The organism is Mesorhizobium sp. WSM4822, from assembly GCF_055811155.1.
Window position 1 is genome coordinate 142,267 of sequence record NZ_JBVVQM010000006.1, and the last position, 115,343, is coordinate 257,609.

At 63.3% G+C, this 115,343-nt stretch carries 101 protein-coding genes (1 of these 101 running past the window's edge); 65 read left to right on the top strand and 36 right to left on the bottom strand.

All coding sequences use genetic code 11. From position 1 onward, the window contains the following. Positions 1-116 precede the first annotated feature (116 nt). On the bottom strand, positions 117-1,880 hold the full coding sequence (locus AC0L3E_RS15885; protein ID WP_473605131.1) for a calcium-binding protein: 1,764 nt from the start codon (positions 1,878-1,880) through the stop codon (positions 117-119). 454 nt (positions 1,881-2,334) lie between these two features. Here AC0L3E_RS15885 and AC0L3E_RS15890 point away from each other — a divergent pair, with 454 nt between their 5' ends. After that, entirely contained in the window at positions 2,335-4,086 is a 1,752-nt protein-coding gene (locus AC0L3E_RS15890) for a type I secretion system permease/ATPase (RefSeq protein ID WP_164898546.1), read from the top strand. Continuing rightward, positions 4,079-5,455: an HlyD family type I secretion periplasmic adaptor subunit gene (locus tag AC0L3E_RS15895; protein ID WP_128307791.1), complete on the top strand. Its 1,377-nt coding sequence runs from the start codon at positions 4,079-4,081 to the stop codon at positions 5,453-5,455. Before AC0L3E_RS15890 ends, AC0L3E_RS15895 begins: the two co-directional genes overlap by 8 nt. Before the next feature lie 174 nt (positions 5,456-5,629). On the opposite strand, the gene AC0L3E_RS15900 is transcribed toward AC0L3E_RS15895, so the two are convergent. Continuing rightward, positions 5,630-6,580 (bottom strand): LysR family transcriptional regulator, encoded by a 951-nt coding sequence (locus AC0L3E_RS15900; RefSeq protein WP_023808937.1) that lies wholly within the window; start codon positions 6,578-6,580, stop codon positions 5,630-5,632. 93 nt (positions 6,581-6,673) lie between these two features. On the opposite strand from AC0L3E_RS15900, the gene AC0L3E_RS15905 reads away from it, so the two are divergent. The 34 genes from AC0L3E_RS15905 (at position 6,674) to derI (ending at position 42,540) form a co-directional block, all read left to right on the top strand. Next, the gene (locus AC0L3E_RS15905) at positions 6,674-7,579 is read left to right on the top strand and encodes a dioxygenase family protein (protein ID WP_128309630.1); all 906 of its coding nucleotides are present in this window, start codon (positions 6,674-6,676) and stop codon (positions 7,577-7,579) included. 3 nt (positions 7,580-7,582) lie between these two features. Beyond that, positions 7,583-8,542, top strand: coding sequence for a VOC family protein (locus AC0L3E_RS15910; protein ID WP_127266441.1), 960 nt, complete (start codon positions 7,583-7,585; stop codon positions 8,540-8,542). Then, positions 8,539-9,198 carry an alpha/beta hydrolase gene (locus tag AC0L3E_RS15915; RefSeq protein WP_128309629.1) on the top strand — a complete coding sequence of 220 codons (660 nt, stop codon included), beginning with the start codon at positions 8,539-8,541 and terminating at the stop codon, positions 9,196-9,198. The genes AC0L3E_RS15910 and AC0L3E_RS15915 overlap by 4 nt, the downstream gene beginning before the upstream one ends. Then, on the top strand, positions 9,195-10,259 hold the full coding sequence (locus tag AC0L3E_RS15920; RefSeq protein ID WP_473605132.1) for a maleylacetate reductase: 1,065 nt from the start codon (positions 9,195-9,197) through the stop codon (positions 10,257-10,259). Before AC0L3E_RS15915 ends, AC0L3E_RS15920 begins: the two co-directional genes overlap by 4 nt. 26 nt (positions 10,260-10,285) lie before the next feature. Continuing rightward, on the top strand, positions 10,286-11,560 hold the full coding sequence (locus AC0L3E_RS15925; RefSeq protein ID WP_473605133.1) for an ABC transporter substrate-binding protein: 1,275 nt from the start codon (positions 10,286-10,288) through the stop codon (positions 11,558-11,560). 59 nt (positions 11,561-11,619) lie between these two features. After that, the gene (locus AC0L3E_RS15930; protein ID WP_473605134.1) at positions 11,620-12,336 is read left to right on the top strand and encodes an ABC transporter ATP-binding protein; all 717 of its coding nucleotides are present in this window, start codon (positions 11,620-11,622) and stop codon (positions 12,334-12,336) included. Further along, positions 12,336-13,037 carry an ABC transporter ATP-binding protein gene (locus AC0L3E_RS15935; protein ID WP_128309035.1) on the top strand — a complete coding sequence of 234 codons (702 nt, stop codon included), beginning with the start codon at positions 12,336-12,338 and terminating at the stop codon, positions 13,035-13,037. Before AC0L3E_RS15930 ends, AC0L3E_RS15935 begins: the two co-directional genes overlap by 1 nt. 67 nt (positions 13,038-13,104) lie before the next feature. Next, complete coding sequence (locus AC0L3E_RS15940) at positions 13,105-13,968, top strand: branched-chain amino acid ABC transporter permease (RefSeq protein WP_127318882.1); 864 nt, start codon at positions 13,105-13,107, stop codon at positions 13,966-13,968. Positions 13,969-13,976: 8 nt separating this feature from the next. Next, positions 13,977-15,026, top strand: coding sequence for a branched-chain amino acid ABC transporter permease (locus AC0L3E_RS15945; protein WP_127318880.1), 1,050 nt, complete (start codon positions 13,977-13,979; stop codon positions 15,024-15,026). Continuing rightward, on the top strand, positions 15,026-16,780 hold the full coding sequence (locus AC0L3E_RS15950; protein WP_473605135.1) for an FAD-dependent oxidoreductase: 1,755 nt from the start codon (positions 15,026-15,028) through the stop codon (positions 16,778-16,780). Before AC0L3E_RS15945 ends, AC0L3E_RS15950 begins: the two co-directional genes overlap by 1 nt. A 10-nt stretch (positions 16,781-16,790) precedes the next feature. Continuing rightward, positions 16,791-17,681 carry an intradiol ring-cleavage dioxygenase gene (locus AC0L3E_RS15955; protein ID WP_473602567.1) on the top strand — a complete coding sequence of 297 codons (891 nt, stop codon included), beginning with the start codon at positions 16,791-16,793 and terminating at the stop codon, positions 17,679-17,681. After that, positions 17,681-18,499 (top strand): SDR family NAD(P)-dependent oxidoreductase, encoded by an 819-nt coding sequence (locus AC0L3E_RS15960; RefSeq protein ID WP_473605136.1) that lies wholly within the window; start codon positions 17,681-17,683, stop codon positions 18,497-18,499. Before AC0L3E_RS15955 ends, AC0L3E_RS15960 begins: the two co-directional genes overlap by 1 nt. Positions 18,500-18,562: 63 nt before the next feature. Next, a complete protein-coding gene (locus tag AC0L3E_RS15965) occupies positions 18,563-19,870 on the top strand; it encodes an ABC transporter substrate-binding protein (protein ID WP_127266430.1) in 1,308 nt (435 codons plus the stop codon). 26 nt (positions 19,871-19,896) lie between these two features. Continuing rightward, on the top strand, positions 19,897-20,625 hold the full coding sequence (locus AC0L3E_RS15970) for an ABC transporter ATP-binding protein (RefSeq protein WP_473605138.1): 729 nt from the start codon (positions 19,897-19,899) through the stop codon (positions 20,623-20,625). Further along, the gene (locus tag AC0L3E_RS15975; RefSeq protein ID WP_127266428.1) at positions 20,622-21,350 is read left to right on the top strand and encodes an ABC transporter ATP-binding protein; all 729 of its coding nucleotides are present in this window, start codon (positions 20,622-20,624) and stop codon (positions 21,348-21,350) included. Before AC0L3E_RS15970 ends, AC0L3E_RS15975 begins: the two co-directional genes overlap by 4 nt. Further along, positions 21,337-22,200, top strand: coding sequence for a branched-chain amino acid ABC transporter permease (locus tag AC0L3E_RS15980; protein ID WP_127266427.1), 864 nt, complete (start codon positions 21,337-21,339; stop codon positions 22,198-22,200). The genes AC0L3E_RS15975 and AC0L3E_RS15980 overlap by 14 nt, the downstream gene beginning before the upstream one ends. Beyond that, positions 22,197-23,222 carry a branched-chain amino acid ABC transporter permease gene (locus AC0L3E_RS15985; RefSeq protein ID WP_473605139.1) on the top strand — a complete coding sequence of 342 codons (1,026 nt, stop codon included), beginning with the start codon at positions 22,197-22,199 and terminating at the stop codon, positions 23,220-23,222. Before AC0L3E_RS15980 ends, AC0L3E_RS15985 begins: the two co-directional genes overlap by 4 nt. A 12-nt stretch (positions 23,223-23,234) precedes the next feature. Then, positions 23,235-24,251, top strand: coding sequence for a zinc-dependent alcohol dehydrogenase (locus tag AC0L3E_RS15990; RefSeq protein WP_473605141.1), 1,017 nt, complete (start codon positions 23,235-23,237; stop codon positions 24,249-24,251). 27 nt (positions 24,252-24,278) lie between these two features. Then, on the top strand, positions 24,279-25,067 hold the full coding sequence (locus tag AC0L3E_RS15995; RefSeq protein WP_473605142.1) for an alpha/beta fold hydrolase: 789 nt from the start codon (positions 24,279-24,281) through the stop codon (positions 25,065-25,067). Between the two features lie 25 nt (positions 25,068-25,092). Then, complete coding sequence (locus AC0L3E_RS16000; RefSeq protein WP_473605144.1) at positions 25,093-26,313, top strand: acyl-CoA dehydrogenase family protein; 1,221 nt, start codon at positions 25,093-25,095, stop codon at positions 26,311-26,313. A gap of 63 nt (positions 26,314-26,376) precedes the next feature. Beyond that, complete coding sequence (locus AC0L3E_RS16005; RefSeq protein ID WP_127319879.1) at positions 26,377-26,925, top strand: flavin reductase family protein; 549 nt, start codon at positions 26,377-26,379, stop codon at positions 26,923-26,925. 394 nt (positions 26,926-27,319) lie between these two features. Then, positions 27,320-28,855, top strand: coding sequence for an FGGY-family carbohydrate kinase (locus tag AC0L3E_RS16010; protein ID WP_473605145.1), 1,536 nt, complete (start codon positions 27,320-27,322; stop codon positions 28,853-28,855). Continuing rightward, positions 28,852-29,628 carry a DeoR/GlpR family DNA-binding transcription regulator gene (locus AC0L3E_RS16015; protein WP_127269804.1) on the top strand — a complete coding sequence of 259 codons (777 nt, stop codon included), beginning with the start codon at positions 28,852-28,854 and terminating at the stop codon, positions 29,626-29,628. Before AC0L3E_RS16010 ends, AC0L3E_RS16015 begins: the two co-directional genes overlap by 4 nt. Next, positions 29,625-31,337: a glycerol-3-phosphate dehydrogenase/oxidase gene (locus AC0L3E_RS16020; RefSeq protein WP_473605146.1), complete on the top strand. Its 1,713-nt coding sequence runs from the start codon at positions 29,625-29,627 to the stop codon at positions 31,335-31,337. The genes AC0L3E_RS16015 and AC0L3E_RS16020 overlap by 4 nt, the downstream gene beginning before the upstream one ends. Before the next feature lie 423 nt (positions 31,338-31,760). Then, a complete protein-coding gene (locus tag AC0L3E_RS16025) occupies positions 31,761-32,771 on the top strand; it encodes a sugar-binding transcriptional regulator (protein ID WP_473605147.1) in 1,011 nt (336 codons plus the stop codon). A gap of 33 nt (positions 32,772-32,804) precedes the next feature. Continuing rightward, on the top strand, positions 32,805-33,461 hold the full coding sequence (locus tag AC0L3E_RS16030) for a DUF2291 family protein (RefSeq protein WP_473605148.1): 657 nt from the start codon (positions 32,805-32,807) through the stop codon (positions 33,459-33,461). Beyond that, entirely contained in the window at positions 33,458-34,999 is a 1,542-nt protein-coding gene (locus tag AC0L3E_RS16035) for a sugar ABC transporter ATP-binding protein (protein ID WP_127318214.1), read from the top strand. Before AC0L3E_RS16030 ends, AC0L3E_RS16035 begins: the two co-directional genes overlap by 4 nt. Before the next feature lie 26 nt (positions 35,000-35,025). Beyond that, positions 35,026-36,156, top strand: coding sequence for an ABC transporter permease (locus AC0L3E_RS16040; protein WP_473605149.1), 1,131 nt, complete (start codon positions 35,026-35,028; stop codon positions 36,154-36,156). A gap of 38 nt (positions 36,157-36,194) precedes the next feature. Continuing rightward, the gene (locus AC0L3E_RS16045; protein ID WP_013533072.1) at positions 36,195-37,136 is read left to right on the top strand and encodes a D-ribose ABC transporter substrate-binding protein; all 942 of its coding nucleotides are present in this window, start codon (positions 36,195-36,197) and stop codon (positions 37,134-37,136) included. A 96-nt stretch (positions 37,137-37,232) separates the two neighbouring features. Continuing rightward, positions 37,233-38,792 (top strand): FGGY family carbohydrate kinase, encoded by a 1,560-nt coding sequence (locus tag AC0L3E_RS16050; RefSeq protein WP_473605150.1) that lies wholly within the window; start codon positions 37,233-37,235, stop codon positions 38,790-38,792. Beyond that, a complete protein-coding gene (locus AC0L3E_RS16055) occupies positions 38,789-40,306 on the top strand; it encodes a glycerol-3-phosphate dehydrogenase (protein WP_473605151.1) in 1,518 nt (505 codons plus the stop codon). The genes AC0L3E_RS16050 and AC0L3E_RS16055 overlap by 4 nt, the downstream gene beginning before the upstream one ends. Continuing rightward, positions 40,306-41,244, top strand: a complete 939-nt coding sequence (locus AC0L3E_RS16060; protein WP_127318206.1) for a sugar phosphate isomerase/epimerase family protein — start codon at positions 40,306-40,308, stop codon at positions 41,242-41,244. The genes AC0L3E_RS16055 and AC0L3E_RS16060 overlap by 1 nt, the downstream gene beginning before the upstream one ends. A 57-nt stretch (positions 41,245-41,301) precedes the next feature. Beyond that, positions 41,302-42,069 carry a triose-phosphate isomerase gene (locus AC0L3E_RS16065; RefSeq protein ID WP_127269794.1) on the top strand — a complete coding sequence of 256 codons (768 nt, stop codon included), beginning with the start codon at positions 41,302-41,304 and terminating at the stop codon, positions 42,067-42,069. 33 nt (positions 42,070-42,102) lie between these two features. Further along, a complete protein-coding gene (derI, locus tag AC0L3E_RS16070; RefSeq protein ID WP_013533067.1) occupies positions 42,103-42,540 on the top strand; it encodes a D-erythrulose-4-phosphate isomerase in 438 nt (145 codons plus the stop codon). Positions 42,541-42,565: 25 nt separating this feature from the next. On the opposite strand, the gene dhaL is transcribed toward derI, so the two are convergent. From dhaL to oiaX, 4 genes are all read right to left on the bottom strand, one after another. Further along, positions 42,566-43,207, bottom strand: a complete 642-nt coding sequence (gene dhaL / locus AC0L3E_RS16075) for a dihydroxyacetone kinase subunit DhaL (protein WP_127269792.1) — start codon at positions 43,205-43,207, stop codon at positions 42,566-42,568. A gap of 27 nt (positions 43,208-43,234) precedes the next feature. Further along, the gene (locus AC0L3E_RS16080) at positions 43,235-44,242 is read right to left on the bottom strand and encodes a dihydroxyacetone kinase subunit DhaK (protein WP_127269790.1); all 1,008 of its coding nucleotides are present in this window, start codon (positions 44,240-44,242) and stop codon (positions 43,235-43,237) included. 130 nt (positions 44,243-44,372) lie between these two features. Beyond that, complete coding sequence (locus AC0L3E_RS16085) at positions 44,373-45,707, bottom strand: four-carbon acid sugar kinase family protein (protein WP_473605152.1); 1,335 nt, start codon at positions 45,705-45,707, stop codon at positions 44,373-44,375. 4 nt (positions 45,708-45,711) lie between these two features. Continuing rightward, positions 45,712-46,962 (bottom strand): 3-oxo-isoapionate-4-phosphate decarboxylase OiaX, encoded by a 1,251-nt coding sequence (oiaX, locus tag AC0L3E_RS16090; RefSeq protein ID WP_473605153.1) that lies wholly within the window; start codon positions 46,960-46,962, stop codon positions 45,712-45,714. 174 nt (positions 46,963-47,136) lie between these two features. Between oiaX and AC0L3E_RS16095 the strand changes: the two genes are divergently transcribed. Next, on the top strand, positions 47,137-47,850 hold the full coding sequence (locus AC0L3E_RS16095) for a transcriptional regulator NanR (protein ID WP_127318194.1): 714 nt from the start codon (positions 47,137-47,139) through the stop codon (positions 47,848-47,850). 10 nt (positions 47,851-47,860) lie between these two features. On the opposite strand, the gene apnL is transcribed toward AC0L3E_RS16095, so the two are convergent. The 8 genes from apnL to AC0L3E_RS16135 form a co-directional block, all read right to left on the bottom strand. After that, positions 47,861-49,699 carry a D-apionate lactonase gene (gene apnL, locus AC0L3E_RS16100; protein WP_473605154.1) on the bottom strand — a complete coding sequence of 613 codons (1,839 nt, stop codon included), beginning with the start codon at positions 49,697-49,699 and terminating at the stop codon, positions 47,861-47,863. Continuing rightward, positions 49,696-50,730 (bottom strand): Gfo/Idh/MocA family protein, encoded by a 1,035-nt coding sequence (locus AC0L3E_RS16105; protein ID WP_473605155.1) that lies wholly within the window; start codon positions 50,728-50,730, stop codon positions 49,696-49,698. Before AC0L3E_RS16105 ends, apnL begins: the two co-directional genes overlap by 4 nt. Positions 50,731-50,732: 2 nt before the next feature. After that, complete coding sequence (locus tag AC0L3E_RS16110) at positions 50,733-51,797, bottom strand: ABC transporter permease (protein ID WP_127326976.1); 1,065 nt, start codon at positions 51,795-51,797, stop codon at positions 50,733-50,735. Next, positions 51,790-53,346 (bottom strand): sugar ABC transporter ATP-binding protein, encoded by a 1,557-nt coding sequence (locus tag AC0L3E_RS16115; protein ID WP_128308739.1) that lies wholly within the window; start codon positions 53,344-53,346, stop codon positions 51,790-51,792. The genes AC0L3E_RS16110 and AC0L3E_RS16115 overlap by 8 nt, the downstream gene beginning before the upstream one ends. Continuing rightward, a complete protein-coding gene (locus AC0L3E_RS16120) occupies positions 53,343-53,987 on the bottom strand; it encodes a DUF2291 family protein (protein ID WP_127398397.1) in 645 nt (214 codons plus the stop codon). The genes AC0L3E_RS16115 and AC0L3E_RS16120 overlap by 4 nt, the downstream gene beginning before the upstream one ends. A gap of 95 nt (positions 53,988-54,082) precedes the next feature. Beyond that, entirely contained in the window at positions 54,083-55,024 is a 942-nt protein-coding gene (locus AC0L3E_RS16125) for a D-ribose ABC transporter substrate-binding protein (RefSeq protein WP_128308740.1), read from the bottom strand. A 328-nt stretch (positions 55,025-55,352) separates the two neighbouring features. Beyond that, on the bottom strand, positions 55,353-56,180 hold the full coding sequence (locus AC0L3E_RS16130) for a phosphogluconate dehydrogenase C-terminal domain-containing protein (protein ID WP_127269048.1): 828 nt from the start codon (positions 56,178-56,180) through the stop codon (positions 55,353-55,355). Between the two features lie 290 nt (positions 56,181-56,470). Continuing rightward, positions 56,471-57,145, bottom strand: a complete 675-nt coding sequence (locus AC0L3E_RS16135; RefSeq protein WP_013533053.1) for a GntR family transcriptional regulator — start codon at positions 57,143-57,145, stop codon at positions 56,471-56,473. A 219-nt stretch (positions 57,146-57,364) separates the two neighbouring features. On the opposite strand from AC0L3E_RS16135, the gene AC0L3E_RS16140 reads away from it, so the two are divergent. The 7 genes from AC0L3E_RS16140 to AC0L3E_RS16170 all read left to right on the top strand — a co-directional run bounded on the left by AC0L3E_RS16140 (position 57,365) and on the right by AC0L3E_RS16170 (position 65,852). Next, complete coding sequence (locus AC0L3E_RS16140) at positions 57,365-58,492, top strand: sugar ABC transporter substrate-binding protein (RefSeq protein ID WP_127273122.1); 1,128 nt, start codon at positions 57,365-57,367, stop codon at positions 58,490-58,492. 83 nt (positions 58,493-58,575) lie between these two features. Further along, positions 58,576-60,108: a sugar ABC transporter ATP-binding protein gene (locus AC0L3E_RS16145; RefSeq protein ID WP_128308742.1), complete on the top strand. Its 1,533-nt coding sequence runs from the start codon at positions 58,576-58,578 to the stop codon at positions 60,106-60,108. After that, the gene (locus AC0L3E_RS16150) at positions 60,105-62,189 is read left to right on the top strand and encodes an ABC transporter permease subunit (RefSeq protein ID WP_473605157.1); all 2,085 of its coding nucleotides are present in this window, start codon (positions 60,105-60,107) and stop codon (positions 62,187-62,189) included. The genes AC0L3E_RS16145 and AC0L3E_RS16150 overlap by 4 nt, the downstream gene beginning before the upstream one ends. A 13-nt stretch (positions 62,190-62,202) precedes the next feature. Continuing rightward, positions 62,203-63,009: an SDR family oxidoreductase gene (locus AC0L3E_RS16155; protein ID WP_473605158.1), complete on the top strand. Its 807-nt coding sequence runs from the start codon at positions 62,203-62,205 to the stop codon at positions 63,007-63,009. A gap of 10 nt (positions 63,010-63,019) precedes the next feature. Beyond that, positions 63,020-63,967 carry a 3-hydroxyacyl-CoA dehydrogenase gene (locus AC0L3E_RS16160; RefSeq protein WP_473605160.1) on the top strand — a complete coding sequence of 316 codons (948 nt, stop codon included), beginning with the start codon at positions 63,020-63,022 and terminating at the stop codon, positions 63,965-63,967. Then, positions 63,964-64,926, top strand: coding sequence for a 3,5-dioxohexanoate:acetyl-CoA acetone transferase (gene kce / locus AC0L3E_RS16165; RefSeq protein WP_128308998.1), 963 nt, complete (start codon positions 63,964-63,966; stop codon positions 64,924-64,926). Before AC0L3E_RS16160 ends, kce begins: the two co-directional genes overlap by 4 nt. Before the next feature lie 47 nt (positions 64,927-64,973). Then, a complete protein-coding gene (locus AC0L3E_RS16170) occupies positions 64,974-65,852 on the top strand; it encodes an SMP-30/gluconolactonase/LRE family protein (RefSeq protein ID WP_128308999.1) in 879 nt (292 codons plus the stop codon). A gap of 120 nt (positions 65,853-65,972) precedes the next feature. Here AC0L3E_RS16170 and AC0L3E_RS16175 read toward each other — a convergent pair whose 3' ends face one another. Next, the gene (locus AC0L3E_RS16175; RefSeq protein ID WP_128309000.1) at positions 65,973-66,734 is read right to left on the bottom strand and encodes a GntR family transcriptional regulator; all 762 of its coding nucleotides are present in this window, start codon (positions 66,732-66,734) and stop codon (positions 65,973-65,975) included. A 149-nt stretch (positions 66,735-66,883) separates the two neighbouring features. On the opposite strand from AC0L3E_RS16175, the gene AC0L3E_RS16180 reads away from it, so the two are divergent. The 6 genes from AC0L3E_RS16180 (at position 66,884) to AC0L3E_RS16205 (ending at position 73,377) form a co-directional block, all read left to right on the top strand. Beyond that, the gene (locus tag AC0L3E_RS16180) at positions 66,884-68,131 is read left to right on the top strand and encodes an enolase C-terminal domain-like protein (protein WP_128309001.1); all 1,248 of its coding nucleotides are present in this window, start codon (positions 66,884-66,886) and stop codon (positions 68,129-68,131) included. Positions 68,132-68,193: 62 nt separating this feature from the next. Then, positions 68,194-69,270, top strand: a complete 1,077-nt coding sequence (locus tag AC0L3E_RS16185; protein ID WP_128309002.1) for an ABC transporter substrate-binding protein — start codon at positions 68,194-68,196, stop codon at positions 69,268-69,270. Between the two features lie 13 nt (positions 69,271-69,283). After that, a complete protein-coding gene (locus tag AC0L3E_RS16190) occupies positions 69,284-70,774 on the top strand; it encodes a sugar ABC transporter ATP-binding protein (RefSeq protein ID WP_245470007.1) in 1,491 nt (496 codons plus the stop codon). 61 nt (positions 70,775-70,835) lie between these two features. After that, positions 70,836-71,741 carry an ABC transporter permease gene (locus tag AC0L3E_RS16195; protein WP_245466267.1) on the top strand — a complete coding sequence of 302 codons (906 nt, stop codon included), beginning with the start codon at positions 70,836-70,838 and terminating at the stop codon, positions 71,739-71,741. Next, positions 71,738-72,676 carry an ABC transporter permease gene (locus AC0L3E_RS16200; RefSeq protein ID WP_127326988.1) on the top strand — a complete coding sequence of 313 codons (939 nt, stop codon included), beginning with the start codon at positions 71,738-71,740 and terminating at the stop codon, positions 72,674-72,676. Before AC0L3E_RS16195 ends, AC0L3E_RS16200 begins: the two co-directional genes overlap by 4 nt. Then, positions 72,673-73,377 carry a cyclase family protein gene (locus tag AC0L3E_RS16205; RefSeq protein WP_473605161.1) on the top strand — a complete coding sequence of 235 codons (705 nt, stop codon included), beginning with the start codon at positions 72,673-72,675 and terminating at the stop codon, positions 73,375-73,377. Before AC0L3E_RS16200 ends, AC0L3E_RS16205 begins: the two co-directional genes overlap by 4 nt. A gap of 7 nt (positions 73,378-73,384) precedes the next feature. Here the strand turns inward: AC0L3E_RS16205 and AC0L3E_RS16210 are convergent, their stop codons facing one another. After that, positions 73,385-74,401, bottom strand: coding sequence for a Zn-dependent oxidoreductase (locus AC0L3E_RS16210; protein WP_128364614.1), 1,017 nt, complete (start codon positions 74,399-74,401; stop codon positions 73,385-73,387). A 373-nt stretch (positions 74,402-74,774) separates the two neighbouring features. On the opposite strand from AC0L3E_RS16210, the gene AC0L3E_RS16215 reads away from it, so the two are divergent. After that, a complete protein-coding gene (locus AC0L3E_RS16215) occupies positions 74,775-76,214 on the top strand; it encodes a DHA2 family efflux MFS transporter permease subunit (protein WP_473605162.1) in 1,440 nt (479 codons plus the stop codon). A gap of 107 nt (positions 76,215-76,321) precedes the next feature. Here the strand turns inward: AC0L3E_RS16215 and AC0L3E_RS16220 are convergent, their stop codons facing one another. The 3 genes from AC0L3E_RS16220 to AC0L3E_RS16230 are packed head-to-tail and all read right to left on the bottom strand — an operon-like array spanning position 76,322 to position 80,044. Next, positions 76,322-77,584: a RhtX/FptX family siderophore transporter gene (locus AC0L3E_RS16220; protein ID WP_127272287.1), complete on the bottom strand. Its 1,263-nt coding sequence runs from the start codon at positions 77,582-77,584 to the stop codon at positions 76,322-76,324. After that, positions 77,581-77,961, bottom strand: a complete 381-nt coding sequence (locus tag AC0L3E_RS16225) for a hypothetical protein (RefSeq protein WP_127272286.1) — start codon at positions 77,959-77,961, stop codon at positions 77,581-77,583. The genes AC0L3E_RS16220 and AC0L3E_RS16225 overlap by 4 nt, the downstream gene beginning before the upstream one ends. A gap of 1 nt (position 77,962) precedes the next feature. Next, complete coding sequence (locus AC0L3E_RS16230) at positions 77,963-80,044, bottom strand: TonB-dependent receptor (RefSeq protein WP_352581685.1); 2,082 nt, start codon at positions 80,042-80,044, stop codon at positions 77,963-77,965. 356 nt (positions 80,045-80,400) lie between these two features. Here AC0L3E_RS16230 and AC0L3E_RS16235 point away from each other — a divergent pair, with 356 nt between their 5' ends. From AC0L3E_RS16235 to AC0L3E_RS16250, 4 genes are all read left to right on the top strand, one after another. Beyond that, the gene (locus AC0L3E_RS16235; protein WP_473605163.1) at positions 80,401-81,330 is read left to right on the top strand and encodes a helix-turn-helix transcriptional regulator; all 930 of its coding nucleotides are present in this window, start codon (positions 80,401-80,403) and stop codon (positions 81,328-81,330) included. 167 nt (positions 81,331-81,497) lie between these two features. Further along, positions 81,498-82,136 (top strand): GntR family transcriptional regulator, encoded by a 639-nt coding sequence (locus tag AC0L3E_RS16240; protein ID WP_473605164.1) that lies wholly within the window; start codon positions 81,498-81,500, stop codon positions 82,134-82,136. A gap of 80 nt (positions 82,137-82,216) precedes the next feature. Beyond that, positions 82,217-83,005 carry a DeoR/GlpR family DNA-binding transcription regulator gene (locus AC0L3E_RS16245; protein ID WP_127319851.1) on the top strand — a complete coding sequence of 263 codons (789 nt, stop codon included), beginning with the start codon at positions 82,217-82,219 and terminating at the stop codon, positions 83,003-83,005. Positions 83,006-83,087: 82 nt separating this feature from the next. After that, entirely contained in the window at positions 83,088-85,562 is a 2,475-nt protein-coding gene (locus tag AC0L3E_RS16250; RefSeq protein WP_473605165.1) for a GcvT family protein, read from the top strand. Here the strand turns inward: AC0L3E_RS16250 and AC0L3E_RS16255 are convergent. Beyond that, positions 85,559-86,428 (bottom strand): LysR substrate-binding domain-containing protein, encoded by an 870-nt coding sequence (locus AC0L3E_RS16255; RefSeq protein ID WP_127266992.1) that lies wholly within the window; start codon positions 86,426-86,428, stop codon positions 85,559-85,561. The two genes, AC0L3E_RS16250 and AC0L3E_RS16255, sit on opposite strands and share 4 nt — an antisense overlap. Positions 86,429-86,580: 152 nt before the next feature. On the opposite strand from AC0L3E_RS16255, the gene AC0L3E_RS16260 reads away from it, so the two are divergent. From AC0L3E_RS16260 to AC0L3E_RS16295, 8 genes are all read left to right on the top strand, one after another. Beyond that, positions 86,581-88,287 (top strand): Na/Pi cotransporter family protein, encoded by a 1,707-nt coding sequence (locus AC0L3E_RS16260; protein WP_473605166.1) that lies wholly within the window; start codon positions 86,581-86,583, stop codon positions 88,285-88,287. 139 nt (positions 88,288-88,426) lie between these two features. Next, positions 88,427-89,626 (top strand): 2-aminoethylphosphonate--pyruvate transaminase, encoded by a 1,200-nt coding sequence (locus AC0L3E_RS16265; RefSeq protein WP_352581689.1) that lies wholly within the window; start codon positions 88,427-88,429, stop codon positions 89,624-89,626. 24 nt (positions 89,627-89,650) lie between these two features. Next, positions 89,651-90,910, top strand: a complete 1,260-nt coding sequence (phnA, locus tag AC0L3E_RS16270) for a phosphonoacetate hydrolase (protein WP_473605167.1) — start codon at positions 89,651-89,653, stop codon at positions 90,908-90,910. Between the two features lie 262 nt (positions 90,911-91,172). Beyond that, positions 91,173-92,630 carry a phosphonoacetaldehyde dehydrogenase gene (gene phnY, locus AC0L3E_RS16275; protein WP_127381957.1) on the top strand — a complete coding sequence of 486 codons (1,458 nt, stop codon included), beginning with the start codon at positions 91,173-91,175 and terminating at the stop codon, positions 92,628-92,630. A gap of 72 nt (positions 92,631-92,702) precedes the next feature. Then, a complete protein-coding gene (gene pbfA / locus AC0L3E_RS16280; protein ID WP_127266990.1) occupies positions 92,703-94,061 on the top strand; it encodes a (R)-1-hydroxy-2-aminoethylphosphonate ammonia-lyase in 1,359 nt (452 codons plus the stop codon). A gap of 400 nt (positions 94,062-94,461) precedes the next feature. Beyond that, positions 94,462-95,487 carry a putative 2-aminoethylphosphonate ABC transporter substrate-binding protein gene (locus AC0L3E_RS16285; protein ID WP_127266991.1) on the top strand — a complete coding sequence of 342 codons (1,026 nt, stop codon included), beginning with the start codon at positions 94,462-94,464 and terminating at the stop codon, positions 95,485-95,487. 122 nt (positions 95,488-95,609) lie between these two features. Continuing rightward, entirely contained in the window at positions 95,610-96,743 is a 1,134-nt protein-coding gene (locus tag AC0L3E_RS16290; RefSeq protein WP_127270136.1) for a putative 2-aminoethylphosphonate ABC transporter ATP-binding protein, read from the top strand. After that, positions 96,727-98,739, top strand: a complete 2,013-nt coding sequence (locus AC0L3E_RS16295) for a putative 2-aminoethylphosphonate ABC transporter permease subunit (protein ID WP_473605168.1) — start codon at positions 96,727-96,729, stop codon at positions 98,737-98,739. Before AC0L3E_RS16290 ends, AC0L3E_RS16295 begins: the two co-directional genes overlap by 17 nt. 27 nt (positions 98,740-98,766) lie before the next feature. Here AC0L3E_RS16295 and AC0L3E_RS16300 read toward each other — a convergent pair whose 3' ends face one another. From AC0L3E_RS16300 to AC0L3E_RS16335, 8 genes are all read right to left on the bottom strand, one after another. Further along, on the bottom strand, positions 98,767-99,222 hold the full coding sequence (locus AC0L3E_RS16300) for a MaoC/PaaZ C-terminal domain-containing protein (protein WP_164781743.1): 456 nt from the start codon (positions 99,220-99,222) through the stop codon (positions 98,767-98,769). Beyond that, positions 99,219-100,292: a Gfo/Idh/MocA family protein gene (locus tag AC0L3E_RS16305; protein ID WP_206631233.1), complete on the bottom strand. Its 1,074-nt coding sequence runs from the start codon at positions 100,290-100,292 to the stop codon at positions 99,219-99,221. The genes AC0L3E_RS16300 and AC0L3E_RS16305 overlap by 4 nt, the downstream gene beginning before the upstream one ends. Next, a complete protein-coding gene (locus AC0L3E_RS16310) occupies positions 100,288-100,617 on the bottom strand; it encodes an L-rhamnose mutarotase (protein ID WP_127397195.1) in 330 nt (109 codons plus the stop codon). The genes AC0L3E_RS16305 and AC0L3E_RS16310 overlap by 5 nt, the downstream gene beginning before the upstream one ends. Positions 100,618-100,626: 9 nt before the next feature. Beyond that, the gene (locus tag AC0L3E_RS16315) at positions 100,627-101,739 is read right to left on the bottom strand and encodes a mandelate racemase/muconate lactonizing enzyme family protein (RefSeq protein WP_128308807.1); all 1,113 of its coding nucleotides are present in this window, start codon (positions 101,737-101,739) and stop codon (positions 100,627-100,629) included. Positions 101,740-101,744: 5 nt separating this feature from the next. Further along, positions 101,745-102,842: an ABC transporter ATP-binding protein gene (locus AC0L3E_RS16320; RefSeq protein WP_473605169.1), complete on the bottom strand. Its 1,098-nt coding sequence runs from the start codon at positions 102,840-102,842 to the stop codon at positions 101,745-101,747. A 3-nt stretch (positions 102,843-102,845) separates the two neighbouring features. Next, entirely contained in the window at positions 102,846-103,712 is an 867-nt protein-coding gene (locus tag AC0L3E_RS16325; protein ID WP_127267476.1) for a carbohydrate ABC transporter permease, read from the bottom strand. Positions 103,713-103,714: 2 nt separating this feature from the next. Further along, positions 103,715-104,611, bottom strand: coding sequence for a carbohydrate ABC transporter permease (locus AC0L3E_RS16330; RefSeq protein ID WP_023808865.1), 897 nt, complete (start codon positions 104,609-104,611; stop codon positions 103,715-103,717). Positions 104,612-104,744: 133 nt separating this feature from the next. Further along, positions 104,745-106,064 (bottom strand): ABC transporter substrate-binding protein, encoded by a 1,320-nt coding sequence (locus tag AC0L3E_RS16335; protein WP_128309177.1) that lies wholly within the window; start codon positions 106,062-106,064, stop codon positions 104,745-104,747. 169 nt (positions 106,065-106,233) lie between these two features. Here AC0L3E_RS16335 and AC0L3E_RS16340 point away from each other — a divergent pair, with 169 nt between their 5' ends. Together AC0L3E_RS16340 and AC0L3E_RS16345 are read left to right on the top strand one after the other, a co-directional pair. Continuing rightward, the gene (locus AC0L3E_RS16340) at positions 106,234-107,019 is read left to right on the top strand and encodes an IclR family transcriptional regulator (RefSeq protein WP_127267478.1); all 786 of its coding nucleotides are present in this window, start codon (positions 106,234-106,236) and stop codon (positions 107,017-107,019) included. A gap of 65 nt (positions 107,020-107,084) precedes the next feature. Continuing rightward, positions 107,085-107,924, top strand: coding sequence for an amidohydrolase family protein (locus AC0L3E_RS16345; protein ID WP_128309176.1), 840 nt, complete (start codon positions 107,085-107,087; stop codon positions 107,922-107,924). A gap of 9 nt (positions 107,925-107,933) precedes the next feature. Here the strand turns inward: AC0L3E_RS16345 and AC0L3E_RS16350 are convergent, their stop codons facing one another. The 8 genes from AC0L3E_RS16350 to AC0L3E_RS16385 all read right to left on the bottom strand — a co-directional run. Then, entirely contained in the window at positions 107,934-108,905 is a 972-nt protein-coding gene (locus AC0L3E_RS16350) for an ABC transporter permease (RefSeq protein ID WP_128309175.1), read from the bottom strand. A 1-nt stretch (position 108,906) separates the two neighbouring features. Continuing rightward, a complete protein-coding gene (locus AC0L3E_RS16355; RefSeq protein ID WP_292456330.1) occupies positions 108,907-109,857 on the bottom strand; it encodes an ABC transporter permease in 951 nt (316 codons plus the stop codon). Further along, positions 109,854-110,612 (bottom strand): ATP-binding cassette domain-containing protein, encoded by a 759-nt coding sequence (locus AC0L3E_RS16360; RefSeq protein ID WP_128309174.1) that lies wholly within the window; start codon positions 110,610-110,612, stop codon positions 109,854-109,856. Before AC0L3E_RS16360 ends, AC0L3E_RS16355 begins: the two co-directional genes overlap by 4 nt. Then, positions 110,605-111,342, bottom strand: a complete 738-nt coding sequence (locus tag AC0L3E_RS16365; protein ID WP_127267483.1) for an ATP-binding cassette domain-containing protein — start codon at positions 111,340-111,342, stop codon at positions 110,605-110,607. The genes AC0L3E_RS16360 and AC0L3E_RS16365 overlap by 8 nt, the downstream gene beginning before the upstream one ends. A gap of 71 nt (positions 111,343-111,413) precedes the next feature. Beyond that, positions 111,414-112,601, bottom strand: a complete 1,188-nt coding sequence (locus AC0L3E_RS16370; protein WP_256747221.1) for an ABC transporter substrate-binding protein — start codon at positions 112,599-112,601, stop codon at positions 111,414-111,416. Between the two features lie 25 nt (positions 112,602-112,626). Then, entirely contained in the window at positions 112,627-113,796 is a 1,170-nt protein-coding gene (locus tag AC0L3E_RS16375; RefSeq protein ID WP_128307260.1) for an extracellular solute-binding protein, read from the bottom strand. Continuing rightward, the gene (locus AC0L3E_RS16380; protein ID WP_128307261.1) at positions 113,793-114,953 is read right to left on the bottom strand and encodes a CaiB/BaiF CoA transferase family protein; all 1,161 of its coding nucleotides are present in this window, start codon (positions 114,951-114,953) and stop codon (positions 113,793-113,795) included. Before AC0L3E_RS16380 ends, AC0L3E_RS16375 begins: the two co-directional genes overlap by 4 nt. Positions 114,954-114,955: 2 nt before the next feature. After that, positions 114,956-115,343, bottom strand: partial view of a MaoC family dehydratase gene (locus AC0L3E_RS16385; RefSeq protein ID WP_127270127.1) — the 3' portion only. The gene runs 164 nt beyond the window's last position; the window shows 388 of its 552 coding nt (coding positions 165-552); its start codon lies beyond the right edge, outside the window; its stop codon occupies positions 114,956-114,958.

The following is a 115,343-nucleotide window of genomic DNA, read 5'->3' on the forward strand; positions in this document are numbered from 1 at the left end:
CCCCCCCCCCCCCCCCCCCCCCCCCCCCCCCCCCCCCCCCCCCCCCCCCCGCCGCGGCGCCCCCCGCCCCCCCCCCCCCCCCCCCACTTCTTAGAGCATTTCTTCGCTGGGCTGGTTCAGGTGACCAGGAAAGACGATGCGGTAATCGACAGATGCGGAGAGAGGCTCGCGAAATGGATCTGGTTTGCGCCTCCGACGCCGTCGCTGTCGAAAGAAAGAGCTCCCGTCGAACTGTTGTAGACAATGTGATCGGAACTGTCATGCGCGGCTTTGCCGGCAAAGAAAGCGTCCGACGAGAGGCCCCCCTGATCGAGACCGGCAAAGATGGAATGATCGAGGTGGATTTTGTCCTGGGCTTTGTTGAAATCAGTGATCCTGTCGACATTTCCGTCGCCAAGAGCGGTACTGAAAACGAAGACATCACTGCCGCGGCCGCCGGTCAAAGTATCGGCTCCACCGCCGCCGTCGATCTTGTTGGCGCCGGCGTTGCCTTTGACGGTCTGAGCGAACTCATTGCCCGTCAGGTCGATCGCGGCCTTGCTGGACGCCTTGCTGGTCGCGAGTTGTTCGATGTACGAGCCAGCCGATAGGGCGAAACTCACAGAGGCGAGGACTTTATCGATGCCGCTGCCCTTCTGCTCCACCACCTTGTCGTGAGCATTGTCGACGGAGTAGGTGTCATTGCCACCATATCCGGTCATCTTGTCGGCGCCACCGCCACCATTGATCTTGTTGGCGCCGCCATTCCCGTAGATGGCTTGGCCGAATTCATTGCCGGTCAGGTTGATGGCCGTCCTGCCCCCAGAGCTAGCAGTGGAGAGCTGCTCGATATGTGAGCCCGCAGAAAGAGCGTAGCTGACCGAGGCCATGACCTTGTCAGTGCCGCCGCCTGGCGCTTCCATCACCTTGTCACGAGCGTTGTTGACAAAATATTTGTCATCGCCCGTCGTGGCGTGAAAACGATCTGCGCTGCGCGTGCCATGGAAGACATGATCGCTGTCCGACGGGGCCGGCGCGGCCGGAACTGGAGCGGCGGCGTCTGTCGGAGGCGTGGCCGGAGCAGGGGCGGCGACGTCGGTTGGAGGCGGGGTCGTGGTATCGATCGGATCGGTTACAGGGGGGGCGGCCGAGCCACCGGTGCTTTGGAGATTGTGCTGTTGGAACAAAGCCTGCAACTCCGGCGAATTTTCCAGAGCTGTGTCACCGTTCTGCGAGCCCCAGGCATAGGCATAATCGAAGGCAGGCGACGGAACCAGTGCTGCCCAATGATCTATCATCGTTTGCATCTGTTCCGGCGTCGGCATCTGATGCTTCCCGCCCGTGTCGGTGGTCCAGTTGCCACCGCCAAAAGTCTGATAGACTGGAATGATTTTGTCCATCGGGATGCCGGACTTGACGGCCGCAGCCACGGCCCTGTCGATCATGTTGTAGTCGACCGTGCTCACGTCATCGCGCACCGGGTAGGGGTCCAACCCATAGTAGTCGATGCCGGTATTTGCCGGATTATACGTGTTGGAAAAATCCGGGTTTGTTGGAGAGCCCATATTCATCATGGTGATGAACGTCTTGGCGCCCGGAAAATGGGAATGGATCCAGTCCGACTCCGCCTTCAGGGTTTCGGCACTTGCATATGTGCCCCATCTGCCGGTGGGATCTGGCTCGTCCATCAGGAAGAACCCGAACACCTTGGGATTGTTGAGAAAAGGCGTAACTTGTTCGATGAAAGAGGAGGTGACGCCGTCGTGGGCGCTGAGATAGACGAGGCCTTTCATGCCGTCCGGCAAAGCATTGACCTGCGAGAGATATTGAACATCGACCAGGTTGAACCCGGCGGTTGCGACTTCGGTGGCTGATCCACCGGACGCATAATGGAGTGTCATCCAATGATCCTTTGGTTGATTCGATTTATGCCCCGCGTCTGCTTAGGTGATTGCTACATTAGGATGAAATCAAATACGAAACACAGCGGGATAGAATGTTTGATTGATCTAAGTTGTTACTCAGTAGCAGGTATTTTGCTCAGCCGATCGTGGCACCTTTGAAAGTGTTTGGGAGCAAGGACATACGCCTCTTTGGCCGGCTCCGTTCTGACCAGTTCCTTTAGCGAAAATCGTCATCTTTCGGGAAGTTATCCCCAGACAGGGAGACGTCGGCGGTCGCGTTTCGCTGGTTCAGGCCACGAATCCGCTGCATTTTCCTCAAAGTCGACGTATGTAAGCAGAGCGTAATAAGGGGGGCGACGGATAGCGGCTGCTATGCGCACTAAGAAAGGTTTGAGCCATTACAACTTACGGAAGTAACGGCGCGGCAGTGTCGCGCGAACGACCGCTGGTCATGAAAACATCGGGGGCCGGTTCTCCCGAGCTCCGTTCCGCCATTCTCGCCTGCATGCCTGGGCTGCTTGGCGTGGCCCTGTTCTCGGCAGTGATAAACATTCTCGCTCTGACCGGTTCGGTCTACATGCTGCAGATCTATGATCGCGTTCTGCCGTCGCAGAGTGTTCCCACCCTGGTGGGGTTCACGATCGGAATGCTGGGCCTGTATGCCGTATACGGGCTTCTGGATTTCGTGCGGCTTCGCGTGCTGGTCCGCATCGGCAGCCGGCTCTATAGGAACTTGCAGCAGAAGGTGTTCTCCATCTCCCTGTCCCTGCCGCTCAAGGCAGGGCGTGATGCGGACCGTCTGCAGCCTTTGCATGATCTTGACCGACTGCGCGGCTTTCTCTCCGGAACGGGACCCACGGTCATCTTCGACGCCCCGTGGATCCCCTTTTATCTGCTTATCATTTATTTGCTCCATCCTTCGCTCGGCCTGCTGGCGACGGTCGGTGCGATCGCCGTGGTCCTCTTAACAGCGATTGCGGAAGTGTTTAGCCGAGGCCCCGCCGCGCGTGCCTCGGAGGAGCTGCTGTCGCAGCGGGCGCTTGCCGATTCCGGCCGCCGCAACGCCGAAGTCGTTCACGCAATGGGGCTTTCTGGTCGACTGGCTCGACGCTGGAGCGAGGTCAGCCGAGCCTATCTCGCCCAGCAGGAACGTCTCTCGGACGTCGTTGGTGGCGCCAGTTCGCTGTCGAAGGCCCTGCGGATGGCGTTGCAGTCCTGTGTTCTCGGTCTCGGCGCTTACCTGGTGATCGGCGGCGAGGCTTCACCTGGGGTGATCATCGCATCTTCCATTTTGCTTGGCCGCGCCTTGGCTCCGGTCGATGCTGCGATCGCAAACTGGAGAGGCTTTCTGTCGGCCCGGCGCAGCTATTCCGAGCTGGCGGCGGTCATGGCGGCATTCGGCCGCCAGGACGAGCCAATGGAGTTGCCTCGGCCGCAGGCGCGGTTTGCGGTCGAGCAATTGACCATTGCGCCTCCCGGCTTGCCAAAGCCAACCGTGGTCAATGTGAGCTTCCATCTGTCGAGAGGCGCTGGGATGGCCGTAATCGGCCCAAGCGGTTCCGGCAAGACAACTTTGGTGCGTTCGTTGGTCGGGGTGTGGAAGCCGCTCCATGGCTCGGTGAGATTGGACGGCGCCTCTCTCGATCAATGGAACTCGGAACAGCTCGGCGCCCATATCGGCTACATGCCGCAGGATGTGGAGTTGTTTGACGGCACGGTAGCAGACAACATTTCGCGGTTCCGAGGCAAGACGGATCCAAAAGGCGTCCTTGCGGCGGCAAGAGCAGCCGGCGTCGAGAAAGTGATAATGCAACTCCCTCAGGGATTTCAGACCCGCATCGGCGAGGGCGGAGCGGCCCTGTCGGCAGGGCAGAGGCAACTCGTGGGTCTCGCCCGAGCACTTTATGGCGAGCCGTTTCTTGTCGTGCTCGACGAACCGAACTCGAACCTCGACGTGGACGGGGACGCTGCCCTGGCCGGCGCCATACGGGCAGTGCGTCAGCGCGGAGGCATCGTCATTGTCGTTGCGCATCGTCCCTCAGCTCTCGCCAACATCGATCAGGTACTGGTTATGTCGAATGGGACGGTTCATGCCTTTGGCTCGCGCGAAGAGGTCTTGGCGAACGTGCTCCGACCGTCACCGCCTGTTCCACCTCGGCCATCTTCTTTGGCGCCGATACCGGGGGTTGCCGGGCATGCATGAGGCTCTGCTCGAAACATTCGTCACCTTCTCGTCGTATGCTCGGACCCTTCGTGGCAGCAAACCGCCTGCCGTGAGCGCGCCAGATCTGTCGGACGGTATACGGGCCAACCTGATATTCGGCTTGGCGATTACCGGTCTGCTGGTTCTTGGCGGTGGCCTGTGGCTGGGGTTGACCAACATCGCCGGCGCTGTGGTTGCACCAGCCACCGTGGTGGTGGAAACCAACGTCAAGAAGGTCCAGCATCAAACCGGAGGCACAGTGGGCGGGATCTTCGCGCAGGACGGAGATCATGTACGAGCCGGCGACGTGCTGGTCAGACTGGATGACACGCTGACTCGTGCGAACCTGCAAATCATCAGTGAGGATCTCGATCGCGCGACCGTCCGCCTCGCCCGGTTGGAGGCCGAGCGCACGGGCCTGGCGGAAATGCAGCTGCCGGCCGGCCTGAAGGCGCGAATGAACCAGCCGGAGCTGGCTGCGCTCGTCAATGGCGAGCGCGCTCTCTTTGAAACGCGCGCTTCGGCTTTGGCTGGACAGAAGGCACAGTTGAGAAGCCAATCCCAGCAACTTGAACGTCAGATCGACGGCCTTAAGGCGCAGCAGAGCGCGGTGGATGAATCGGTTGCTCTGCTGAACAAGGATTTCGCGGACGTTGATTCCCTCTACGCCAAAAAACTCGTCTCCAAGGAGAGGCTAAGCAACATCAAGCTGGATGCCACCCGGGCCAGGGGAGAATCGGGGCGCCTCGCTGCAGCAGTAGCTGAAGCGCAGGCGCGCATCAGCGAAACGGGGTTGCAGATGCTGCAACTGGATGACCAAAGGCGCACTGACGTGACGACCGAACTCCGCGAGACGGAAGCTAAGCAGACCGAACTCAACGAACGGAGGATTGTGGCCCAGGATGAATTGACCAAGACAACGATCCGCGCGCCGCAGTCCGGAACGATACAGGAATCGGCTGTCCATACCGTCGGCGGCGTTATCGCGCCTGGCGAGATGCTCATGACCATCGTACCTGATGCCGATGATCTTGTGGTGGACGCGCTGATCCCGCCGTCGCGGGTCGACGACGTCCGCCCGGGGCAGCCGGTATCGATCCGTTTTCCGGCGTTCGACGTGGGAACCACTCCGGTCTGCCAAGGGTCAGTGAAACACATCTCGGCAGATCTGATTAAAGATCCGCAACGTCAGCTTTCCTATTTCTCGGCGCGTATCAAGGTTGAAAGCAAATCGAACTGCCTGACCGAAGCGAAGGTGCTGAGGCCAGGTATGCCCGCCGAGGTTCATATCCGCACCGATGAACGCAATGTCTGGTCCTATCTGTTGAAACCCTTTGTGGACCAGATGTCCAAGGCGTTTACGCAGTGATGGCGAGGTGGAGGAGGGAGAGCCAATAGGATATCGGGATTTCTGGCGGCCCGACGGCTTTTGGGGGCGGGCGGCCGTCGAGCCTAACCGGCGACGCGGGGATGAAGCGCCTCCGGCTGGAGGAAACATGCGCGTTATGTGACGCCACCGCATCATTCGAATAGCGAGGCCGGATTACCGCCCCCAGACGACGGCATTCTCGTGCCGTTTGATGATGTGCTTCAGATTCTCGAAGGCGGTCGTGACGTGGCCGGCGAAGCGCTCTGCCGCGGGCGAGCGTGGCCCGCTGACCCGGCGCAGGATTCCAAGCGAGCGGCTGGGCTGCGGAATTTCATAGGGTAGCACCGTCACCCGGTTTTCCTTGCGCTGCGCGAAGACCACCGAGAATGGCAGCACCGCCAGCGCATCGGTTTCGGCAAGGAAGTTGATCACGCTCATCAGCGAGCCTCCCGAATAGCGGACGTTGAGGTCCGACATGCCGATGCTCATCAGGATCATCTGCAGGTCCGACATCAGCGGAGAGCCGGGTAGGGGGGCAACCCAGGGAAAGCTGGTCAGGTCATGCGCCCTGAGGCGGCGATTTCGCAGCAGGGGATGGTCGGGCCGGCAAGCCACGACGTTGCGTCCGGGCAGGATTTCCGTGAATTCGAAGCCGGGTCCCAGGTCGAGCACGCCGATCGGCACGATCCCGAGATCGATCTGGTTGCTCTCCAGCGCCGCGACCATCTCGGGCAGGTTCATATAGCTTTGCTGGACGGTGACCTCGGGCTCGAGCTTCTGGAATTCTCCGATCATCCGGCTGATCATCGCATCCATGAAGAAAGGCACACCGCCGACACGGACGACGCCCTTGGTGCCTTTCATGAAGCCCTGCACCGCATCCGACGCCTTGCGCGACGCGGTGATGATCGTGCGGCCCTGCGCCGCCAGCTGGAAGCCGAGCGGTGTCGCCTGCAGCGGCCGGCGGCCCTTGAGGAAAAGCGGCTCGCCCACCCGTGCCTCCAGCATGGCCAGCGATCGGCTGACTGCCGGCTGGGTCAGGCCCAGCATAGCGGCTCCTTCCGACACGCCGCCTGCATCCAGCACCGCGGCGAGCTGCATGAGGTGGCGCTCGTTCAGCTTCATAGCAAAACGCTATACAAGGGACGCCACATCTCATCAAGCATCGCGTCGGGCCGTGCTATCCCGCTTGGCAAGGGGAAGGGAGGCCCCGGCGGAATGCACGGCCAGCACGACCCGAAGCGAGATGAATTCCCCAAGGCGATCTCGACGCAGGCCGAGGAATTCTCACGGCGCCTGACGGCAATGGGCCAGTCCCGCCTGGCGGCGGCGGCACAGGCAGCCGTCGACGGTTTGCACGCGCTGATCGTCGAGTTGCGGCCCTCCGGCGAGGAATTCCGGCAGGCGATCGATTTTCTGACCGAGGTTGGCCACTACGCCGATGCGCGGCGCCAGGAATGGGTGCTGTTCGCCGACGTCCTGGGCGTGTCTTCGCTGATCGAGGATCAGAACAGCCCGCGCCCTGTTGGGGCGACCCCAAACACCCTGGCCGGCCCCTTCTACCGGGCCGACGTGCCGGAGATGCCGCTCGGCGCGAACATTTCGCGCGATCACAAGGGTGAGCCGCTGGAAGTTGCCGGCCGGATCGTCGCGCTCGACGGCGCGGGGATCGGCGATGCGGTGGTCGAGATCTGGCAGGCCAATGCCGAGGGTCTCTACGAGAACCAGGAACCTGATAGGCAGCCTGAATTCAATCTGCGCGGACGCTTCCGTACCGATCCGCAGGGGCGGTTCCGCTTCACGACGGTGAAGCCGAAGGGCTACACGCTGCCGTCGGACGGCCCAGTCGGCCAATTGATGTCGGCACTTGGCCTTGGCCTCGTGCGGCCGGCCCACATCCATTTTCGCGTCTCGGCGGAGGGCTTCGAAACGCTGACGACCCACATCTTCGACCGGTCGGACCCCGCGATCGGCCGGGATGCCATCTTCGGGGTCAAACCCGAACTCATGGCCGAGTTCCGCGCGCTGCCGCCCAACGGAGGAAAACGGAAGCACGCGCTCGACCTCAACCTCGTGCTCTGCCCGCAGCGGCGGGGCGAAACCGAAACCTCTGGGAGGAGATGACCGATGGCACGTGTCAGCGGCTACCACCATTTGACGCTCTCGACCGACAGCGCTCAGGAAGATTTTGATTTCTATACCAAGGCACTGGGCCTGCATTCGGTCAAGCGCACCGTCTTGTTCGATGGCGTCATCCCTGTCTACCACCTCTATTACGGCTCGCCCAACGGCGATGCCTCGACGATCATCACCACCTTCCCGTTCCGCAAGCCAGGCGTCTATGGCCGCCGCGGGTCCAACCAGTCGCGCACCATCATGCAGTCGATCCCCAAGGGGGCCGTGGATTTCTGGGTCGACCGGTTGAACGCGCGCGGCATCGAGGCCATCAAGATAACTCGTTTTGGCGCCGACCGTGCGGCTTTCGCACATCCCTGCGGCATCCCGCATGAGCTGGTGGAAAGCGACAGGGATCCACGCGCGCCCATCGCCAACGAAACGCAGGGCATCGGCAAGGCCCACGGCATCAAGGGAATCTACGGCGCCGTGGTGGCGGTGATGGACCGCACCGCCATGGACGACTTCCTGACCATCGCATTGCCGATGGAGAAAGAGGCCGACGACCACGAAGGGCTGGTGTTCCGCGTGCCCGACGCGGCCGGCGTCGCTCAGCGCGTGGAGGTCATTGTCGATCGCGACAGCCCGCAGGGCACCTGGACGCTGGCTGGCGGCACCATCCACCATCTAGCCCTCAACACCGGCGACGAAGAGAACCAGCTGAAACTGCGCGCCCATATAGAGGGCCTCGGCTTCACGGATATATCGGAGCAGAAGGACCGCAACTACTTCAAGTCCTGCTATGTCCGCTCGCCCGGAGGCGCGCTGTTCGAAATTGCCTGGACCACGCCGGAAGGCTGGGCCAAGGATGAGCCTCCGGGCCAGATCGGCAAGACGCTGGTCTTCCCGCCGTGGTTCAAGGACCGCGAGAGCGAATTGCAGGCCGGCCTGGAAGAGGCGGATTTCACGTGAGTTCAGGCAGCGGTCCGCTCCGGCTTGGGCCAAGAGGCCCGGAGGCGAAGGCGATCTGCGTCTTCGTCCACGGCCGCGGCCAATCGCCCGAAGAGATGCAGTCGCATGTGCTGTCGCGGCTTTCCGCGACCGCCGTGGCCTTTATCTTGCCGCGTGCACCACACGGCATGTGGTGGGAGGCGCGTGCCGTCGACCCGTTGACGCCGGTCGCCCGCGCGCAGCTTTCCGACGCGCTCGACCACCTTGCGGCCGCAATGGTCGCGGCGCGGGCCGAACTGCCCGGACTGCCGATTCTTCTCGCGGGCTTCTCGCAAGGGGCGTGTCTGTCGATCGAATATCTCTGCGCGGGGCTGCCGCCGCCGGACGCTTTGGCGGCCTTCACGGGCTGCCGTGTCGGCGTTCCGGCGGACGAAAGATCCGAGGCGGCGCCGGCCGGAATGCCGATCTATCTTTCCGGTGGCGATGCCGATCCCTGGATACCGGTCTCGGCGTTTGCCGATGCCGCGCAATCGCTGGGCCGGTTTGGCGCGAGCCTGCGGGCCGATCTGTTCCCGGGCCGCGGCCATGAGGTCTCGGACGCCGAGATCGCCATGCTGGGCACGATCCTCGACGACCTCGCGGCCGGACGCGGCCCGCGCATGGAGGCGGCGCGATGATGGACAGCTTCACCTTTCCGGGCCTGACGACACGGGTAGTCTTCGGTGCCGGCAGCATGGCTCGCGTCGAGGAGGAAGTCCGGCGGCTCGGCCATGACAAGGTGATGGTGCTGTCGACGCCGCACCAGAAGGGCGATGCGGAAAGACTGGCCGCAAGCCTTGGTGGCCTCGCGGCCGGGATCTTTGCCGGCGCGGTCATGCATACCCCTGTCGATGTCACGGAAAAGGCCGTCGATGCCTTCCGCAGCAGCGGCGCTTCGGCGGTCGTCAGCCTCGGCGGCGGCTCGACCACCGGGCTCGGCAAGGCCATTGCCGTGCGCACCGGCGCCGACCAGGTGGTCATTCCCACCACCTATGCCGGCTCGGAAATGACCGACATCCTCGGCGAGACCACGGCCGGCGAGAAGACCACCCGCCGCTCGCCGGGCATCCGCCCCGAGACGGTGATCTACGACGTCGATCTGACATTGAGCCTGCCGGTAGGTCTCACCGTGACCTCGGCGATGAACGCGATCGCTCATGCGATGGAGGCCTTGTATGCCCCCGATCGCAACCCGGTGATCGTGCTGATGTGCAGGGATGCCATGATTGCCTTCAAGGACGGCATTCCAAGGCTGATCGGCGACCCGCAGGATCGCGCGGCGCGGACGCAGGCGCTCTATGCGGCGTGGTGCTGCTCGACCGCACTCGGCTATGTCTCGATGGCGCTGCATCACAAGCTGGCGCATGTCTTCGGCGGCTCGTTCGATACGCCGCATGCCGAAACCCACGCCATCCTGCTGCCCTACACGACCGCCTTCAACGAAACGGCGGTGCCTGATCTGCTGCGCCCGATCGCCGAAGCATTCGGTAGTGGCTCGGCGGGCGTCGGGCTCTGGGATTTCGCACAGTCGGTCGGCTCTCCGCTGAGCTTGAAGGCGATCGGCATCGAGGAGACCGATCTCGACCGCGCGGCGGCGATCGCGGTCAAGAATGCCTATGCGAATCCGAGGCCAATCGATCGGGGATCGATAAGGGAACTCCTTCAGGCGGCGTGGGAGGGACGCCGTCCGGGGGCTTGAGAATAAAACAAGAGGGAGGAACTACAGTGATCACAAGACGCAGCCTACTGAAAGCCGCGGCGGCGACAGGCCTGGCGCTGGCCGGTTCGCGCCTGGCGACGCCGGCCATCGCGCAAGGCGCCAAGATCCGCCTGGGCTATGTTTCGCCGCAGACCGGGCCGCTTGCCGGCTTCGCGGAGAGCGATGCCTACAACATCAAGGCCTTCCTCGCTTCCGAGGCGGGCAAGAACTTCGAGGTCATCGTCAAGGACAGCCAGTCGAATCCCAATCGCGCGGCCGAGGTGGCGAAGAGCTTGATCGTCGATGACGAGATCAACCTGATGCTCGTCGGCTCGACACCCGAGAACACCAACCCGGTGGCCACCACCTGCGAGGCGGAGGGCGTGCCGGTCATCTCGACGATGGCGCCGTGGCAGCCCTGGTTCATCGGCCAGCAGGGCAATCCGGCCGATCCGTCCTCGTGGAAGCCTTTCAATTTCGCCTATCATTATTTCTGGGGTCTCGAAGACATCATCGCCGTCTACACCGGCATGTGGAAACAGCTTTCCACCAACGGCAAGGTGGGCGGGCTGTTCCCGAACGATGCCGACGGCAATGCCTGGGGCGACCCGAAGAACGGCTTGAAGCCGGGTCTCGATGCCGCCGGTTTCAGCCTTGCCGATCCCGGTCGCTATCAGAACCTCTCGGACGATTTCACCGCGCAGGTCAACGTCTTCAAGGCGGCCAATGCCGAGATCGTCACCGGTGTGGTCATTCCGCCCGATTTCACCACCTTCTGGAACCAGGCCCGTCAGCAGGGCTTCAAGCCCAAGGCGGTGACGGTGGCCAAGGCGATCCTCTTCCCGCAATCGGTCGAGACGCTCGGCGACGCAGGCCACAACCTCTCGTCCGAGGTCTGGTGGTCGGCCTCGCATCCGTTCAAATCGTCCGTGACGGGCGAGAGCTCGGCGGAACTCGCGGCGGATTTTACCGCCAAGACCGGCCGTCCCTGGACCCAGCCGATCGGTTTTGTCCATTCGCTGTTCGAGGTGGCGGCCAATGTCATGGGCCGCGTGTCGGATCCAACCAATGCCGAGGCGATCGCGGCGGCGATAGCGGCCACCGACATGACGACGGTGGTGGGCAAAGTGGCCTGGAGCGGTGCGGGATTGCCACCTTTCGCCGCGAAGAACGTCTGCAAGACACCGCTCGTTGGCGGGCAGTGGCGCAAGAAGGCCGGTGGCGGCTTCGATCTGGTGATCGTCGAAAACGCCGGCGCCTCCGAGATACCCACCGCCGGCAAGATGGAAGCCCTGGCCTGACGCTGCCGAGGGCGGCTGATACCGCCGCCCTCGTTCGGCGCGACCCAAGGATGACAGTGATGATACTCAGGCTGGAAAACGTTTCGAAGTCCTTCGGCGCCCTGAAGGTTGCGGATTCCGTGACCGTCAGCGTGCCGCGCGGCGAAGCGCTGGGCATTATCGGCCCGAACGGCGCGGGAAAATCGACGCTCTTCAACCTGATCACCGGCAATCTGTTTGCCAATGAGGGGCGCATCGAATTGCTCGGCCGCGACGTGACCCGTGCTCCGGCGAGGGAGCGGGTGCGCATGGGCGTTGGCCGCAGCTTCCAGATTCCGCAGCCTTTCGAGGGGCTGACCGTGTTCGAAAATCTCTTGACCGCTGCCGCCTTCGGCCGCGGCGGACGCGAGGCCGAGATGGTTGACGATTGCGCTGGTATCCTCGAGGAGACGGAGCTTCTCAGGAAGGCCAATTTCGTGGCCGGCTCGCTGAGCCTTCTCGACCGCAAGCGCCTCGAACTCGCCCGCGCCCTGGCGACAGGCCCTGAGCTTCTGCTTCTGGACGAGATCGCCGGCGGTCTGACGGAGGGCGAATGCAAGGCCCTGGTCGCGACGATCAAGGCGATCCACGCCAGGGGCACGACAATCATCTGGATCGAGCATGTGCTACACGCCCTGAATTCGGTGGTAGAGCGGCTTCTCGTGCTGGATTTCGGGCGTGTGATCGGGATCGGTGCGCCTGATGAGATCATGGCCTCGAAGGCGGTTCGCGAAATCTATCTGGGGCTTGAGGTCTGATGCTGGAAACGCGTGGCCTCACCGCGAATTACGGCCAGTTCCGGGCGCTGTTCGGTGTGGATATCAGGGTGGCCGCGAGCGAATGCGTGGCGATTATCGGCGCCAATGGCGCAGGAAAATCCACGCTGATGCGCTCGATCACGGGCGTGATCGGCAACGAGCCCGGCATGGTGCTGCACAGGGGCGAGCCGATCGGCGCGCTGTCTTCGGCCGAGATCATGAAGCGCGGCATCGCCATGGTGCCGGAGGGGCGCCGACTGTTCCCTTCGCTCACCGTCGAGGAAAACCTGCTGGTCGGCGGGCAGGCGCGCAAGGTGCCGGGGCCGTGGAACCTCGACGCGGTCTATGATCTTTTTCCGATCCTGCGCGAGCGGCGCAAGAGCCCCGGCACAGCGCTCTCGGGCGGCCAGCAGCAGATGGTGGCGATCGGCCGGGCGCTGATGTCGAACCCCCAATTGCTGCTCTGCGACGAGATCAGCCTCGGCCTCGCGCCCGTCGTCATCCGCGACATCTACGCAGCCCTTCCCAGGATCCGCGAAAGCGGCGCCGCGATCGTGCTGGTGGAGCAGGATATCGGCAAGGCGCTGGCGGTCGCCGACCGCGTCTACTGCATGATGGAGGGCCGCGTCACGCTGGCCGCCAGGACGGCCGAGGTCACGCGCGAAGACATCCATTCTGCCTATTTCGGGGTGGCGTCATGACCAGGGATCCGAGATTCCGTCATCTGCTCGCACAGCGCTCTCATGGCCTGATCGAGGTGGCGCGGCGATGATCTGGCTGGACACTCTCGTGCAGGGGATTCTGCTGGGCGGGCTCTATGCCCTGTTTGCAGCGGGATTGAGCCTCGTCTTCGGCATCATGCGGCTGGTGAATCTCGCCCATGGCGACCTCATCATTCTTGCCGCCTATCTGGTTTTGATGGGCGTCACGCTGCTCGGCCTGTCGCCCTGGATCGCTGCCCTGGTCGCCATGCCGGCGATGTTCGCGCTCGGCTGGCTGCTGCAGGCCGCCGTGCTGAACCGCGTACTGGGCAAGGACATCCTGCCGCCGCTTTTGGTCACCTTCGGCCTGTCGGTCGCCCTGCAGAACGGCCTGCTCGAGGCCTTCTCCGCCGACAGCCGCCGTATTCCGGTGGGCGCGTTGGAAGGGGCATCGCTCGATCTCGGGCTGGTCACGGTGGGGATCATGCCGCTGATGACCTTTGCCTCGGCGATCGTGATGATCATTGCCCTGAACGGGCTCTTTTACCACACCGCGCTCGGCCGTGCCTTCCGCGCCACCTCGGACGACGCCGTGACGGCGGGGCTGATGGGGATAGAGCCGAAGCGGATTTTCGCGATCGCCACCGGGATCGCCATGATCGTGGTGACGCTGGCGGCCCTCTATCTCGGCATGCGGGCAAACTTCGATCCTTCGATCGGGCCGGCGCGGCTGATCTATGCCTTCGAGGCGGTGATCATCGGCGGCCTCGGCAGCCTATGGGGAACGCTCGCGGGCGGGATCATCATCGGCGTGGCGCAGACGTTTGGTGCCGCGCTCAATCCGGAATGGCAGATCCTGGCCGGCCACATCGCCTTCCTGGCCGTGATGCTGCTCAAACCGCGCGGGCTTTTTCCGCGCGCAGTGGATTGAGGGGCGGCATGTATCGACTGACAACCCGCACCCGCGCCGGAACCGTAACCGCGATCACGGTGCCGATCGTCATCGTCGCCGCGCTCGCGCTGCCTGCCGTGGCCTCGCGGGGCGTCATACAGGATCTGTTCTTCATCCTCACCATGCTGACGCTGGCGCAGATATGGAACCTTCTGGCGGGCTATGGCGGCCTGGTCTCGGTGGGTCAGCAGGCCTTCGTCGGCATCGGCGCCTACGCGATGTTCGCCGGCGTGATCCTGCTTGGCTGGAATCCGGTCCTGGCGATCCCACTGGGGGGGCTTGCGGCGCTGGTGCTGGCGGTTCCGACGGCCTTCTTCGCATTCCGTTTGCAGGGCGCCTATTTCGCCATCGGCACCTGGGTGATCGCTGAAGTGACGCGCCTGCTGGTCGCGCAGTGGAAGGCGCTCGGCGGCGGCACCGGCACTTCGCTGCCGCGCGAGGCGACGAGCAGCATCCTGGGCACCGATGCGATCAGGGCGCTGTTCGGCGTCCGCGAGGCCGCGGCACGCGACGTCCTGGCCTACTGGCTGGCTTTGGCGTTGGTCGTAGCTGTGACCGGCGGCATCTATTGGCTGCTGCGCAATCGCCTCGGGCTGGCGCTGGCGGCGGTGCGCGACAATGTCGACGCGGCGCAATCGGTCGGCGTCGATACCGGCCGGCTCAGATGGGCGGTCTTTCTGATCGCCGCGGCCGCCACCGGGCTGACCGGCGCGCTGATCTTTCTGCAGACGGCCCGCATCTCGCCGGGAGCGGCCTTTGCCGTCACCGACTGGACCGCCAACGTCATCTTCATAGTCGTCATCGGCGGCATCGGCACCATCGAGGGGCCGATCCTCGGTGTGCTGGTCTTCTTTGCGCTGCGCTCGGCGCTGGCCGACTACGGCAGCTGGTACTTGATGACGCTCGGCCTCATCGCCGTCGTCGTGATGCTTTTTGCACCAAAGGGGCTGTGGGGCCTGATCGCGTCCCGCAAGGGCCTGCACCTGTTTCCGGTTCGCCGCAGGCTGACCGGTCCGAAGATCGAGGGAGGAATTTAATGGCGGATATCGAAACCGACGTGCTGATCGTCGGCACTGGCCCGGCCGGCTCGGCCACCGCCGCGCTGCTGTCCAGCTATGGCGTCGCCAACATGATCGTCAATCGCTATCGCTGGTTGTCGAACACGCCGCGTGCCCACATCACCAACCAGCGCACGATGGAAGTGCTGCGCGACCTTGGGCCGGAGGTAGAGGCCGAAGCCATGATGCACGCCTCCCCGCAGGAGCTGATGGGCGAGAACGTGTTCTGCGAAAGCCTGGCCGGCGAGGAGATCGGCCGCATGAAGAGCTGGGGCGTCCATCCGCTCTCCAAGGCCGAACATCTCCTGTCGTCTCCCTGCTTCATGAACGATCTGCCGCAGACCTTCATGGAGCCGATCCTGTTCAAGTCGGCCTGCGCCCGCGGCACGCAGGCCCGCATGAGCACGGAATATGTCAGCCATGTCCAGGATGCGGACGGCGTGACCACGACCTGCCACGATCGGCTGTCGGGCAAGGATTTCACCGTGCGGTCGAAGTTCCTCGTCGGCGCCGACGGCGGCAACTCGCTGGTGGCCGAGCATCTGGGCCTGCCGCTCGAGGGCAAGATGGGCGTTGGCGGCTCGATGAACATCCTGTTCAGGGCTGATCTCTCGAAATATGTCGCCCACCGGCCGAGCGTCCTCTACTGGGTCATGCAGCCCGGCGCCGACGTCGGCGGCATCGGCATGGGTCTCGTGCGCATGGTGCGGCCGTGGGACGAATGGCTGATCGTCTGGGGCTACGACATCAACCAGCCGCCGCCTGAAGTGACGCCGGAACTAGCCACCAGCGTCGCGCGTCAACTGGTCGGAGATCCCGCGCTCGAGATCGAGCTCCTGGGCGCCAACACCTGGACCGTGAACAACTGCTTCGCCACGCATATGCAGAAGGGGCGGGTGTTCATCATGGGCGATGCCGCGCACCGGCATCCGCCCTCGAACGGGCTCGGCTCGAACACATCGATCCAGGACGGGTTCAACCTCGCCTGGAAGCTTGCCAAGGTCATCAAGGGGCAGGCGGGGGTCGGGCTTCTGGACAGCTTCTCGGCCGAGCGCGCACCGATCGCGCGCCAGATCGTGACACGGGCGAACCAGTCCATCGCCGAATTCGGACCGATCTTCGAGGCGCTCGGCATGGACGGCGGCGTGGATCACGACAAGATCCACAGGAACATGGAGGCTCGCGCCGATGCGACGCCCGTCGCCGAAGCGCAGCGCGAGGCGCTCCGCAAGGCCATCGCCTTCAAGAAGTACGAGTTCGACGCCCATGGCGTCGAGATGAACCAGCGCTATGCCTCCGGCGCGGTGGTGACCGACGGCCAGGGCGAGCCGCCTTTCGAGAAGGATCGCGAGCTGCATTATGCGCCGACAACGTGGCCCGGTGCGCGCTTGCCCCATGTCTGGGTCTTCGAGCGCTCCGGCAGGAAAGTCTCGACGCTCGATCTTTGCGGGCATGGCGAGTTCACGCTGTTGACCGGCATTGGCGGCGAGGCGTGGGTCGCAGCGGCGGAGACGGTGCGCGCGGAACTCGGTCTGCCGATCCGCAGCCATGTGATCGGCCCGCGTCGCGCGATCGAGGATCATACCGGCGACTGGGCCGGCGCGCGGGAGATCCGCGACAACGGCTGCCTGATCGTTCGTCCCGACCATCATGTTGCCTGGCGTTCCGAAACGCTGGCGGCCGATCCGGCGGCCGAACTGCGCCGGGTCTTCAAATCCGTTCTGGCGCGCTGAGGAGGATCGCATGATCGACGAACACGAATCCGGCTATTTCACCGAAGCGAACTCGGCCGAGGTCGTGGTGGCGCGGAACAGGAACGCCAAGGACGAGCGACTCAAAGAGGTGATGGAGGTCATCACCCGCAAGCTGCACGAGGCGGTGAAGGAGATCGAGCCGACACAGGAGGAATGGTTCGGCGCGATCATGTTCCTGACGCGGACAGGCCAGATCTGCAACGAGTGGCGGCAGGAATACATCCTGCTGTCGGATGTTCTCGGTGTCTCGATGCTGGTCGATGCGATCAACAACCGCAAGCCGTCGGGCGCCTCGGAATCGACGGTGCTGGGACCCTTCCACGTCGCCGATGCGCCCGAACTGCCGATGGGCTCGAACATCTGCCTCGACCAGAAGGGCGAGCCCATGTTCGTGCATGGCCGCATCCTCGATACCGAGGGCAAGCCGATCGCAGGCGCCAAGATCGACGTCTGGCAGGCCAATGACGAGGGCTTCTACGACGTGCAGCAGAAGGGCATCCAACCCGACTTCAACCTGCGCGGCGTCTTCCGCACCGGCGCGGACGGGCGCTACTGGTTCCGCGGCGTGAAGCCCAAATACTACCCGATCCCGGACGACGGCCCGGTCGGCAAGCTGCTCGGCGCGCTGGGGCGTCACCCAAATCGTCCGGCGCATCTCCACTACATCGTCGAGGCCGCGGGCTTCGAAGCGCTGACCACGCACATCTTCGACCCGGACGACCCGTACATCGATTCAGATGCCGTCTTCGGCGTGAAGAAGAGCCTGCTCGCCGAATTCCGCAAGGTCGAGGACGCCGAAGCTGCCGCCAGGGTCGAGGTTGCGGCCCCGTTCTACGACGTGGAGTTCGATTTCGTGCTGTCGCACAAGGGAGGAAACTGATGGCCGCACTTGAAAAGATGTTCGATGTCAGAGGCAAGTCGGTGATCGTCACCGGGGGCGCCAGCGGCATCGGGCAGGCCTATGCCGAGATCATGGCCGAGCACGGGGCGAAGGTCTGTATCTTCGACCTGAACCCTGCCGGGCTTGACACGACCGTGGCCGCGATCATGGCGGTGGGTGGCGATGTCTGGGGCCAGGTTGTCGATGTCGGCGACCGCGCGGCCATGGCCGCAGCCTTCGACAAGGTCGCCGGGAAGGCGGGCTCGATCGATGTCGTGTTCGCCAATGCCGGGATCGATGCCGGGCCGGGCTTCAACACCCCGACGGGCGAAAGGAACCCCGAGGGCGCCATCGAGAACCTGCCCGACGAGCACTGGGACAAGGTGATGGAGATCAACCTGACCTCGGTCTACACCACGATCAAGCATGCCGTCCGGCACATGAAGCCGAATGGCGGCGGCCAGATCATCGTCACGTCGTCCATTGCATCGCTGATCAACGAGAGCATCGTGGGCACGCCCTACATGCCCGCCAAGGCCGCGGTGAACCATCTCGTTCGCCACATGGCGATGGAGCTCGGCGCCTACAACATCCGCATCAATGCCATCCTGCCCGGACCGTTCATCACCAACATCGCCGGCGGCCGGCTGCGCAATCCGGCGGACCGCAAGGCCTTCGAGGCCCAGTCGCTGCTCGGTCGGATCGGCGACCCGGAAGAGATCAAGGGCCTGGCGCTTTATCTGGCGTCGCCGGCCGCGTCTTACGTCACGGGCTCGCTGATCGTAATCGATGGCGGCTCACTGCTGAGGATGACCTGAAGCCGCTTTGAACTGAGACCGGTCCCGTGGGCCGGAGAAACTTAACCCAGGGAGGAACCGACGATGAGCTACTACAACAGACTGGTGAAATCGGGCTTGCGGCCCAGCCGCCGAAGCGTCCTGAAGGGGATTGGAGCCGGCCTTGCGGCCAGCACGCTTGGCATGCCGGCCTATGTGCGCGCCGCGACGGCGGGAAAGATCAAGCTCGGCTATCTCAGCCCGACGACCGGACCGCTCGCCCTCTTTGGTGAAACGGATGGCTACACCTTGCAGAAGATCCGCGCCCTGCTCGGCGGCCAGCTGCAATGCGCCGACGGCAATACTTACGAAATCGAGATTCTTGACCGCGACAGCCAGTCCAATCCGAACAAGGCATCGGAAATCGCCGGCAATCTGATCCTGAACGACGAGGTGCATCTGCTCGTGCCGGCCTCGACCACCGACACGATCCTGCCCGCGGCCGAGCAGGCCGAGCTTTATGAAACGCCCTGCATTTCCTCGGGCGCTCCCTGGCAAGCGGTGATCATGCCGCGCGGCGGCGGCAAGCAGACCTTCGATTGGACCTATCACTTCTTCTGGGGCCTCGACGAGGCGTTGAACACCTTCGTCGGGCTCTGGAACCATCTGGAGACCAACAAGAAGGTCGGGATGCTGTTCCCCCAGAACATCGACGGCGAGACCTGGGGCAACGACGAATATGGCTTGCCAGCGCCGACCCGCAAGGCCGGCTACGAGGTCGTGGTGCCCGGCTATTTCCAGCCCCGCACCAATGATTTTTCCGCACAGATAGCCGAGTTCAAGAAGCAGGGCTGCGAGATCATCGGCGGCATCACCTATCCCGACGATCTGAAGACCTTCGTCACCCAGTGCAACCAGCAGGGCTTCAAGCCGAAGGCGGTCACGGTGGCGGCGGCGCTCTTGTTCCCGGGTGGCGTCGAGGCCATGGGTCCTCTAGGCAACGGCATGTCCTCGGAGGTCTGGTGGACACCGGCCTTCCCGTTCAAGTCGTCGCTGACCGGCCAGGTCAGCAGCGACATCGCCAGCCAATGGGAAGCCGATACGAAGCGCCAGTGGACGCAGCCGCTGGGCTATTCGCATGCCTTGCTCGAGGTCGCCCTCGACATACTGAAGCGCTCTTCCAATCCGCTCGACCGTGCGGCCAATCGTGACGCTCTGGTCGCTACCGATCTGCAGACGCTGGTCGGTCATATCAAGTTCGACGGCTCGCCCCACAAGAACATCTGCAAGACGCCGATCTTCGGCGGCCAGTGGGTGAAGGGCGAGAAATGGCCTTATGACCTGAAGATCGTCGACAACACGGTCAATCAGCTCTTCGCGCCGCAGCAGGCTATCCAGCCGATCGCCTGGTGACATGAGCGGGAAACGCGGGCAGAGTTATGGGTAGGGAAATCCTGCTGAAAGCGCACGGCGTGTCGAAGTCCTTCGGCGCTGTCCGCGTCCTGCATGAGGTGAGCTTCGACGTGCATCGGGGCGAGGTGCTGGGCATCCTCGGCCCGAATGGGGCGGGCAAAACGACGCTGTTCAACATGATCAGCGGCGATTTGAAGGCGTCCGGCGGCGAGATCCAGCTCGGCGACACCGCGCTTCGCGGCGAGCCGCCCTTCCGGCGCTGCCAGATGGGCATCGGGCGAACCTATCAGATCCCGCGTCCCTATTCCGGCATGACCACCTTCGAAAACCTGCTGGTCGCCGCCGCTTTCGGCGGCGGCCGGTCGGAGAAGAAAAGCTATGCCTTCTGCGCCCAGGTCCTGCGCGATTGCGAGCTCTCCGACAAGGCCAATGTCTCGGCCGGCGCTCTCACCCTGCTCGACCGCAAGCGGCTGGAACTGGCGCGCGCGCTGGCTTCGGATCCGAAGCTGCTGCTTCTGGACGAAATCGCGGGCGGGCTGACCGACGATGAATCGAAGGCATTGGTGGCGCTGGTGCGCCGCATTCGTGACCGCGGCATCACCATCGTGTGGATCGAGCATGTGCTGCACGCGCTGCTGGCGGTGGCCGACCGGCTGTTGGTACTGAACTTCGGCGAGAAGATCGCCGAAGGCGTGCCAGCCGAAGTGATTGCGCTGCCCGAGGTCCAGCGCGTCTACATGGGGATCGAGGCATGACGGCCGTTCTTTCCACCCACGGGCTGTTGGCCCGCTATGGCGATTTTCAGGCGCTCTACGGCGTCGACATCGAGCTGCACCAGGGTGAGGCCGTGGCCTTGATCGGCGCCAACGGGGCAGGAAAATCCACACTCCTGCGTTCGATCATGGGCCTGCTCCCGGTTGCGCGCGAGATGGTGCTGCTGCACGGCGAGGCCGTTGGCGGCACCACCACCGACCGCATGGTGCAGAAGGGTGTCGCCATCGTGCCGGAGGGCCGTCGGCTCTTCACCGGCATGTCGGTCGAGGACAATCTGCGCGTCGCCATCGACCAGGCCGCGCGCATGGGCGCCAAGGGCGGATGGACGCTGCCGCGGTTGCACCTGCTGTTCCCGATCCTAAAGGAGAAGGCCCGCACGCAGGTCCAGAGCCTCTCGGGCGGGCAGCAACAGATGGTGGCGATCGGCCGCGCACTGCTCTGCCAGCCTCGCGTGCTGCTCTGCGACGAGATCAGCCTTGGTCTTGCGCCGAAGGTGATCCGCGAGATCTATGCCGCCTTGCCCGAAATCCGCGCCACCGGAACGGCGATGATCGTGGTCGAGCAGGATGTCGGCCTCGCTCGAACCGCTACGGACCGCCTCTACTGCATGCTGGAGGGGCGCGTGACCCTGACCGGCAGGTCCGCCGAAATCACGCGCGAGCAGATCGGCAAAGCCTATTTTGGAGCAGGCCATGGAGTGGTTTGACGCCTTGGTGCAGGGAGTCCTGCTGGGCGGCATGTATGCCCAGTATGCGCTCGGCATGGCGCTGATGTTCGGCGTCATGCGGATCGTCAACATCAGCCATGGCGATCTGGTGATCCTTTTGTCGCTGATAGGCATTTCGATAGCCACGGCCTGGGGTCTGGGACCGCTGCCTGTGCTGATCTTACTGGTGCCGCTCGCGGTGCTGATGGGCTGGGTGCTGCAGAAGGCCGTGCTGAACCGCGTGGTGGGCAGCGATCCGCTGCCCTCGCTGATCGCCACCTTCGGACTGTCGATCGCGCTGCAGAACCTGATGCTCCAGATATGGTCCGCGAACAGCCGATCGTTGCCCGGCCATGGAATAGAGAGTCAATCCATCGAGATCGGCGGTATCTATGTCGGCCTCCTGCCGCTGATCGTGCTGGCCGTCGCCACGGGGTTGACAGGAGGCCTCGACCTGACTCTGAAGCGCACGCGCTTCGGCCGGGCGCTCCGCGCCGCGTCGGCCGATGTCGAGGCAGCGGCGATGACCGGCATCAATCCGCGCGCCGTCTATGCGATGGCGACAGCGGCAGCGGTCGGCATCCTCGGCTTTGCAGCCGTCTTCCAGGCGTTGCGGTCGACCGTCGCGCCGGCCGACGGACCTGCCCAGCTGATCTACGCCTTCGAAGCGGTGATCATCGGCGGCATGGGGACGGTATGGGGCGCCTTCGCCGGCTCGATGGTGCTCGGCATCTCGCAGGCCATTGGCTTCCGCATCGATCCGGGCTTCGGCGTGCTCGCCGGACATATCGTCTTCCTGATCGTGCTGGCGACCCGCCCGCAGGGCTTGTTCGGAAAGGCATTGTCATGAGTGCGATCCCCTATGTGGCAACCGAGGTGCCTGAGGTCCTGGTCCAACGCCAGACCCGGTCCGGTCGCATCGCGATGACGCTGGCTGTGCTGGCGCTGATCGGTGTCGCCGCCATGCCATGGTGGGCCTCGACCGGCACGATCCGGTCGATTCTGGTGCTGTGCTGCTACATCGCCGTCGCTCAGATGTGGAACCTGCTCGCCGGCTATGCCGGCCTCGTCTCGGTGGGTCAGCATGCCTTCATGGGAGCGGCCGGCTATGCGCTCTTCGTGTTGGCCCAGACTTACGGCATCAATCCGTTTGTGGCGGTCTTCCTTTCGCTGCTGGTGCCGGCCGCGCTGGCCGTGCCGATCTACCTGCTGCTGCATCGCCTGGATGGCCCCTATTTTTCGATCGGCACATGGGTGGTGGCCGAGGTCTTCCGGCTGACCGCCTCGAACCTGCCGCTCGTCAATTCCGGCGCGGGCATGTCGCTTCCCGTGATGAAGGACTATTCGGCCTTCGAGCGGAATGTCGCCATGTCGCTGCTCTGCGCGGGGATGCTGCTCGTCACGCTGGGCGGCAGCTATTGGCTGCTTCGCTCGCGCTTCGGCCTTGCGCTGATCGCCATGCGCGACAATCCGGTCGCGGCCGCGAGCCAGGGCGTGAATGTCGTCAAGCTGCGCTTCCTGATCTACGTCGCGTCGGCGGTCGGCTGCGGTCTTGCCGGGGCGATCTATTTCATGGCGCAGCTCCGCATCACCCCGGGTTCGGCCTTCGATCCGATGTGGGCGAACGTCGCGATCTTCATCGTCATGGTCGGCGGAATCGGCTCCATCGAGGGCGTTCTGATCGGATCCCTGATTTTCTTCATCGCGGACCGCTGGTTCGGCGAATACGGCGCGACTTATTTCGTTGTCCTCGGCCTGATGACGCTTCTGGTAGCGCTCTACGCCCGGACGGGCATCTGGGGCCTGATCTCGAAACGGTGGGATGCACCATGGTTCCCGATCCGGCGCAAGCTTGTCGACCCGAACCGCTGACGAGGAGGATTCATGAAAGCCGCCATCTTCGATAGGGTCGGCGTCCCGCTGCGGATCGGCACGGTGCCGGACCCGACGCCGGCACCGGGCGAGGTCGTCTTGCGTGTCGCCGCCTGCGGCATCTGCGGCAGCGATCTGCATATCACCGAGGACCCCGTGCCTTTCGGCATCGAGGCAGGCTTCGTGCTCGGCCATGAATTCTCTGGGGACATCGTCGCGGTCGGATCGGAGGCAACAGGCCTTCGGATCGGTGACCGTGTCGCCGTCGCGCCTATGCGCGGTTGCGCACACTGCGAAGCCTGCGAGCGCGGCGATCCGGCGCGCTGTCGCGAGATGGAGCTGATCGGCGGCGGCTATGCGCAATACGCGACCGTGGCCGCACGCCAGTGTCATATCCTGCCCGGCGATGTGGCGCTCGAGGATGGTGCGTTGGCCGAGCCACTGTCGGTCGCTCTGCATTGCATCGTCCGCTCGGGCATGAAGCCGGGGGATCGGGTCGCCATCCTGGGCGCTGGGCCGATCGGACTGCTCGTCGCCTTCTGGGCGCGGCGGATGGGGGCGTCGCGTGTCGTGGTGGCCGACATCCATGGCCATCAGCGCGAGCGTGCGCTTGCTCTCGGCGCGACCGGCTTCGCGCTTTCGGGCGAAAAGCTGACCGAAAACCTCGCCGATCTCTGTGGCGGAGCGCCAGACATTGTCTTCGAATGCGTCGGCAAGCGCGGCCTCATCGGCGCGGCGGTCGAAGCGGTGCGGCTGCAGGGCACGGTGGTTGGCGTCGGCTTGTGTATCGGCGGCGACGAATGGGATCCGTTCATTGCGCTGACCAAGGAAGTGAACCTGCTGTTCTCGGTCTTCTTCCATCAGCACAACGAATTCGGCGTCGCCCTCGATGCGCTGCGCGGCGGACCTTTCGCACCGCAAGCTCTGGTCACCGACCGGATCGACCTCTCGCCAGTTCCGCAGATATTCGAGAGCCTTCGCCGCCGCACCACGCAATGCAAAGTGCTGATCCAGCCGGACCTTGTTTGAGGCCGCACCTGTTTGAGGAGAGTGAAAATGGCCGTTCAATTCGAAACCCTCGAATACGATATCGGCGGCACGGAAACGGTGGTGAAGGCCATCGGTAGAGGCAAGCCCGTGCTGTTCCTGCACGGCGCCTCGACGCTTGAAGGCTTCGGCTTCGCGGAGGGCCTCGCCGACCGCTTCCGCGTGCTCTGCCCGAGCCATCCGGGCTTCGGCTTTTCTGGCCCGGCGCCGCATGTCGCTGCGATGTCCGACATGGTTCTGCACTACCTGAACCTGCTCGATGTTCTGAACCTGCCGGAGAAGCCTCATCTCATCGGCTTTTCCATGGGCGGCTGGATGGCGACCGAACTCGCCGGCCTTGCGCGCGAGCGTTTCGACAAGGTGGTGCTGATCGCTCCCGCCGGGCTCAACGACCCCGCGCATCCGGCCACCGATCTGGGCGCGGTCGCGCCGCAGGAGCTGCCGGCCTATCTGGCGCATGACGTCCCGGTGGCGCTGCGCTATTTCCCGGACGGCTCGGACCCCCCCTTTGCCGAGGCCTTCGGCGCCGACCGCGTCCGCGAAGGCGACACGCTCGGCCGGCTGCTGGCGCCGTTCGGCATGGGCCATCCGAACCTGCGGCGCTTTCTGGCGCGTATCGCCAATCCGACGCTGGTCGTTTGGGGCACCAGGGACCGTCTGCTGCCGGCTGGCCAGGCGCCGCTCTTCGTCGAAGCCCTGCCCGACGCACGCCTGATCCTGGTCGAGGATGCCGGCCATTTCGTCATGCAGGAGAAACCCGAAACACTCAGGAAGATCGGCGATTTCCTCGCCGGCTGACCGCATTGAAAAGGAGGAGAAGACAATGAACAAACCCATCAAGCACGGCTCGTGGGGGACGACCACCGACTATCGCGACTTGCTCAGCAAGATCACGGAGATCGGGCCGGCCCTGGAAGCCAACGCTACCGCCGATGAGGAGAATGGCGAACTGACTGCGGCCACGTTCGAGCTGCTGAAGCCGCTGCGCATGTCGCATATCTTCGCCGCGGAGAGCCTCGGCGGTGCGCAGCTGCGACCCACCCAGGGTCTCGAACTGCTGGCGGCGATCACCTGGCACTCTGGGGCGGCTGGTTGGGTTTCCATGGTGCATTGCTGCATCGGTGCGATGTCGGCAGCCTTTCTGCCGGACAGCGCGGTCGAGCGGTTGTTCGCGCCGGGCACCGAAAACCGGTTCTCGGGGCAGGGCGCGCCGCTCGGTATGCTGAAGAAAGTCGATGGCGGCTACCGGCTGAATGGCAAGTGGAGCTATGGCAGCGGCTTCAGCCACGCCACCTACAGCCACAGTGCCGCCTTCGTCGACGACGGCACCGGCAAGCCCGCCAAGGACGAGAAGGGCAACTTGATCATCATGTGCGCCCATGCCCCGATCTCTCAGCACAAGCAACTCGGCAATTGGGACGTTCTGGGCCTCGGCGGCACCGGCAGCATCGACTATGCGGCCGAGGACGTCTTCATCGCCGACGATCTCGTCTTCCCAATCCTGACCGCACCGCCGCTGCGTCAGAAGGAGTTCTTCAGTCTCGGTGTCGTCGGCCTCGCCGCAATCGGGCATACCGGTTGGGCTCTCGGCACTGGGCGGCGGATGCTGGACGAGATCGCCAAGTTCGCCCGCACGAAGTCAGGCCGCGCTGGGCTGATCGGCGAGAGCGAGAAGTTCTGGCACGACTATGGCCGCGCCGAAGCTCGATATCGCGCTGCCCGCGCCTTTGTCTTCGAAGTCTGGCGCGACATCGAGGCGACGGTCGAGGCCGGCAACAGGGTATCGACGCGACAGATCAGCCTTGTCCATCTGGCCAAATCCGAGATTCACGAGGTTGGCGTGGATATCTGCAATTTCGCCTACCGCGCCGGCGGCGGCGCGTCGCTGCGCGCCGGCGTGATCCAGCGCACCTTCCGCGAGATGATGGTGGCTGCCAATCATTTCACGATCGCGCCGTCGATCGTCACCTCGGCTGGTCGCGACATCGGCGGCCTGTGGAGCGATCACACCTGGCAGTTCTACGACCTGATCGAGAAGAAGTAGTCGCAAGGGCCGGACGGCGGACGCCGTCCGGCCCCTATTTCACGCTGCAGAAGAGAGATGTCGATGAGCTTCCCGCATCCGATGACCAACGCCTTCCGCGAAGCCTTTCGCCACCATCCGGCCGGTGTTGCCGTGATCACGGCCGATCCCGGCGACAGGCCGGTGGCGATGACCGTATCCTCGCTGATCTCGGTAAGTGCCGCGCCGCCGGTCGTCGCCTTCTCGCTCTCGATGAAATCGACTTCGTCCGAGCCCTTGCTGCGGGCCGAGACCATGGTGATCCACCTGCTGCGCTTCACTGATATCGACCTGGCGCAGCTCTGCGCGTCCAGCGGCGCGGAACGTTTCCCGCCGGGAGGCGCCTGGGCGCGGCTGCCCACCGGCGAACCGCGCTATACCGGCGTTTCGACCTGGTTCCGCGCCCGTCGGCTCGGCGTTCTGCCGATTGAGGGCGCGACGCTTGTCGCGGCCGAACTCCTTGACGGCGAGGTGCTGCCGGACGAGGTCCCTCCGGAGGCGCATTCGCTGGTTTATCTCGACCGTCGCTGGCATCGCCTGCACAAGGAACTGGACGGGGTGGCTGAGCTTCTTGAGTCGTCGCGTTTTCTTTGAACGGCGCCGAAGCGGCGCTGGTTATCAGGTCGTTGCGCACGGAACTCGGAAAGCCAGTCGAAGCGCGTTCGGCGTCAATCGTACCGTGCTCTCTGGCTCCCAGCGCGGAGTTAAGGGCTATCCGGCCAGTTGGGCACTAGCCGGCACTTCATCCGCATCGGATGCGGTACGAAGGGGGAAGGCAATTTTTGTCGCAGATGACGTCAGACATTTCCGCAAAATATCTCACGTATTGACGTTAACTTAACATGCTACTATGGTCTTTTTACCGCGTCGGATGCGTCGCTTTTGTATCACCGTTGCTCGTTGATTGTCGTCATGCCTGTCATCCCTATCCCAACCTGCAGGTTTGCCTTGCAGCGCCCTTCACCAGTTGCTGAAAGCGGCGGCGCCCATGCCCAGTTTGCTCGGAATCGATAACGGTCTCACGGTCACCAAGGCGGTGATCTTCGATGCCGATGGCACGCAGTTGTCGGTGGCGCGTCGGCGCGTCCCGCAGTCGATGCCCCATGCGCGCTGGGTGGAGCGCGACATGGCAAGGCTATGGCAAGCCACCGCCGATGCCATCCGCGAAGCGATCGCATTGTGCGGCCGGCCCGCCAACGATATCAAGGCGGTGGCGGCGACCGCACACGGCGACGGTCTCTATTTGCTCGACAAGGATCGCCGGCCGCTAGGCCCCGGTATCCTGTCGCTTGACAGCCGCGCCGGCGAGATTGTCGAACAATGGTCGGCGGATGGGGTCTTCCAAAATGCGTTGGCGCGTACCGGACAGGCGCCGCACGTTTCGGCTCCGTCGGCGCTGCTGGCCTGGATCAGAGAGCACGAACCGGCCCGCTATGGCCGCATCGGGCATATACTGGCCTGCAAGGACTGGCTGCGCTTTTGCCTGACCGGCACGATCGGCACCGACCGTACCGAGGCCAGCACCTCATTCACGGATTTCCGCACGCAGGATTACGCGCTGGAAGCGATGCGCATCTTCGAACTGGACGATCTTTTCGACGCGCTGCCGCCGATGGCGCATTCGGCCGAGATCGCCGGCCACGTTACCGCCGAGGCCGCCGACATGACCGGCCTTGCCAAGGGGACACCGGTGGCGAGCGGCCTGCATGACGTAACTGCCTCCGCACTTGGCATGGGCGGCCATGAGGAGGGTGTGCTTGCCATTGTCGCCGGGACCTATTCCATCAACGAAGTGGTCTCTTCGCAACCGCGCGTCGACCCGCGTTGGCTCTGTCGCAACGCCATCGACGCCGGCCGCTGGAACAACATGGCGATCTCGCCGGCCTCGACCGCGAACTACGATTGGTTTCTCGACACGTTCTGCCGCTCGGAACAGGAGAGGGCATCGGTCGGTGGTGGATCGATCCACGAGGTTTTGGCAGCAGAGATCGACGAGGCGCTTAAAAAGCGGTCGACCATCCTGTTTCATCCCTATCTGTTCGGCTCCCCCTTTGGCGATGTCGCCAGCGGCAGCTTTGTCGGCCTTCATGGCTGGCACAATCGTGGCGATATGCTCAAGGCGGTTCTGGAGGGCATTGCTTTCAATCATCGTACCCATGTCGAAGCCTTGCGCGACGGCTTTGCCATCAGCGAAATCCGCCTGACCGGCGGCGGCTCGCGCAATCCGGCCTTCGTCCAGATGTTTGCCGATGTGCTGAACGCCCCGGTCACCGTCACCTCGACCGACGAGGCCGCGGCGTTTGGCGCTGCGCTTTGCGCGGGTGCGGCGGTTGGCATCTTCGCGACGCCGCAAGAAGGCGCCCGGCAGGTCGGCATGACGGCGCGCCAATACGAGCCAGTGCCGGCCTCGAGTGCTGTGTTCAACGAGCGCTTTTCCCTCTATGGCCGCATAGCCGGTGCGCTCGTGCCGCATTGGCCCGACATCGAGAAGCTGGCGCGGCCAGACACCGAGGGGACCGCATGATCAAGGCCGACGAACGACGCGAAGAGATCGCCGATTATGTGATCAAGCTCGGCCAGGTACGCATCGACGATCTGGTCGAGCATTTCGGCGTGTCGCGCATGACCATCCACCGGCACATCGACCGGCTGGCGCAGCAGGGCGTGTTGCGTAAGCTGCACGGTGCGGTCACGGTTCAGCCTTCCGGTCTCTACGAAAGCGCCTTCCGCTACCGGGTGACGGTCAACCGGGCCGAAAAGGATGCTCTGGCGCGGACAGCACTCGATTATATCGAAGCTGGCCAGGTGGTGATGCTGGACGATTCGTCAACGGCAAATGCGGTCGCTACGCTCCTGCTCGACGTCAAGCCGCTGACCGTCATCACCAACTCAGTGGCGACGGCTGCACTGCTGACCCATGTCGACGAACTCGACTTCATCTGTCTCGGCGGCCAGTACCACAACACCTACAACGCCTATATCGGCATCGTCTGCGAGAACGCGGTGGCACAGCTTCGCGCCAATGTGCTGATCTGTTCGGCTTCGGCCATCACCGGAACCACCGCCTTCATCCAGGATCCCAATGTCGTGCGGGTCAAGCAGGCGATGATGGCTGCATCGGTCAAGCGTATCCTTCTGATCGACCATGCCAAGTTCGATAGGATCGCGCTGCATGTCTTCGATGATCTGACCAGCTTCGATGTCGTGCTGGCGACCGAAGGCCTGGGCGATGCGCGGGCGCAAGCCCTCGAACGGGCCGGCGTGAAGCTGCGCATCGTCAAGACGAAAGCGCCATGAGTTCGAGCGAAGCAATACGTACGGAAAATCCAGCCGGGCGTCTGGCCGCCATGGCCGGAGCCGGGGAGGTCGACGTCGTCATTCTTGGCGCCGGCATCAACGGGGCAGGGCTGTTTCGCGATCTGTGCGCGCAAGGCGTCAGCTGCCTGATCGTCGACAAGGCGGATTTCGGCTCCGGCACGAGTGCTGCGCCATCGCGGCTCATTCATGGCGGTCTGAAATATCTCGAAACCGGCGAGTTCAGGCTGGTGGCGCAGTCGACGCTCGAACGCAATCTGCTTTTGAAAAACGCGCCGCACTATGTCAGCCCGCTGCCGACCGTCATCCCGATCTTTTCCTGGAGCAAAGGCATGCTGGCGGCGCTGCGGACGCTGTTCGGCTCGACCAGCGCGCCGCGCAGCCGTGGCGCCGTCCTGATCAAGATCGGCCTGATGATCTATGATTTCTATGGCTCGCGAAATCAGGTCATGCCGCGTCACCGCATGGTCGGGCGGCGCCAGGCGCTCAGTGAGATGCCGGCGCTCGCCCCCTCGATCGTCGCCACCGGCACCTACTACGACGCCAAGATAAGCCACCCCGAGAGGCTCGTGCTCGAACTGATCCTCGATGGGCTGCAGGCAAACGAGGCCTCGGCCAGCGCGAACTACACGGCGCTGGCGAAGTCCGCCGATGGCGTGCTGACCTTCCAGCCGGAAAACGGCGCGGCCTTTTCGGTGCGGCCGAAGCTGGTGGTCAATGCCGCCGGCCCATGGATCGACGATGTCAACGATTCGCTAGGCGCGCCGTCGAAGATGATCGGCGGCACCAAGGGCTCGCACATCCTGTTGAAGCACGACGAGCTGGTCAAAAGCCTGGCCGGACGCATGCTGTATTTCGAAGCCGATGACGGCCGCATCTGCCTTGTCTACGACTATCTCGGCCTGGCGCTGGTCGGCTCCACCGACATCAAGGCCGACAACCCCGACGCGGTGCGCTGCGAACCTGACGAAGTCGAGTACCTGCTCGACAGCGTACGGACGCTGCTGCCGGGGATGGCGTTCGAGCGCGACCAGATCGTCTATGCCTATAGCGGCATCCGGCCGCTGCCGGCCTCGGATGCATCGGTGCCCGGCTTGATCAGCCGTGACCACTCGGCGCCCGTCGCCGAGCCGGATCGGAACAGACCTTTCGCAGTCATCTCGCTGATCGGCGGCAAGTGGACGACCTTTCGCGGCTTCGCCGAGGAAGTCGCCGACACCGTGCTCGGCCGTCTGCAGCGCAGCCGCAAGGTGACGACGCAGACCATGCCGATCGGCGGCGGCAGGGATTTCCCGGCTGATGCTGCATCGCGAGCAAGTTGGCTGGCTCTGGCTCACTCGGAGACGGGCGCTGGAGAACGGCGTCTCGAGGCGCTGCTGTCGCGATATGGCACCAGAGCCACGCAGATCGCCACACATGAGCCGGATGATGAGGGCCGACTGCCGGATTCAGAAAGCTACAGCCGATCGGAAATTGACTACATCGTCCGCACCGAGTTCGTCGAACATCTGGCCGATATCGTCATGCGCCGCAGCACCCTGGCGATATCAGGGTCACTGACGGGCCGGGATCTGCAGGAGATTGCGACGATTGCCGGACGGGCGCTGGGCTGGAGTGCCGGGCGCCTCGCAGAGGAAGTCGAGGCCGCCGCCCTGGAACTCGAGGACCGGAACCTGATGCGGCTGGGCTGATCATTCCGTCGCCGATGCTCTTTCCCAAGGCAATCCGGTCGGTTTGCCTAAGGATGCGTCGCATCCCCAATCGCTCAACTCACAGGTGGATTGGGATTTTGCCGATGTCAGATATTATTCTGGAGAAACAGCTAGTTAGCAAAAAATTTGATAGCCGATGGCTGTGCAATTCTACTGGCTCAGGCACGAAATAACACAGATTGACGTTAAATTAACATAGCCGTATGATCGAGTAACATGCTCACCTCCTAATGGGTCGATGTTGCCCGCCGAAATGCCGGCAGACCGGCGTTTCGGGAAGGGCGAGACCTGTGAATCGCCCATATGTGCATGCGCCAAATCCGGCGAGGGATTGACAGCGATGCAGGGATGTGAAAATTTTTGCACACAAAGATAATAATATCATCTCAGGGAGGAGATGTCTTGAAATCCGGCGGAGCCACTAACCGCGATCATGAGTCCAGCCTCGCCACCCGCGCGGCCTGGCTTCACTATGCCGGGGGTCTGACGCAGGCCCAGGTGGCCAAGCGGCTCGGCCTGACCAGCCTCAAGGCGCATCGGCTCATCACCCGGGCCACCCAGGATGGCCTTGTCAGGGTGATCATCGACGGCGATGTCGGCGAATGCATCGACCTCGAGCAGCAGCTGATCACTGCTTACGGGCTCGACTACTGCGAGGTTGTTCCTGATCTCGATCAGGACGAGCTGCCGCTGAAGGCGCTTGGCATCGCCGGCGCTCAGTTTCTGAAGCGGGAGATCGATCGCGGCGAGGACATGCTGATCGGCGTCGGCCATGGCCGTACCCTTGCCGCAAGCGTCGAGTATCTGACGCGCACCGCCGCTGCCCATATCCGTTTCGTCTCGCTGCTTGGCGGCGTGACGCGCAAATTTGCGGCCAACCCGCACGACGTCATGCATCGGCTGGCCGAGCGGACCGGCGCGCAGGCCTATGTGATGCCGGTGCCTTTCGTCGCCAACACCGCCGAGGACCGTGAGGTGCTGCTTGGCCAGCGCGGCATTAGCGATGTCTTCGACCTCGCAAGCCGGTCCGACCTGATGTTCGTCGGCATAGGGACCGCCGAGCGGGAAGCTTCGTTGGTCGCTACCGGCATGATCGAACATTCCGAAATCGATGAGGTGAAACGCGATGGCGGCGTCGGCGAGCTGCTCGCCCACTTCTTCGACGACAAGGGGCGCCCGGTGGAAACGGCGCTGTCGGACAGAATTCTCGCGCTTCCGCGGGACCAGTTGAAGGGCCGCCGGATCGTCGCCGTCGCCGGCGGCAAGGTGAAAATACGCGCCATCAAGGCGGTGCTCGAAAGCCGCTATCTGAGCGGCCTGATCACCGACGAGTCCACCGCTCGTGCCCTTGTCGAACAGAACAAACCCAATGGCGCGAAGCGCCATGTGAACGGAGGATCGTCAAATGCGTGACAAGCGCGGATCAGCCTTGCTCGCGGTTGCGTCATGAGCGCGAAAGCCGCCACCGCATCGACCAGGCCGGCTTCGCCCGCCCTGCGTCGGGCACTTGCCGGCGCCGCGGTTGCCGTCCTGCTCGGCGCCATGGCGCTCGACACCAAGGTGGTCAGGATCGGCTCTGCCGGCGATGTCCGCAGCGCCGTGTTTTCCGCCGCTGACTACGGCAAGTCGGAGTTTCCCAAGGTGCAGGCCGATGTCGAGGCACGCGCCGCCGACGCGGTGACGGTGGCTGCTGCTATCGCCAAGGACAGGGCGACGGCGGAAAAGGAATATGGCGTGCCGGCGGGCGTCGGACCGGTCATCTCGGTCAAGTTCACCGGTGTCGTCGGCGAAGGAAAATCCGGCATCTACAAGGTCGCCGTCGAAGGCGTGCCGGACACGCTGATGATCCGGGTGCAAACGGGACCGGCGATCAACGGCACCGAGCTTCGCGACGCCACCGGCAAGATCACATTCGGCCAGTTCACCAACCAGATCGAATACCAGGACGCCGGTTCGGCGCTGAACAACGAGATGAAGAAGGAAGTCCTGGCCAAGGTCGACACCAGCACCTTGACCGGCAAGACCGTATCGGTGGTAGGCGCATTCAAGCTGGTCAACCCGAAGAGCTGGCTGGTCACTCCGGTGAGGCTGGAGGTCAAATGAGCGCGGCTGCAGACACCGGACCCGCGACCGGCGACGCCGTGCTTTCGGCGCGCAACATCGTCATGTCGTATGGCGGCGTTCATGCGCTCAAGGGCGTCAATTTCGACATCCATCGCGGCAAGGTCACGACGCTGTTCGGCGAGAACGGCGCCGGCAAGTCGACGCTGATGAAGATCCTGTCCGGCGTCGTCACGCCGACGTCCGGCGACATCGTGCTCGACGGCAATCTCGTCAGCTTCTCCTCATCCTCGGACGCGCGCGATCGCGGCATCTCGATCATCCACCAGGAACTCAGCCTGGCGCCGAACCTCAGCGTTCGCGACAACATCTTCATGGGCCGCGAACTGCGCACCAGAACCGGCCTCGACTTCGCCGAAGAATCGCGCCAGGCGCGCGCGCTGATGGCCGATCTCGAAGAGGACATCGACCCGATGACTCTCGTCGAGGATCTGCGCCTGGGTCAACAGCAGATCGTCGAGATCGCGCGGGCGCTGTCGGTCGATTCACGCATCCTCATCATGGACGAGCCGACCTCCGCGCTCAGTGCAACCGAGGTCGAGGTGCTGTTCAAGGTGATCCGCGATCTGACCAGCCGCGGCGTCTCCATCGTCTACATTTCACATCACCTCGAAGAAGCGCTGCAGATCACCGACTACGCCGTTGTCCTGCGCGACGGCGCCATAACGGCAACGGCCGAAGCCAGGGACATCGACCTTGAGTGGATCGTGCGCAACATGGTCGGCGAGAATTTCGATCTCGGCTCGCCGCCGACCGGTCATGCGTTCGGCGAGGTCGCCCTTTCGATCGAGGACGTCAGCGTCGTTGACACTTCGGGCTCGGGCTATTCCGTCGTCGATCACCTGTCGCTGGACGTCAGGGCCGGCGAGATCGTCTGCATCTATGGGCTAATGGGCGCCGGGCGCACGGAATTGCTGGAGGCCGTCGCCGGACGAGTGCCGATGGCGGGCGGTCGCGCGCTTCTGGAAGGCGAGGACGTCTCGGGGTTGAGCATTGCCCAGCGCATCTCCAGAGGGCTTGTGCTGGTCCCCGAGGACCGCCAGCGCGACGGGCTGGTGCAAACGATGACCGTCGGCCGCAATCTCTCGCTTGCCAGCATCGAGGCGTTCGCCAAGGGGCTGTTTCTGTCCCGTTCCAGGGAGCGAGAGCTGGTCGAAGACTCGATCCGCAAGGTGACTGTCAAGACCGCAGGTGGCAACGCCATGATCGGATCGCTGTCGGGTGGCAATCAGCAGAAGGTCGTCATCGGCAAGATGCTGACGACCAACCCCAAGGTCATCCTCCTCGACGAGCCGAGCCGCGGCATCGATGTTGGCGCCAAGGCCGAGGTCTTCCGCTTGTTGAGCGAACGCGCCGCTCAAGGGCTTGCGGTCGTCTTCTCGACCTCTGAGGTCAACGAATGCCTCAGCATTGCCCACCGCATCGTCGTCATGCGGCGTGGCAGGATTTCAGCTGAATTCGGCGCCAACGCCACCAAAGAGCAGATCATGGCCGCCTCCGGCGAAGCCGTGGTCGCCTGATCACCAGAATTTCGGAGCCCAGACCCATGACCGACGTCAGCCAGGCCAGAAAACAGTCCAGTCCAAGCGCGAGCGAAGGCTTCGATCTCGCCAAGTTGCTGCTCGAGGGCCGGGCCTTCTTTGCCCTGATCGTCATCATCGTCGTCTTCTCGATCCTGTCGCCCTACTACCTCTCGGTGGCGAACTTCCTGACCATGGCTTCGCATGTCGCCATCTTCGGAATCCTCGCGATCGGCATGCTGCTCGTCATCCTCAATGGCGGCATCGATCTGTCGGTGGGGTCGACGCTGGGTTTGGCCGGCGTCGTTGCCGGATTCCTGATGCAAGGGGTGACGCTGACCTGGCTGGGCGTCGTTCTCTATCCGCCGGTCTGGGTGGTTGCGATGCTGGCCTGCATGCTGGGCGCGGTCGTCGGGCTGATCAACGGCGTGCTCATTGCGCGCTTCAAGGTTCCGGCGTTCGTCGCCACGCTCGGCGTCATGTACATGGCGCGCGGCCTGGCGCTGCTGATGACCAGCGGCCTGACCTATAACAATCTCGGCGGCAAGCCGGAGCTCGGAAACACCGGCTTCGATGCGCTTGGCTTCAACCGCTTGTTCGGCGTGCCGACGGGCGTCGTGGTTCTCGTGGTCATCGCGCTGATCGGCAGCATCGTGTTGAACCGCACCGCCTTCGGGCGCTGGCTCTACGCCTCGGGCGGCAACGAGCGCGCGGCCGAACTGTCCGGCGTTCCGGTCAAGACGGTGCAGATTTCGGTCTATGTGCTGTCAGGCATCTGCGCCGCTATTGCCGGCCTGATCCTGTCATCGCAGTTGACGTCGGCGGGACCGACCGCGGGCACCACCTACGAATTGACGGCCATCGCGGCCGTCGTCATCGGCGGCGCGGCACTGACCGGCGGCCGTGGCAACATCCGCGGAACCCTGCTCGGGGCCTTCGTCATCGGCTTCCTGTCCGACGGTCTGGTGATCATCGGCATCTCATCCTACTGGCAGACAGTGTTCACGGGCGCGGTCATCGTGCTCGCCGTGCTCCTCAATGCCGTTCAGTATCGCCGCCGTAGCAAGCTCCCAAGCGCGACAGGTGGCCAACCGACTTCTCAGAAACGGGGGAAGGCCGAACCGGCCAATCCTGCCCAAGGGAAGACTGCCAGGTGAACTGGCAGCAACACCGCGTAATCATTGGAGGAATGTACATGAAAACCATGCTGAAAAGTCTGCTCGCCGCCGCGATGGTCGTCGGGTTCACGGCCGCCGCGTCAGCCGCGGGCCTGATCTCGATCATCGTCAACGATCCGGCCAACCCCTACTGGCTGACTGAGGGCAACGTCGCCAAGGCCGAGGCCGAGAAGCTTGGCTATACAGCCAATGTCGGCGCCCACAAGGGCGATACCAATACCGAAAGCAATTTGATCGACACCGCCATCACCAACAAGTCGGTGGCGATCATCCTCGATCCGGCCAACGCTGACGGCTCTGTCGGTGCGGTGAAGAAGGCGATTGCAGCCAACATCCCGGTGTTCCTCGTCAATGCCGAGATCAATCAGGAAGGCCTCGCCAAGGGTCAGCTCGTTTCCAACAACGCGCAAGGCGCTGCTCTCGGTGCCCAGCAGTGGGTGCAGGCCGTCGGCGAAAAGGGCAAATATGTCGAACTGCTCGGCGCCCCGTCTGACAACAACGCCGCTACGCGCTCGAACGGTTACGCGACTGTGCTGAGCCAGTACCCGGATCTCGAAAAGGCTGCTTCGCAGGTCGCCAACTGGGATCGTACCCAGGGCCACGACAAGATGCAGAGCATGCTGCAGGCCAATCCCGACATCATCGCCGTGATCAGCGGCAATGACGAGATGGCGCTTGGCGCGGTTGCGGCGCTGAAGGAAGCCGGCAAGCTCGCCGGCATCAAGGTCGGCGGCTTCGACGGCTCCCCGGATGCGGTTGCGGCGATCAAGTCCGGCGAACTGCAGTACACCGTGCTTCAGCCGGTCGCCATCTTCTCGGCCAAGGCCGTGCAGCAGGCGGACTCGTTCATCAAGACCGGAGCCACCGGCGCGGCGACCGAGAAGCAGCTGTTCGATTGCCTTCTCATCACCAAGGACAATGTCGACAAGTACACCGCTCCCTTCGTCCTGTCGGAATGAAACCTGCACAGGGGGTGTCCTTGCGGACACTCCCTGCCTCTTCTACGAAATGACTACCCTCGTGAACTGCCTTCGCAACCAACCGGAATTTGCGGCATGAAAGACCTGCTGATCGGCATCGACGCGGGAACGTCGGTGATCAAATCGATCGCTTTCGACCTGTCCGGGCGGCAGCTCGCCATGACGTCGGTGCCCAACAGCTTCGTCACGCTGGAAGGCGGCGGCGCCGAGCAGGACCTCGACCAGACCTGGCGCGACATGGCGCGGACCGTTCGCGATCTCGCGGCCAAGGTTCCCGACCTCGCGCAACGAACCGCAGCGGTGGCCATCACCGGGCAGGGCGACGGAACCTGGCTGATCGATGGCGAGGGCTTGCCTGTCTCGCGCGCCTGGCTGTGGCTCGATGCCCGCGCCGGCCATTTGGTGGACGAGATGCGCGCGGATCCCCGGGATCGCAGGCGGTTCGAGCTGACCGGCACGGGGCTGAATTCCTGCCAGCAAGGCGCCCAGCTTGCCTTCATGAAAAAGAACCATCCCGACATGCTGGAGCGGGCGGCGACCGCCCTGCATTGCAAGGATTGGCTCTACTTCAAGATGACAGGCGAACGCGCCACGGATCCCTCCGAGGGAACCTTCACCTTCGGCGATTTTCGGTCGCGCAGCTATTCCGACGAAGCCCTCGACATCCTGGATCTGACGACGCATCGCTGCCTGTTGCCTCCCATGCTCGAAGGCACCACCGACCATCATCCGCTGTCGCGGTCGGCGGCGGCAGAGACCGGCCTGCTCGAAGGCACGCCGGTGGTGCTGGGTTACGTCGATATGGTCATGACGGCGCTCGGAGCCGGCCTCTATGATCCCTCGGGCAATGTCGGCTGCACGGTCATCGGCTCGACCGGCATACACACGCGCTTCGCAGCCACGCCCGACGATGTCGTGCTGAACGACGATGGCTCCGGCTACACGATTGCCATGCCTATTCCGGGCGCCTTTGCCCAATTGCAATCCAACATGGCGGCGACGCTCAACATAGACTGGGTGCTTGGCCTTGCGCGCGACGTGCTCGCCACGGCTGGCGGCAAGCCTTCTCATGACGAGTTGCTGAAGGCCCTCGACGCTTGGGTGGAAGCATCGGAGCCGGGATCGCTGATCTACCAGCCTTATATATCGCTGGCCGGTGAAAGAGGACCGTTCGTCGATCCTGACGCACGCGCTGGCTTCATCGGCCTTTCGGTCAAGCACGGGTTTGGCGATCTGGCACGCGGCGTCCTCGAGGGACTGGCCTTCGCCGCACGCGATTGCTACCAGGCGATGGGCGCCGTGCCGGGCGAAATCCGCCTGTCGGGCGGCGCAGCGCGCAGCCCGTCCCTACGCCGCATCATCGCAGCGGCGACAAGGGCACAGGTGCGCACCAGCAGTCGCCAGGAAGCCGGCGCGGCAGGCGCCGCGATGATGGCTGCGGTCGGCCTCGGCGTCTATGGCTCGATGGAAGACTGTGCCGCCGAGTGGGTAACGCCGCTTCTCGGCGACTGCGATGCCTATGACGAGGCGCTTTCGCAAACCTACGATGCCCTCTTCCCTTCCTTCGTTGCAGCGCGTCAGGCGCTTCGGCCGGTGTGGAAGGGCATGGCGCACCGCACAGGAGCAGGATCTTGAGCAATACAACAGATGTCGTCGATCTCTTCGTGATCGGCGGCGGCGTCAATGGAGCCGGCATAGCGCGTGATGCGGCAGGTCGCGGGCTGTCCGTCATCCTGTGCGAAAAGGACGATCTCGCGCAAGGCACGAGCTCGCGCTCCGGCAAGCTGGTGCATGGCGGCCTGCGCTACCTCGAATATTATGAATTCCGGCTGGTTCGCGAAGCACTGATCGAACGCGAGGTGCTGCTCGAGGCGGCGCCGCACATCATCTGGCCGATGCGCTTCGTTCTTCCGCACAGCCCGCAAGACAGGCCGGCATGGCTGGTCCGGCTCGGGCTGTTTCTCTACGACCACCTTGGCGGCCGTAAACGCCTGCCGGGGACAAGAACACTGAACCTCAAGACTGCGCCGGAAGGCGCGCCAATCAAGGACGAGTTCAAGCGCGGTTTCGAATATTCCGACTGCTGGGTCGACGATGCGCGCCTGGTGCTGCTCAACGCCCTGGATGCCAGGCAGCGCGGTGCCAGAGTGCTCACGCGCACCGCCTGTGTCGCGGCCCGCCGCGAAAACGGACTGTGGTCGATCGACATGCAGGATGGTCGCACGGGTTCGGTGACGAAGGTCCGGGCGCGGGCGCTGGTCAACGCGGCAGGCCCCTGGGTCAACGACATTGTCAGCCGCGTCGCCGGCCAGAATTCCACCCGCAATGTTCGTCTGGTGAAGGGCAGCCATATCGTCGTGCCCAAATTCTGGGAGGGGCGGCAAGCCTATCTCATTCAGAACAACGACAAGCGGGTGATCTTCGTCAATCCGTATGAGAACGATCTGGCGCTGATTGGCACCACCGACATTCCCTACGAAGGCAGGCCCGAGGAAGTGGTCGCCGAGGCCAGCGAAGTCGACTATCTGATCAAGGTGGTCAATCGCTATTTCAAGCGGCAACTGACGCCACAGGACGTGGTCTACAGTTTCTCGGGCGTGCGTCCGCTCTATGACGACAATGCCGACAATCCAAGCGCGGTGACGCGCGACTATATTTTCGAACTCGACGCCTCCAATGGCAACGCACCGCTGCTTTCGGTGTTCGGCGGCAAGATCACCACCTTCCGCAAGCTGTCGGAACACGCGCTGGAAAAGATCCAGCCGTTTTTTCCGACGATGAAGAAAGCCTGGACAGCCAAAATTCCCTTGCCGGGAGGCGACCTGCCCAATGCGGACTTCGAGCAGTTCCTGAGCGATCTGCATTCCGAGTTTTCATGGCTCAGCCCGTCGCTGGTGAAGCATTACGCGCGAAGCTATGGCACCCGCGCCAGGCAATTGCTCGCTGGCGCACAGCGCGAGGCGGATCTCGGCCGCCGCTTCGGTCCCGACCTGTATGAGCGGGAGGCAAGGTTCCTGGCCGAGACCGAATGGGCCGGCACATCAGCCGATATTCTGGAACGCCGCACCAAACATGGCCTGCATCTCGATGCGGCCGAGCGGAAAGCATTCGAAGACTGGTTCGATAACATCATGGCGACGGCAGACTGATGGCCTTCACGCTTTCCCTCAACACCAATCCACTGGTCAACCGTTTCGCCGATCCGGACGATCTGATCGACGCGATCGCCTATGGCATCGGCATCCGCGACGTGCAGCTGACGCATGAATTCGTCAATCCGGGCTGGCCAGCGGCGACGATTGCCAAATTCCTGCGCCTGTTCAACAGCGCCTTGGCGCGGACCGGTGTCAGGATCACCTCCGGCATGACCGGACCCTACGGCCGGCTCAACCATTTCGGCCATCCGGATGCGGATGTCCGGCGCTACTATGTCGACTGGTTCAAGACCTTCGCCGACATTTCCGCGGAACTCGGTGCGTCGGGCATGGGCACGCAGTTCGCCATCTTCACCCACAAGGACTTTGACGATCCGCAACGGCGGGCGGCACTGCTCGATATCGCGCTCGAATGCTGGCGCGAGGTGGCCGAGCACGCCAAGGCGGCGGGTCTGTCCTATCTGTTCTGGGAGCCGATGTCGGTCGGCCGCGAGTTCGGCCACACGATCGAAAGCTGCGCCACGCTGCAAGGCGCCATCGATGCGGCGAAGCTGCCCATACCGATGAAGATGATGGTGGATATCGACCATGGCGACGTGACCTCGGCCGATCCTGCCGATACCGATCCCTATGCTTGGGCGAAAGCGTTTCCATTGCAATCGCCGATCATCCACATCAAGCAGTCGTCGATGAATAAGGGCGGGCACTGGCCGTTCACGGCCGCCTACAACAAGGATGGCCGCATAGTGCCGCAGAAGCTGCTGGACGCGGTTCGGCAGGGCGGTGGAACCGACAATGAAATTTGCCTTGAACTTTCCTTCAGGGAGAGGGAACCAGTCGACCATCAGGTTATCGAGATGATCCGCGAGTCGGTGGATTTCTGGGCCCCTCATATCGACAGCGGTCGCGACAGTCTCAAGCCCCGGACCTGAGCGAATACGTCGCCCGAAAGCCGGCTTCGGCCGCAAAAGTATCGAAGGAGAAGAAGAATGGCCCCATATTGGGTCGGCACGAGCTGGAAGATGAACAAGACGCTGTCGGAGGCGTTGCAGTTCGCCGATGCGCTGGCGGCCTTTGTGCCCGATTTCGATCTGGCAATACAGCCCTTCGTCATTCCGCCGTTCACCGCAGCGCGCCAGGTCAAGGCCGCGCTGGCCAACACCCGCGTCAAGATCGGTGCCCAGAACATGCATTGGGCCGATGCTGGCGCCTGGACGGGGGAGATCTCGCCGGTGATGTTGAAAGATTGCGGGCTGGATGTGATCGAACTCGGCCATAGCGAGCGCCGCGAGCATTTCGGCGAGGCCGATGCGACTGTGGGACTAAAAACGGCGGCCGCTGTCAGGCACGGTTTCGTGCCGCTGATCTGCGTCGGCGAGACGCTGGCTGAGCGTGAATCAGGCCGCGCCGAGGCGGTGCTGACGGCACAGGTTCTCGGCGCGCTGCAAGAGCTGAGCGGCGATCAACTGAAGGCGGAAATCCTCTTTGCCTACGAGCCCGTCTGGGCAATCGGCGAGAAGGGCATTCCCGCAAGCGCCGACTATGCCGACAGGCAGCAACAGCTGATCAAGAAGGTTGCCGCCGACCGGCTGCCGATTGCTCCACCTGTGCTTTATGGTGGCAGCGTCAATCCAGGCAACGCGGCCGAACTCATCGGCCAGCCGCATATCGATGGCCTGTTCATCGGCCGCTCGGCGTGGCAAGCGGAAGGCTATATCGACATTCTGAAAAAGGCGTCGGCCGCCATCGCGCGCTGACTGCCAAAAGACCTAGCAAAGGAGCTCATCATCATGAAGATCGCACTCGGAGCCGACAGCGCCGGCAAGCCGCTGCTCGACGTCATCGCCAAGCATCTCGCCACCAAGCCGGAACTGCAGGTCGTCGACCTAAGCCAGGCCGGATTCTACGCCGATATCGCCGCCTCGGTCGGCCACGAAATTCTCGACGGCAATTACGACCGGGCCATCCTGTTTTGCGGCACCGGCATCGGCGTCAGCATCTCCGCCAACAAGGTCCCGGGCATTCGCGCCGCATTGACCCACGACACCTATTCCGCCGAGCGCGCCGCCAAGTCCAACAACGCCCAGATCATCACCATGGGCGCCCGCGTCATCGGTCCCGAACTAGCGAAATCGATCGCCGACGCATGGTTGGCCTCGGAGTTCGATCCGAATGGCCCCTCCGCCACAAACGTGCAGGCCATCGACAAGCTCGACGCCAAGCGCTGAAAGACGCGGGGAACCCGTTACTGAGTTAACTGGTCAAGGCGACCCGCATCGCCTCGATCACGGTAACGGCGGACGCTGCGCCCGGGTCCATGTGGCCAAGCGAGCGTTCGCCGAGGCGCGATGCCCGGCCTTTCGTGGCGACCATCGACTTAGTCGCCTCCGCGCCTGCGTTTGCCGCTTGTGCAGCAGCTTCGAGACTGCCCGCCAGATCCTTGCCGGAGGTCAGCGCTTCGCCCGCTGCCTGCGCAGCCGGCGCCCATGCATCGATCATCGTCTTTTCGCCAGGCTCGGCCTTGCCGCGATCCTGAATGCCCTTGGCCATAGCCTGGAACAGGGCGACCACGTCCGAATCGTCGAGCGTCGTCTTGCCCTTGACGGCTGCCGCGCCCCGCATGAACGCGGTCGCATAGAGCGGCCCGGAGGAGGCGCCGACGGCATTCAGGAACGATTTGGCAGCGGTGTTCAGCAAGGTGGTCGGGTCGGTTGCCTCTGCATCCAGTGCGGCGACGGCATCGCGTGCAGCGGAAAATCCAAGCTCCATCGCGATGCCGTGGTCGGCGTCGCCGATAACCCCGTCAAGCGCGCACAGTCGGTCCCGGTCGGCGGACATGGCGGTTGCGATCGCCGCGAACATCGCGACAAGGTGGGCGGTGTCGATTGTCGTCATGTCTTAGTCCTTGCCACAGAAGTGGGTTTAGCCGGCGCGAAACATGGCGCAGTCGCAGGGGTGATCCAGCATCGTCTGCAACTCGCCGTCGAGTTGGTGCAGCGTGATCGATGCACCAGCCATTTCGAGCGAGGTGCAGTAATTGCCGACCCAGCTTGCGTGTATGGACACACCGATCTCATCGAGCCTCTGCTTCACGCGCCGGTTCATGATGTAGAGTTCCATCAGCGGCGTTGAGCCCAGCGAATTGACGAGCACCGCGACCTTGTCGCCGCGCGTAGGCGCCATCTCGTCGAGGATCCTGTCCAGCATCTCGTCGGTGATCTCGTCGGCTGTTTTCAACTTTTCGCGCGCGATGCCCGGCTCGCCATGGATGCCCATCCCGATCTCCATCTCGTCCGGCCCGATCTCGAAATTCGGCCGGCGGGTCTGCGGCAGCGAACAGGGCGACAGCGCCACGCCCATGGTGAAGGTGTGGTCGTTGGCCTTGCCGGCGATGCGCTCGCATTCGTCGAAGGACAGCATCCGGTCGCAGGCGGCACCGGCCGCCTTGAAGATGAAGAAATTGCCGGCGACGCCGCGCCTCTTGTGCCGTTGGTCGCGCGGTGCCGAGGCGACGTCGTCGGTGCTCAGCACCGTGCGCACCTCGATGTCGTCCATGGCGGCCATCTCGGCCGCCATGTCGAAATTCATCACGTCGCCGGCATAGTTGCCGTACATGAACAGCACGCCGGCGCCGCCGCTGACTGCCTTTGCGCATTCGAGGATCGGGTCCGGCGGTGGCGAGGCGAAGACATTGCCGATGGCCGCCGCATCGGCCAATCCCTTGCCGACGAAGCCAAGAAAGCTCGGCTCGTGGCCCGAGCCGCCGCCAATGACGAGGCCCACCTTGCCCTGGCGCGGTCCGTCGCAGGCGATGATGGAGCGTGGGCTACCCTCCACGCTTTTGAGATGGCGGGGATGGGCTGCCAGGATGCCTTCCAGCATCTCGTCGACGGCGCGGTTGCCGGCATTGATGATCTTCTTGGTCTGCACCCGGCATCCTCCCGATTTCGGCATTTTCGCAGATAATACCGGGTGTTACCGGGATTTCCACCCGGCAAGGAGCATTTCGTGCGCAGAGGTGTTCCCGCAGGCTATCACCTGGACGTAGGCGTTAGTTGTTTCAACCGCCGAGGCCGTCGCGGATGGCTGAGAAATAGCGATCGGTTCCGACCTGGCCGCCCTTGAGCGCGACCTCCAAGCCGTCGATCGCCTTGACGCGCGCGTGAGCAACGCAGAGCGGCGAACCCGGCGAAGCGGGCAGCGGCATGCGGATTGTCAGGGCATCGACACCCATCTCGCCCAGCGCGTGGCTCGACGTATCGCCGCCGGCAATGACCACGCGCCGCAGGCTCTGTTCGATCGTCAGGCTGCGAAGGATTTCTCCGAGTCCGCGGCCAAGCCTGTGGCGGGCGCCTTCCTGCCGGTCGATTTCGGCGCCCCTGTCGGCAGTGGGACCAAGCGCGGTGTAGAGGATGACGCTGCGCCCGGCTTGCAGACTGGCACGGCCGCTTGCCGTTGCGCGCGTGATCGACTGCTGCGAAGCCTCCGAAACCAGTTCGACCGGGTCGACCTCGATGCCGTCGAAACCGTCGGTCAGGGCATGCCGGATCTGCCGTTCCGTGGTCGGCGAGCAACTGCCCGACACGACGGCTATCCGCTCGGCTGCGCCCGGTGGCGTGAAGCCATGTCCGGCGCCGACAATGCCATTCGACGCCCATTCGGCCAGCAACGCATACTCGACTCCGGATGAGCCGACGACAAAGGAACCGCCTGGCTTGCGAACGCGCCAGATCTCCTTGCCGGCCAGAGCCTGCGTTTCCAGATTGTCGACATCGACAAGCACGATGGGGGTGCCGTTTCCGGTCAGCCGATCGAACGCCGCCGACCGCGATGCCGACTGCAGCGTCGCAAGGTCGACCAGCCCCGAGCTCAGCGCCGTCTGCCGCGACAGATGGATCAGCAAATCCGACTCATCCATCGGCGTCGTCGGGTGGCGGCTCATCACCGGGTGGCGGTCGATGCGGAAATATTGGTCGCGATAGGCGGCGAACAGGTGCCCGAAGGCGGTGTAGCGCTTGAGCTGCGGCGCGCCGACCAGCAGCGGCACGCTGGCTTGCGCGAACACCGAGCGGCCGATCTCGGTGGCCCGGCCGATGCTGCCGATCGTCGGGCTGGAATCGAAGGTCGAGCAGACCTTGTAGTGACAAATCTCGGCATTCAGTGTCTTCAGCCAGGCAAAGGCATCGCGCAGATATGTGTCCATCCATCGCGGTGTCTCGCTGCGGCTGGTGCCGGCGAGGCCGATCGCCCGGCAATGGGCAAATCGTGAAAGCAAGGCATCGTCCGGCTGGCGCATGAACAGCACGGTCGGCACACCACCGAGCTCGAGCGCCTCCATCACATCGGTCGAGCCGGTCAGGTCGTCGCCGTAATAGCTGAGAAGCAGGTCCTGCATCGTCTCAGGCTGCCTTGCCGTCGCCGAATTTTTCGATCGACCGCGCCAGTTCGGGATGGTTCAGGGCGAAGTCCGCCAGCGGAATGCCGTCGACCGCCGCTTGCCAGGCTTGCTGCACGGCACGCACACCGGCGCCCGGCCCGTCCGGATGGCTGACGATGCCGCCGCCGCAGAGATAGAGAAGATCGACGGTCCGTCCGGTCCGCGCATATGTCTCAGGAGCCTGGCCGCCCCACTGGCCAGAGCCCGCCACCGGCAAGGCGCAGTCCTCGGGTGAAAAGATCGGTGTCGTCACCGCCTTGAACGATTCGACGAAAGAGTCGTCCGGCTCCCAGTATTTCGAGGCGATGCCGTTGATCTGGAACTGGTCGACGCCGAGCAGTCGCCAGAATTGCTGCCAGACCTTGAAGTCCATGCCTAGCCCGGGGTGCCGGGTGAGGATGTCCCAGCCGTTGCGGTGAGCATGCAGCACCAGACTGGAGCGCTTCCTCAGGAACGCCATGCCACCGAAGCCGATCGAATTGATGTTGATAACAGCGCAATTGCCGCCAGCCTTCGCCACCATATCGTGGTTGCGCATCATCTCATCGGGGTCGGCATGCGAGATGCCGAAGGCATACATCACCTTCTTGCCGGTCTTCTGCTCGTGGTCGAGGATCAGCGGCACGATCGCCTTCACTCGTTCCGACAGGGGCGAATAGGCCGGGCTCATCAGCTTCTCGTCGTCCTTGATGAAGTCGACACCGGCGGCGATCAGTTCCGCCACCATTGCCGCCGTCTCATGTGGCCGCAAGCCCAGCGCCGGCTTGACGATGGTGCCGATGATCGGACGATCCATCACATTGGTCAGCCGACGGCTGCCGGCGACACCGAACTGGGGGCCGGGATGCGCGCCGCGATACTCCTCCGGCAATTTCATGTCGACGATGCGAATCCCGGTGAGGCCCTTGATCGAATAGGTGCCGCCGATGGCAATGGTCATCAGTGCCGAAAGGTCGGTGCCGATGGCATCGAATGGAAAGGCGATATCGACATCGGCGCGCCTGAACGGCCCGTTGCCGCTGTCGGGAAGCGACGGCCGCTCGGCATCGGCCAGAGGCCGTATCGCCAGCACGCGCGCCGCCACCCGGGCTTTCAGTTCCTCGGTCTCGCCGGGCAGCGCGACGAAGGTGCCGGTCGACTGATCGCTGGCGATCTTGGCCGCCAGGACTTCGATGCTTCCAGGCGTTTCGATGCGGTAGGTGAGCGTGATCATGGTCCGCTGTCTCAAGCCGAGGCGTTCGAAAAAGGTTCACCGGTGTTTCAAATCTGGTATAATGAGTACATAAGTATTGCAAGTCATATCCGGCAGCGGGATCGACAGACGGCAATTCCGGGAATTGTGGCGGCAGTGTTAGATAAGGCCGGGTCAAGGGAGTGATTCGCGACGATGAACCGTTCGGAACCGATTGTCCGGCGCAAGCTTTCCGATGAGGTCTTCTTGCGGCTGAAACGCCTGATCACCAGCGGCGAGCTGATGCCGGGCGACGACATGCCGTCGGAGCGCGAACTGATGGAGCGCTTCGAGGTCGGCAGGCCGGCGATTCGCGAGGCGATGCAGGCGCTGAGCAATATGGGCCTGGTGGCGATCTCGCATGGCGAACGCGCCAAGGTGCTGCAACTCACCGCCAAGTCGATCATCAAGCAGGTCGACGGCGCCGCCAAGATCATCCTGTCGTCGTCGAAGGACACGCTTGAGCACCTGAAGACCGCGCGCATCTTCTTCGAGCGCGGCATGGTCAGGGAAGCCGCCGAAAAGGCCACCGCCGAGGATGTGCAGCGGCTCAGGGCCACCGTTGCCGAACAGCGCGGCTTTCGCGGCGATTCCGAAGCCTTCATCTCCGCTGACATGAAGTTCCATACACAGATCGCCGCCATCTCCGGCAATCCGATCTATATTGCCGTCAGCGAGGCGATGCTGGGCTGGCTGAAGGAATACCACACCGAAATGCTGATCTGGACCGGCAAGGAAAAGTTCACGCTGACCGAGCACGAAGAGATCATCGGCCGCATCGAGAAAAAGGATGCCGACGGCGCCGAGAAGGCGATGATCAAGCATCTCGAACGCTCGCGCGCGCTCTATGTGATGAATTCTGAAAAATAATCTCGGCGGTTCAGCCGATCCGAAGGATCGCGTAAGGCGTCATTGCGACCTGGCCTCGGCCAAAAGCTGAAATGTCGACCTGCACGTCTTCCGCCGTCAGGTTCGCCAGCCACGCGATTGTCTTGCCCGAGGCGGAGCGCCCGGCCAGCGCCAGCACCTTGGTTTCATCGCTCGTCCTTGCCGACACATGCGCAAGGCCGGCCAGCTCGCAAAGCCCCTTGATGGGCTGGAAGATTGGCCGGTGTGATCCTTCCGCGACAGGTTCCCCTGATGAAGCGAGCACGCCGAAAGGTCCAGTGAAGCTGGAAAGTGTCAACATCTCCAGTCCGACCGGTGCGACACGCGCGGCATAGCCAATCGTCCATGCAGCAGCGAACTGACCGGTGTGGCGAGGATCGCTGTCGGCCATGGCAACGCGCTGTCCCCCGGGATTGGGCTTGGTCGCGCTGCCATAGGGGTTCTGGCGCATGGCAATCGTCGACGGGCCGATCCGATAGGGCTTTGCCCCGAAGATCGCCCGCGCCGATCGGGTGATGAAAGGCAGCGCCTCCAGCGATTGCATGATGCTGAGATCGTCGGCGGCATGCACGATCGGGCAAGTACAATGGGTGATGAAATCGAGCTGGTCCGCCGGCACGCGCTTGCGGTTGAGTTCGGTGAAGTAGCTGAACATGCCGCCGCCGAGGCGGATATCCGGAAAGGCGCGCCGCGCGGCCGCGTAAACATCCTCGAGCGGCGGACAGTCCGGCCACGCGCTGCCCGGCGGTGTCGACTGCCGGTCGACCGAAGGCGACAGGGCAATGGCCGAGAGTTTTAGCCCGGCCTGGCGCACCAGGTCGGCGACACCTGACATCTCGGCGTCAAGATCGCCGGCGCACACAACGACGCATTCGAGGGTCGTTGCGGCAGCGTGGGCATTTGCGAGCCGGGCGAAAGCGCGCAAGGCGTCGAGCCCGTGGCCGCGCGTCGGATCGTAGTGAAACAGCAGCTGTTGTGGGCCGAGTGTCGTCAGCGTGGAGAGGTTCGCCAGTGCCGTCTCGACATCTTCGGGATAGATGACCACGCCGACATCCGGCAGCGTTGGCCCGGCTTCGCCGAGTTCGACGCGGACCGGTTCGCTGGCCACGGCGGCAGCCGGCGCTTTGCCTTCACCTGCGATGCGCAGGCTGATCGTCTGGCGCAGGGTTTGGCCGGCAGGCAGCACATAGGGCCAGGGCAGCGCCAGCGGTCGCACATAGGTCTTGTAGGAGGCGTCCGACCAGTTGCGCTGGTCCTCCATTTCGAAAGTATCGCCTTCCATCCGGCATTCGGCGGTGACGCCAGGCCGAACCTGATGGGTGATGGCGCGGATATCCTTGAAAGGCTGCCAGGGGTCTATCAGTTCGGGAAGCTTTGTCGCCTCCACGCTGCCGTCCGTATGCTCGACCTTGACCGGGCTGCCGGCGAGGTCGGCGATCGGGTGAAGGATGCAGAAGCCGCAGCGGTTGGTTTCGAAATCGCTCTCGGGAAGGGCGCTGACCTCGAAGACCAGACGGCCATCGGCGGAGCCTTTGATGGTGGCGCGGAAGCCGAGCCGGGTTCCATCGGAGGCCAGGCAGCTTGCCGAATAGCTGACCGAAAAAGCGTCGGCAGCCTGGTCGATGATCAGGTCCGTCAAATTTGGCTCATAGGTGCCCCAGTCGCGGTCACGCACGATATAGGCGACGGCGCGCAGCACTTCGGTGCCGCCATGGCTGATGGTGCGTAGATTGCCGTTGACGAAGTCGGCGCTAAGCGCGCCCGCGCGCAGCCTGACCGGCTCGGCTTCGACCGTACGTGTGCCGTAGAGCAGGAAGGCGTCGTCGGTCATTTCAGCAAGGCGTCGAGTTGCACCGTTTGCCGGCTCGCGGCACCGGCGTAAGCCGCCTCGACCAGCGCGAACGTCTCGAGATTGTCCGCTCCCGAGGTCGCCGGTTCGATCCCCTTTGCCAGGCAGTCTACCCAGTGCTGCTGGATGGCGACAACGCTTTCCTGGATGTTGTGCCAGGGACGCGACGCCCATGGCAGCAGCGGCGGCGAGGCGTCGGTAACGACCGTGCCGTTCCTGCCGGTGACGGTGAGCCGGTATTCCTGCGCCAGCCGGATCGTTCCGTCGCTGCCGTCGATCTCGATCAGCGTCTCGGGAAACGGCTCGGTCGCAAGCTTCGTCGCGTAGCTGCAGTCGACCACGGAGGTCGCGCCGCTCTTGTGGTCCATCAGCATGGTCGCCACATCCTCGCCCGCGATACTAGGATTGATGCGGGCGGTTCGCGTCGTGATGGTCGAGACGTCGCCGAGCAGGAAACGGGCGATGTCGAGGACATGGATGCCGAGGTCCTCGATGATGAAACGCTTTCCCGTCGCCAGATAGGGTTGGCCGGAAAACACGTCATAGGCGGAGCGGAAGGAGATGCGCCCGAAGAAAGACGTGCCGATCTCGCCGCTGTCGAGCACGGCGCGCACCGCCTGGATCGGCGACTGCCAGCGAAAATTCTCATGCACCATCAGCGGCACGCCTGCTTGTGCGCATGCCCGGACCATGGCCTTGGCGTCGGCCAGCGTCGGCGCGAATGGCTTTTGGCAGATCACCGGAACGCGATGAGCGGCCGCCATTTCGACAAGCGGACGATGGCTGGGCGCGGTGGTGGCGATATCGACGAAGTCGAGGTTTTCGCCGGCAAAAAGTTCCGCCGCATCGGTATAGCGCTTCGCAATGCCGAATTGGTCGCCGACGATCTTGAGCCGTTCCGGGTCACGGTCGCAGATGGCGACGATCGAGGCGCCCGCAATGCCGCGCCAGGCGTGCATCTGGTTGACGGCAAAGAAGCCGCAGCCGATCAGCGCTCCACGCAACTCCGCCATGCTCAACCCGCCTTCGCCATCTGCATCAAGGTGACGCGCTGTTGAAGCCGGCGTTGTGCCTGGTCGACGACAACGGCGACGATGATGACGAGACCCTTGATCACCATCTGCCAAAACGAACTCACGCCCATCATCACCAACCCGTCCGAAAGAATGCCGATGACGAAGGCGCCGACGATGGTGCCGCCGATCGTGCCGCGCCCGCCCGACATCGAGGTACCGCCAAGCACCGCCGCCGCAATGGCGTTGAGCTCGAAACTTTCGCCTGTCGCCGGATGCGAAGCCATCAGCTCGGACGAGATGATCAGGCCGACGATCGCCGCGCAGAAACCGGAGAACATATAGACGAACATCTTCACCATGTTGACACGGACGCCCGAAATCCGCGACGCCCGTTCATTGCCGCCGACCGCGAAGATGTGGCGGCCGAGTGGCGTGTATTTGGCGAGATAGGCGGCTCCCAGCGCAACGACGATCAGGATCCAGATCGCCACCGGCAGGCCGAGCAGCCGGCCGGCGCCGAGGAAACCGAAGCCGGTGGTTCCCAGTTCCGGCTTGCCGACGAGGTTGGGGAAGGTGCGGCCGTCCGACGACAGCAGCGCCAGCCCGCGCGCGACATAGAGCACGCCGAGCGTGGCGATGAACGGTGCAACGTTCAGCCTGGTGATCAGCAATCCGTTGACGGCGCCGATCAATATGCCGACGGCCAGTGTGATCAGCGCGATCTCGAAGACGTTGAAATAGATGGTGTAGCCGATCTGCAGGTCGATGCCGTTGAGCACGAGATAGCCGGCCACCATACCGCACAGGCCGACGATCGAGCCGACCGAAAGGTCGATGCCGCCAGTGATGATGACGAAGGTCATGCCCATCGCCAGGAATGCGTTCAGCGCCACGTGCTTCGACATCAGGATCAGATTGGCGGTCGATAGGAAATTCGGCGCCGCGATCGAGAAGAAGATCAGCACGGCGATCAGCGCGATGAACGTCCGAAGCTTCATCACGGTCAGCAGCACCGAGCCGCCGGAAGTGGAGGGAGCGGCCGCTTTGGCTGGGATGTCAGTCATGGGCGGTGCTCTCCGTGCGTGGGGTCGGTCCGTGGCCAAGCGCGGATGCAGCCACGAGTGCCGCCTCCGTCGCTTCGGCGCGATCGAACATGCCGGTCAGTTTTCCGTTGCTCATCACCGCGATGCGGTCGGACAGCGCCATCACCTCGTCGAGGTCGGAGGTGGCGAACAAAATCCCCAAACCGTCGCGGGACAGTTTGCGCATGGTGCGGAAGACGTCTGCCTTGGCGCCGACATCGATGCCTCGGCTGGGCTCGTCCATCAGCAGCACCTTGGGTTCGGTGAGCAGCGCCTTGCCGATCACCACTTTCTGCTGGTTGCCGCCCGACAGCGACGACACCTCCTGCGCAGGGTCGGCGACCTTGATCGCCAGCTCCCGCACCATCTGCGTCACCGCCTGCCTTTCGTCGGCGCCACGGATATGGAACAGGCGGGCAAATCGCAACAGGCTGGCCAGCGTCAAATTGCTGGCGACCGAGAGGATCGAGACCAGCCCTTCGCGCTGACGGTCTTCGGGGATCAATGCCAGGCCACGCCGGATGCGCCGCGTCGTATCGCGCTCCTTGACCTTTATACCGCCAATGAAGATCTCGCCCGTCGAATGGCCGTGACGGCCCATGATGCAGTCGAACAGCTCGCTGCGCCCGGCGCCCATCAGGCCGTAAATGCCGAGGATCTCGCCGGCACGCAGCGACAACGAGACATGGTCGACGGCAAGTCCGCCGGTGGCGCGCGGCAGGCAGATCTCCTCGGCACGAAAAATCTCTTCTCCCGGAAGATGGCCGTCGGCCTTGGCGAAGTCCTTGGCGTCGGAGCCGATCATCTGGCGAACGATCCACTGCGTGTCGACGTTCTTCATCTCTTCCTGGCCGGTGATGCGGCCGTCACGCAGCACGGTGATGTAGTCGCCGATGCGGATCAGCTCTTCGAGCCGGTGCGAGATATAAACGATCGCCACGCCGCGTGCCTTGAGGTCGGCGATCACCTTGAACAGGATCTCGACTTCCGCAGCGCTCAGCGCCGAGGTCGGCTCGTCCATGATCAGGATGCGCGCGTCGAGCGAGACCGCCTTGGCGATCTCGACCAGCTGCTGCTGACCGATGCGCAGATCCTCAACCAGCATGTCTGGCCGTATGCCGGCTTGCAGGCGTTCCAGAAATTCCGCAGCGCGGTTTTCCTGTTGCTCGCGGTCGATCTTGCCGAAGCGGTTGGTGATCTCCCGGGTGGCGAAAATATTCTCGGCGACGCTCATATTGCCGAACAGGTTCAGCTCCTGGAACACCATGCCGATGCCGCGGTTCACCGCGTCCGCGGACGAGGAGAAGGAAACCTCTTCACCTTCCAGCAGGATGCGGCCGGCGGTCGGCCGTTCGACACCGGCGATGATCTTCATCAGCGTCGACTTGCCGGCGCCGTTTTCACCGACCAGCACGTTGACCGCGCCCTTGCGCACCTCGAAATTGGCGCGCTTGACCGCAACGGTGCCGGAATAGACCTTGGAGACGTCCTCGAGCTTCAGGATGATTTCGCGCTCAGCTGTCGCGCTCATGGCTTCGGCCCGATCTCTGCCTCCGCCGGCGTCACCAGCGGCAGGTCCTGGCCGCTCCCCAGCGTATAGGCGCCGAGCACCTTGGCGCTGCGGCCTTGCAGCGCATCGCGTGGCAGCTTGGAGAGCACCGTCTTGTCGGCATAAGCGTTGAACGCCTTGCCGAACTGGGCGAAGTCGATCTGGTTGGTGAAGTCGTTGAACTGGATGAAGTCCAGGCTGTCGCGCAGCGCGGTACCGCGCACCGCCGGTCCGATCTGCACTCGTGCATCGGCTTTGCCGTCGCCGTCGACATCGACGTCGACGGTTGCTGCCCGCGACTGCGTGTTGGCCGCGACGATCTTGCCTTCCAGGCGAACCGCGAAAGTCCAAGGCGAATTCGCCTGCTTGTTCGGATTGCCGTATTTGGCGCCGGCAGCCGATGGATCGGTTGTCGCCAGGGTGTGAACCTGCGCAAACGGTCCGGCTTTCTGCTGGAGATAGGGCACGACCTTTGCCGCCCATGTCTCTTCGACCATCTTGTCTGGATTGAAGGCGGGAGCGTTGTCTCCGGCTTCCGATTTCGTAGGCAGGATCTTGCAGGCGGTCAGGCTGATGCCGACCATCACGGTAAGGGTCGGCCAGTTCGGCTTGGTGTTCAGCATGGCGGCCTGTCGTTCAGCATCGTGGGCGGCCCACGGAAAATGGCGGCGAGGGGCGAAAACCGATGTTCGCCCCTCGCTATTGAAATCACGCTGGCTCAGTTCGTCAGCGCGAAGGTCTCCAGCTTGGCGGCATTGTCGCCATTGATCAGAACGCAGTCCATCAACTGCTTTTCTTTGGCCGGCGACTTCTTGTTCTTGATGAAGTCGTTGGCCTGCTCGACCGCCATCTGCGCCTGCGCGAAGGCCGGCTGCAGGACGGTCGCCTTGATGCCGCCCGACACGATGGAGTCGCGAACATCGTTCGATCCGTCGAAACCGACGACGATGACATCCTTGCGGTTCGCCGCGGCAAGTGCCGCATAGGCGCCCATCGCCATCGTATCGTTGCCGGAGATCACGCCCTTGATGTCGGGGTTGGCCTGCAGGATCGATTCCATCTTGGAATAGGCTTCCGTCTGGCTCCAGTTGGCCGACTGCTGGGCGACCATCTTCAGGTCCGGATAGTCGTCGATGACGTCGTGATAACCCTTGGAACGAATGCCGGCATTGGTGTCGGATTCCTTGCCGACCAGCTCGACGAAATTGCCCTTCTCGCCCATCAGCTTGACGAATTCCTGCGCGCCGAGCTGGGCGCCCTGGTAGTTGTTGGAGACGATCTGCGCCACGGCGACGCCGGTGGCGTTGATCTCGCGGTCGATCAGGAAGGACGGAATGCCTGCGTCCTTGGCCTTCTGCACGGCGGCGACGGTGGCGTCGGCGCCTGCATTGTCGAGGATGATCGCCTTGGCGCCACGGCCGATCGCGGTGTCGATCAGCTCGGACTGCTTGTTGGCGTCGTCGTCATGGACCAGCACCAGCGCCTCATAGCCGAGTTCCTTGGCCTTGGCTTCCGCGCCGACGGCTTCCGCCTTGAAGAACGGATTGTCGTGTGAGGGCGTGATAATGGCGATGAGATCCGCCGCATAGGCGGGCACTGCCGTGCCAAGCGCCAGCATACCGGCGAAAGCCGCAAGCGTCATTCTGCGTGTGAGTTTCATGAAGTCCTCCCGTTTGAAAAATTGCCTTGATCGGCCAATGGCTTTGTCTGCATCCGAATTCGTCAGGCAGCGCGGGCCGCGGATCGCTTGGGTCGAAAACCGTTGCCGGCTTACCCAAGACGGATCGTTGCTCCCCAGCCCTCCTCCACTCGCCCAGGCATCGTGCTCCCTGCGAAACCTTGTCGATCCGAGCCATGAACAGCTAAGCCAACTGGTATGATGAGTCAACCACAAATTCAGGTGACATGTACCTGATGAGCTACCAAAATCGAGGATCGGCAATGGCATGCCGGGCCCTTGAGGTGCTGCGTCAAGCACCTGTCTTCTCTCAGGTGATCCGCTGAATGCTGGCGGCGATCTCTTCCGGTTCGAACACGCGCTTCCAGTCGTCACGCATCAGCACCGGCTTGCCGAATTCGATCGCCTTGTTGCAGGCGTCCGAGAAAACGCCCTTGGTCTCGCCGAAAATGACGGCGCCGAGCACGTTCATATGGCCGAGCAGGAAGTCGAGTGCCGCCTGCTGGTCGACGCCGCGCGCCACGACCTCGTCGACGGCTTCTTTCATGACCACCAGCAACGAGGCGCACACCGTCTCCGAAAGGCCAGGCTCGAGCAGCGCCATCTGTTCGACGCTGACGCGGTGCGAACGCATCACCGGCGCCCATATGATCTTCGCGATCGCCTCGCCCTTGGCGTAGTCCTCTTCCGGGCCCTGCATCAGGGCGCTGACCATGTGCTGCTTGGCCTTCACGCCGCCGAAATAGTCCTTCTTGGCTGCCATGTCGGTCTCGTCATTGAAGATCGGCGGATGGCAGGGGTGAGTGACGAAATAGGTGAGGTCAGGCCGCTTCGGCAGATGGCCGGCGAAAGGTGCCGCCGCGTCGAGCACCACCACCATCGTGCCTGGCGCCAGCTTGCTCTCGATGCTGGCCGCTACCTTGCCGATATGCGTGTCGGGGACGGCCAGGATCACCACATCGGCGTCCTTGAGCGCCTCGTCGGCACTGACCGTATCGAAACCCAGTCCGGTCTTCAGCCGTTCGCGGCCGGCATCGCTGACCTCGACATGGCGTATCGTGTAGGGCGACCCGCGAAAATTGGTCGACAGGCGGTAGCCCATTTTCCCGCCAGCCCCGAACAGCGCAATCGTTGTCATCTGGTCACCACTCCTGTTCTTCGCCGACGGCATCGCGCGTCGTCAACTGATCAACTGGTATAATCACGCTACCAGATTTTGGCAATCCGATAATGACCATGCGATGCGTTCGCCGCGTCATCGGCTGCCGCCGGTAAGCTCCAGTACGAGAACCATGGATGGCGCGCTCGGGTTATGATCTCTGGATCACCAGAAGAAGCCCGCGCTTGCCCGCTGAGTGCGCATGAGCGCTGCTCTGCCATCCCCAGAAATAGGAGGCATGTGATAGGGGTCGGAGGTCGGGCCGGGCGCTACTTCAAAAGATCGACCAGCATGTCGAAAGCCGCATCGATATCGCCGCGAACCGCCGCCTGAACTGCCTGCTCGTCACGGTCGCGCAGGGCCGCAAACATCTGTTGATGGTATGTGTTCGCGGTCGAGTAGGACCCATGCAGCATATTGAAATAGGGGCTGATCTGCAGCCATAGATCCTTGATGATCTTGAGCAGGGTTTCGGATCCCGCTGCTCGGTAGATTGCGAAGTGAAAGGTATAATTCGCCCTGAGATAGGCCTTTACGTCGTCCGCGCCATTCGCGCGTTCCAGTGAGTCCAGATCGCGCGCGAAAATCGCAAGATCCGCATCACTCCGGTTCTGTGAGGCCCAGCCGGCGGCGATGGCCTCTATCTCAAAACGTACATTGCGCAAATCGGTGAGCCGCTCGCGGCTGAGTGCCGGAATACCAATGGAGCGTCCGGATACCACGGTGAGCGCGTTGGCTGCCGTCAGGCGCCGCAGCGCTTCCCTGACCGGCATCGGGCTGACGCCAAAGGCGTCGGCGAGGCTCTGAACCGTGACCATCTCGCCCGGTACGATGCTGCCGTCGAGGATCAGTTCGGTGACCTGATTGTAGACCCGGTCCTGCAGAGTTTCCTTGGACAGTGGAATGATCTCGACACCAGGCTTCCTGAACGCCGATCCAGCCATCTCCGGTCAACCTTCCCGCCCAAGGGCGACACTATTGCTTGTGTCGGAATGCAAGGTTCGTGGTGCCACGTCAAGCGGCCGACATAGCCCATTTCGATATAAACGATTTCATCATTGATATTTGATCAAATCATGTTACGGTCGCTGGCATCGAATGGCAAGGGTTACGTTTTGTGCCCTTGGGAGGCATTCGGTCGTTCTGTTTGGGAGGAGTTTCACATGGGTATCGGATCGAAAGTCCGGCGGCTCGCGCTGCTGGCTGGGATGGCTGCATGCGCCTTCGGCCTGTCCGCCGCGCAGGCAGCCGAGAAGCACAAGATCTTTCTCAGCATGAGCTACATCGGCAATGATTGGCAGGCGGAGGCGGCCAACATGGTCAAGGCCATGGCCGCCCACAAGAGCCTGGCCGACAAGGTCGACCTGCAGGTCCAGGTCGCTGGCCCCAACGCGCAACGCCAGATTCAGCAGATCAACGCAATGGTGCAAAGCGGCGCCGAGGCCATCGTCGTATATCCGATCTCGCCGACCGCGCTCAACCAGGTCGTCAAGAATGCCTGCGACAAGGGCGTGAAGGTCTTTGCCTACGACGCCGAGATCACCGAGCCTTGCGCCTACAACGTCCACATCGACCAGCTGGAAGCCGGCAGGGTGACCGCCGAATGGCTGGTCAAGAAGCTCAACGGCAAGGGCAACATCATCGCCATCACGGGTGTCCCGGGAACATCCGTTGACGATCAGCGGACAAAAGCCGCCAAGGAAGTCTTCGCCAAATATCCTGATATCAAGATCGTCGGCGAGGCTGTCGGCATGTGGAGCCAGGCGGTCGCCCGCACCGAGCTTTCGAAAATCCTGGCCACCCGCAATTGGGACGACATCAACGGGCTGTGGATGCAGGTCGGCTGCTTCACCGCCAACTCGATGCAGCTCGAGGCCGGCAAGAAGACCAGCGAACTCCTGCCTTGTGCCGGTGAGGGCTCCAATGGCGGCCGCATCCAGATGCTGCCGGAGGGCACCGAAGTCGAAGGTGCGGCCGCGCCCTACGCGCCGGCCGGCGCACAACGCATTTCCTATGCCTCGCCGCCTTATTCGGGTGCGCTGGCGCTGAAGCTTGCCGTCGAGGCGATCGAAGGCAAGGACGTGCCGAAGACCACCATCCTGCCGCTGCCGGTCGTCACCAATGAGACGATCAAGCTGTGCGACGAAGGCACATGGGCGGAGATGAAGGCCGGCTGCAACGCCTTCAAGCCGTCGCTGGTCTCCAATCCGGGCTGGTTTGCCTCGATCTTCTCGGACCAGACACCCGAGGTCGGCCTCGCGGCTGCCCTCGTCGGACAACCGGAAGAATAAGCCTCCCAAGGCGATCTTGACGATGCGCGGACATTTTCTGTCCGTGCATCGTCGGTCCATGCCAAGCTTGGCGATCGAGGACAATGACAGAACATTCCGAGCTCCCCGCCATCGAGATCGACGGCATCAGCAAGGCGTTCGGCCCGACCGTCGCGCTGGACGGCGTGACGTTTGCGATCGCGCCCGGCAGCGTCCATGCCCTGCTCGGTGAAAACGGAGCCGGCAAGTCGACACTTGTGAAGCTGCTGTCCGGACTGGTCCGGCCGACCCAAGGCCATGTCCGTGTCTTCGGCAAGGAGATCGCTTACGGCGCCCCGCGCGCAGCCCATGCGCTCGGCATGCAGACAGCATTCCAGGAGATGACACTGGTGCGCGACCTCTCCGTCCTCGACAACATGATGCTGCCTTACGCCCCCGTGGGCGTCTCCGGCCTGATCCGCCGCGGTGCTGCCCGCAAGGCCGTCCGTCGCCATATCGAAAATCTCGGTTTTTCCGTCGATCTCGATGCCGAGGTGGGTGAACTTGAGCTTTCGGTGCGCCAGAAGATCGAAATCGCCCGTGCCGTCTACCGTAAGCCGCGCATCCTTTTGCTCGACGAACCGACCTCGACGCTCGCGGGTCGCGACGTCGACTGGCTAGGCGCGATCATCGCCAGGCTGAAGACGGCGGGTACCACCATCGTCTTCATCACCCATCGCATGCGCGAAGTCCGCGCCTTTTGCGACACGCTGACGATCTTGAGAAACGGCCGCCACATCGTCACCGCGCCGGTTGCGGACGTCTCGGATGGCGACGTCATCGAAAAGATCATCGGCCGCAGCATCGAGCAGACCTTCCCGCCCAAGCCGGACAGCGCCCAGGCTTTCGGGCCGCCGGTTCTGGGCGTGCGCGACCTCAAGGTCGGGCGCAAGCTCGACGGCGCCGGCTTCGATCTGCGCAAGGGCGAGATCCTCGGCGTCGCCGGGTTGCAGGGCATGGGCCAGCAGGACCTGTTCCTGGCCTGCTTTGGCATGGCCGAGATCGAGCGCGGCCACATCCTCGTCGACGGCCGCAAGGTCTGGCTCGGTTCGCCGGCCGATGCCTTGCGCCCCAACATGGCCATCGGCCTGGTGCCGGAAGACCGCAAATCCGAAGGCCTGTTCCTGAAACTGTCGGGCAGCCAGAACGCCACGCTGCCGGTGATATCGCGCTTCACACGGCTAGGCCTTGTCGACGCGCAGGCTGAGACCCGCTCCGTCGAGGCGGCATTCGCCACTGTCGAGGTCGACCGTCGGGCGCTGTGGACGCGGGCCGGTGCGTTTTCCGGCGGCAACCAGCAGAAGATCGCCATCGCCAAATGGCTGGTGGCGCAGAGCCGCATCCTGCTGTTGTTCGATCCCACCCGAGGCATCGACGTCGGCACCAAGCACGAGCTTTATGTGATGATGCGAAACTATGTGGCTTCGGGCGGTTCGATCCTGCTGCACTCGACGGAGATCCCCGAACTCGTTCACCAATGCGACAGGGTCCTGGTCCTCTATGACGGGCGCATCGCCGCCGAACTCGAAGGCGACGCCATCACCGAACCGGCCATCATGCGCCCGGCGCTTGGCCATGCCGGGGAAGCCGCCGCATGAGCAGCGCAGCATCCTCATCCCCTGTTCCCGGCCGCTTCGGACTGCGCCGTGCGCTGGTGCGCAATCGCGGCGCGCTGATCGCCGCGGCCGTCCTGGCGATCCTGCTCTTCGTCGTCGACTGGATCAGCGCCGGGCCGCTGACCTATTTCGACGTGTCGTTCCTGTCGAGCGGCGGCGCCACCTCGGCGCTCGCGGCGATCGGTCAGACCATCGTCATCCTGTCGGGCGGCTTCGACCTGTCCGCCGGGGCGGTGATATCGCTGGTCAATGCCGTGCTGGCATCGAGCATGGACCCGATGGCGCCAGGCGCCAGCATCATCCTGTGGACCGCCGTCGGCATCGGCGTCGGCATGGCGGTGGGCGCCTTCAACGGCTTCTTCATCGCCGTGCTGCGCATGCAGCCCATCGTGGTGACGCTGTCCACCATGTTCATCCTGCAAGGCGTGACGCTGCTGGTGATGGACAAGCCCGGCGGCTTCGTGTCGCCCGATCTTGGCACGTTTTATCTCGGCGACGCGATCACCGGCTGGCTGCCGATGCCGCTGGTGGTGATCGGCGTCGTCCTGCTCGCCTGGTTCTGGCTGAAGGGAACCCGCTTCGGCACAGCACTTTATGCGGTCGGCAGCGATCCGGACTCGGCCGTTTCCGTCGGCATCAATGTCGTGCTGGTGCGCTTTGCCGTCTATGTCATCGCCGGCGGCTGCTATGGCCTTGCCGGCGTGTTCATCAGCGCCCAGACCGGCAGCGGCGATCCGCTGGTCGGCAATCCGCTGCTCTTGTCGATGTTCGCGGCGGTCGTCGTCGGCGGCACGCGCCTCGGTGGCGGGCAGGGCGGCCCGGTGGGCTCTGTCTTTGGCGCCTTTATCCTGATGATCGTGGTGAACATCCTGCTGGTGCTCAACGTATCGGCCTACTATTCGACCATTGCCGAGGGCACCATTCTGGTGCTGGCGGCACTTGCCGGCTCGATCTCGCATGCATCGGTGCTTGCCGTGCAATTGCGCGCCGCGCGCGCCCGGCTTGCCGCCTGGCGCGCCGGCATATTGCCCTCGCAACTCGAGCGCGTGGACCGGCGTCTTAAGATCGCCGAGCCAGCCCATGCCCAGCGCAGTCCGGCATCGCCGCGCCCTGCCTTCCATCTGCGCAATGCGGAAACGCTGCGCTATGCGCTGCCGGCCTATGTCTGCCTGCTGCTCATCGTGGTCGTCACCCAGATCTGGCTCGGCCGCGCCATCCTCAATCCGGGGTACTGGAATTCGCTGCTGGTGCTGTCGTCCTTCCTAGCCGTCCTGGCGCTCGGGCAGGGAACCGTCATTCTGACCGGGGGCCTCGACCTCTCCGTGCCATGGACGATCGGCATCTCCGGCATCATCCTGGCAGGCATGGTCAACGGCTCCGACGCCGCCCTTGTCTACGCCTTGCCGGTCGTCCTGGTGATGGCCTGCGCCATTGGCTTCGCCAATGGTTTCGGCATCGTCTATCTCGGCATCTCGCCGATCGTCATGACGCTCGCCACCAACGGTATTCTGCAAGGCTGTGCGCTGCTCTATTCGCAGGGAACGCCGGCCGGGTTTTCCTCGCCGATGCTGCGCTGGGTCATGACGGCCAAGCTTGCCGGCCTGCTGACCCCAATCGTCCTGCTGATGGTCGTCTTTGTCGTCGCGGCGGTATTGCTGCTTGGCCGCACCCCGTTCGGACGACGCGTCTACGGCATCGGCAATGGGCTGCGCGCGGCGCGCTTGTCGGGCATCGGCGTCGAGCGCACGCTGATCCTGGTCTATATGCTTTCGGCCGTCTGCGCGGCTGTTGTCGGCATCATGCTGACCGGCTTTTCGGGTCAGGCAAGCCTTGGCATGGGCGACGACTACCTGTTGCCGTCGATCGCCGTGGTGGTGGTCGGCGGCGCGCTGATCACCGGCGGACGCGGCCACTATCTCGGCATGCTCGGCGGCGTGTTGTTGCTGACCGCACTGCAGATGCTGCTCGCCGGCACCACGCTTCCCTATGCCACGAGGGCAATTCTTTACGGACTGGTCGTTCTGGGCGCCGTCATGGCGTTGCGCGAACGGCGGCTGCAATGAAAAGGACAGGACCATGAGCACAAGGGCGCCGGAATCGGCGGACGAATTTCTGACCGGGCTGAAAGGCCAGCGCGTGCTGGTCACGGCGGGCGCCGGCGGCATCGGTTTTGCCATAGCCGACACGCTGTCGCGCCTCGGCGCCCGTATCGTCGTCTGCGACGTTTCCGACGAGGCGCTGGCCGCCGCTCCCGGCAAGATCGACCTCGTCGCGGCGGTCAAGGCCGATGTCTCGCGCGACGAGGACGTCGACCGGCTGTTCGAGGCGGTCGAGAAAAAACTCGGCGGGCTCGATGCGTTGATCAACAATGCCGGCATTGCCGGGCCGACCGGCGGTGTCGACGAGATCGACCCTACCGATTGGCGGCGCTGTATCGACATCTGCCTGACCGGCCAGTTTCTGTGCGCCCGTCGCGCCGTGCCGCTGATCAAGGCGGCGGGCGGCGGCTCGATCGTCTCGATGTCGTCGGCTGCCGGCCGGCATGGCTATGCTTTCCGCACGCCCTATTCGGCGGCCAAGTTCGGCGTCATCGGTTTTACGCAGAGCCTCGCCAAGGAGCTCGGGCCGCACGCCATCAGGGTCAACGCCATCCTGCCCGGCATCATCGAGGGACCCCGCATCGAAGGTGTCATCTCGGCGCGCGCCAAGCAGGTCGGCATCAGCCACGAAGAGATGACGGATCGTTATCTCCAAAACATCTCGCTGCGCCGCATGACCAGCCCCTATGATGTGGCGTCGATGGTCGCCTTCCTGCTCTCCGATGCGGGGATCAACATTTCCGGCCAGTCGCTCGGCGTCGACGGCAACGTCGAAACACTTTGAGGAATAAGCCATGGCCAATGTCGTGATCGTCGGAAGCGGGTTTATCGGGCGGGCCTGGGCGATCAGCTTTGCCCGCGCCGGCCATGACGTGCGGATGTGGGACCAGTCGCCCGCTGCGGCCGGCGGCGCCCGCGACTACATTGCCGGCGTGCTCGGCGATCTCGCCCGGAACGACCTGCTGCGGGGACAGGCGGTCGACACCGTGCTCGGCCGGATCACCATTGTCGCCGAGCTGGCAGAGGCGCTGGCTGGTGCGGTCCATATCCAGGAGAACACGCCTGAAAACCTCGAGGTGAAGCGGGAGGTGTTCTCGCTGATGGACAGCCTTGCCGATCCGCAAACAGTCATCGCCAGTTCCACCTCGGCGCTGTTGCCGTCGAAATTCACCGACCATCTGCAAGGGCGGCAGCGCTGCCTGGTCGTGCATCCGATCAACCCGCCCTATCTCATTCCGGCGGCCGAAATCGTGCCGGCGCCATGGACGTCTGCCGAAACGGTCGAGAGAACCCGCGCCTTCCTCATCGACGCCGGTCATGCGCCCTTGGTGATGAAGCGCGAACTCGACGGCTTCATCATGAACCGCCTGCAAGGCGCATTGCTGGAGGAGGCTTTCCGGCTTGTCGCCGACGGCTACGCCAGTGTCGAGGATGTCGACATCGGCATCCGCGACGGGCTGGCGCTGCGCTGGTCGTTCATGGGTCCATTCGAGACCATCGATCTCAATGCGCCTGGCGGCGTGCGCGACTATGTCGAGCGTTATCAGGGCATCTATTCCAACATCTTTCCCCAGACGCAGCGACGCGTCGACTGGGCCGGCAAGGTCATCGACACGGTCGAGGCTGATCGCCGCAAGCGACTGCCACAGCAAAGCCTAGGCGACCGGCAGGTGTGGCGTGACCGCCGGCTCATGGCGCTCGCCGCCCACAAGAGAAAATCGGATCAGGAGTTCGGAGAATGACGCAAACCAGCCGCAAGCCGGGGCCTGCGCAGACCAGGGGCAAGGTCATCATCACCTGCGCGGTGACGGGCGCCATCCACACGCCGACGATGTCGCCCTATCTGCCGATCACGCCGGACCAGATCGCCTCGGAGGCGATCGCGGCTGCCGAAGCCGGTGCCGCAATCCTGCATCTGCATGCGCGCGATCCGGAAACCGGCAAGCCCGACCAGACGCCGGAGGCCTTCGCTCGCTTCCTGACGCGCGTCAAGCAAGGCACCAACGCCGCCATCAACATCACCACCGGTGGCAGCCCGTACATGAAGGTCGAGGAGCGCGTGCGCCCGGCCGCCCAGTTCAAACCGGAAGTCGCCTCGCTCAACATGGGCTCGATCAATTTCGGGCTCTATCACCTCGCCGACAAATACGAGACTTTCAAGTTCGACTGGGAAAAGCCGCATCTGGAAGCGACCCGCGACCTCGTCTTTCGCAACTCGTTCAAGGACATCGAGTACATCCTGGCGACCTGCTACGACAACGGCACGCGTTTCGAGTTCGAGTGCTACGACATCGCCCATCTCTACAACCTTTCCCACTTCGCCGACCGCGGGTTGGTGAAGCCGCCTTTCTTCGTGCAGTCGGTGTTCGGACTGCTCGGTGGTATCGGCACCCATCCCGAAGACGTCGCCCACATGAAGCGCACTGCCGACCGGCTGTTCGGCGACCAGTTCCGCTGGTCGGTTCTCGGCGCTGGCGCCAGCCAGCTCCGCATCGCCGCGCAATCGGCAGCGCTTGGCGGCAACATCCGCGTCGGGCTGGAGGACAGTCTGTGGGCTGGCAAAGGCAAGCTTGCCAAATCGAACGCTGAGCAGGTCTTGCTGGCCCGCAAGATCATCGAAGGGCTAGGCATGGAGGTCGCGACGCCCGACGAGGCACGCGAGATCCTGTCATTGAAAGGCGGCGACAAGGTCGCTTTCTGAGGCGGCCCGAGCAATCGCCGCGAGACGCAAAAACGGAGGAGGACGGCATGAAGATCGAAGTCGTGGTGGACGTGAAGACCACACTGGGCGAGGGGCCGCTGTGGGACGTCGAACAGGAACGACTCTACTGGATCGACAGCTTCGACGGGCGCGTGTTTCGGGCGACCGCCGACGGACGCGAGATCCGGTCATGGGACGTGCCGATGAAGATCGGCTCGATGGCGCTGCGTAAGGATGGCAGCGGCGCCGTGGTGTCGCTGCAGCGCGGCTTCCATCTGCTCGATTTCGCCTCCGGCGATGTGACGCTGATCCACGATCCCGAGCCGGACAAGCCGATGAACCGGCTCAACGACGGCAAGGTCGACCGGTACGGCCGCTTCTTCGCCGGCTCCATGGATACGATGGAAGAGGGGCCGTCCGGCGGGCTCTACAGGCTCGATCCGGACTTCTCCGTCACCCGGATCGATTCCGGCATCATCTGTTCCAATGGTCCATGCTGGAGCCCCGACGACCGCACCTTCTATTTCGCCGACACCTGGACCGGCGAGATATGGGCCTACGACTACGACATCGCGACCGGTGCCGCCACCAACAGGCGCACCTTCGTGCGCGTCGACACCAGCCGGGGCGGTGCGGCGGACGGCTCGACCGTCGATGCCGAGGGCTATCTGTGGAATGCGCTGGTCTATGACGGAAGACTGGTGCGCTATGCGCCCGATGGCAGCATCGACCGTGTCATCGACATGCCGGTCAAGAAGATCACCAGCGTCATGTTCGGCGGGCCGAAGCTGGACACCCTTTACGTCACCTCGATGGCCAAGCCGCCGCTGCCGCGTTTTCCCAGCGACGGCGTTTTGCGCGGCAGTCTGTTCGCCATCACGGGCCTTGGCATCACGGGCGTCGCGGAGCCGCGCTTCGGCGGTTGACGCCAGGCAAGCGAAGCGCCCGTAGCATACGCGGATCAGGCCTTGGCACCAGGAATTCCTCATCAAAAATGTGGCAGCACGCCCGCGGCGCTGCTCTTCACCCAATGAGCGGTCAATGGATCATTGGCCAAAGAGGTCCGGGCGGGCCACGTTGAGCCGTTGAACCGTGCGGAGCACTTCGCGCAAATGCGCCGCCATACGCGCGCCTGCCTGCTTTGCCTCGCCGGTCTCCACAGCCTCGAAGATCGCCACATGCTGAGCGAGCAGCGTTTTAAGGTGGCCGGGTTCGGGCAGGCTCAGATAGCGCACACGGTCCATCTGCAGCTTGACCACCTGGATGACCCGCCAGCTCTTGGGCAGGCCGGCCTCTTCGCAAAGGCTGCGATGGAAGCCCTCGTCAAGCTCGAGAAACAGCTCGCGGTCGCCCTCGGCCACTGCCTTGGCCTGTTGGGCAAGGTTCACCCTGCCTGCCGCGATGAAGGCGCTCGAACCGTGTCCGGCCAGCTTCTGCACGACGGAGACTTCGAGCGCCTCGCGAATGAACTGCGCTTCCTCGACGTCACTCAGCCGGATCGGCGCGACGAAGCTGCCGCGTTGCGGCAGTATGTCGATCAGCCCTTCATCGGCAAGCCGGATCAGCGCCTCGCGCACGGGTGTACGGCTGACACCGAGCTGCTGGGCAAGGTCCTGTTCGCTGAGCGCTTCCGACGGCAACATCGCCAGCGTCGTGATGGCGCGGCGCAGGCGCTCGTAGATCTGCGGTGAGATCGGCATGCGATTGTTGACCGGCTCCAGAACCCGCGAGGGTTCGCGCTGACCGGCGTTTTTCAGCCTGGCAGCATTGCCTGAAAACCTAGTCGCCCCCGAAAGCTTGGTCCCCATGACGAATCCGTTGCTGTGAATGGCGCTGCACTGCTCCGGTCATGACACCACGCACGTCCCAACTCAAGCGGCAAGCAGGATTGACGCTGTATTGACATACTACCATGGTAGTGTGTATGACGCCGGTAGGCCAGGGGAGAGGAGCCGGCATGAAGATCACGGACATCAAGGCGACCACCATCACCGTTCCGCTGGAAGCAGCATTGCGGCACAGCAACGGTACGCATTGGGGACGCTTTGTCCGCACCGTGGTCGAGGTCGAGACCGACGAAGGCATTGTTGGGCTCGGCGAGATGGGCGGCGGGGGCGCCGGCGCCGAACTCGCTTTCGCCGGGCTGAAATCCTACCTTGTCGGCCACGATCCCTTCGATCTCAACCGGATGCGCTACGCCATCTGCAATCCGACGGCGTCGCTCTACAACAATCGCACGCAGCTCCACGCAGCGCTGGAATTCGCCTGTCTCGACATTATCGGCAAGAAGCTCGGCGTGCCGGTCTACCAACTGCTTGGCGGGCGTGTGCGCGACCGGATCGGCTTCGCCTCGTATCTGTTCTTTCGCTATGCCGACCGCCGCAGCGGCAAGGGCGAGGTCCGCACCATCGATCAATTGCTCGAACATGCCCACGCGCTCAAGGCCGAGCATGGTTTTCACGCCCACAAGCTCAAGGCCGGCGTGTTTCACCCCGACTACGAGTTGGAATGTTTCAGGGCGCTCGCCGCCGAATTTCCTGCCGACACACTGCGCTACGATCCGAACGCAGCCCTGTCGGTCGAAGAGGCGCTGCGTTTCGGCCAGGCCATCTCCGATCTCCGGAACGACTATTTCGAGGACCCGACCTGGGGCCTTGCCGGCATGCGCCGCTTACGCGAGAAGCTCTCCATCCCGCTGGCCACCAACACCATCGTCATCGATTTCGAACAGCTCGCCACCAATGTGCGCGACCCTGCGGTTGACGTGATCCTGCTCGACACCACCTTCTGGGGCGGCATCCGCGCCTGCGTGCGCGCCGCGCAGATCTGCGACACGTTCGGCCTCGGCATTGCGGTGCATTCCTCTGGCGAACTCGGCATTCAGCTCGCCACCATGCTGCATCTTGGCGCTGTGCTGCCCAACCTCGTCTTCACCGCCGACGCGCATTACCACCACCTTGCCGACGACATCATCGTCGGCGGCAAGATGCGCTACGAGAATGGTGCGATCGCGGTGCCGGAGGCACCGGGCCTCGGTGTCGAGCTCGATCGCGACAAACTCGCAACCTATGCCGAGCTCTATCGCTCGCTGGGCGGCTACGCCTACGACCGCGATCCTGGCCGTCCGGGCTGGTATCCGCTGCTGCCCAACACCAGTTTCGCCGACCATTTGAACGATGCCGTGCCCGATCTCGGGCTGGGCTGACATTTTTCGTTCGAAAGGATCGGCGGGAGGACGCTATGACTTTCAACCGGAGGAGAACAACAATGAGCAGGACCACAGCCTTATTCCTTGCAGCCATGCTCGGCTGCACCAGCTTTGCAACGCTGGACGCGCGCGCCGATGAAGGCGTCGCCAAGGGCGACACTTCGGCCAAGAAGATCGCCTTCAGCAATTCCTACGCCGGCAATTCCTTCCGCCAGGTGATGATCAAGAGCTTCGAGGAAATGGGCGCCAAGGCCGTGGCCGACAAGCAGATCGCCGCAACAGCCGTCGTCAGCTCGAACAATTCGGTGACCGAACAGGCGAGCCAGATCGAGAACCTGATCCTGCAGGGCTACGATGCAATCATCGTCCTTGCCGGCTCCGACACCGCACTCAACGGCGCCATCAAGGATGCCTGCAATGCCGGTATCACGGTCGTCGCCTTCGCCAGCGGCGTCACCGAGCCTTGCGCCTATGTCGTCGACTACAACCTCGATTCCTATGCCAAGGCCGAACTGGATTTCATCTCCAGCAAGCTCGGCGACAAGCCGGCCAACATCCTCGAGATCCGCGGTATGGCCGGCGACGGTTTCGACAAGCGCCTGCATGAGGGCGTCGAGAAGGCGATGAAGGCGCACGCCAGCTACAAGGCTGTCGGCGAGGTCTATGGCCAGTGGACGGCGACCGTGGCACAAAAGGAAGTGTCGGGCATCCTGCCGTCGCTGCCTCAGGTCGATGCGGTGCTGACGCAGGGCGGCGACGGCTATGGCGCGGCGCAGGCGTTCAAGGCCGCCAACCGGCCGCTGCCGATCATCATCATGGGCAACCGCCAGGACGAATTGGCGCTGTGGAAGCAGGAGCATGATGCCGGCGGCTACGAAACTTTCTCGCTGGGCGCCACGCCCAGCGTCTCGCAGGTCGCGTTCTGGGTCGCGCAGCAGATCCTGGCCGGCAAGCAGGTGCCGAAATTCGTCGAGGTGCCGCTCCTGCAGATCAATCAGCCTGACCTCGACGCCTGGCTGAAGACGGTTCCCGCAGGCGGCGTTGTCAATGCCGAATATCCGCAGGAGCTGGTGGCCAAGATCATCGACGCCAACGTAAAGAAAGAACCTCTGCCCGGCGTACCCGCGCCGAAATGAGCAGCATGGCCGAATGATGAACGATCCCACGTCGCCCAAAAAGGACGCAACAGAGAGAGGCGATGCTGACAGCCCTCTTGTCGAGGTAGGCAATGTCCGCAAGAGCTATGATGCCGTGCATGCCTTGGGCGGCGTGGATTTTCATCTGAACCCCGGCGAGGTCGTTGGCCTGGTCGGTCACAACGGCGCCGGCAAGTCGACGCTGATGAACGTGCTGGCCGGCACCATCGAGCGCAGCAGCGGCAGCTTTCGCGTCGGCGGACGTGAGATCGGTGCCTGGAGTGCGGCCAGTGCCCAGCAGGTCGGTCTGCGCTGTATCTTTCAGGAACTGTCGCTCTGCGCCAATTTGACGTCGGCGGAAAACGCCCGCATCGTGCACAGGTCCTTGCGTGGGTTGGGCTGGCGGCGGCGCGCGCGCCAGGTAATCGGTCCGGTGCTGGACGAGATCTTCCCTGGCCACGGAATCGACCTCGACAGGAAGGTCGCCGACCTGCCGATCGGCGAGCGACAGATGGTCGAGATCGCTCGCGCCTTCACGCAGACCAGCATCAAATTGCGCGCCGTCATTCTCGATGAGCCAACCTCGGCGCTCGGCCATGAGGCGACGGAGCAACTGCTCACCCACATTCGTCGTGCCGCCGGACGTGGTATCGCCTGCATCCTGATCACCCATCGACTGAACGAGATCCTCGCCGTCTGCGACCGCACCGTCGTCATGGTCGACGGCAAGGTCGTCGCCGAGCGGGCGACCGCCGGCCTGTCGCGCGCCGCGCTTGTCGAATTGATGGGCAGCATCGAGCGGCCCCGCGATCGCTCCGCAGGCAAGGCGTCGTCGGTGCAAGCTCCGGTTATCCGGCATGCCGGCCGCGACACCGCTGATCTGACCATCGAAGTCGGCAAGGGCGAGATCATCGGTTTCGCCGGGCTCGACGGCCACGGCCAGCGCGAGCGGCTGCGCGCGATGTTCTATGCCGCGCGCCGGCAGCGCGAGGCCTTGCCGGGTGCCTATGTTGCCGGCGACCGCGGCTCTGAAGGCGTGTTCTCACTGTGGTCTATCGCCGACAATCTGACCATCCGCAGCCTGAATGCGCTGACGCGGGGCGGCATGATTTCAGGCGCCGCCGCTCGCAAGCTGGCCGAGACCTGGTCGGAGCGGCTCAAGGTAAAGGCGCCTTCGATCGACACGCCGATCATGTCGCTGTCCGGCGGCAACCAGCAGAAGGTGCTGTTCGCTCGTGCGCTGGCGTCGGACGCCGAGGTGATCTTCCTCGACGATCCGATGCGCGGCGTCGATGTCGGCACCAAGCAGGAGGTCTACCGGCTGATCCGCGCGGAGGCCGAGAACGGACGCGCCTTCGTCTGGTACACAACCGAGCTCGAAGAGCTGACCAATTGCGAGCGCATCTATGTCTTCCGCGAGGGCCGCGCCGTGACCAGGCTGGAAGATGAGGCCATCGAGACCGGCCGTATCCTGCAGGCGTCGTTCGGAGGCGACCATGTCTGACGCGGCTGCCCGAGTTCCGGCCCGTTCTCCTTCCAATCCGCGTTCGGCCTTGCTCAATGCCATGCAGGTCGGCCTGCCGGCTATCGCGCTGCTGGTTATGCTGGCCATCATCTTCAGCATCCGCCCGGCGGCGATGAGCTATTTCGGCTTCCATCTGCTGTTCAAGCTCTCGGTGCCGCTGGTCTTTGCCGCGCTGGCGCAGATGATGGTGATCATGCTGGGCGACATCGACCTGTCGAACGGCGCCTTTGTCGGGCTGATCACCTGCGTCACGGCGCTCTATCTCGGGGACGCGCCGGCAATCGCGGCGCTGTGCTACATCGTCCTGATCGCCGCCTATGCCGGTTTCGGCCTGCTTATTCATGCCCGGCAATTGCCCTCGATCATCGTGACGCTGGGCATGTCCTTCATCTGGCTCGGCATCGCCGTTATCCTGTTGCCGGCACCGGGTGGCTCGGCACCCGCATGGCTTGCCGCCTTCATGAGCTGGCAGCCGCCTTTGATGCCGCTGTCGATCTGGCTGGCGGCACTGGCGGCGCTCGCCGGCCATCTCGTCATCTCACGCTCCTCCTATGGCGTGGTGCTGCGCGGCGCAGGCGGCAATCCGCGCGCCGTCGAGCGCGCCGGCTGGTCCGTTATCGGCATCCGGGTCGCGGTCTATGCGGTCGCCGGCCTGCTCGCCTGTCTGGCCGGGCTGACGCTGACCGGCCTCACCACATCGGGCGACGCCAATGTCGCGCCGGCCTATACGCTGCTCGGCGTCGGCGCGGTGATCCTCGGCGGCGGCGCCTTTACCGGCGGCGTCGTATCGCCGGTCGGCACGGTGATCGGCGCTCTGACGCTGTCGCTCGCGGGCTCGCTTCTGTCTTTCCTGCAGGTGCCGCCGACATGGCAGATCGGCGCCCAGGGCGTCATCCTGTTTCTCGTGCTGGCCGGGCGCGTGCTTTTGTCGGAGCGGACGCGATGACCCGGAGATTGAGCCTCGCGCCGTGGACCTACGGCTTCATCGTGGCGCTCGCAATGTGGCTGGCGACGACAGCCTACTCGGGCATCGGCAGTGCCGGCGCCACGCTGTCGGGCGCGCTCGCCTTCGGTGCCTTCAGCGTTGTGGTGGGAACCGGGCAGATGTTCGTGGTCGCCTCCGGGCCGGGCAATATCGACCTCTCCGTGCCATCCGTGCTGACGCTGGCCGCCTATGTGTCGATGACGGTCATGCAAGGGTCCGACGGCATGCTGCTGCCTGGCCTGCTTGCAGCACTTGCCGTCGGCGCTGTCGCTGGTGCCGCGAACTTCCTTGCCATCGTCGCGCTCAGGCTGCCGCCGATCATCGCCACGCTCGCCTGGAGCTTCGTCTTCCAGTCGCTTGCCTTCAATCTCGGCGGCCAGGCGACGCTGAAGCCGCCGGCAGGCCTTTCCCGGTTCACCTCGATGAGCCTTGGCGGTGTGCAATTCATGCCGATCGCGGTGATGCTGCTGACGCTGGCCGCCATGATCGCTCTCAAACGCACGGTCTGGGGCCGGCAAGTGCTGGCCACCGGCCAGAGCGAACCGGCGGCGCGGCTTGCCGGCATCAACGTCGCACGGGTGCGGTTGATTGCCTATATGCTGTGCGGCACGGCGGCGGCGCTCGCCGGCTTCCTGCTTGCCGGCTTCAGTGGCGGGGCAGCACTCAACATGGGTGACGCCTATCTGATGGAATCGATCGCCGTGGTGGTGCTTGGCGGCACCAGCGTCGCTGGTGGGCAGGCCAACGCGGTCGGCATATGGGGGGCTGCGTTGTTCTTCAACCTGATGTCCACCATGCTCAACACCTTTGGCATCCAGGCAGGCGTGCGCTTCCTTTTGACCGGCGTGCTGATCATCCTGATCGTCGCTCTCGTGCCGAGGCCTCGCGTCAGATGAAACCCGCCATCGATACGCTCGCCGGGCTGTTCGAAACAAAGGCAGTTTCTTTCGTCGATCTGACGCATCCGATGAAGCCCGGCATGCCGGTGTGGCCGACGCACCCGCATTACTGCCAGGAGATGGTGGAATCCTATGACCGCGGCGATGTCGCCTGCAATCATGCGTTGGCTATGAGCGAGCACACCGGCACGCATTTCGACGCGCCGGTCCATTTCATCCGCGGCGGTGCTGCCATCTCCGGCATTCCGGTCGAGCGTTTCTTCGGCCGCATGGTGACGATCGATGCGCGTGGCTGTCGTCCCCGGCAGGCGGTCGAGCCGGATGCTATCTTCGCTTTCGAGGCCGAACATGGCTGCGTACGGCAGGGCGACGCCGTGTTCTTCCATTTCGGCTGGGACCGGTTCTGGGACGATCCGGCCGCGTTTCTCGCCGACTGGCCCGGCCTGTCGCGGCAAGCAAGCGAATTGCTGGTCGAGCGCGGTGCGCGCATCGTTGGCTCGGACTGCCTGTCGATCGATTGTTTCGGCAGCGAGGATTTCCCGGCGCACAGTACGTTGCTTTCAGCCGGCATCCTGATCGGCGAGAATTTCGCACGGCTTGGTGACTTGCCGCCTCGGTGCTTCCTGATCAGCTTGCCGCTGGCGATCGAAGGCGGCACCGGATCACCGCTGCGCGCCATCGCGCTGGTCGAGGGCTAACCACGGCTTACGAGAAGTCCAGCTGAACCTTGAGCGTTCGCTCCGGTTCCTTCTCGATCAAGTCGAAGGCTGCGCGTGCATCCGCCGCCGCGAACACCTGCGTGATCATGCCCTGCGGATCGAGCCGCTTGTCGGCCAGCCATTCGACGACGCGCGGCAACAGCCGGCGGTTCAGGCGCGAGCCGACGATGGTCAGTTCCTTGCGCACCACTTCCTGCTGGCTGAGGTTGGATGGGGCGTCCGAAAAGCCGAGCAGGCCGATGCGGCCCGCCGGGCTGGCCAGCCGGCAAGCCTCGTCGAGAAGTGCGGGAATGCCGGCGCCGTCAATGACCAGCGTCGGGCCAAGACCGTCATTTTCACCGCGCACCGCGGCCGGCACGGGATCGCGCACAGAGTGGATCACCCTGTCGGCACCGAAGCTGAGCGCTCGCTCCAGGCGGGCTTCGTCGATATCGGCAACGATGCACCGTGCGCCCTTGAGCTTGGCGACCTGCAGGACAGTGACGCCGACCGTGCCGGCGCCATAGATCAGCGCTGTGTCCTCGGGTCCGCAACCGGTACGATCGAGCACATTGGCGGCGATGGAAAACGGCTCGGCCAGTGCCGCCAGCCCAAACGGCATATCCCTTGGAACCGGTATGACATTTGCCGCCGGCACCGCGACGAAGGCGCGAAAACCGCCGTCGCGGTGAACGCCCATCACTTCGAGGTTGGCGCAGACATTGGAGCGGCCGACCCGGCAGGGATAGCAGTGGCCGCACGACACCACGGGATCGACCACCACACGGTCTCCCGTCGCAATGCCGGTCACATTGCGTCCGAGCGCTGTTACGGTGCCGGCGAATTCATGGCCGATTATACGTGGATAGACGGCGAACGGATTGGAGCCATGCAGGATGTGAATGTCGGAGCCGCAGATGCCGGCACGGCTGACATGAACGACGACTTCGCCTGCCCCGGGCTGGGGTATCGTGCCCTGCCGGACTTCCAGCGACTGCGGCGCGCGAACGAGAACTTCAAGCATGGCCTCACCACTTGTATACTAGTCGACAAGTGGCTCAATCTCGCTGCTTCGTCAAGCGCTCATGGCGGCTGTTAGACAGCCTCTTACCCGACACGTTGCGACACGAAATCGGAACTGGCGTTCACTGAAACGCAAATGCCCTGGCGTCCGCAGTTTGGACGCTCAATGCGCTGTCTTGCCGGTCTCCTCTCGAAGGGGGGCAGTCAAAAATTGTTGACTTCCATCAAGGAGGAAATGACTACCGCTTGCCTATCCGTCGGACCATAAGACAGGCTGTGCGATCGGGGCCTCGGCCGGCTTGCCGCACGGAAGGCGACCTTGCCTTTGAACGCGGACGCGCCATCTGGAATGGGGCAGCCGCCTGCATGACGGAATGGCAACAGCATTGGAACAGCCTCAATTTGCCACCGAGCGCGATCCGAGGCTGAGACTGATTATTCCAATCATCGTCGCCATCGCCTTTCTGATGGAGCAGCTCGATTCCACCATCATCACCACCGCGATCCCCGCCATCGCGCGCAGCCTCGACACGACGCCGGTCAGGCTGAACCTGGCGATCACCACCTACATCCTGACGCTGGCCGTATTCATTCCCGTCAGCGGCTGGTTCGCCGACAGGTTCGGCGCACGAAAAGTGTTCGCGCTGGCGCTTTTCACCTTCACCCTCGGCTCGGCGCTGTGCGGCATGGCCAACAGTTTCGGCATGCTTTTGGCGATGCGCGCCCTGCAGGGGCTGGGCGGCGCCATGATGACGCCGGTCGGGCGGCTGATCCTGCTGCGCAGCTTTCCGCGCAGCGGGCTTATCACCGCCATGACCTACACGACCTTGCCCGCCATCATGGGGCCGGTGATCGGGCCGCTGCTCGGCGGCCTGTTGACCACTTACGCGTCGTGGCGCTGGATATTCTATGTCAACGTGCCATTCGGTTGTCTCGGCATTCTGGCGGCGCTGCGCTTCGTCGACGATTTCCGCGAGGAGGCGGTGCAGCGCTTCGACTTCGCCGGGTTCCTGATGGTGGGATGCGGAGTCGCGCTGCTGCAGTTCGGGCTGGAAAGCATCGGGAGGCCGATCATCTCCGTTTCGGCGACAGCGTTGGTGTTGGCCGCGGCGATCCTGCTGCTGCTCGCCTTCGGGCGCTATGCGCGCCGCGTCGTTGCACCGGCAGTCGATCTGACACTGTTTCGATTTCGCTCGTTCTGGGTCGGTACGCTCGCAGGCGGCCTGTGCCGCGTTGGCCTCAACGGCGTGCCTTTCCTGTTGCCGCTGATGCTGCAGGTCGGCTTTGGCATGAGCCCGGTCACCTCGGGCTCGCTGACATTCGTCGGCAGCTTCGGCGCCTTGCTCATTCGGCCGCTGCTGTCGCCGCTGTTGCGGCGCTTTGGCTTCAATGTCGTGCTCATCGGCAGCGCGGTGGTCGGCTCCGCCGCTGTCGGGGGCTTCGCCTTGATCGAAGCCGATACGCCGCACTGGATGATCGGCCTTTACGTCTTTGTCTTCGGGGTCATCCGGTCGGCGCAGTTCATGACCTCCAACACGCTGTCCTATGCCGACCTGCCGGACGACAAGCTCAGCCGCGCCACCAGTCTCGGCGGCGTCCTGCAGCAACTCAGCGTTTCCCTGGGCGTTTCGATCGCCGCCATGGTGCTGGGCCTTGTCGCAGGAGAAACCCACATCGTGACAGCGGAACGCTTCCACCAGGTGTTCCTGCTGACCGCGGTCATCCCGCTGCTGTCCGTCCCCGGCTTCCTGTACCTGCGTGCCGAGGACGGCGTGCAGGTCAGCGGCCATGTTCGACCACGAAATTCTCGTTGACGCCGCGCCTTCGGCTGTCCTGGAGACATCGAGCCCGCCTGTCTGCCTGGCTGCCACCAATCGGCCCGGACCAGCTCGTGGCGCTCGATGTCTTCCATGCTGGAATTTCAGGCGAAGTCCGCTCCCGCGCTTTTCTTCGAGAGCCGCGAAAGAAGGTGAACAGTCAGCACGACGGCCAGACCGGAGACGAGCGTCGAGAGGGTGAAAAGTGCGCCATAGCCGATGCGGTCGGCGATCGCACCGGCCATCATCGAGCCGATCAGGTAGATGATGATCTGGGCGCAGGACAGAATGGTGAAGTCCGTTCCAGGCTGATCTTTCGATGACACCGCCATGAACAGGCTGTAGAGCGCCACAATCTCCATATAGCGGATCAAGGTCTGAAACCCCGCCGCTCCCAAAAGAGTCCATATGCCCGTGATTTCGCCGGCCGCATGCAGGGCAAACAACAGGAAGCAGATCGTGCGCAAGGCGCCGAGCAGCAGCAGCGTTCGGCCGGCGCCGGAACGTCGAACAAGCATGGCCGCTATGAAGGATCCGGCAATGCCGGCCGTCGCCGCAGAAATACCGCTCAGATATCCGATCGCCGACAGCGGCAATCCGACGTCGACGAGATAGGATCCCTCCATGGATTTCACCAGCCCTTCGCTCGCCCGGTAGGTCAGTGCGATCATCAGGACGGTCACGGCTTCCGGGCGCTTGAGAAAGCTGGAGATCGAAGGTTTCGCCCGCGGTTCGGCGTTTTTTGTAGCGGTGTCCTCCGGCATGAAGGCGATCGCAATCAATGGAAGGGCTGAGACCGCCGCGATGGTCAGCACCATCGCCTGCCAGCCGACCCAGCCATAGAGAAGCAGGGAAACGGTGCCGCCGACGATGACGCTGAGTGCGACCGCTCCGCCCTGGATTGCGTTTCCAACGGCGCGATCCTCTTGCCTCAGGGCGAGCGTGGCATAGCCGTCGGTTGCAATGTCCTGCGTCGAGGTCAGCACCGCGATCGCGAAACCTATTGCGAATATGGCTTTCAGATTGGTCGGTTCCACAAGGGCGAGTGCCGCAATGGCGATCACAGTCCCGATCTGCGTGGGAAGAATCCATCCGCGGCGGTGCCCGATCGCCATCGGCCTGATCCGATCGACGAGCGGTGCCCAGAGGAATTTCACCGTCAGCGGGATCATCAGGACGGCAAGCATGCCGATGGCCGTTCTCGACACGCCAAGCTCGCGCATGATCGGCGGCACCGCGGCGACCAGGAGATAACCCGGAATACCCTGGGCGAGGTAGAGACCCGCCAGCACGGCGAACAGCCGCAAACGCTGCCAATCCCGCCGCTCTGCCGGCCGGCTGATGGTCTCGGATGCGAGCCCGCTCATGGCCGAACTGCCTTGTCGAGATGTTTGGCGGCGAACTGCCGCGCTTCCTCTCTGTCGCTGGTGACGTGGACCGGAATAGCCCAGAGCCGCTCGAACGATTGCCGCGATCGTGGATTGGGATTGTCACGCACCAGTGCCAAGGCCCGGCATGCGCTGGAGATGCGCTGCCGCGTGGCCTTGGCCCATGCGGCCTGACGGACTTCCCCCTCTCGGGAGAGATGAGTGCTGCCGGCAATATCCACCACGATGGCATAGGGTCCATCGAGGTTGCCGATCCGGTCGAGCGCCTCGAGGTAGTCGGCCTCGTCGGTTGCCGCGTGCGGAGGGTAGAGGCGCAGGTCGACGATGCCGTCCTTGTGCATCTCGAAACGAACCATCTCAGAAGGTGACCTTGTAGCCGAGCGATACCGTGCGGCCGAAACCATTGACGACATTGTTGCGCGTGGCGCTAGCTGTCGGATTCATGTAGTTGGTGTCGAAGACGTTCTCGACGCCGACACTGAGATCGCCCTTGCCGACCTTGTGGCTCGCAAGGATATTTACCAGTGCCGCGCCCTTGATCTCGGGTACGGTCGTTATCTTGTCCCGGCTGGTGAAGAACTGGACCTCGCTGCGAAGATTGAGGCCGTTGTCGAAGACATAGGTCCCGTAGACCGTGCCGTGCACCGGGGTCGCTATCCTGTTGTTCGGCAGCCACGCATCGATATTGCCATCGCCGTCATTGTCGTAGCGCCCCTCGGTATAGCCAAGGAGGCCACCGACGGTGAGGTTGCCGGTCAGGTTCCACCATGCGGTGACTTCGACGCCCCAGATTTCCTCCTTCTGCTGCGACACGCGGTTGGAGGCGATGTCGTAGTTCACGCCTTGGTCGGAGGTGGACAAAAAGGCCGACAGCGAGCCGCCATAGTCGACATCGCCGCCGCGAATGCCGATCTCGTAATTGTTGACGACCTGAGGGCTGGGAGCGATGTCAGCGTAGCTGACCGTATAGTCGGGTGCGCCTGCGCCGGGACATGCCAGCGCCCCGTAGGCGTCGCACAGTTCGGCACTGCTGTTGGCGCCGGCTCGCCGCGTGAAGCTGCCGATGTCGGTCAGCGAGAACCCCTGCGAGAAGCCACCGTAAAGCTGGACATCGGGCGTGAGATCGAATGTGCCGCCGACATTGAAAGTCAGATTGTCGTAGTCAAAGGACCCGCCGATGACGTTGATCGCCGGATATGGCCGGTTGATGTAAAAGATGGCTGGGCGGTTGAAATCCTCGATGTCGAGGAAGTAGCGTTCGTAGCGCAATCCACCTTGCAGGCGCAGCCGGTCGGTCACAGGGACCTGCAACTGGGCAAAGCCGGCGACCGAGTTCTGCTTCATCGGACTGATGACGTCCCAGCCGTTCTCGAGTTTCTGGAAGGTCTTGTCGTGGATGAAGTCCAGGCCCCAGGTCAGCGTCGACCCCTCCAGCAGCATGTCGAGAGGGGTCTCGACCGTAGCGGTGAGGCCGGCGCGCTTGCTGAAGAGCGTGGTCTGGGCAAAGCTGGCCTGCGGGTTGAGCGGGTTGCCCGAATAGTAGACCTGATTGTTCACGAAGCGATCGAAGCGGGTGAAGGGAAAGCGCTTCTCCATATCGTTGTAGAACGACTTCACTTCGAGCGATCCCAAGGCGAAGGCGGTGTCGGTATAGCGCGCGGTGAAATATTTTGAATTCTCTTCCACGGATTCGCCCGTATACGGCGCCGTGTAGTCGGGCGCCGCTGGAGTGGCCTGGAAATTGGAAAACCAATCCGGATTCTGTTCCATGCGGACCAGTTCGCCGGAGACCTCGAAACGACGGGCCCCGTCCTCATATCCCAGTCTTGCATAGAGGTTGCCGAAGTCGGTGCGATCGCCCCCGCCTTGGCCGAGCATGGCGTCGGACGGCAGTTCGCGACCGTCTCCGTCATAGGTCCGGCGCGTCCGCTGGCCGCTGGCCGAGAACATGTAGTCGAATTTGCCGATCTTCTGCGTCGCCGAAACCGAAACTTCCGGCGCCAGGGACTTGCCGGGATTTGCAGTGAACGCCTTCACCTTGGTCTCGACGGTGACGGTTGGTCTTTCGGTCGCGTCCCGCCTGGTGATGAAATTGATGGTGCCGCCGGTCGCGCCGGAGCCGTAAAGGCTGCTTGCCCCGTTGACCACCTCAATGCGCTCGACTTTGCCGAGATCGATAAGCGAAAGCGTTCGTGAAACGTCACGCAACGGGGTGTTGCGGGGAATGCCGTCGACGAGAATCAGCACGCCGCGACCGCGAAAGCTTTCCGAGGCACCTGAAATCGTCTGGTTTGCGATCGAAAAACCGGGAACCAGCTTGGAAATCAGGGTCGCCGGGTCGCTCGTCAGCTTGAGCTGTTGTGCCAGCTCATCACCCTCGATGACCTGGACGGACCCGGGGATGCTGGAGATCGGCTGCTCCGTTCTGCTCGCCGTCACCAACACTGTTTCCAGCTGTATCGCGGGTGCCGAATCTCCAGTGTCCTGCGCCTGCACGGGCATGGTCGTGAAAGCAAGTGGCAGCAGTGCGAGGCAAGTTCCCGCGATCAGTTCATTCCGCATAGTCGCACCCCAAATTGGCCCCTCGGGTGCCGCAAAGGCATTGAGGGCCACAAATCGCTGGCTCCCTTTTCCCGGATCGATTAAATATGTCTCAATTACTCATGTTATCGATCAGGGCGATGGCGCGCTTGGAGTGAAGCGAAGCCGGCACTGCTGAAAACGAACTCCGACGATCCGAATTGAAAATGTTGCAGTTATATCACAGGTCGACCAACCCCAGCGGGATCAGCCCGGTGAGCTTCGACATGTCGGGTCATGACGACGCGGAAACCGAGCGGTTGTGCGCCGGCCATTTTTTCACGGTCATCGGGGAGGTCGCGATCGAAACAGGGCTGGGTGTCCTCTCCGCCGTGCGTGGCGTGACATGTGGCCTCGCCGATCTGAACGTCATGACGTGTTTCTTCCCGCCCTCGCCGTTACGGGTGCGGGGGATTGGAATGCCGGGTTCGGACAAGGTGCTCATGTTGCGAAGCATGGAAGGTCCGCTGGTCGTTGAGCAGGATGGACGGAAGATAGAAGCCGCGCTTGGAGATTTCCTCTTTGTATCCGGTGAGATGGCCTACGACTGGTATCTGCCGGAAGGGGGCAGGCTGGACTGCGGCAGCCTGCCCGGCGCCGCTTTCCGCGTTTCCGGCGAGACGCTTTCCAGGCTGATGCTGCGACCGATCCCGAGAACGTTTCCTCCGCTCCAGCTTCTGATCACCTACGGCGCTTATCTGTTGATGCGTGGCCCGCATTCTGCCAACGAGGCGGAGATGGCCAATGCCCATTTCAACGAAATACTTCCGCTCGTCGTCGCCTATCTGGAAACCCCATCAACGGTGGAACGTGACCGGCTGCACCCTGTTAAACGCTATATCGATGATCACCTGGGGGATGGCGATCTGAGCATTTCCGCTGTGGCCGCTGTCCTCGATGTTACACCACGATATGTCCAGAAGTTGTTTCAGCGCGAAGGGACGACATTTTCGAGATATCTTCTCGAACGGCGCCTGGCCGAGGCGCGCAAGCTGCTGTTGCGGGGAACGGGAACGCTTTCGATAGGCGCCACTGCCTATGAAGTCGGTTTCGGGGATATCTCCTACTTCAACCGCACCTTCCGAAAGCGTTATGGCGTGGCACCTTCCAGCGTTCGGGATGAAGCGCGGCAGACCCTTGGTTGAGTGGCCAATAGCCCGGGCAGAGACCGTCGGAATAGTGCGGCGAACCCTTGGGGCGTTGCCGATACTGCGTATACGAGGATACCTATATCCGTTAAGCTGAGCGCCGCGTCAAACGGGAGCATCGATTGCGAGGATTTGCGGAAAGCGTGATGCAGGGGCCGCGAACCGTGGCCGAACAGGTCGCCAATGTCCTGCGCGAAGCGATTGCCAGTGGAACCATCAAGGCGGGCACTCCGCTGCGCCAGGACGAATTGGCCGAGCAGTTTGGCTTCAGCCGCATGCCAATTCGTGACGCCCTTCGCCAATTGGAAGCCGAAGGCATTGTTTCCATTCATCCGACAAAAGGCGCGCAGGTCGCCCGGATGGACGGCGCCGAGATCGGTGAAATCTACGCCCTGCGCGAACTGCTTGAATGCGAGGCGGTGCGGCTTTCGCTTCCCAACCTCGCCGGCGCGAAGCTCGACGAGGCGGAACAGGTGCTCGACCAGATCGACGCGGAGCGCAATGTCGGCCGATGGGGTGCGCTGAACCGCGCCTTTCATCTGGCTCTCTACGACGCCTGCGGTAACCGTCGATTGCTCGGCCTGATCGAGGCGCACCACAATGCCGCAGATCGCTACGTCCGCATCCTCCTGTCGAACCTGGATTATCGCAGCCGCTCTCAGACGGAGCACCGCGACCTGCTGGCCGCCTGCAGGGCGCGCAAGGAGGACAAGGCCATAAGCATTCTCAGGCAGCATCTTCGCGAGGGAAGCGAGACGCTGGTCAGCGCGATCAGGGAAGATGGCCTGTCGCGAAAATCCTGACGGCGTGGCTTGAGCTCCGGTTGCCTCTGCGCGCGATTACTGCCACATATTGCAACATCGATACTCGATCCAGGATCATCATGTCCCCCGACAGCAGCCTGCCGGCGCGCGCCCTTGCTCCACGTCGCCACGAAGAGATCCTGCGGCGGCTGGGCGCTCACGGGTCTGTCAGTGTCGCCGAGTTGGCCGGGTTCTTCGATGTCTCACGCGAAACCATCCGCCGCGACCTGAAACTGCTGTCGGATAAAGGGCAGCTCGGCATTGTCCATGGCGGCGCTGCCCGTTTCGAGCCGAGCGAACCGGCAATGAGCCTGCGCAGCCAGGAGAATGCCCGGGGCAAGGCTGCGATCGGCAGGATAGCTGCCGGTCTTGTGAAGGACGGCATGGTGGTGTTCCTCGATTCCGGCACCACCACATTGGCCGTCGCACAAGCCATGACCGACCTGCGCGATCTCACCATCTGCACGGCGAGCCTCCCGATCGCGCTTCTGCTGTGCCACGTCTCAGGCATGCGCGTGCATATGCTGGGTGGCGAAGTCGATCCCGGCGAAGAAGCAGCCTCCGGCATCGACATGCTCGAAGCCGTGGCGCGCTTTCGCGTCGACATCGCCTTCCTCGGTGGCGGCGCGCTGTCGCCCGACGGCGAGGTCACCGATTTCACCCGCGCCGGCGCCGAACAGCGCAGCCGCATGATTGTGCTTGCCGCCAAAACCTACTTCGTTCTCGACAGCAGCAAGTTCGCAAAGCTGACGCCGCTCAGGATCCCGAATTTTCAGCACGCCGCCGGCGTGATCGTCGATGCGAAGCCGCAGGCCGACATCGCCGAAGCGCTTGCGCGCAAGGGGCCTGAGCTGATGGTTGCATCTTGATGTGATATTTTGTGGCATTTTGTGTTGATATTTGGAATTCGACTGCTATGATCCGGCTCGTGTCAAAACGGCAGGATCTCCCATGGCAAACCAATTCCCCACCCAGGCGCGCGTCGTCATCGTCGGCGGCGGTGTCATCGGCTGCTCGGTCGCATATCATCTGACAAAGCTCGGCTGGACCGATGTCGTGCTGCTCGAACAGGGGCAACTCAGCGGTGGCACCACCTGGCACGCCGCCGGGCTTGTCGGCCAGTTGCGCAGTCACTCCAACATGACCAGCCTGATCAAATACTCCACGCAGCTCTATGGCGAGCTGGAAGCGGAGACCGGACTCGCCACCGGTTGGAAGAATTGCGGCTCGCTGTCGGTGGCGCGCACCACCGACCGCATGACGGTGCTGAAGCGCACGGCCGCATCGGCACGCGCCCAGGGGGTCGACATCGATGTGATTTCGCCGAAGGAGGCGGCGGATCTCTGGCCGGTCATGGCGACCGACGATCTGGTCGGCGCCGTCTGGCTGCCGGGCGACGGCAAGGCCAATCCGACCGATCTCACGCAATCGCTCGCCAAGGGTGCGCGCAATCGCGGCGCGAAAATTATCGAGCGGGTCAAGGTCACTGGTATCAGCCAGAGGAATGGTGTCGCCTGCGGTGTCGAGACGGATCGCGGCAACATTGCCGCCGAGATCGTCGTCAATTGCGCCGGCCAGTGGGCGCGCAAGGTCGGGCTGATGTGCGGTGTCTCGGTGCCGCTGCATTCGGCCGAGCACATGTACATCGTTACCGGCAGGATCGAGGGCGTGCACCCGGACCTGCCCGTGATGCGCGACCCCGACGGTTTCATCTATTTCAAGGAAGAGGTCGGCGGCCTGGTCATGGGCGGCTTCGAGCCGCACGCCAAGCCGTGGGGCATGAATGGCATTCCCGAAAATTTCGAGTTCGCGCTGTTGCCGGACGATTGGGATCAGTTCGAGATCCTGATGGAAAACGCGCTGGTCCGCGTCCCGCAATTGGCCGAGGCCGAGGTCAAGAAATTCTACAACGGGCCCGAGAGCTTCACGCCGGACAACAATTCTCTCCTTGGCGAGGCGCCGGAGCTGAAGAATTTCTATGTCGGCGCCGGCTTCAATTCGATGGGCATCGCCAGCGCCGGCGGCGCGGGCAGGGCGCTGGCCGAATGGATCGTCAACAGCGCGCCGACCATGGATCTATGGCCGGTCGATATCAGGCGTTTCGCCTCCTTCAACAACAATCCGCGCTGGCTGCACGACCGTGTCAAGGAGACGCTCGGCCTGCACTACGCCATGCCGTGGCCGAACCGCGAACTGGACACCGCAAGGCCGTTCCGCCGGTCGCCGCTCTACGACCGGCTTGCCGCCAGGGGCGCCTGCTTCGGCTCCAAGATGGGCTGGGAGCGCGCCAACTGGTTTGCCGCACCGGGAGAGAGGGCCGAGAACGACTATGCCTTCGGCCGTCAGAACTGGCACGAGGCGGTCAAGCGCGAGATGAAGGCGACACGCGAAGCCGTCGCCGTCTTCGACCAGACCTCTTTCGCCAAGCTCCTCGTGCAAGGCCACGATGCCTGCGCCGCGCTCAACTGGATCTGCGCCGGAAATATCGACGTACCGGTCGGTACGTCTGTTTATACGGGCGTGCTCAATGCACGTGGCGGCTATGAAAGCGATCTCACCGTGATGCGGCTTGGCGTGGAGAAATTCCTTATCGTCACCGGTTCGGCGCAAGCCATCCACGATGCCGACTGGATCGTCAAAAACATCCCGTCCGACGCGCATGCAATCTTGACCGATGTCACCTCGTCCTACGCGGTACTTGCCTTGATGGGGCCGCGCTCGCGCGATCTGCTGGGCAAACTCTCCTCGGCCGATCTTTCCAACGCCGGCTTTCCCTTCGCCACCATCCGCGAGATCGATATCGGCTATGCCACCGCCTATGCCAACCGCATGACCTATGTCGGCGAACTGGGCTGGGAACTGATCGTGCCGACCGAATTCGCCGTCGGCGTCTATGAGGCACTGCATGAGGCTGGCAGCGAGTTTGGCCTGATCGATGCCGGTTACTACGCGCTCGACGCCTTGCGTATCGAAAAGGGTTTTCGCGCCTGGGGTCGTGAACTGACGCCAGATATCAATCCCTGGCAGGCTGGGCTTGGCTTCGCCATCGCGATGGACAAGCCGGGGGGCTTTATCGGCCGCGACGCGCTGGTTGAGACGAAGCCATCAGCACCGGCAAGACGCGTCGTGCTGTGCACGCTCGATGATGCCGAGCCGATGCTGTGGGGCGGCGAACTGATCCTGCGCGACGGCAAGCCGGTCGGCGAAGTCCGCTCGGCCGCCTACGGCCACACGCTTGGCCGCTCGGTGGCGCTCGGGCTGATCGAGAACGAGGCGGGCGTCGATGCTGCGTTTCTCACCGGTGGTCGTTTCGAGATCGACCTTGCCGGCGTTCGCCATGCCGCGGCAGCACATCTGCGCAGCCCCTACGATCCGAAGTCGGAGCGGGTGAAGGCTGATGTGGTGGAGGTTCGCACTGCCGCCTAATCCGCCGACATGGACCTTGCCATATCCAGGAACGCCCGCACCAGTTTGCCGCCGCTGCGTTCACGCAGGCAGATCAGCGCTTCGTCCATCAGGGTCTCGGGAGCATCGATGGTGATCGGCACCAGCCGCGAATCCTGGCCGAATTCGGCCGCCGAGACAAAGCCGATGCCGGCGCCCGAGGCGACGATCTCGCGGACGGCTTCGCGGCCTTCGGCTTCGATCGCCGGCCTCAATTCGATTTTCGAGGCGGCTGCGAGATCTTCGAGTTTCTGACGCGTCTTCGATCCGCGCTCGCGCATGACCAGCGATTCCTGCGCGAGTTGCTTGAGGGTGAGCGACTTTTTCGCGGCCAGCGGGTGGTCTATGGATGCAAACGCGATGATCGGCGTCGAGTTGAGTTTCAGCACCTCGAAATCGCGCCCTGTCGGCACCTCGCCCAGCACGCCGATGTCGGCATCGTAGCTGTAGAGGCTGCTGATCACCGTCTCGGTGTTGCCGGCGCGCACCGAAACCTGCACGCCGGGGTAGCGGGCCCGGAAGCTGCCGAGAATGTGAAGCAGATGATGTGCGGCATCGGCGACGATGCGTAGCGTGCCGGAACGCAGCGCGCGCGACTCCGTCAGCAACTCCAGCGCCTGTTGCTCGGTATCGAACATGCGATGGGTTATTTCGAGCAATTTCTGGCCCGAATGGGTCAGCGTGACCTGCTTCTTGTTCCTATTGAACAACAGCACATCATACTCTTCCTCGAGCTTGCGCACCTGGTCCGAGATCGCCGGCTGGGTCAGGAAGAGCGCTTCGGCAGCGCGTGAAAAGCCACCGGAGATGGCCACCTGGTGAAAGGCCCGCAATTGGACGTAGCGCATCTTACGTGCCTCCGACATTTCTGAAATCGCCAATATCCTATCATAAGTAAAGATTATGAAAAGATAGAAATGAACGATTTGACTTATGTTTGGGCAGCCATCAGCCTGAGTGTGGGTCGACGTCTCTGCCGGCCGTTGGCCGGGAGGTCGCCATGCAATTTTCCATCATCCTGCTGCATCTGGCGGGTGCCGTCATGCTGCTGCTCTGGGCCGTGCGCATGGTGCGGACCGGCGTCGAGCGCGCCTGCGGCCCTGCCTTGCGCGATGCGCTGAGACAGGCGCGGGGTGCGCGGATCAGGTCGGCGGGCGTCGGCACCGTGCTTGCCGTGCTGCTGCAAAGCTCGACCGCAGTCGCCATCCTGGCGGCCGGGTTTGCCGCCAGCGGCATGGTTTCGGTGTCGGCGGGGCTGGCGATCTTGCTGGGCGCCGACCTCGGTTCCGCTCTGGTCGTCCAGGTGCTGTCGTTCGATCTGAGCTGGCTGGTGCCGGCGCTGATCCTGGTCGGCGGCGCCATGGCCCTGAAGTTCGAGGCGCGCGGCATCAAGCAGGGCGGACGCATCCTGATGGGCGTCGCCTTCGTTCTGTTGTCGCTGCATATGATCGGCGAGGCGACCGCACCCATGCGGCAGAGCACCTTGCTGCCACTGGTGATCTCCTACCTGCGCGCGGACTATTTCACCGCCTTCGCCGCTGCTGCCCTGTTCACATGGCTGATCCACTCCAGCGTAGCGGCGATCCTGCTGTTCGTCACGCTTGCCGCGCAAGGCGTCTTGCCGGTCGAGGTTGGCCTGTTCTTCATCCTCGGCGCCAATTGCGGTGGTGCGCTGATTGCGGTGTGGCTGACGCGCGGCGATGCCGTCGAGGCGCGCCGTGTCCCGCTTGGCAATCTGATCTTTCGCGGCACGACGGCGCTCGCCGCCTTGTTTGCGCTTCAGGCCGTGACCTTCCCGGCGCATCTGTTCGGCGTAACCGAAGGCCGCCAACTGGTCAACCTGCACCTTGCCTTCAATATGATGCTGGTCACCTGCTGCTTGCCGTTCACCGGCACGATGGAAAAGCTCGCCACCTTGCTGATCCCCGACAGGCCAGCGGCAAAGGCAGGGGAGGCTGGGGACCTGATGTCACGCCGCACCAGCGCGCTCGACCGCACCGTCATGCGCACACCCGGTCTCGCTCTGGCCAGTGCGACCCGCGAGTTGCTGCGCGTGGGCGAAGTCGTCGAGGTGATGCTGCGCCCGGTGATGGATTTCTTCGACGCCGGCACCGCCGACCAGATTCGCCAAGCCCAAAAACTCGATGAGGAGGTCAACCGCGCCCACACCGAGATCAAGCTCTACATTGCCGAAGTCAATCGCGGCAGCATGAGCGCGGCCGAGGCGCAGCGCGGCATCGAGCTCACCGACTTCGCCATCAATCTCGAACGCGCCGGCGACATCGTCGCCAAGAACCTGCTCGTGCTCGCCCAGGAGCTGCGTGACAAGAACCTGCGCTTTTCACGCGACGGCTGGAGCGAACTGGCCGGGCTTCACAACCGTGTCATGGCCAACATGCAGCTTGCACTCAATGTGCTGGTGTCGAGCGATCTCGAGTCGGCGCGGCAACTCGTCGTCGAGAAGGAGCGGATGCGCAGACTGGAACGCATGAGCCATGACCGTCACCTCAAGCGCCTGCAATCGGGAATGCCGCAGAGCATCGACACCAGCGACATCCACCTGGAGGCGGTGCGGGCGCTGAAGGAGATCAACTCGCTGATGGCTTCTGTCGCCTATCCGCTGCTGACGCAGAGCGGTGATCTGCTCGAAAGCCGGTTGGCGAAAGGCGCTGGGGCCGCGGAAGCGATGGCTCCGGCGCTGGCCTGACGGGCGACATTCTCCGCTGGCGAGTGGCAATCCTTACCATCGTTAAAATCGATACACCGATACAAAATAACGATTTTACAAATAGATCATTCAGGCCAAGAATAAGGCCACATCGAACGCAGATCGAGCGGAGGACAACATGCTCGCCGAGACGAAATTTGCCGCGGAGCCGCTGGCCAGTCCGGCGCTGGGCGAGCCGTATCTTCTGACCCCAGGGCCGCTTACCACGGCCTATTCGGTCAAGGAGGCGATGTTGCGCGACTGGGGATCGTGGGACGGCGACTTCCGCGCCATGACATCGGATATGCGTCGCCGCCTGCTGGCGCTGACCGGGGACAGGAACGATGAGTTCGACTGCGTGCCGATGCAAGGCAGCGGCTCCTTCTGCGTCGAAGCGATGCTGGGTTCGTTTGTGCCCAGGGATGGCAAGGTTCTGGTGCTGGCCAACGGCGCCTACGGGCTGCGCGCCGCGCAGACCATGCAGTATCTCGGCCGCGCCTACACGCTGATCGACAAGGGCGACTATCTGCCGCCGCGCGGCGACGAGGTGGCGGCGGCCCTCGCGGCCGACCCTGATATCACCCATGTCATCGCCATCCATTGCGAGACCAGCTCCGGCATCCTCAATCCGGTCGCCGAGATTGCGCAAGCCGTCCATGCCAAGGGTCGCAAGCTGCTGGTCGATTCCATGAGCGCCTTCGGTGCCATCCCACTTGACGTCAATGAGATCCGCTACGAGGCGATGGTCTCGTCCGCCAACAAATGCATCGAGGGCGTGCCGGGCTTCGGCTTCATCATCGCCCGCAAGAGCGAGCTGGAGGCTGCCAAAGGCAGGAGCCATTCGCTGTCGCTCGATGTCCACGCCCAGTGGGCGCACCTCAACAAAACCGGCCAGTGGCGCTACACGCCGCCGACGCACGTCGTCGCTGCCTTCCTCGAAGCACTGCGCCAGCACGAGGCCGAAGGCGGCGTCGCCGGCCGTGGCGCTCGCTATACGAGGAACCGCGACGTCATGGTGGCCGGCATGCGCGACCTCGGTTTCGAGACACTGCTCGGGGATCGCTGGCTGTCGCCGATCATCGTCACCTTCTTCAACCCGGCCCATGCCAGTTTCGCCTTCGACCGCTTCTACGATCTGATGAAGGACAAGGGCTTCATCATCTATCCGGGCAAGCTGACCGCCGTCGATAGCTTCCGCGTCGGCTGCATCGGCCAGATGGACGAACATGTCATGCGCCGCGTCGTCGAGGCGGCGGCTTTTTCACTGCATGAAATGGGCGTCGACACCGCCGCTCCACCCGCCGCGGCACTCGCCGAGCGCGCCAAACTCGCCGCCTGAAGCGGCCGATTTCGAGGATATCAGATGAACCAGATGTCTCCCATCAACGTCGCGGTCAACGGCCGCACCTACGCCTGGCCGCGTGTGCCGGCCATCGCCATCTGCCTTGACGGCTGCGAGCCGGCCTATCTCGACGAGGCGATCGAGGCCGGGCTGATGCCGGCTTTGGTCAGGATCAAGCAGAAGGGCACGGTGCGTTTTGCGCACTCTGTCATTCCGAGCTTCACCAATCCCAACAATCTGTCGATCGCCACCGGCCGGCCGCCGTCGGTGCACGGCATCTGCGGCAACTATCTCTATGAGCGCGAGACCGGCAAGGAAGTGATGATGAATGACCCGCGCTTCCTGCGCGCGCCGACCATTTTCCAGGCCTTCTACGATGCCGGCGCCAAGGTCGCCGTGGTCACCGCCAAGGACAAGCTGCGTGCCTTGCTTGGCAAGGGCCTTGCCTTCGATGAAGGCCGCGCGCTGTGCTTTTCGGCGGAAAAATCCGACACCACCACCAGGGCCGAGCACGGCATCGACAATGCCTCGAAGCATTTTGGGCTGCCCGTGCCGGAGGTCTATTCGGCCGAACTGTCGGAATTCGTCTTTGCCGCCGGCGTCCAGCTGCTGAAGGAGTTCAGCCCCGACATCATGTACCTGACGACCACAGACTATGTGCAGCACAAATACGCGCCGGGCGTGCCGCAGGCCAACGCCTTCTACGAGATGTTCGACAAATACCTGACCGAGCTTGATGCGCTGGGCGCGGCGATCGTCGTCACCGCCGACCACGGCATGAAGCCCAAGCACAAGGCGGACGGTTCGCCCGACGTCGTCTATGTCCAGGACCTTCTCGACGAGTGGCTGGGCAAGGACGCCGCCCGCGTCATCCTGCCGATCACCGACCCCTATGTCGTGCATCACGGCGCGCTCGGCTCGTTTGCCACCGCCTATCTGCCTGATGGCGCAGATCAGGCCGGCATCATGGCCCGGCTGGCGAAGATCGACGGCATCATGCTGGTCGTCGACAGCCCGACGGCGTGCGAGCGCTTTGAGCTGCCGGCAGATCGCATCGGCGACATCGTGCTGATCTCGACCGAGAACAAGACGATCGGCACCTCAGAACATCGCCATGACCTGGCGGCTCTGAACGAACCGCTACGGTCGCATGGTGGGCTGACCGAGCAGGAGGTGCCGTTCATCGTCAATCGTGTGCTGCCGGAATTGCCTGATGAACCTGTGTTGAGAAACTTCGACGCCTTTTACTACGCCACAATGGCGGCGGCACTGGCGGGCTGAGTGAGTTGGATCGCCGGGAGGGCGTGTCGCCGTCCATGATGGCGCTGGTCGACCCCCACTCCGGCCCTTCGGGCCACCTCTCCCCCGATCGACGGGGGAGAGGAAGGGCGCTGAGTTCGCCGGCCTTGGCTCCCTTCCTCTCCCTCCGGAGGGGGGAGAGGTGGCGCCGCGAAGCGGCGACGGAGTGGGGGAAGCCATTGCAAAGACGCGATGGCCTCGCCGACAAAGATCAATGTGCTCTCCGAGCACCGGGAAAACTCACATGACCAAACTCGACCCTTCCATCAAAGTCCGCCACGAGCCGATGCGCATTGCCGGCAAGAAAGTTGATGCCGACGGCGTCGTCGAGGTGCGCTACCCCTGGAACGACACCGTCATCGGCACCGTGCCGGCCGGGCGTGCCGAGCACGCGCGAAAAGCATTCGAGATCGCCGCCGGCTACAAATCGAGGCTGACGCGCTACGAGCGCCAGCAGATCCTGTTCCGCACCGCCGAGGCATTGGCGTCGCGCCGCGAAGAAATCTCCGATCTCATCACGCTCGAGCTCGGCATCTCCAAGACGGACTCGCTCTATGAGGTCGGCCGTGCCTATGACGTGTTCACGCTGTCGGCGCAGATGTGCATCCAGGATGACGGCCAGATCTTCTCCTGCGACCTCACCCCGCACGGCAAGGCGCGCAAGATCTTCACCACCCGCGAGCCGTTGAAGGCGATCTCGGCGATCACGCCGTTCAACCACCCGCTCAACATGGTCTCGCACAAGGTGGCGCCGGCGATCGCCACCAACAATTGCGTGGTGGTCAAGCCGACCGAATTGACGCCGATGACGGCGCTTCTCCTGGCCGACATTCTCTATGAAGCCGGTCTGCCGCCCGAAATGCTGTCGGTGGTGACCGGCTGGCCCGCAGACATCGGCAACGAGATGATCACCAACGACAATATCGACCTGATCACTTTCACCGGCGGCGTGCCGGTCGGCAAGATGATCGCCCGCACCGCCGGCTACAAGCGCCAGGTGCTGGAACTCGGCGGCAACGACCCGCTGATCATCCTCAACGATCTCTCCGACGAGGATCTGGCCAGAGCCGCGGATCTGGCCGTCGCCGGCGCGACAAAGAACTCCGGCCAGCGCTGCACCGCGGTCAAGCGCATCCTGGTTCAGGAAAGCGTCGCCGACCGCTTCGTGCCGCTGGTGCTGGAGCGGGCGAAAAAAATCCGCTTCGGCGATCCGATGGACCGCTCGACCGACCTTGGCACCGTCGTGCACGAGAAGGCGGCGGCGCTGTTCGAAGCCCGCGTCCACATGGCCGCCGAGCAGGGCGCCGAAATCCTCTACAATCCGGGTCGTCAGGGCGCGTTGCTGCCGCCGATCGTCGTCGATCGCGTTCCTCACACATCCGAATTGGTGATGGAGGAGACGTTCGGCCCGATCATCCCGATCGTTCGCGCGCCTGACGACGATGATGCGCTGATCGCACTGTCCAACTCGACCGCCTTCGGCCTGTCGTCGGGCGTCTGCACCAACTCTTTTCCGCGCATGCAGAAATACATCGCCGGCCTTCAGGTCGGCACCGTCAACATCTGGGAAGTGCCGGGCTATCGCATCGAGATGTCGCCCTTCGGCGGCATCAAGGATTCGGGCAATGGTTACAAGGAAGGCGTCATCGAGGCGATGAAGAGCTACACCAATGTGAAGACATTTTCGCTGCCCTGGTCCTGACCGGGCGGCATTGACGGATAAGACAACCGAGGGAGCGTTCGCCGCTCCCTCATTCGCGTTTCGGAGACCATGATGGCCGCGATCAAAGAGCTTGTGCACACCGAAGGCGATTCCAACACCACAGCGGCTCGCGGCCGATGGGATGCCGGGCAGGACGATCCGCGGATCCGCGGCTTGCTCGATCGCGACGCGGCTGCCTTTATGCACCAGAGTCTGTCCAGCCCCTGCCTTTCGACCATCGCGAAGGCGCAAGGCATCTGGATCGAGGACACCGCTGGCCGCCGCTTCATGGATTTCCACGGCAACAGCGTGCATCACCTCGGCTACGGCCATCCAAGGCTGGTCACGGCGATCAAAAAGCAGCTCGATGAGCTCTGCTTTGCGCCGCGCCGCTTTACCTGCGAGCCCGCCGTCGAGCTGGCGGAGAAGCTGGCGGCATTGGCGCCCGGCGATCTCGGCAAGGTGCTGTTCACCACCGGTGGTTCGGATGCCATCGAGGTCGCGCTGAAGATCGCCCGCGCCGCGACCGGCCGCTTCAAGACGGTGTCGTTCTGGGATGCGTTCCACGGGGCCGGCTTCGGCGCTGCAAGCGTCGGCGGCGAGGCGACCTTCCGCTCGCACATATCAGGCCCGATGATGACCGGCACCGAGCACGTCGCACCTTGGGACGGCTATCGCTGTCCCTATGGCCACGATTCCCTCGAAACCTCGGGGCTCGCTTGCGCCAACATGATCGCCTATGTGCTCGGCCGCGAACAGGACGTGGCGGCGGTCGTCGCAGAACCGATGCGGGCGACGCCCAACCCGCCGCCGCCCGGTTTCTGGAAGCGGGTTCGCGAAGCCTGCGACCGGCACGGCACGCTGCTGATCTTCGACGAGATCCCGACCGGGCTGGGCAAGACGGGAAAATTCTTCGCCCACGAGCATGATGATGTGACGCCCGACATCGTCGTCCTCGGCAAGTCGCTCGGCGGCGGCATCCTGCCGATCGCCGCCGTCATCGCGCGCCGCGACCTCGACGTCACCGGTGGCTTCGCGATCGGCCACTACACCCACGAGAAGAACCCGGTGACGACCCGCGCCGCACTGACGACGATCGACATCATCCTGGAGGAAGGATTGGTCGAACGCGCGGCCGAACTTGGCCGGCACATGCTGGAGCGTATGCAGCACCTGATGGCGCGCTCGCCCCATGTCGGCGACGTCAGGGGCAGGGGACTGATGGTCGGCGTCGAGCTCGTCGAGGATCGCGATACGCGCGAGCCGGCGCGCGATCTCGCCGAACGCGTCTTCTATGCTTGCCTGGGGCAGGGGCTGAGCTTCAAGGTCAGCCAGGGCAATGTGCTGACGCTGTCGCCGCCGCTGGTCATTTCGAAAGCTGATCTCGATCGTGCGCTCGACATCCTCGAGACCGCCGTGCTGGCGGCCTGACCATGAAGGCCGTGCGCACCGACCGCGAGCTCGAATGCCCCGAAATCGACGCGGGCTTGCGGGCGAGGGGGGGCGATCTGGTGGTGACTGTCCGCTCGTCCGACCCGCGTTTGCGGGCACAGACAACGGGCGTTTCGTTCGGCTGACCATAACCGTCTCCGTTGCCAATCGTGGGCTTTCGCAAGCGCGAAATAGCGGCCGCAACAGGCATGCGACAGTTCCATGACGACTATCAGTAGAAGTTTGTCTGTCATAAAATAAATAGATTTTACTTATCGATCACCAATCCCCAGAGTTGACCCAACGACGACATCCACAAGCGCTACAGGGCCGCAATGTCCACCGGCGCGATCGTCACAGTGCATCGCAGAATGTGCCAACAATCAAAGGGGAACTGAGCATGAAATCGCGCAACGCAACTATCGCAATGGCCTTCGCCGCGGCATTGATGTCATCCGCCGCCTTTGCCGAAACCTCCGAACTGACAGTCTATACCGCCATTGAAGCCGAAGATCTCGCCCGCTACGCCGAGACTTTCACAAAGAGCCATCCCGACATCAAACTGAACTTTGTCCGCGACTCCACGGGTGTCGTTACCGCCAAGCTGTTGGCCGAAAAGGACAATCCGCAGGCCGACGTTGTCTGGGGCCTTGCCGCTACATCGCTTCTGGTGCTGAAGACCGAAGGCATGCTTGAGCCCTACGCGCCAAAAGGCGTCGAATTGCTCAAGCCGAAGTTTGTCGACAAGGACACGCCACCGGCCTGGGTTGGCATGGACGCCTGGGCGGCTTCGATCTGCTTCAACACCGTGGAGGGCAAAAAGCTTGGCCTCGCCGAGCCGACCAGCTGGAAAGATCTTACCAAGCCGGAATACAAGGGTCACATCGTGATGCCGAACCCGGCCTCGTCCGGCACCGGCTTCCTCGATGTATCGAGCTGGCTGCAGTTGTTCGGCGAGAAGGATGGTTGGGCCTATATGGATGCCCTGCATCAGAATATTGATGCCTACACGCATTCTGGTTCGAAGCCGTGCAAAATGGCCGCCGCCGGTGAAACCGTAATCGGCATCTCGTTCGAGTTCCGCGCCGCGAAATCGAAGAAGGAGGGCGCTCCCCTCGATATCGTCATCCCGTCCGAAGGCATCGGCTGGGACATGGAGGCATCCGCGATCGTTGCGGGAACGAAAAATCTCGAAGCCGCCAAAACGCTGCTCGACTGGTCGATCAGCAAGGAGGCCAACGAGATGTACAATGTAGGTTATGCGGTTCTGGCTATGCCGAATGTCGCCAAGCCGGTCGAATTCCTGCCCGCAGATATCGAGTCCAAGATGATCGACAATGACTTCGAGTGGGCGGCCAACCACCGCAAGGCCATTCTCGACGAGTGGACGAAGCGCTACGACGCCAAGTCTGAGCCCAAGAGCTAGACGCAGAGCATTTCGACAGGGCGCCGTCAGAGCGGCGCCCTTCTCGTAACTCTTCCCGGATGGTCAAAATGAGACACGAACCCGTCGCTGATCTATCGGCAACGCTGGCCGAGGTGCATCCCATGACCGCTGCCGGCAACACGGCTTACCTGCGGATCGAACATCTCTGGAAGGCCTTCGGCGAGTTCCATGCGCTGAAGGACATCTCGCTCGACATCAACGAAGGCGAATTCATCTGCTTTCTCGGCCCTTCGGGTTGCGGCAAGACCACGCTGCTGCGCGCCGTCGCCGGCCTCGACCTGCAGACCAGAGGCGTCGTCCGCCAGGGGGGCAGGGATATCTCAACGCTGCCGCCGTCAAAACGCGACTACGGCATCGTGTTTCAGTCCTACGCGCTGTTTCCCAATCTGACGATTGAAAGGAACATCGCCTTTGGCCTGGAAAACACCAAACGGCCGCGCGCCGAGATCGATGCCCGCGTCAAGGAATTGCTCATGCTGGTCGGCTTGCCCGATCAGGCGAAGAAATACCCAGCGCAGCTTTCCGGCGGGCAGCAGCAGCGCATCGCGCTCGCTCGGGCCATCGCCACCTCGCCCGGCCTGCTTCTGCTCGACGAGCCGCTGTCGGCGCTCGACGCCAAGGTGCGCGTGCACTTGCGCCACGAGATCAAGGGGCTGCAGCGCAAGCTCGGCGTCACCACGATCATGGTTACGCACGACCAGGAAGAAGCATTGTCGTTGGCCGACCGCATTGTAGTCATGAACCATGGCGTCATCGAGCAGGTCGGCAGCCCGACTGAAATCTATCGCCATCCCAGGACGCTGTTCGTCGCCGATTTCATCGGCGAGACCAACAAGTTCGATGCGACGGTAGGAGCAGATTCGGTAGGCTTCGGGACGAAGGCTTTCAGATGCGCGCCGCACAGCTTTGCGAACGGCGAAGCAGTCGTCGCCGCCATTCGACCGGAAGACGTGATTCCACACGGGCCGGGTTCGCGCTCGCCTGGAGCACCCGATGTGGTGAAGACTTCGGAAAACCTGATCGAAGTGACCGTCGGTGAAATGGAATTCCTGGGTTCGTTCTGGCGCACCCGGCTGCGCGGCGGAGAGCTTGGAGACGAGATTCTGATCGCCGATTTCTCGGTCAACGCCACGCGGCGTCTCGGCCTCGCCGAAGGCGGAGCGCTAACGGTGGAACTGCCCGCCGACCGACTGCTTGTCTTCCCGCAAGGAGAGCGCCATGGCGGCGGCAACTGATATCCTGATGCCGTCCGGTCGGGCGCTCCGACAGTCGCTCGACAAGGACGAGTTGATCAAGCGCGGCCTGCTGGTCGTCATCTCGTTCTATCTGGTCCTGTCGCTGGCAGCCCCGCTCTACGTGATGCTGTCGAAATCGTTCTCGACCTACAGCATCGATCTTGGCGCGTTCGAATTCCAGGTCAGCGACAAGCTCGGCAATTTCGGCGAGCCAGTGACGGCCGCCGCTCTGAACGAGAAACTCGCCGCGGTCCCGCCAGAAAAGCTTGCGACCAGTTCCGATGGTCGGCTACCGGCCACCAGCTTCTTTCCGGATTTCAGTTTCCGCAGCCCGGTCAAATACAAGGTCCGCGGCACGACCGATGACGCTTATTTCCTGATCGGCACGCAACTCCACCGCGGCACCGAATGGCAGGAAGTCGATTCGAACACCTTTCGGCGCATTATGCTGAGGCCCGCGCGCGAGCTTGGGTTGGACAACTACACAACCTACTTCTCGACGCCAACGCTGTTCCGCTCGATCCAGAACTCCTTCCTGATCGCGCTGATCAGCACCATCATCACGGTCGGCATAGCCTTCGGCTTCGCCTACGCTTTGAACCGAAGCAAGATGCGCTTCAAGGGCCTATTCAGGCTCATCGCCATGGCTCCCATCCTGGTGCCGTCGCTACTGCCCGGCATCGCCCTCATCTATCTGTTCGGCAACCAGGGCCTGTTGAAAAGCCTGCTTGGCGGCATATCGATCTACGGTCCGTTGGGGATTGTCGTCGGCTCGATATTCTTCACCTTTCCCCATGCTCTGATCATTATCTCGACGGCACTGGCGATCTCCGACCAGCGCCAATATGAAGCCGCCGCTTCGCTGCGCGCCAGCAAGTGGCGGACGTTCTGGGTCGTTACCATTCCGGGCGCGCGCTACGGTTTGATCTCCGCGGCGTTTGTCGTGTTTACGCTCGTCATCACCGATTTCGGCTTGCCGAAGGTCATCGGCGGCCAGTTCAACGTGCTCGCCGTCGATATCTACAAGCAAGTGATTGGTCAGCAGAATTTCGAGATGGGGGCGGTGGTCTCGGTCATCTTGCTGATCCCGGCCATCGCCGCCTTCGTCGTCGACCGCCTGGTCCAGCGTAGGCAGGTTTCGCTCCTGTCGGCCCGCTCGGTGCCTTACGAGGCAAAACCCAATCGCCGCTTCGACCTGGTCTGTCTGGCTTATTGCAGCCTGGTCGCGTTGTTCATCGCCGGCATCATCGGCATTTGCCAGTACGCCGCGCTGGTCAAGTTCTGGCCCTACGACCTCAGTCTCAGCCTGAAGAATTTCGCGTTCGGTCGCATGGATGGCGGAGGCTGGGCTTCTTACTACAACTCGATCACGCTCTCGTTGCTCACCGCTGTGTTTGGAACCGTCATCGTCTTCGTCGGCGCTTACATCGTCGAAAAGACCGAAGGCTTCAGGACCGGACGGGCAGCCTTCCACTTCCTCGCCATGCTGCCGATGGCGGTGCCGGGGCTTGTGCTTGGCCTGGCCTATATTTTCTTCTTCAACAATCCGGCCAATCCGCTGCACGCGATCTACGGCACAATGGCGATCCTGGTCGTCTGCACCGTGACGCACTTTTACACGGTCGGTCATTTGACGGCCCTGACGGCGCTGAAGCAGATCGATCGTGAGTTCGAGCCGGTCGCGGCCTCGCTGAAGCAGCCTTTCTATCGCCTGTTCACGCGGGTGACAGTGCCGATCTGTCTGCCGGCAATCCTTGACATCTCGATCTATCTTTTCGTCAACGCCATGACGACGGTTTCCGCGGTGGTCTTCATCTATACAACACACACGGCGCTCGCCTCGGTTGCAGTGCTCAACATGGACGACGCTGGCGACACCGCGCCTGCTGCTGCCATGGGCATGATGATCTTCTACACCAACGCATTCGCGCGGATCATTCACTTGGCTGTTTCGAAAGGTATCCTGAAAAGAACTCAGGGTTGGCGGGTACGATAATGAAATGCTCTAGGACTTTCCCAAGTCTCAGCCCTGCGTCGGCCTGCGTTCGACGATGTAGATGTGGTCGGCCGCCAGCACCACTTCGCCGCGCTGGTTGATCACCTCGCAGCGTTCGATCACCCGTCCCGACCCCGGCCTCTTCGGGTCGTCTTCCCTGGCCGTAATTGTGGTGCGCGTCCGGATCGTGTCGCCGATGAACACCGGCTTGATGAAGCGCAACCGGTCGTAGCCGTAGGAAAAGGCGACAGGGTTGATGACGGTTGCCGTCAGCCCGATGCCGACCGAGAACACCAGCGTGCCGTGCGCGATGCGCTGGCCGAATGGCGTCGTCTTCATGAACTCGGCGTCCATGTGGTGCGGGAAGAAATCGCCGGTGTGGCCGGCATGGACGATGAAGTCGGTCTCGGTGATGGTGCGGCCGCTGGTCAGGCGCGACGCGCCAATCTCATAGTCTTCGAAATACTGGATCTGTTCCATCAGGGTCTTTCCGCAATCGGCGTCGCCGGTGCCGCACTCGACTGATACGCCGCCTCGACCAGCGCCATCGTGCTCCAGGCATCCTCGACCGGACTGATCAGCATAGCATCTTCTCCGGTGGCAAAACGCTGGACATTGGCCATGCGGCCGACGAAGGCGTCTGGAAACCACTCGCCGGCCAAGGGCACCGCGACCCAGTCCGTTCCACCCTTGGGGTAAATCTCCAGCACATCCGGTTCACCTGTGGGATAATCGAGGTTGAGACCCAGCTTGAGATAGGCGGCACCTTCTGTGCCGCAGATGCGGAACTCGCAGGCCTGGTGCCGGCGGCCGAACTTGTGGTCGTGGTTGATCGACAGCGCGCAGCGCACGGTGTCGCCATAGTCGAGAATGGCGCTGGTGCGCGTCTGCGCCACGGCATGGTTGGGATGGCCGAGCGTCTTGGCGTGCACACCCTTGGGGTCGCCGAGCAATTGCCGGATCAGGTCGAGATAGTGGATCGAATGCATGGCGATCTCGACGCGCGGCGCCTTGAGCAGGAATTCCCAAAGCTCCCACGGCGTCGCCAGCGCCAGCCAGGCGTCGAAGTCGACGATCTCGCCGAGCCAGCCCTTGCCGACGGCATCCTTGAGCGCCAGCATCATCGGCGCGAAGCGCAATTGGAAGTTCACCGCTGCGTGCAGCTTCCGGGCGCGGCAGATCTCGAGGATCGCGGTCGCCTCGGCAAGGTTGCTGCCCATCGGCTTCTGGATCAGCGCCACCGCGCCATCAGGCAAGAACTTCAGCACATCGGCATGACGCGACGGCGGGGTGGCAAGATCGAAGATCGCGCCCTCGACGGCAGCAGCTTCTTCGACCGAGCCAAAGGCCGTCACGCCCCATTGGCTGGCCAGCTTTTCAGCCCTGGCATGATCAGGATCATACAGCCCGGCTACTGGAAAGCCGGCCTTCCTGTAGGCCGGGAAATGCGCGTCGCCGACGATCGATCCGGCGCCGAAAGTGACGATCGGCCGGGGTTTTGAGGGTTTTGGCCAGGATTGAACGAGCAAGGCAGGGTCGAAACCGCCTTCAATCATGATGGAAGACCTCGTCCATCTCGGCCCACCACTCGCCCTCTTTGCGCGTCGCCAGCGGCTCCTGGCATGGCATGCAGACCGCCCACCATTCCTGCGTCTTCGGATCGGCCGCCATCTTCGCCATGTCGGCTTCGTAGTCGCTGCCGTGATATTCGAAAGTGCTGAACAGCAGGTTCTCCGGCCGCTTCAGGTAGATCGAATAATTCTTGATGTTGCAGGCGGAGATCATGGCCAGCACGTCGGGCCAGACGGCGGCATGGAGGCGGACATACTCATCGACCTTTTCCGGTTTCAGCCCCAGAATCATCCCCATCCGCTGCATATCAGTCTCCTATTTCGTGATCGCCGTGGTGAATTCGGCGATGCCCATGGCCTTGACCGCGTCCCAGTCCCAGTCGATGCCGATGCCCGGTTCGTCGGGCGCCAGCGCCTGGCCATCCTCGATGCGGAGGCGCTTGCCGGTCAACTGGTCGAGTTGCGGAATGTACTCGACATATCGGCCGTTCTGAACAGCGCAGGTCAGGCTGACATGCAGTTCCATCAGGAAATGCGGGCAGACCGGAATGTCGAAGGCCTCCGCCGCGTGCGCGATCTTGAGCCAGGGCGTGATGCCGCCGATGCGGCCGACATCGACCTGCACGATCGAGCAGGCGCCTTTCTGCATGTATTCGCGAAAATGGCGAATGGAGTAGAGCGACTCGCCGATCGCGATCGGCGTCGGCGTCGAGTTCGACAACCGCACATGTCCGTCAATATCGTCGGCCGGCAGCGGCTCCTCGATCCAGGCGAGGTCGAGTTCGCGCAACCTTGCGGCGCGCCGGATCGCCTCGTCGACCGAAAAACCCTGATTGGCGTCGGTCATGATCTCATAGCCGTCGCCGACCGCCTTGCGCACCGCCGACAGGCGGGCAAGATCCTCCGACCCGTGCGGCCTGCCGATTTTCACTTTCGAGCCGCGAAAGCCCTTCGCCTTGGCGGCTAGCGCATCGTCAACCAGCGCCTGCGTCTCGATGTGCAGCCAACCGCCTTCGGTCGTGTAGAGCGGGCAGCGATCCTTGGCACCGCCGGCCAGTTTCCACAGCGGCAGGTTCTGTTTCTTGGCCCGCAGATCCCATAGTGCCGTGTCGATCGCCGCGATCGCTATCGCGGTGATCGCGCCGATGGTTGTGGCATGCGTGGCGAATTCGAGATCGTGCCAGATCGCCTCGATCATGTCGGGGTCGCGGCCGATCAGGCGCGGCACCAGATGGTCGGACAACAGCCGCATCACCGACGAGCCGCCGGTGCCGATCGTGTAGCTGTAGCCGGTGCCGACCGCGCCGTCGGAATCGGTGATGGTGACGATCGGCGTTTCCTGGCTGACGAAGCTCTGGATCGCGTCGGTGCGTTTGACCTTGGGTACAAGGTCCACCATGCAAAGGTCGACTTTCTCGATTCTGGTCATGCCGATCAGCTCCGCAATGTCTTTCCGGTCTCAGTGGCAAACAGATGCGCCTGCGACATGTCGAGGCTCATGGCGACGCGCTCGCCCGGCCGGAGTGGCCTCGGGTTCAGCATGCGCGACACCCAGTCCGTACCGTTGAATTCGACGAACACCAGCGTCTCGTTGCCGAGCGGTTCGGTAACGGTGATCGGCAGTTCGATCTGGTGGACGTCTGCCGCGCCACCGGAACTGATGCCATGGCCGGTTGGATAGATGTCGTCCGGCCGTAGCCCGAACACAACCTTGTCGCCGGTCGTGACATTGGCCTTGAACTGAGCGGGCAGCGGCAGCTTTTCGCCGTTGGCGAAAACCATCTGGCCGTCATCGATCGTGGCCTCGTGCAAATTCATCGGCGGCGAACCGATGAAGCCGGCAACGAAGCGGGTTGCCGGCCGCCGAAAGACCTCGTCGGGCGTGCCGACCTGTTCGATATGGCCGTCGCGCATGATGACGATGCGATCGGCCAGCGTCATTGCTTCGACCTGGTCGTGGGTGACGTAGATCACCGTCGACTGCACCTTGGCATGCAGCTTCTTGATCTCGGTGCGCATCTGCGTGCGCAATTTGGCGTCGAGATTGGAAAGCGGCTCGTCGAACAGGAACACATCGGGATCGCGCACGATGGCGCGGCCCATGGCGACGCGCTGGCGCTGACCGCCGGACAGTTGTGAGGGGCGGCGATCCAGCAACGTGTCGAGGCCGAGGATGGCCGAGGCTTCGGCGACACGGCGGTCCATGTCTTCCTTGGCGGCACCGGCGATCTTCAGCGAGAAGCCGAGATTCTCGCGCACCGTCATGTGCGGATAGAGCGCGTACGACTGGAACACCATCGAGATGTTGCGCGAGCGTGGCGGCAAATCGTTGACGATGCGCCCGCCGATCTTGATCGAGCCGGCGCTGATCTCTTCCAGCCCGGCGATCATCCGCAGCGTCGTCGACTTGCCGCAGCCGGAGGGGCCGACCAGCGCGATGAACTCGCGGTCGGCGATGTCGAGATCGATGCCGTGCACGATCCCGACAGTGCCGTAGCGCTTGGTCAGCTTGGTGAGGGTAACGGTTGCCATGTATCAGCCTTTCACCGCGCCGGAGGTCAGGCCGCCGACAAGGTGTTTCTGGACGACGTAGGTGAGGGTGAGCGCCGGGATGATCATCACCACGGCCAGCGCGCACATGCCGCGCCAGTCGATGGTGAACTCGGCCGTGTAATCGAGCAGCCCGACCGGCAGCGTCTTGGCGCTCACCGAACGGGTCAGCTGCGAGGCCAGAGCGAACTCATTCCAGCAGGTCAGGAAGGCGAAGATCGCGGCCGACGCGATGCCCGGCCCGGCAAGCGGGAACTCGACCTGCCAGAACGCCTGCCAGCGCGTGCAGCCATCGATCTGCGCGGCCTCCGCGAGGTCCTTGGGCACCTGACGGAAGAAGCCGTCGATCAGCCAGATCGTGAACGGCACGTTGAGCGCGACATAGGCAAGGATAAGCCCGAAATGGGTGTCGATGATGCCAAGCCGCACATAGAGGAAAAACAGCGGCAGCGAGAGCGCAATGCCCGGCACGGTGCGCGTCAGCATCAGCCCGAGGAAGACGCTCGATTTGCCGCGGAAGCGGTAGCGCGCGAACGCATAGCCGCCGGCCATGCCGATGGCCACTGCAATGACCGTCGAGGTCACCGAGATGATCAACGAGTTGCGGAAATATTCGATCACTGGAATGCCGCCTTTGCCGATACCGCTGAACATGGCGACATAGGCGTCGAACGAAATCTCCTGCGGGATCCAGACCGGCGGCTTGGCCATGATCTCGACTGCCGGCCGCAGCGACGAGAGGACGATCCACAGGCCCGGCAGGCAGATCGTCAGCATCGCCAGGAACAGGCCAATGCGATAGACGATGCCCAGCAGCCGGCGCTTCAGGCGGGCGGAAGAATTCTCGTCCATCTTCACCACTCCGCACCAATCTGCGTGCGCGCCGCGGCGAGCTTGTTGAAGAAGTAGACGGTGAAGGCGATCGACAGCAGGATCGAGAAATAGGCCATGGCGTTGGCCATGCCCATGCGCCCGTCGCTGTAGGCGGTGCGGGCCACCAGGGTCCATAGCAGTTCGGTGCGGCCCGCCGGTCCGCCATCGGTCATGATCTTGACGATGTCGTAGGCGCGCGCCACGTCGAGCGAACGGATAGTCATGGCTATGTAGGCGAAAGGCATGACGAACGGCCACGTCACATAGCGGAATGTCTGCCACGGCGTGCAGCCGTCGACACGCGCCGCCTCGATCGGCTCCTTGGGCATGGCGAGCAGGCCGGCGAGGATCAGGATGGCGAAGATCGCCGTCGACGACCAGATCTCGGCGATCGAAATGGCGATGAAGGCGAGATGGCCCTCGATCAGCCACGGTATGGCGTCTTGCGTAATGCCGAGCGACTGCAGCGCATTGTTCACCAGGCCGATATTGTCGTTGAACATGAACTTGAACTGGAAGCCGACGAGGATCGGCGAGAACATCATCGGAAACATCATCAGCGTGCGCAGGATGCGCTGGCCGCGTGTCGCTTTCTCGACCAGCATGGCAAGCCCAAGGCCGAGCAGCATTTCGAGATTGAGCGCGATGGTCAGCAGCAGCACCGTGCGGCCGAACGCCCACCAGAAATCGGTATTGGACAGGATCGAAAGATAGTTCCGGATGCCGATGAAGACGTAGAACGTTTCGGGCCGCGTCAGGCGGAACGGCGTGAAGCTGGAGTAAAGGGACAACAGCAACGGCACAACGACAACCGCCGCCAGCACGATCATGGCCGGAAGCAGCAGCAGGAATGGCGCGGATGGCTTGAAGCCCTTCATCAGAATCCTTGAGGTGTTTGCATTTGGACGGCGGTGCGTGGGCCGGGGGCGATGGGTTAGCGCAAACCGCTGGCCGCGAAACGCGATCGCCTCCCCCATTTCCAATGGGGGAGGCAGCCCTGGGAGCCCGTTTCTAGAGCTTGCCGGCGTCCTGGAGGATTTGCGTCGCCTTGGCGGCCGCATCGTCCAGTGCCTGCTTCGACGTCTTGTCGCCGAGGATCGCCGCCTGCAATTCGGGATAGACGGCGTTCGAGATCTCGATCCATTCAGGCGTCTGCGGCACGGCAAAGGCGTGCTTGGCCTCTTCCTGGAAGGCGGTAAGAACCTCCTTCTTGTAAGGATCGTTTTCGGCCTGCTTCAAAACCCAGTTCCACACTGCGGTACGGGTCGGCAGCGGGCCGGCGGCGGCCTCGAGCTTCTGGCTGTCCTCGTTGGTCAGCCACCAAACCAAGGAAGCCGCGGCCTCCTTGTTGGGGCAGTTCTCGGTCACCGAGAAGCCATGGAAGCCGGACCAGCCGGTGCGCTTGCCGGACGAGCCCTTCGGCGCGACCTTGACGCCGACATTGCCGGCGACCTTGGATGACTTCGGATCGTTGAAGAAGCCAGCCCAGCCCGGCCAGTCCAGATTGATGGCGACGGTGCCGGAGGCAAAGCCCTGGCCGAGATCGTCCCAGAGGTAGTTGGTCGTGCCGGCCGGTACGGCCTTGGCCTTATAGAGGTTGACGAACCAGTCGAGCGCCCGGATGCCGGCCTCGGAGTTGAAGACCGGCTTGCCGTCCTTGTCGAGGTATTCGCCGCCCTCGGCGACCACCATCTCGTAGAAGCGACCGTTGATCGCCTCTTCCTTGCCGGCGAACTGCGTGCCGTAGAAATTGGGCGGGTTGGCGAAAAACTCAGCCTGGTCGGTGACTTCCTTCCAGGTATCCGGCGGCACCAGATCATAGCCGTATTTCGCCTTGAACTTGGTCTTGTTGTCGGCGTTCTCGTACAGGCTCTTCTGGTAGTAGAGCGCCGAAACGTCGAACTGCGCGCGCGGCAGCATCTCCAGCTTGCCGTCGATGGTTGCGGACGTGATCGTCGACGGCACGAAAGCGTCGATCTCTTCCTTGGGCAGCAATTTGCTGAGGTCGGTGTAAAGGCCCGTATATTGCGGCGCGAAGGACGAATGGTTCCAGCCGACGCACCAGTTGGTGCTACCCGAGGCGATGTCGGACTTGAGCTCCTTGTCGATGTCGAAGCCGTTCTTCTTGGTCAGGATGTTGACCTTGGCGCCGGTCGCCTTCTCCCATTCGGGAATGCGCTCGTAGAGCTTTTCATATTGCTGGCCGCCGATCAGCTTCACGTCGACGGTCACGCCTTCGAACTTGCCGGGCAGGTCGCCGGCAAGGGCAGCGCCCGCACCTGACGCGAGCAACAATGCACCGGCGCACACGCCGGACAGCAGTCTGTTCATTGGTATCCTCCCTTGGTGCCGCCTCTGCGGCGACCGCAACTCGTCTGATGACAAGAAGTGCTACATTCATATACAAACAAAACATTCATAGACACGTCAAGGCGAAATTTGTTTCCGCCGCGCACGTTCCTGCGTATATGAAGGGTGAAATTCACTGGAGGATGAGCCCATGGACGACAGCGAAGACGAGCGCTATCGCGCGCCGGCGCTCGACAAGGGGCTCGATATCCTTGAACTGCTGGCGGGCGTCGACGGCGGCCTGACCCAGGCCGAAATCGCCAAGAAACTCGACCGCAGTCCCAACGAATTCTATCGCATGCTCGACCGGCTGGTGCGGCGCGGCTACGTCACGCGCCTCGACGGCGACCGCTATTCGCTGACGCTCAAGCTGTTCGGTCTGGCACAGTTGCACGCGCCGGTACGGCGGCTGGTCTCCTATGCGACGCCGCTGATGCGTGAGCTTGCCGAGACATCGCAGCAGGCCAACCAACTCGTTGTTTTTGATCGAGGTTCTGCCGTCGTCATCGGCCAGCAAGAAGCACCGAACTACTGGGGCATATCGATCCGGGTCGGCTCCCATATCAGTTTGTTCGACACCGGATCGGGACATGTGCTGCTCGCCTTCCGCTCACCGGAAGAGCGCCAGATGATGATTTCCGAACACGTCCGCAGCACCGACAAGACGGCGCAATCGACCGAGTTCTTCACCCGTCTCGACCAGATACGCGACCGTGGCTACGAGATGATGGCCTCGATGCAGACAGCCGGCGTCTTCAACCTGTCCGCCCCGGTGCGCAGTTCCGACGGCAAGGCAATCGCCGCACTGTCGATTCCCTACATCACGGTGGTCAACGCGCCTTCCGCGCCCGACATCACCAGGACGATCGAACTGTTGCTGGCGACGTGTGAAAAGCTGTCGCACCTCGCTGGATCAGCAGTCGGCTCATCGGCATGAATTCTTATTTGAATGAAGAATTCCCCCGTGAGATGATTTAAAAAGCCAGAGGGAGGAGCGTCACCATGATCATCGATACCCATCTTCACCTGATCGATCGCTCGGCCCTGCGCTATCCCTGGCTCGCCGGCGTGCCGGCGCTCAACCGCGATTTCTCTTATGAAGACTACGCGACGGAGGCGCAGCGTGTCGGCGTCGGGCGTGTGCTGCATATGGAGGTCGATGTCGATGCGGCCGACATCGAAGCCGAGACCGCTCGTGTGGAAGGACTGTCACGGCAGTCCGGCAGCATGCTGGCCGGGGTGATCGCGTCCTGCCGCCCTGAGGAAGGGGACTTCGCGGCCTATCTCGAACGGCAGCGGGCAAACCCGTTCGTAAAAGGCTTTCGCCGCGTCCTCCATGTCGTGCCCGACGATCTCTCGGAAGGTGCGGTGTTTCGCGACAGCATAAAGCGGCTTGGCGGCACCGGCCTGACTTTCGACCTCGTCGTGCTGCCGCACCAGATCCCCAGGGCGATCGCGCTTGCCGACCTGGCGCCAGATGTGACGTTCGTCCTCGACCATTGCGGCGTCCCCGACATCAAGGGCGGCGCTGAGCATCCGTGGCGTGAACACATGAGCGAGATCGCCCGGCGCCAGAATGTGGTAGCCAAGATTTCCGGTGTCGTCGCCTATGCCGATCCGGGCAGCTGGACGGTCGAGACGCTGCGGCCATACGTCGAGCACACCGTCTATTCATTCGGCTGGGACCGCGTCGTCTGGGGCAGCGACTGGCCGGTCTGCACGCTAGGCGGCGGCCTGTCGACCTGGGTGGCGGCGACCCATGCATTGCTCTCGGGCTGCAGCATTGCCGAGCGCGACAGGCTGTTGTCCGGGAATGCCCGCAAGCTGTGGCGGCTCGACTGACTGGTCCTTTCAGATGGTGGTCGAGACGTGCCGTTCGCGGCCATAGAGCGAAACCAGCAGCACGATGACGAAGCCGAGCGCGGCCTGCACCGCTGCGGGCTGGAAGCCGAGGCCGATCAGCAGCGTGTTGATCTCGGTCAGCACTAGCACGCCGGCGATCGTGCCGAGATAGCTTCCCCGGCCGCCGACAAGTGCTGCGCCTCCTACGACGACCGCCGCGATGGTCTGGAACAGATAGGGCTGGCCGACATCGCCATAGGCCGAACCGGTGAAGCCGAGCAGAAGCACCCCTGCCACGGCGGCGAAGAAAGCGCTTGCCGCATAGGTGATGACCCACATGCGAACCGGGTCAATCAGCGCCAGCGGCGCCGCGCCCGGATTGCTGCCCAGCGCGTAAAGCCGGCGGCCATAAGGCGTTCGCTCCAGCACCAGCACGACGAGTGCGGCCAGCACGACCAGGCTCGGCACCAGCCACGGCACCGGCAGCGGTCCGGCCGATCCGCCGATCGAGACGAAGCTGGATACCGCTTGCGGTGCGGAGCCCGACGGGAAACCCGCGGTCCACAACAGCACAAGGCCTTGTACGACCATGCCGATGCCGAGCGTGACGATGAGCGGCTGGATGTCGAGGCTGCGCGAGATCAGTCCGTTCAGCCCGCCGATGACGAGCGCCAGCGCGCCGACGAGGCCGCAGACGAGGACAAAATTCCAGCCGTCGCCATAGAGCTGCGCCGCCACGACATTGGCAAAGCCGATGACGAAGGGGATCGACAGATCGATGCCGCCCATGATGACGACCAGCGTCTGCCCGATCGAGGCGACGGCAAGCAGCGAAGCGAGCACCAGCATGGCGCGTATCGCAAACGGCGCCGAATAGCCGGGAATGAGGAGCGTGCCGGCAAGGTGCAGAAGGGCGGCGACGCAGAAGGCGCCGACGACGCGGGCGTTGGTTGTGGCGAAGAGGTTTTGGCGCAAAAACATGTCAGCGTCTCCCCATGGCAAGACGTTCCTGCAGCGCTGTCAGCATCACGGCCAGCACCAGGATCGCGCCGTAGGCGATCTGCAGCACGAAGGTCGAGACGTTGAACGTCGTCAGCACGCTTTGCAGCAGGAAGATGTCGATGGCGCCAATGGCTGCACCGGCGACGCCGCCACGCCCGCCGGCCAGGCTGACGCCGCCGAGCGCTACGGCGGCGATGGCGATCAGCGTGTAGGTCGGCCCGATGTTAGGGTCGGCGGAGCCGATCAGCGCGGTCAGCATCAGCCCGGCGCATCCGCCCAGGATGCCGGTCATGACATAGGCGATGAAGCGCACGCGCGTGACATCGACACCGGCGGTGTAGGCGGCCCGATCGTCGCTGCCGACCGCCATCAACTGGTCGTAGTAAGGCGTGCGCCGCACCAGCCACCAAGCGATGAACATCAGTGCCAGCGGAAGCATCGAGAGCGGGCCGGACAAGGCCTTGAGCCAAGCCGGCGCCGGGCCGATCGGCGCCGGCAGGATCGTCAGCGTGACGCCGGCCAGGATCAGATAGGTGCCGAGCGTGGCGACGATCGGCTGGATGCGCACGATTGTCGCGAGAAAGCCGTTCGCAGCACCGACCAGCGCGCCGACGAGCAACGCCGCCGGAACGAGCACCAGGGGTGATGAGATGCCGGCGCCGAGGAACAGCACCTGGATCGCCAAAGCGTTGATGAAGCCCATCAATGGCCCGACCGAGATGTCGATGCCGCCACGCCCGGCGAGGATGACAGGCGTGGACGCAATGGCCGCACCGATCAAGGGCGCCGCCAATCCGACCAGCGCGCCCCAGGAACCCGGCTGGAACCGCCCGGGGCTGAGGATGAGATTGACCGCGAGCAGCACGACCAGCAGCACGACCGCGAAGCCGAAATTTCGCCCAAGGGACAGGAGGCGCGCAACAGGGTTCATGCCGCACGTCCGAACATGGCTGATATCACGCTGTCGGTGGTCAGCGCGTCGCCAGAGATCTCGGCCGCGACTTCATTCTCACGAAACACCAGCACGCGCTGGCACAGGAGAAGAATCTCCTCGATTTCACTGGATAGGATGACGAGCCCCATGCCGTCGGACGCCAGCCCGCGAAACACGTCGTAGAGCACATGCCGCGTCGCCACGTCGACGCCACGCGTCGGATCGTTGAGGAGCAGGATCGCGGGCTCCAGCGCCAGCGCCCGCGCCAGCAGCACCTTCTGCTGGTTGCCGCCCGACAAAGTGGTGATCGGCGCATCGGGCCGGGGTGCGGCGATCGAGAGTTTTTCGCGATAGAGGTCGTAGCGCGCCTTGCGTGCCGACGGGCTGATTAGCCCGAGCCGCGTGTCGCGCGACAAGGTCGAGACGGCGAAATTGTCGAGCACCGACTGTGTCGGGAAAATGCCGTTGGCGCGTCGGTCGCGCGGCAAATAGGCGATGCCGCTGGCGACAGCCTTGCGAAACCCGGTAATCTTTCGGGAGGCATCTGATGAACCGAGTTCGATCGAGCCGCCATGGGACTGTTCCAGGCCGGCAAGCATCTTGAGAAACAGCTCCTGGCCATGACCATCGAGACCGGCAAGCCCGACGATCTCACCCGGAGCGATGGCCTGCGTGATCGGGCTGGCGCCGGGCGCGATGACGAGTTCGCGAACGGCAAGACCACCAAAATCGAGAGCAGTGCGATCAGCCATGCGCCAATTCCGCAGCGGTACGTGGCGCCATCGCCTTGAGAAGTTCCGCCGGCGTGGAAGCGCCGCGCTCTTCGGTGCGCACGACGCTGCCGCCCCGCAGGATCGAGATGCGGTCCGAAAGCGACATCACCTCATCCATGCGGTGGGTGATGAACAGGATCAGGCAGCCTTCGCCGGCAAGCGCACGCATCAACGAAAAAACCGATTCGCGGTCGGCGAAGTCGAGCGCGGCGGTGACCTCGTCGAGGATCAGGATCTTTGGGTTGCGCACGATCGCGCGGGCGAGAACGACCAATTGCTGCGCGGCAAGCGGCAGCAGGCCGGCTGGCTTGTCGAGGGGGACGTCGGTGACCGCGAAGCGCTTCAGCGCGGCTTCCGCCCGGTCACGGCGCTCATGGCGGGGAACGGCACGTCGGACCAGTCCGTCGAGGCCGAGCAGGATGTTGTCGGTTACGCTGCGGTCCGGAGCGATCAGCACCTCCTGGAATACCGTGGCGAAGCCTTGCGCCTGGAAGGCCGATGGATTGGCGCCAGGGAATGGCTTGCCGTGCAGCAGGATCACGCCGCTGTCCGGCTGGACGATGCCGGACAGCAGCTTGACCATGGTGCTCTTGCCCGAACCGTTCTCGCCCAGAATGGTGTGGATGGTCCCCGCCCGGAACGCGATCGATGCGTCCGCGAGCGCGATCGTCTCGCCATAGCGTTTGGATATGGTTTTGATTTCAAGCATGTCACAATTCGATGCTGGCAGGCCGGCTCCGCGAAAGGAGCCGGCCTGCTGAGAGGCTAGTTCGCGCAGCGTTATTTTGCGCAGGCGTCGGGGACCTTCGAATAATCCCAGCCCTTGGTCGGCGCCGGGTTCGAGAAATAGGCGTCGAGCCATTCCTCCGGCATCGGATCTTTCGGCGGGATCGGGAAGATCGACACGGCATCGGTCGTCATGCAGTCCTTGTACCAGGCACCGAGATCGGCGGTGTGGACAGGCGGGATCGGGATCAGCAGCGTGTTCAGCTTCGGCTTCTGTCCGTCGAGCATGCGCTCGCCGACGCGGAACAGCGTTTGCGCGGTCCAGTGCGGCAGCACCGCATGGCCTTCGAAGCGGTACTTGTCGGGGTTGGCCTTCCAGTAGCCCAGCGCATCGCCGGTGATCGAGCCGGTGATCAATGGCGCCGGCCGGCCGGCTTCCGCGAAGGCTTCGGCAACGACACGGCTCTCGCTGCCTGTCGTCCACACCGCATCGATCGGCGCCGGGTTGGTGGCGATCGCCTGCAGCACCACTGTCTTGGTGACGTTGGCCGTCCAGTTGCCGTTGACGTTGCGCGAGATCTTCAGCTTCGGATTTTCGGCCAGCGCCTTGTCCGCGCCCTGGCGCTCCTGCACGACGATCGGGTGTCCCGCGATGCCTTCGACCAGAAGGATGCTGGCGCCGTCCGGCTGCGCCTTGCCGATCGCCGCCATCATGTCATAGCCCCAGCGCGCATAGTTGGAATCGACATTGATCGCGTTCGGGCTGGTCACCGAGCCGGCCGCCGTGATGAACGGAATGCCGGCCTTGGCGGCAGCGTCGATGGCGTCGTCAAGCGCCGTCGCCGAACCCGGGATCGAGGTGATGATCGAGCACTTCTTGTCGATGAAGGCGCGGATCTGGTTGATCTGCTGGCTGGCGTCATTGTTGGAGTCCGACACCTCGAAGCTGGAGACGGTGCCGTCGGCGATTAGCCCGTCGACAAGGCGCTTCAGTTCCTTGGTCACCGTGACCCGCCACGGATTGCCCTGATATGATTCCGAGTGGCACCATTTCCACGGCTTGGGCGGCGCGGTGAAATTGTCCCAGGCCGAGGGCAGCACCTTCTGGGGCGCGCCGTCATACTGCGCCTTGAGTTCGGTCGGCAGCCCGCCGATGACGCCTTGCACATCCTGGGCAAAGGCGGTCGTTGCAAGCGAGGCAAGCGCCGTTGCGGCCAGCAGGCCGCGGATCATTCCTGTCATTCTTGTTCTCCTCCGTTCGGTTGGTTCAGGCTCCTCCACCGGCAGCGCCGGACACCTGCGCCGGGAAACTCTCCCGAAACAGGCGATTGAGATCGGCAACGACCTGTCGGGCTTGATGCCGGGAGGTCATGCCGGAAAGGATGCGTTCGGACGCGGCCTGCTGGAACGGCATGTAGCCGTCATGGCGTGGCCGCACCCATGCGCCCTCCAGCGTCGCGCGCGTATCCCGATAGAAGTCGCCGGTCGCTTCATTGACGGCTTGATCTTCCCAGGCCGCTGCATGGCCGGGCTGGCCCCCGGCGGCGGCATAGGGGGCGCGCTGAACATCGCCGCTCGCGACCCAATAGGCGAAGTCGATCGCGGCATCCCTGGCTTTGGAAAAGGCTGAAACCGCTATGCCGGTGCCGCCAAGCGCCGAACCGACCGGGCCTCCGGAACCGATGACCGGAACATCGGCAAAGGCCAGCCGGTTCGCCCGAAAGCCATCCGTCGCATAGGACACGTAGCCATAGATCAGTGGCGCGCAGACGAACCTGGAACTGGCCTCCGCCATACGTTCGGAGACGGCAATCGGGTCCATCTCGAAACACGCGGGATCGACCAGCGCTGTGATCTCGCGCATTGCCTCGAAGACTTGGCTACCGATCTCCACATCGATCAGATCGTCGGATGAATCGGTCGTGCAGGCATGCCCGAGATTGCCGGCAAGCGTGTAGAAAACCATCAACACGTGAGGCGGCCGCAACGGCAGCAGCACGCGGTCTTGACGGGCGAGATCGAGCACCTCGCTCCAGCGCGCCGGCGCCGCACTGATCGCATCCGGCCGCCATGCCTGGACTTGGCTGGCCGCGTCGATCGGAAACGCCCACTGCCGCCCTTGCCAGTTGTAGCTCGGATAGGACTGGCCGACGCTGCCCGAGGCAAGGGCCGTGCGTTCCGCCCCGCGTCCGGCGACATCCAGCGGCTCCAGGCATCCTTCGGCCGTGATCTGGCCGACATGCGGATGGTCGATGACGATGAGATCATAGGCGCGCGCCAGTTCCTCGACCGGGAAGGATTCGAAGTCCTGAAGTGAGCGCTTGTCCCATTCGATCACGACGCCGGTCTTCTGCTGCCATAGCGACGAGCAGGCGACCATCGGATCGTAGCCACGCGGATGGCTCCAGGTCATGCCCTTGAGGATGGGCACGCTCACAGGCCGAACTCCGCGCGGATGGCAGCACTGTGCTCGCCGATGCGGGGCGCCGCCCGATCGACCTTGGCCCTTATGCCATCGACCCGGAGCGGCGAACTGGTGGTGAGGATCGACACATCGTCCTCGCGCGTCACAGTCTGCAGCATGTCGAGGGACTGGAACCCTTCGCTCGCCAGCATCTCCGGCCAGGTCAGCACTTTGGCGCACCAGATGTCGGCCGGCTCGAGGATATCAAGCCACTCATCGATGGTCTTGGTCGCGATCCGCTGCGCGATGATCGCCTTGATGTCGTCGCGCGCGGTGAACCAGGATGCCGGCTTGTCGCGATAGGGTGCGAGTTCGCTGAGCGACAGGAGATCGGCCAGCTTGGGGATCGGCGTCATGGCGATGGCGAGGTAGCCGTCCTTGGCCGGATAGACACCGTAAGGCGCCGACAGATAGGCATGCGCACTGCGGAAACTGGAGCGCCTGGGCAGCCGGCGGCCGTCATTGAGATGCGTGGTCAGCACCTCGAACTGGAAATCGACAAGCGCTTCCAGCAGGCTGGTTTCGATGTGGCTGCCCTGACCGGTGATACCGCGCCGCACCAGTGCGGCCAGAATGCCCTGCGCACAGGCCGCACCGGCCAGCATGTCGCCGATGGCGAGGCCGAATGGCACTGGCCCCTGGTCCTCGTCGCCGTTCAACCACATCACGCCGGAACGCGCCTGCGCCAGGAGATCCTGGCCCGGGCGTTTGACCCACGGGCCGTCCTCGCCATAGCCGCTGATCGAGGCATAGACCAGCCGCGGATTGACCTTGCGGACCGCTTCGTAGTCCAAGCCGAGCCGTTCGATGACGCCCGGCCGGAAATTCTGGATCAGCACGTCGGCCTTGGTCAGAAGGCCGCGCAGCGCCTCGAGGTCGGCCTCGTTCTTGAGGTCGATGGCAAGACTTTCCTTGGCCCGGTTGATGGCATGGAAGATGGTGGAATCGCCGCCGATCTCGGTGTCGCTGAGATAGAGCCGGCGCGACAGGTCGCCGCCATCCGGGCGCTCGATCTTGATGACGCGCGCGCCGAGATCGAGCAGCCTGAGCGAGCAATAAGGCCCGGACAGGAACTGGCTCATGTCGACGACGACGAGACCGGCGAGCGGCAATTCGGCTGCTGCCGGCATTCCTATTTCTCCGTCTTGCCGACGAAGTCGGCCGGGTTGCGGTACTTCACCGTCTGCAGGTGTTCGCAGTAGAGAACGAGTTCGCCTTCGCCCTTGAACACCTCGTAGCTGGCGCGGATCAGCCCCATCTCCTGGTAGCGGGGCTTCTTGTCGAGGTTGGAGCGGATCGAATAGATCGTGTCGCCAATGAAGACGGGTTTTATGAAGCGGAGCTTGTCGTAGCCATAGGAAAAGGCGTTGACGCAGTTGGTGGCGACCAGTCCCAGGCCAGCCGAGAAGACGAAGGCGCCGGCGATCAGCCGCTTGCCGAAAATGCCTTCGCTCTCGGCAAACATCTGGTCCTGCACATAGGGGTGGATGTCGAGCACCAGCGTGTTGAACAAATGGCTG

Coding starts and splice junctions, on each gene's coding strand:
- AC0L3E_RS15885 (WP_473605131.1), bottom strand. CDS start 1,880: ATGACACTCCATTATGCGTCCGGTGGATCAGCCACCGAAGTCGCAACC.
- AC0L3E_RS15890 (WP_164898546.1), top strand. CDS start 2,335: ATGAAAACATCGGGGGCCGGTTCTCCCGAGCTCCGTTCCGCCATTCTC.
- AC0L3E_RS15895 (WP_128307791.1), top strand. CDS start 4,079: ATGCATGAGGCTCTGCTCGAAACATTCGTCACCTTCTCGTCGTATGCT.
- AC0L3E_RS15900 (WP_023808937.1), bottom strand. CDS start 6,580: ATGAAGCTGAACGAGCGCCACCTCATGCAGCTCGCCGCGGTGCTGGAT.
- AC0L3E_RS15905 (WP_128309630.1), top strand. CDS start 6,674: ATGCACGGCCAGCACGACCCGAAGCGAGATGAATTCCCCAAGGCGATC.
- AC0L3E_RS15910 (WP_127266441.1), top strand. CDS start 7,583: ATGGCACGTGTCAGCGGCTACCACCATTTGACGCTCTCGACCGACAGC.
- AC0L3E_RS15920 (WP_473605132.1), top strand. CDS start 9,195: ATGATGGACAGCTTCACCTTTCCGGGCCTGACGACACGGGTAGTCTTC.
- AC0L3E_RS15930 (WP_473605134.1), top strand. CDS start 11,620: ATGATACTCAGGCTGGAAAACGTTTCGAAGTCCTTCGGCGCCCTGAAG.
- AC0L3E_RS15935 (WP_128309035.1), top strand. CDS start 12,336: ATGCTGGAAACGCGTGGCCTCACCGCGAATTACGGCCAGTTCCGGGCG.
- AC0L3E_RS15940 (WP_127318882.1), top strand. CDS start 13,105: ATGATCTGGCTGGACACTCTCGTGCAGGGGATTCTGCTGGGCGGGCTC.
- AC0L3E_RS15945 (WP_127318880.1), top strand. CDS start 13,977: ATGTATCGACTGACAACCCGCACCCGCGCCGGAACCGTAACCGCGATC.
- AC0L3E_RS15950 (WP_473605135.1), top strand. CDS start 15,026: ATGGCGGATATCGAAACCGACGTGCTGATCGTCGGCACTGGCCCGGCC.
- AC0L3E_RS15955 (WP_473602567.1), top strand. CDS start 16,791: ATGATCGACGAACACGAATCCGGCTATTTCACCGAAGCGAACTCGGCC.
- AC0L3E_RS15960 (WP_473605136.1), top strand. CDS start 17,681: ATGGCCGCACTTGAAAAGATGTTCGATGTCAGAGGCAAGTCGGTGATC.
- AC0L3E_RS15965 (WP_127266430.1), top strand. CDS start 18,563: ATGAGCTACTACAACAGACTGGTGAAATCGGGCTTGCGGCCCAGCCGC.
- AC0L3E_RS15970 (WP_473605138.1), top strand. CDS start 19,897: ATGGGTAGGGAAATCCTGCTGAAAGCGCACGGCGTGTCGAAGTCCTTC.
- AC0L3E_RS15975 (WP_127266428.1), top strand. CDS start 20,622: ATGACGGCCGTTCTTTCCACCCACGGGCTGTTGGCCCGCTATGGCGAT.
- AC0L3E_RS15980 (WP_127266427.1), top strand. CDS start 21,337: ATGGAGTGGTTTGACGCCTTGGTGCAGGGAGTCCTGCTGGGCGGCATG.
- AC0L3E_RS15985 (WP_473605139.1), top strand. CDS start 22,197: ATGAGTGCGATCCCCTATGTGGCAACCGAGGTGCCTGAGGTCCTGGTC.
- AC0L3E_RS15990 (WP_473605141.1), top strand. CDS start 23,235: ATGAAAGCCGCCATCTTCGATAGGGTCGGCGTCCCGCTGCGGATCGGC.
- AC0L3E_RS15995 (WP_473605142.1), top strand. CDS start 24,279: ATGGCCGTTCAATTCGAAACCCTCGAATACGATATCGGCGGCACGGAA.
- AC0L3E_RS16000 (WP_473605144.1), top strand. CDS start 25,093: ATGAACAAACCCATCAAGCACGGCTCGTGGGGGACGACCACCGACTAT.
- AC0L3E_RS16005 (WP_127319879.1), top strand. CDS start 26,377: ATGAGCTTCCCGCATCCGATGACCAACGCCTTCCGCGAAGCCTTTCGC.
- AC0L3E_RS16010 (WP_473605145.1), top strand. CDS start 27,320: ATGCCCAGTTTGCTCGGAATCGATAACGGTCTCACGGTCACCAAGGCG.
- AC0L3E_RS16015 (WP_127269804.1), top strand. CDS start 28,852: ATGATCAAGGCCGACGAACGACGCGAAGAGATCGCCGATTATGTGATC.
- AC0L3E_RS16020 (WP_473605146.1), top strand. CDS start 29,625: ATGAGTTCGAGCGAAGCAATACGTACGGAAAATCCAGCCGGGCGTCTG.
- AC0L3E_RS16030 (WP_473605148.1), top strand. CDS start 32,805: ATGAGCGCGAAAGCCGCCACCGCATCGACCAGGCCGGCTTCGCCCGCC.
- AC0L3E_RS16035 (WP_127318214.1), top strand. CDS start 33,458: ATGAGCGCGGCTGCAGACACCGGACCCGCGACCGGCGACGCCGTGCTT.
- AC0L3E_RS16040 (WP_473605149.1), top strand. CDS start 35,026: ATGACCGACGTCAGCCAGGCCAGAAAACAGTCCAGTCCAAGCGCGAGC.
- AC0L3E_RS16045 (WP_013533072.1), top strand. CDS start 36,195: ATGAAAACCATGCTGAAAAGTCTGCTCGCCGCCGCGATGGTCGTCGGG.
- AC0L3E_RS16050 (WP_473605150.1), top strand. CDS start 37,233: ATGAAAGACCTGCTGATCGGCATCGACGCGGGAACGTCGGTGATCAAA.
- AC0L3E_RS16060 (WP_127318206.1), top strand. CDS start 40,306: ATGGCCTTCACGCTTTCCCTCAACACCAATCCACTGGTCAACCGTTTC.
- AC0L3E_RS16065 (WP_127269794.1), top strand. CDS start 41,302: ATGGCCCCATATTGGGTCGGCACGAGCTGGAAGATGAACAAGACGCTG.
- derI (WP_013533067.1), top strand. CDS start 42,103: ATGAAGATCGCACTCGGAGCCGACAGCGCCGGCAAGCCGCTGCTCGAC.
- dhaL (WP_127269792.1), bottom strand. CDS start 43,207: ATGACGACAATCGACACCGCCCACCTTGTCGCGATGTTCGCGGCGATC.
- AC0L3E_RS16085 (WP_473605152.1), bottom strand. CDS start 45,707: ATGCAGGACCTGCTTCTCAGCTATTACGGCGACGACCTGACCGGCTCG.
- oiaX (WP_473605153.1), bottom strand. CDS start 46,962: ATGATCACGCTCACCTACCGCATCGAAACGCCTGGAAGCATCGAAGTC.
- AC0L3E_RS16095 (WP_127318194.1), top strand. CDS start 47,137: ATGAACCGTTCGGAACCGATTGTCCGGCGCAAGCTTTCCGATGAGGTC.
- apnL (WP_473605154.1), bottom strand. CDS start 49,699: ATGACCGACGACGCCTTCCTGCTCTACGGCACACGTACGGTCGAAGCC.
- AC0L3E_RS16105 (WP_473605155.1), bottom strand. CDS start 50,730: ATGGCGGAGTTGCGTGGAGCGCTGATCGGCTGCGGCTTCTTTGCCGTC.
- AC0L3E_RS16110 (WP_127326976.1), bottom strand. CDS start 51,797: ATGACTGACATCCCAGCCAAAGCGGCCGCTCCCTCCACTTCCGGCGGC.
- AC0L3E_RS16115 (WP_128308739.1), bottom strand. CDS start 53,346: ATGAGCGCGACAGCTGAGCGCGAAATCATCCTGAAGCTCGAGGACGTC.
- AC0L3E_RS16120 (WP_127398397.1), bottom strand. CDS start 53,987: ATGCTGAACACCAAGCCGAACTGGCCGACCCTTACCGTGATGGTCGGC.
- AC0L3E_RS16125 (WP_128308740.1), bottom strand. CDS start 55,024: ATGAAACTCACACGCAGAATGACGCTTGCGGCTTTCGCCGGTATGCTG.
- AC0L3E_RS16130 (WP_127269048.1), bottom strand. CDS start 56,180: ATGACAACGATTGCGCTGTTCGGGGCTGGCGGGAAAATGGGCTACCGC.
- AC0L3E_RS16135 (WP_013533053.1), bottom strand. CDS start 57,145: ATGGCTGGATCGGCGTTCAGGAAGCCTGGTGTCGAGATCATTCCACTG.
- AC0L3E_RS16140 (WP_127273122.1), top strand. CDS start 57,365: ATGGGTATCGGATCGAAAGTCCGGCGGCTCGCGCTGCTGGCTGGGATG.
- AC0L3E_RS16145 (WP_128308742.1), top strand. CDS start 58,576: ATGACAGAACATTCCGAGCTCCCCGCCATCGAGATCGACGGCATCAGC.
- AC0L3E_RS16150 (WP_473605157.1), top strand. CDS start 60,105: ATGAGCAGCGCAGCATCCTCATCCCCTGTTCCCGGCCGCTTCGGACTG.
- AC0L3E_RS16155 (WP_473605158.1), top strand. CDS start 62,203: ATGAGCACAAGGGCGCCGGAATCGGCGGACGAATTTCTGACCGGGCTG.
- AC0L3E_RS16160 (WP_473605160.1), top strand. CDS start 63,020: ATGGCCAATGTCGTGATCGTCGGAAGCGGGTTTATCGGGCGGGCCTGG.
- kce (WP_128308998.1), top strand. CDS start 63,964: ATGACGCAAACCAGCCGCAAGCCGGGGCCTGCGCAGACCAGGGGCAAG.
- AC0L3E_RS16170 (WP_128308999.1), top strand. CDS start 64,974: ATGAAGATCGAAGTCGTGGTGGACGTGAAGACCACACTGGGCGAGGGG.
- AC0L3E_RS16175 (WP_128309000.1), bottom strand. CDS start 66,734: ATGGGGACCAAGCTTTCGGGGGCGACTAGGTTTTCAGGCAATGCTGCC.
- AC0L3E_RS16180 (WP_128309001.1), top strand. CDS start 66,884: ATGAAGATCACGGACATCAAGGCGACCACCATCACCGTTCCGCTGGAA.
- AC0L3E_RS16185 (WP_128309002.1), top strand. CDS start 68,194: ATGAGCAGGACCACAGCCTTATTCCTTGCAGCCATGCTCGGCTGCACC.
- AC0L3E_RS16190 (WP_245470007.1), top strand. CDS start 69,284: ATGATGAACGATCCCACGTCGCCCAAAAAGGACGCAACAGAGAGAGGC.
- AC0L3E_RS16195 (WP_245466267.1), top strand. CDS start 70,836: ATGCAGGTCGGCCTGCCGGCTATCGCGCTGCTGGTTATGCTGGCCATC.
- AC0L3E_RS16200 (WP_127326988.1), top strand. CDS start 71,738: ATGACCCGGAGATTGAGCCTCGCGCCGTGGACCTACGGCTTCATCGTG.
- AC0L3E_RS16205 (WP_473605161.1), top strand. CDS start 72,673: ATGAAACCCGCCATCGATACGCTCGCCGGGCTGTTCGAAACAAAGGCA.
- AC0L3E_RS16210 (WP_128364614.1), bottom strand. CDS start 74,401: ATGCTTGAAGTTCTCGTTCGCGCGCCGCAGTCGCTGGAAGTCCGGCAG.
- AC0L3E_RS16215 (WP_473605162.1), top strand. CDS start 74,775: ATGGCAACAGCATTGGAACAGCCTCAATTTGCCACCGAGCGCGATCCG.
- AC0L3E_RS16220 (WP_127272287.1), bottom strand. CDS start 77,584: ATGAGCGGGCTCGCATCCGAGACCATCAGCCGGCCGGCAGAGCGGCGG.
- AC0L3E_RS16225 (WP_127272286.1), bottom strand. CDS start 77,961: ATGGTTCGTTTCGAGATGCACAAGGACGGCATCGTCGACCTGCGCCTC.
- AC0L3E_RS16245 (WP_127319851.1), top strand. CDS start 82,217: ATGTCCCCCGACAGCAGCCTGCCGGCGCGCGCCCTTGCTCCACGTCGC.
- AC0L3E_RS16250 (WP_473605165.1), top strand. CDS start 83,088: ATGGCAAACCAATTCCCCACCCAGGCGCGCGTCGTCATCGTCGGCGGC.
- AC0L3E_RS16255 (WP_127266992.1), bottom strand. CDS start 86,428: ATGCGCTACGTCCAATTGCGGGCCTTTCACCAGGTGGCCATCTCCGGT.
- AC0L3E_RS16260 (WP_473605166.1), top strand. CDS start 86,581: ATGCAATTTTCCATCATCCTGCTGCATCTGGCGGGTGCCGTCATGCTG.
- AC0L3E_RS16265 (WP_352581689.1), top strand. CDS start 88,427: ATGCTCGCCGAGACGAAATTTGCCGCGGAGCCGCTGGCCAGTCCGGCG.
- phnA (WP_473605167.1), top strand. CDS start 89,651: ATGAACCAGATGTCTCCCATCAACGTCGCGGTCAACGGCCGCACCTAC.
- phnY (WP_127381957.1), top strand. CDS start 91,173: ATGACCAAACTCGACCCTTCCATCAAAGTCCGCCACGAGCCGATGCGC.
- pbfA (WP_127266990.1), top strand. CDS start 92,703: ATGGCCGCGATCAAAGAGCTTGTGCACACCGAAGGCGATTCCAACACC.
- AC0L3E_RS16285 (WP_127266991.1), top strand. CDS start 94,462: ATGAAATCGCGCAACGCAACTATCGCAATGGCCTTCGCCGCGGCATTG.
- AC0L3E_RS16290 (WP_127270136.1), top strand. CDS start 95,610: ATGACCGCTGCCGGCAACACGGCTTACCTGCGGATCGAACATCTCTGG.
- AC0L3E_RS16295 (WP_473605168.1), top strand. CDS start 96,727: ATGGCGGCGGCAACTGATATCCTGATGCCGTCCGGTCGGGCGCTCCGA.
- AC0L3E_RS16310 (WP_127397195.1), bottom strand. CDS start 100,617: ATGCAGCGGATGGGGATGATTCTGGGGCTGAAACCGGAAAAGGTCGAT.
- AC0L3E_RS16315 (WP_128308807.1), bottom strand. CDS start 101,739: ATGACCAGAATCGAGAAAGTCGACCTTTGCATGGTGGACCTTGTACCC.
- AC0L3E_RS16320 (WP_473605169.1), bottom strand. CDS start 102,842: ATGGCAACCGTTACCCTCACCAAGCTGACCAAGCGCTACGGCACTGTC.
- AC0L3E_RS16325 (WP_127267476.1), bottom strand. CDS start 103,712: ATGGACGAGAATTCTTCCGCCCGCCTGAAGCGCCGGCTGCTGGGCATC.
- AC0L3E_RS16330 (WP_023808865.1), bottom strand. CDS start 104,611: ATGAAGGGCTTCAAGCCATCCGCGCCATTCCTGCTGCTGCTTCCGGCC.
- AC0L3E_RS16335 (WP_128309177.1), bottom strand. CDS start 106,064: ATGAACAGACTGCTGTCCGGCGTGTGCGCCGGTGCATTGTTGCTCGCG.
- AC0L3E_RS16340 (WP_127267478.1), top strand. CDS start 106,234: ATGGACGACAGCGAAGACGAGCGCTATCGCGCGCCGGCGCTCGACAAG.
- AC0L3E_RS16345 (WP_128309176.1), top strand. CDS start 107,085: ATGATCATCGATACCCATCTTCACCTGATCGATCGCTCGGCCCTGCGC.
- AC0L3E_RS16350 (WP_128309175.1), bottom strand. CDS start 108,905: ATGTTTTTGCGCCAAAACCTCTTCGCCACAACCAACGCCCGCGTCGTC.
- AC0L3E_RS16355 (WP_292456330.1), bottom strand. CDS start 109,857: ATGAACCCTGTTGCGCGCCTCCTGTCCCTTGGGCGAAATTTCGGCTTC.
- AC0L3E_RS16360 (WP_128309174.1), bottom strand. CDS start 110,612: ATGGCTGATCGCACTGCTCTCGATTTTGGTGGTCTTGCCGTTCGCGAA.
- AC0L3E_RS16365 (WP_127267483.1), bottom strand. CDS start 111,342: ATGCTTGAAATCAAAACCATATCCAAACGCTATGGCGAGACGATCGCG.
- AC0L3E_RS16370 (WP_256747221.1), bottom strand. CDS start 112,601: ATGACAGGAATGATCCGCGGCCTGCTGGCCGCAACGGCGCTTGCCTCG.
- AC0L3E_RS16380 (WP_128307261.1), bottom strand. CDS start 114,953: ATGCCGGCAGCAGCCGAATTGCCGCTCGCCGGTCTCGTCGTCGTCGAC.